Source organism: Terriglobia bacterium, from assembly GCA_020072815.1.
In the GTDB taxonomy this organism is placed as follows: domain Bacteria; phylum Acidobacteriota; class Terriglobia; order Terriglobales; family Acidobacteriaceae; genus Angelobacter.
In genome coordinates this window covers 57,672-173,014 of record JAIQGE010000003.1, presented here as the reverse complement: position 1 = coordinate 173,014, position 115,343 = coordinate 57,672, and the positions used below count along the sequence as shown (strand labels likewise).

The 115,343-nt window shown below is 59.3% G+C and carries 104 protein-coding genes and 2 tRNA genes (2 of these 106 cut by a window edge); 42 read left to right on the top strand and 64 right to left on the bottom strand.

Features of this window, described 5'->3' with window-relative positions:
- The 5 genes from LAO20_05950 to LAO20_05930 all read right to left on the bottom strand — a co-directional run.
- Positions 1-733 carry the start of a hypothetical protein gene (locus LAO20_05950; protein MBZ5530954.1) on the bottom strand. Its footprint begins 1,469 nt before the window's first position, so 733 of the gene's 2,202 nt are visible here — the first part of the coding sequence; the start codon lies at positions 731-733; the stop codon falls past the left edge of the window.
- Between the two features lie 389 nt (positions 734-1,122).
- Complete coding sequence (locus LAO20_05945) at positions 1,123-1,440, bottom strand: ATP synthase F0 subunit C (GenBank protein MBZ5530953.1); 318 nt, start codon at positions 1,438-1,440, stop codon at positions 1,123-1,125.
- Positions 1,441-1,519: 79 nt separating this feature from the next.
- Positions 1,520-2,260 (bottom strand): F0F1 ATP synthase subunit A, encoded by a 741-nt coding sequence (gene atpB / locus LAO20_05940; protein MBZ5530952.1) that lies wholly within the window; start codon positions 2,258-2,260, stop codon positions 1,520-1,522.
- A gap of 21 nt (positions 2,261-2,281) precedes the next feature.
- Positions 2,282-2,764 (bottom strand): ATP synthase subunit I, encoded by a 483-nt coding sequence (locus tag LAO20_05935; protein MBZ5530951.1) that lies wholly within the window; start codon positions 2,762-2,764, stop codon positions 2,282-2,284.
- Positions 2,761-3,024 carry an AtpZ/AtpI family protein gene (locus LAO20_05930; GenBank protein ID MBZ5530950.1) on the bottom strand — a complete coding sequence of 88 codons (264 nt, stop codon included), beginning with the start codon at positions 3,022-3,024 and terminating at the stop codon, positions 2,761-2,763. Before LAO20_05930 ends, LAO20_05935 begins: the two co-directional genes overlap by 4 nt.
- 116 nt (positions 3,025-3,140) lie before the next feature.
- Between LAO20_05930 and LAO20_05925 the strand changes: the two genes are divergently transcribed.
- The 5 genes from LAO20_05925 to LAO20_05905 all read left to right on the top strand — a co-directional run bounded on the left by LAO20_05925 (position 3,141) and on the right by LAO20_05905 (position 7,910).
- Positions 3,141-4,190 (top strand): folate-binding protein, encoded by a 1,050-nt coding sequence (locus LAO20_05925; GenBank protein ID MBZ5530949.1) that lies wholly within the window; start codon positions 3,141-3,143, stop codon positions 4,188-4,190.
- 15 nt (positions 4,191-4,205) lie between these two features.
- Complete coding sequence (locus LAO20_05920) at positions 4,206-4,823, top strand: DUF1844 domain-containing protein (GenBank protein MBZ5530948.1); 618 nt, start codon at positions 4,206-4,208, stop codon at positions 4,821-4,823.
- Entirely contained in the window at positions 4,820-5,593 is a 774-nt protein-coding gene (locus tag LAO20_05915; GenBank protein MBZ5530947.1) for an MBL fold metallo-hydrolase, read from the top strand. The genes LAO20_05920 and LAO20_05915 overlap by 4 nt, the downstream gene beginning before the upstream one ends.
- Entirely contained in the window at positions 5,590-6,531 is a 942-nt protein-coding gene (locus LAO20_05910) for a bifunctional riboflavin kinase/FAD synthetase (protein ID MBZ5530946.1), read from the top strand. Before LAO20_05915 ends, LAO20_05910 begins: the two co-directional genes overlap by 4 nt.
- 110 nt (positions 6,532-6,641) lie before the next feature.
- On the top strand, positions 6,642-7,910 hold the full coding sequence (locus tag LAO20_05905) for an MFS transporter (protein MBZ5530945.1): 1,269 nt from the start codon (positions 6,642-6,644) through the stop codon (positions 7,908-7,910).
- A 175-nt stretch (positions 7,911-8,085) separates the two neighbouring features.
- On the opposite strand, the gene typA is transcribed toward LAO20_05905, so the two are convergent.
- From typA to LAO20_05850, 11 genes are all read right to left on the bottom strand, one after another.
- A complete protein-coding gene (typA, locus tag LAO20_05900) occupies positions 8,086-9,921 on the bottom strand; it encodes a translational GTPase TypA (protein ID MBZ5530944.1) in 1,836 nt (611 codons plus the stop codon).
- 297 nt (positions 9,922-10,218) lie between these two features.
- A complete protein-coding gene (locus tag LAO20_05895; protein ID MBZ5530943.1) occupies positions 10,219-12,327 on the bottom strand; it encodes a PEGA domain-containing protein in 2,109 nt (702 codons plus the stop codon).
- 172 nt (positions 12,328-12,499) lie between these two features.
- Positions 12,500-13,486 carry a hypothetical protein gene (locus LAO20_05890; protein MBZ5530942.1) on the bottom strand — a complete coding sequence of 329 codons (987 nt, stop codon included), beginning with the start codon at positions 13,484-13,486 and terminating at the stop codon, positions 12,500-12,502.
- Positions 13,483-14,100: a hypothetical protein gene (locus LAO20_05885; GenBank protein ID MBZ5530941.1), complete on the bottom strand. Its 618-nt coding sequence runs from the start codon at positions 14,098-14,100 to the stop codon at positions 13,483-13,485. The genes LAO20_05890 and LAO20_05885 overlap by 4 nt, the downstream gene beginning before the upstream one ends.
- A 275-nt stretch (positions 14,101-14,375) precedes the next feature.
- Positions 14,376-15,440: a GDP-mannose 4,6-dehydratase gene (gene gmd / locus LAO20_05880; protein ID MBZ5530940.1), complete on the bottom strand. Its 1,065-nt coding sequence runs from the start codon at positions 15,438-15,440 to the stop codon at positions 14,376-14,378.
- Between the two features lie 90 nt (positions 15,441-15,530).
- A complete protein-coding gene (locus LAO20_05875; protein ID MBZ5530939.1) occupies positions 15,531-18,776 on the bottom strand; it encodes an error-prone DNA polymerase in 3,246 nt (1,081 codons plus the stop codon).
- Between the two features lie 166 nt (positions 18,777-18,942).
- Positions 18,943-20,544, bottom strand: coding sequence for a DNA polymerase Y family protein (locus LAO20_05870; GenBank protein MBZ5530938.1), 1,602 nt, complete (start codon positions 20,542-20,544; stop codon positions 18,943-18,945).
- Between the two features lie 55 nt (positions 20,545-20,599).
- Positions 20,600-21,349: a DNA recombination/repair protein RecA gene (locus LAO20_05865; protein ID MBZ5530937.1), complete on the bottom strand. Its 750-nt coding sequence runs from the start codon at positions 21,347-21,349 to the stop codon at positions 20,600-20,602.
- Positions 21,350-22,454: 1,105 nt separating this feature from the next.
- Positions 22,455-22,531 (bottom strand) — tRNA-Arg (locus tag LAO20_05860).
- Between the two features lie 1,295 nt (positions 22,532-23,826).
- A complete protein-coding gene (locus LAO20_05855) occupies positions 23,827-24,585 on the bottom strand; it encodes a hypothetical protein (protein MBZ5530936.1) in 759 nt (252 codons plus the stop codon).
- 1 nt (position 24,586) lies between these two features.
- Positions 24,587-25,582 carry an alpha/beta fold hydrolase gene (locus LAO20_05850; GenBank protein MBZ5530935.1) on the bottom strand — a complete coding sequence of 332 codons (996 nt, stop codon included), beginning with the start codon at positions 25,580-25,582 and terminating at the stop codon, positions 24,587-24,589.
- Between the two features lie 83 nt (positions 25,583-25,665).
- On the opposite strand from LAO20_05850, the gene LAO20_05845 reads away from it, so the two are divergent.
- The gene (locus tag LAO20_05845) at positions 25,666-25,887 is read left to right on the top strand and encodes a zinc ribbon domain-containing protein (protein ID MBZ5530934.1); all 222 of its coding nucleotides are present in this window, start codon (positions 25,666-25,668) and stop codon (positions 25,885-25,887) included.
- Between the two features lie 206 nt (positions 25,888-26,093).
- Positions 26,094-26,168 (top strand) — tRNA-His (locus LAO20_05840).
- A gap of 149 nt (positions 26,169-26,317) precedes the next feature.
- Here the strand turns inward: LAO20_05840 and LAO20_05835 are convergent.
- The 11 genes from LAO20_05835 to LAO20_05785 all read right to left on the bottom strand — a co-directional run bounded on the left by LAO20_05835 (position 26,318) and on the right by LAO20_05785 (position 42,195).
- Positions 26,318-26,974 carry a molecular chaperone TorD family protein gene (locus LAO20_05835; GenBank protein MBZ5530933.1) on the bottom strand — a complete coding sequence of 219 codons (657 nt, stop codon included), beginning with the start codon at positions 26,972-26,974 and terminating at the stop codon, positions 26,318-26,320.
- Positions 26,974-27,834, bottom strand: coding sequence for a hypothetical protein (locus tag LAO20_05830; GenBank protein MBZ5530932.1), 861 nt, complete (start codon positions 27,832-27,834; stop codon positions 26,974-26,976). Before LAO20_05830 ends, LAO20_05835 begins: the two co-directional genes overlap by 1 nt.
- Positions 27,835-27,849: 15 nt before the next feature.
- A complete protein-coding gene (locus LAO20_05825) occupies positions 27,850-28,977 on the bottom strand; it encodes a dehydrogenase (protein ID MBZ5530931.1) in 1,128 nt (375 codons plus the stop codon).
- A 3-nt stretch (positions 28,978-28,980) separates the two neighbouring features.
- Positions 28,981-32,427 (bottom strand): molybdopterin-dependent oxidoreductase, encoded by a 3,447-nt coding sequence (locus LAO20_05820; protein ID MBZ5530930.1) that lies wholly within the window; start codon positions 32,425-32,427, stop codon positions 28,981-28,983.
- Positions 32,424-34,079 (bottom strand): c-type cytochrome, encoded by a 1,656-nt coding sequence (locus tag LAO20_05815; protein MBZ5530929.1) that lies wholly within the window; start codon positions 34,077-34,079, stop codon positions 32,424-32,426. Before LAO20_05815 ends, LAO20_05820 begins: the two co-directional genes overlap by 4 nt.
- Before the next feature lie 3 nt (positions 34,080-34,082).
- Positions 34,083-35,558, bottom strand: a complete 1,476-nt coding sequence (locus tag LAO20_05810) for a cytochrome b N-terminal domain-containing protein (GenBank protein ID MBZ5530928.1) — start codon at positions 35,556-35,558, stop codon at positions 34,083-34,085.
- 68 nt (positions 35,559-35,626) lie between these two features.
- Positions 35,627-36,160 (bottom strand): Rieske 2Fe-2S domain-containing protein, encoded by a 534-nt coding sequence (locus tag LAO20_05805; protein ID MBZ5530927.1) that lies wholly within the window; start codon positions 36,158-36,160, stop codon positions 35,627-35,629.
- The gene (locus LAO20_05800; GenBank protein ID MBZ5530926.1) at positions 36,069-38,030 is read right to left on the bottom strand and encodes an FAD-dependent oxidoreductase; all 1,962 of its coding nucleotides are present in this window, start codon (positions 38,028-38,030) and stop codon (positions 36,069-36,071) included. Before LAO20_05800 ends, LAO20_05805 begins: the two co-directional genes overlap by 92 nt.
- Positions 38,027-38,536 (bottom strand): Rrf2 family transcriptional regulator, encoded by a 510-nt coding sequence (locus LAO20_05795; protein MBZ5530925.1) that lies wholly within the window; start codon positions 38,534-38,536, stop codon positions 38,027-38,029. The genes LAO20_05800 and LAO20_05795 overlap by 4 nt, the downstream gene beginning before the upstream one ends.
- A 217-nt stretch (positions 38,537-38,753) precedes the next feature.
- Entirely contained in the window at positions 38,754-40,538 is a 1,785-nt protein-coding gene (locus LAO20_05790; protein MBZ5530924.1) for a thiamine pyrophosphate-binding protein, read from the bottom strand.
- 13 nt (positions 40,539-40,551) lie between these two features.
- A complete protein-coding gene (locus LAO20_05785; protein MBZ5530923.1) occupies positions 40,552-42,195 on the bottom strand; it encodes an FAD-binding dehydrogenase in 1,644 nt (547 codons plus the stop codon).
- Positions 42,196-42,439: 244 nt separating this feature from the next.
- Here LAO20_05785 and LAO20_05780 point away from each other — a divergent pair, with 244 nt between their 5' ends.
- Positions 42,440-42,958, top strand: coding sequence for a DUF421 domain-containing protein (locus LAO20_05780; protein MBZ5530922.1), 519 nt, complete (start codon positions 42,440-42,442; stop codon positions 42,956-42,958).
- Between the two features lie 94 nt (positions 42,959-43,052).
- Positions 43,053-43,844 (top strand): DUF4337 domain-containing protein, encoded by a 792-nt coding sequence (locus LAO20_05775; GenBank protein ID MBZ5530921.1) that lies wholly within the window; start codon positions 43,053-43,055, stop codon positions 43,842-43,844.
- Here LAO20_05775 and LAO20_05770 read toward each other — a convergent pair.
- The gene (locus LAO20_05770; GenBank protein ID MBZ5530920.1) at positions 43,841-44,854 is read right to left on the bottom strand and encodes a hypothetical protein; all 1,014 of its coding nucleotides are present in this window, start codon (positions 44,852-44,854) and stop codon (positions 43,841-43,843) included. The two genes, LAO20_05775 and LAO20_05770, sit on opposite strands and share 4 nt — an antisense overlap.
- Positions 44,855-44,910: 56 nt before the next feature.
- On the opposite strand from LAO20_05770, the gene rdgB reads away from it, so the two are divergent.
- Genes rdgB through LAO20_05755 form a run of 3 tightly spaced genes read left to right on the top strand, consistent with a single transcriptional unit; the run spans position 44,911 to position 48,054 of the window.
- A complete protein-coding gene (rdgB, locus tag LAO20_05765) occupies positions 44,911-45,552 on the top strand; it encodes an RdgB/HAM1 family non-canonical purine NTP pyrophosphatase (GenBank protein MBZ5530919.1) in 642 nt (213 codons plus the stop codon).
- A gap of 32 nt (positions 45,553-45,584) precedes the next feature.
- Entirely contained in the window at positions 45,585-46,235 is a 651-nt protein-coding gene (locus LAO20_05760) for a TetR family transcriptional regulator (GenBank protein MBZ5530918.1), read from the top strand.
- Positions 46,236-46,269: 34 nt separating this feature from the next.
- Positions 46,270-48,054 carry a long-chain fatty acid--CoA ligase gene (locus LAO20_05755; GenBank protein ID MBZ5530917.1) on the top strand — a complete coding sequence of 595 codons (1,785 nt, stop codon included), beginning with the start codon at positions 46,270-46,272 and terminating at the stop codon, positions 48,052-48,054.
- Between the two features lie 172 nt (positions 48,055-48,226).
- On the opposite strand, the gene LAO20_05750 is transcribed toward LAO20_05755, so the two are convergent.
- The gene (locus tag LAO20_05750; GenBank protein MBZ5530916.1) at positions 48,227-49,660 is read right to left on the bottom strand and encodes a hypothetical protein; all 1,434 of its coding nucleotides are present in this window, start codon (positions 49,658-49,660) and stop codon (positions 48,227-48,229) included.
- A gap of 1,823 nt (positions 49,661-51,483) precedes the next feature.
- Here LAO20_05750 and LAO20_05745 point away from each other — a divergent pair.
- The 3 genes from LAO20_05745 to LAO20_05735 all read left to right on the top strand — a co-directional run bounded on the left by LAO20_05745 (position 51,484) and on the right by LAO20_05735 (position 53,572).
- Positions 51,484-52,203, top strand: a complete 720-nt coding sequence (locus LAO20_05745; GenBank protein MBZ5530915.1) for a formylglycine-generating enzyme family protein — start codon at positions 51,484-51,486, stop codon at positions 52,201-52,203.
- A gap of 110 nt (positions 52,204-52,313) precedes the next feature.
- Positions 52,314-52,718: a hypothetical protein gene (locus LAO20_05740; protein MBZ5530914.1), complete on the top strand. Its 405-nt coding sequence runs from the start codon at positions 52,314-52,316 to the stop codon at positions 52,716-52,718.
- 71 nt (positions 52,719-52,789) lie between these two features.
- Complete coding sequence (locus LAO20_05735) at positions 52,790-53,572, top strand: thiazole synthase (protein MBZ5530913.1); 783 nt, start codon at positions 52,790-52,792, stop codon at positions 53,570-53,572.
- Positions 53,573-53,635: 63 nt separating this feature from the next.
- Here LAO20_05735 and LAO20_05730 read toward each other — a convergent pair whose 3' ends face one another.
- The 3 genes from LAO20_05730 to LAO20_05720 all read right to left on the bottom strand — a co-directional run bounded on the left by LAO20_05730 (position 53,636) and on the right by LAO20_05720 (position 55,970).
- Positions 53,636-53,986, bottom strand: coding sequence for a hypothetical protein (locus LAO20_05730; GenBank protein MBZ5530912.1), 351 nt, complete (start codon positions 53,984-53,986; stop codon positions 53,636-53,638).
- A 195-nt stretch (positions 53,987-54,181) separates the two neighbouring features.
- Positions 54,182-54,529: a septum formation initiator family protein gene (locus LAO20_05725; protein ID MBZ5530911.1), complete on the bottom strand. Its 348-nt coding sequence runs from the start codon at positions 54,527-54,529 to the stop codon at positions 54,182-54,184.
- Between the two features lie 22 nt (positions 54,530-54,551).
- The gene (locus tag LAO20_05720) at positions 54,552-55,970 is read right to left on the bottom strand and encodes a phosphoglucomutase/phosphomannomutase family protein (GenBank protein MBZ5530910.1); all 1,419 of its coding nucleotides are present in this window, start codon (positions 55,968-55,970) and stop codon (positions 54,552-54,554) included.
- A gap of 149 nt (positions 55,971-56,119) precedes the next feature.
- On the opposite strand from LAO20_05720, the gene LAO20_05715 reads away from it, so the two are divergent.
- Both LAO20_05715 and LAO20_05710 read left to right on the top strand, forming a co-directional pair.
- Positions 56,120-56,701 (top strand): hypothetical protein, encoded by a 582-nt coding sequence (locus LAO20_05715; protein ID MBZ5530909.1) that lies wholly within the window; start codon positions 56,120-56,122, stop codon positions 56,699-56,701.
- Between the two features lie 14 nt (positions 56,702-56,715).
- Complete coding sequence (locus tag LAO20_05710; GenBank protein MBZ5530908.1) at positions 56,716-57,033, top strand: divalent-cation tolerance protein CutA; 318 nt, start codon at positions 56,716-56,718, stop codon at positions 57,031-57,033.
- A 118-nt stretch (positions 57,034-57,151) separates the two neighbouring features.
- Here the strand turns inward: LAO20_05710 and LAO20_05705 are convergent, their stop codons facing one another.
- The 11 genes from LAO20_05705 to LAO20_05655 all read right to left on the bottom strand — a co-directional run bounded on the left by LAO20_05705 (position 57,152) and on the right by LAO20_05655 (position 68,234).
- Positions 57,152-58,345 (bottom strand): PLP-dependent aspartate aminotransferase family protein, encoded by a 1,194-nt coding sequence (locus LAO20_05705; GenBank protein ID MBZ5530907.1) that lies wholly within the window; start codon positions 58,343-58,345, stop codon positions 57,152-57,154.
- A gap of 143 nt (positions 58,346-58,488) precedes the next feature.
- Positions 58,489-59,418 carry a cysteine synthase A gene (gene cysK, locus LAO20_05700; GenBank protein MBZ5530906.1) on the bottom strand — a complete coding sequence of 310 codons (930 nt, stop codon included), beginning with the start codon at positions 59,416-59,418 and terminating at the stop codon, positions 58,489-58,491.
- 478 nt (positions 59,419-59,896) lie between these two features.
- Positions 59,897-60,268 (bottom strand): hypothetical protein, encoded by a 372-nt coding sequence (locus tag LAO20_05695; protein ID MBZ5530905.1) that lies wholly within the window; start codon positions 60,266-60,268, stop codon positions 59,897-59,899.
- A gap of 404 nt (positions 60,269-60,672) precedes the next feature.
- On the bottom strand, positions 60,673-61,683 hold the full coding sequence (locus tag LAO20_05690) for a hydroxyacid dehydrogenase (protein ID MBZ5530904.1): 1,011 nt from the start codon (positions 61,681-61,683) through the stop codon (positions 60,673-60,675).
- Positions 61,680-63,074, bottom strand: coding sequence for a phosphonate ABC transporter, permease protein PhnE (phnE, locus tag LAO20_05685; GenBank protein ID MBZ5530903.1), 1,395 nt, complete (start codon positions 63,072-63,074; stop codon positions 61,680-61,682). The genes LAO20_05690 and phnE overlap by 4 nt, the downstream gene beginning before the upstream one ends.
- Positions 63,074-63,820, bottom strand: a complete 747-nt coding sequence (locus LAO20_05680; protein ID MBZ5530902.1) for an ATP-binding cassette domain-containing protein — start codon at positions 63,818-63,820, stop codon at positions 63,074-63,076. The genes phnE and LAO20_05680 overlap by 1 nt, the downstream gene beginning before the upstream one ends.
- A gap of 37 nt (positions 63,821-63,857) precedes the next feature.
- Positions 63,858-64,697, bottom strand: a complete 840-nt coding sequence (gene phnD / locus LAO20_05675; protein ID MBZ5530901.1) for a phosphate/phosphite/phosphonate ABC transporter substrate-binding protein — start codon at positions 64,695-64,697, stop codon at positions 63,858-63,860.
- A 290-nt stretch (positions 64,698-64,987) separates the two neighbouring features.
- Positions 64,988-65,578 carry a DinB family protein gene (locus LAO20_05670; GenBank protein ID MBZ5530900.1) on the bottom strand — a complete coding sequence of 197 codons (591 nt, stop codon included), beginning with the start codon at positions 65,576-65,578 and terminating at the stop codon, positions 64,988-64,990.
- 188 nt (positions 65,579-65,766) lie between these two features.
- Complete coding sequence (locus LAO20_05665; protein MBZ5530899.1) at positions 65,767-66,000, bottom strand: hypothetical protein; 234 nt, start codon at positions 65,998-66,000, stop codon at positions 65,767-65,769.
- 97 nt (positions 66,001-66,097) lie between these two features.
- Positions 66,098-67,273 carry a VWA domain-containing protein gene (locus LAO20_05660; protein MBZ5530898.1) on the bottom strand — a complete coding sequence of 392 codons (1,176 nt, stop codon included), beginning with the start codon at positions 67,271-67,273 and terminating at the stop codon, positions 66,098-66,100.
- Positions 67,257-68,234: a VWA domain-containing protein gene (locus LAO20_05655; GenBank protein ID MBZ5530897.1), complete on the bottom strand. Its 978-nt coding sequence runs from the start codon at positions 68,232-68,234 to the stop codon at positions 67,257-67,259. Before LAO20_05655 ends, LAO20_05660 begins: the two co-directional genes overlap by 17 nt.
- Before the next feature lie 314 nt (positions 68,235-68,548).
- Between LAO20_05655 and LAO20_05650 the strand changes: the two genes are divergently transcribed.
- The 6 genes from LAO20_05650 (at position 68,549) to LAO20_05625 (ending at position 74,158) form a co-directional block, all read left to right on the top strand.
- Entirely contained in the window at positions 68,549-69,853 is a 1,305-nt protein-coding gene (locus LAO20_05650) for a DUF1015 domain-containing protein (GenBank protein MBZ5530896.1), read from the top strand.
- The gene (locus LAO20_05645) at positions 69,840-70,682 is read left to right on the top strand and encodes an N-acetylmuramoyl-L-alanine amidase (GenBank protein MBZ5530895.1); all 843 of its coding nucleotides are present in this window, start codon (positions 69,840-69,842) and stop codon (positions 70,680-70,682) included. Before LAO20_05650 ends, LAO20_05645 begins: the two co-directional genes overlap by 14 nt.
- A complete protein-coding gene (locus tag LAO20_05640) occupies positions 70,679-71,269 on the top strand; it encodes a GerMN domain-containing protein (protein MBZ5530894.1) in 591 nt (196 codons plus the stop codon). Before LAO20_05645 ends, LAO20_05640 begins: the two co-directional genes overlap by 4 nt.
- Before the next feature lie 20 nt (positions 71,270-71,289).
- Positions 71,290-72,075 (top strand): glutamate racemase, encoded by a 786-nt coding sequence (gene murI / locus LAO20_05635; protein ID MBZ5530893.1) that lies wholly within the window; start codon positions 71,290-71,292, stop codon positions 72,073-72,075.
- A complete protein-coding gene (rph, locus tag LAO20_05630; GenBank protein ID MBZ5530892.1) occupies positions 72,072-72,830 on the top strand; it encodes a ribonuclease PH in 759 nt (252 codons plus the stop codon). Before murI ends, rph begins: the two co-directional genes overlap by 4 nt.
- Positions 72,831-73,072: 242 nt before the next feature.
- Positions 73,073-74,158, top strand: coding sequence for a class I fructose-bisphosphate aldolase (locus LAO20_05625; GenBank protein MBZ5530891.1), 1,086 nt, complete (start codon positions 73,073-73,075; stop codon positions 74,156-74,158).
- A 58-nt stretch (positions 74,159-74,216) separates the two neighbouring features.
- On the opposite strand, the gene LAO20_05620 is transcribed toward LAO20_05625, so the two are convergent.
- Positions 74,217-74,639: a PIN domain-containing protein gene (locus tag LAO20_05620; protein ID MBZ5530890.1), complete on the bottom strand. Its 423-nt coding sequence runs from the start codon at positions 74,637-74,639 to the stop codon at positions 74,217-74,219.
- On the bottom strand, positions 74,636-75,136 hold the full coding sequence (locus LAO20_05615; GenBank protein MBZ5530889.1) for a hypothetical protein: 501 nt from the start codon (positions 75,134-75,136) through the stop codon (positions 74,636-74,638). Before LAO20_05615 ends, LAO20_05620 begins: the two co-directional genes overlap by 4 nt.
- A gap of 155 nt (positions 75,137-75,291) precedes the next feature.
- On the opposite strand from LAO20_05615, the gene LAO20_05610 reads away from it, so the two are divergent.
- Together LAO20_05610 and LAO20_05605 are read left to right on the top strand one after the other, a co-directional pair.
- Positions 75,292-76,407: a hypothetical protein gene (locus LAO20_05610; protein MBZ5530888.1), complete on the top strand. Its 1,116-nt coding sequence runs from the start codon at positions 75,292-75,294 to the stop codon at positions 76,405-76,407.
- Between the two features lie 105 nt (positions 76,408-76,512).
- Positions 76,513-77,331, top strand: a complete 819-nt coding sequence (locus tag LAO20_05605) for an SDR family oxidoreductase (GenBank protein ID MBZ5530887.1) — start codon at positions 76,513-76,515, stop codon at positions 77,329-77,331.
- Between the two features lie 9 nt (positions 77,332-77,340).
- Here the strand turns inward: LAO20_05605 and LAO20_05600 are convergent, their stop codons facing one another.
- The 6 genes from LAO20_05600 to LAO20_05575 form a co-directional block, all read right to left on the bottom strand.
- Entirely contained in the window at positions 77,341-77,904 is a 564-nt protein-coding gene (locus tag LAO20_05600) for a DinB family protein (protein MBZ5530886.1), read from the bottom strand.
- A gap of 66 nt (positions 77,905-77,970) precedes the next feature.
- Positions 77,971-78,531: a DinB family protein gene (locus LAO20_05595; GenBank protein MBZ5530885.1), complete on the bottom strand. Its 561-nt coding sequence runs from the start codon at positions 78,529-78,531 to the stop codon at positions 77,971-77,973.
- A gap of 6 nt (positions 78,532-78,537) precedes the next feature.
- Positions 78,538-80,214: a glutamine-hydrolyzing GMP synthase gene (gene guaA, locus LAO20_05590; protein MBZ5530884.1), complete on the bottom strand. Its 1,677-nt coding sequence runs from the start codon at positions 80,212-80,214 to the stop codon at positions 78,538-78,540.
- Positions 80,138-81,067 carry a hypothetical protein gene (locus tag LAO20_05585; GenBank protein ID MBZ5530883.1) on the bottom strand — a complete coding sequence of 310 codons (930 nt, stop codon included), beginning with the start codon at positions 81,065-81,067 and terminating at the stop codon, positions 80,138-80,140. The genes guaA and LAO20_05585 overlap by 77 nt, the downstream gene beginning before the upstream one ends.
- Positions 81,068-81,080: 13 nt before the next feature.
- Entirely contained in the window at positions 81,081-83,648 is a 2,568-nt protein-coding gene (gene leuS, locus LAO20_05580) for a leucine--tRNA ligase (protein ID MBZ5530882.1), read from the bottom strand.
- Between the two features lie 8 nt (positions 83,649-83,656).
- Complete coding sequence (locus tag LAO20_05575; protein MBZ5530881.1) at positions 83,657-84,589, bottom strand: deoxyribonuclease IV; 933 nt, start codon at positions 84,587-84,589, stop codon at positions 83,657-83,659.
- A gap of 144 nt (positions 84,590-84,733) precedes the next feature.
- Between LAO20_05575 and aroF the strand changes: the two genes are divergently transcribed.
- Genes aroF through LAO20_05560 form a run of 3 tightly spaced genes read left to right on the top strand, consistent with a single transcriptional unit; the run spans position 84,734 to position 87,646 of the window.
- Positions 84,734-85,795 (top strand): 3-deoxy-7-phosphoheptulonate synthase, encoded by a 1,062-nt coding sequence (gene aroF, locus LAO20_05570; protein ID MBZ5530880.1) that lies wholly within the window; start codon positions 84,734-84,736, stop codon positions 85,793-85,795.
- A 40-nt stretch (positions 85,796-85,835) separates the two neighbouring features.
- On the top strand, positions 85,836-86,945 hold the full coding sequence (locus tag LAO20_05565) for a beta-propeller fold lactonase family protein (GenBank protein MBZ5530879.1): 1,110 nt from the start codon (positions 85,836-85,838) through the stop codon (positions 86,943-86,945).
- Positions 86,946-86,956: 11 nt separating this feature from the next.
- Entirely contained in the window at positions 86,957-87,646 is a 690-nt protein-coding gene (locus LAO20_05560; GenBank protein MBZ5530878.1) for a hypothetical protein, read from the top strand.
- A gap of 5 nt (positions 87,647-87,651) precedes the next feature.
- On the opposite strand, the gene LAO20_05555 is transcribed toward LAO20_05560, so the two are convergent.
- On the bottom strand, positions 87,652-88,389 hold the full coding sequence (locus tag LAO20_05555; protein ID MBZ5530877.1) for an SDR family oxidoreductase: 738 nt from the start codon (positions 88,387-88,389) through the stop codon (positions 87,652-87,654).
- An 81-nt stretch (positions 88,390-88,470) separates the two neighbouring features.
- Between LAO20_05555 and LAO20_05550 the strand changes: the two genes are divergently transcribed.
- Positions 88,471-89,475 carry a trypsin-like peptidase domain-containing protein gene (locus tag LAO20_05550; protein ID MBZ5530876.1) on the top strand — a complete coding sequence of 335 codons (1,005 nt, stop codon included), beginning with the start codon at positions 88,471-88,473 and terminating at the stop codon, positions 89,473-89,475.
- 132 nt (positions 89,476-89,607) lie between these two features.
- On the opposite strand, the gene LAO20_05545 is transcribed toward LAO20_05550, so the two are convergent.
- The 5 genes from LAO20_05545 to argS form a co-directional block, all read right to left on the bottom strand.
- Complete coding sequence (locus LAO20_05545) at positions 89,608-90,381, bottom strand: LytTR family DNA-binding domain-containing protein (GenBank protein ID MBZ5530875.1); 774 nt, start codon at positions 90,379-90,381, stop codon at positions 89,608-89,610.
- 9 nt (positions 90,382-90,390) lie between these two features.
- Positions 90,391-90,789: a VOC family protein gene (locus LAO20_05540; protein ID MBZ5530874.1), complete on the bottom strand. Its 399-nt coding sequence runs from the start codon at positions 90,787-90,789 to the stop codon at positions 90,391-90,393.
- A gap of 61 nt (positions 90,790-90,850) precedes the next feature.
- On the bottom strand, positions 90,851-91,840 hold the full coding sequence (locus LAO20_05535; GenBank protein MBZ5530873.1) for a polyprenyl synthetase family protein: 990 nt from the start codon (positions 91,838-91,840) through the stop codon (positions 90,851-90,853).
- Positions 91,841-91,884: 44 nt separating this feature from the next.
- Entirely contained in the window at positions 91,885-92,382 is a 498-nt protein-coding gene (locus tag LAO20_05530) for a YajQ family cyclic di-GMP-binding protein (GenBank protein ID MBZ5530872.1), read from the bottom strand.
- A gap of 162 nt (positions 92,383-92,544) precedes the next feature.
- Positions 92,545-94,551, bottom strand: a complete 2,007-nt coding sequence (gene argS, locus LAO20_05525; protein ID MBZ5530871.1) for an arginine--tRNA ligase — start codon at positions 94,549-94,551, stop codon at positions 92,545-92,547.
- A 155-nt stretch (positions 94,552-94,706) separates the two neighbouring features.
- Here argS and larC point away from each other — a divergent pair, with 155 nt between their 5' ends.
- The 4 genes from larC (at position 94,707) to LAO20_05505 (ending at position 99,915) form a co-directional block, all read left to right on the top strand.
- Positions 94,707-96,278 carry a nickel pincer cofactor biosynthesis protein LarC gene (larC, locus tag LAO20_05520; GenBank protein MBZ5530870.1) on the top strand — a complete coding sequence of 524 codons (1,572 nt, stop codon included), beginning with the start codon at positions 94,707-94,709 and terminating at the stop codon, positions 96,276-96,278.
- On the top strand, positions 96,271-98,346 hold the full coding sequence (gene metG / locus LAO20_05515; GenBank protein ID MBZ5530869.1) for a methionine--tRNA ligase: 2,076 nt from the start codon (positions 96,271-96,273) through the stop codon (positions 98,344-98,346). Before larC ends, metG begins: the two co-directional genes overlap by 8 nt.
- A gap of 111 nt (positions 98,347-98,457) precedes the next feature.
- Positions 98,458-99,105: a CPBP family intramembrane metalloprotease gene (locus tag LAO20_05510; GenBank protein MBZ5530868.1), complete on the top strand. Its 648-nt coding sequence runs from the start codon at positions 98,458-98,460 to the stop codon at positions 99,103-99,105.
- A 12-nt stretch (positions 99,106-99,117) separates the two neighbouring features.
- Positions 99,118-99,915 carry a TatD family hydrolase gene (locus tag LAO20_05505; protein ID MBZ5530867.1) on the top strand — a complete coding sequence of 266 codons (798 nt, stop codon included), beginning with the start codon at positions 99,118-99,120 and terminating at the stop codon, positions 99,913-99,915.
- A 25-nt stretch (positions 99,916-99,940) separates the two neighbouring features.
- Here the strand turns inward: LAO20_05505 and LAO20_05500 are convergent, their stop codons facing one another.
- The 6 genes from LAO20_05500 to LAO20_05475 all read right to left on the bottom strand — a co-directional run bounded on the left by LAO20_05500 (position 99,941) and on the right by LAO20_05475 (position 106,492).
- Complete coding sequence (locus LAO20_05500) at positions 99,941-101,431, bottom strand: hypothetical protein (GenBank protein ID MBZ5530866.1); 1,491 nt, start codon at positions 101,429-101,431, stop codon at positions 99,941-99,943.
- 44 nt (positions 101,432-101,475) lie between these two features.
- The gene (locus LAO20_05495) at positions 101,476-102,096 is read right to left on the bottom strand and encodes a hypothetical protein (GenBank protein MBZ5530865.1); all 621 of its coding nucleotides are present in this window, start codon (positions 102,094-102,096) and stop codon (positions 101,476-101,478) included.
- A gap of 91 nt (positions 102,097-102,187) precedes the next feature.
- Entirely contained in the window at positions 102,188-102,997 is an 810-nt protein-coding gene (locus LAO20_05490; protein MBZ5530864.1) for a ceramidase, read from the bottom strand.
- A gap of 61 nt (positions 102,998-103,058) precedes the next feature.
- The gene (locus LAO20_05485; protein ID MBZ5530863.1) at positions 103,059-103,238 is read right to left on the bottom strand and encodes a hypothetical protein; all 180 of its coding nucleotides are present in this window, start codon (positions 103,236-103,238) and stop codon (positions 103,059-103,061) included.
- A 137-nt stretch (positions 103,239-103,375) separates the two neighbouring features.
- Positions 103,376-105,496 (bottom strand): prolyl oligopeptidase family serine peptidase, encoded by a 2,121-nt coding sequence (locus LAO20_05480; GenBank protein ID MBZ5530862.1) that lies wholly within the window; start codon positions 105,494-105,496, stop codon positions 103,376-103,378.
- A gap of 42 nt (positions 105,497-105,538) precedes the next feature.
- The gene (locus LAO20_05475) at positions 105,539-106,492 is read right to left on the bottom strand and encodes an MBL fold metallo-hydrolase (protein ID MBZ5530861.1); all 954 of its coding nucleotides are present in this window, start codon (positions 106,490-106,492) and stop codon (positions 105,539-105,541) included.
- Positions 106,493-106,781: 289 nt separating this feature from the next.
- Between LAO20_05475 and LAO20_05470 the strand changes: the two genes are divergently transcribed.
- From LAO20_05470 to LAO20_05455, 4 genes are all read left to right on the top strand, one after another.
- Positions 106,782-107,333 carry a sigma-70 family RNA polymerase sigma factor gene (locus LAO20_05470; protein MBZ5530860.1) on the top strand — a complete coding sequence of 184 codons (552 nt, stop codon included), beginning with the start codon at positions 106,782-106,784 and terminating at the stop codon, positions 107,331-107,333.
- A complete protein-coding gene (locus LAO20_05465) occupies positions 107,330-108,118 on the top strand; it encodes an anti-sigma factor (protein ID MBZ5530859.1) in 789 nt (262 codons plus the stop codon). Before LAO20_05470 ends, LAO20_05465 begins: the two co-directional genes overlap by 4 nt.
- Positions 108,119-108,263: 145 nt before the next feature.
- Positions 108,264-109,379, top strand: a complete 1,116-nt coding sequence (locus LAO20_05460; protein ID MBZ5530858.1) for a hypothetical protein — start codon at positions 108,264-108,266, stop codon at positions 109,377-109,379.
- Between the two features lie 21 nt (positions 109,380-109,400).
- The gene (locus LAO20_05455) at positions 109,401-110,135 is read left to right on the top strand and encodes a TlpA family protein disulfide reductase (GenBank protein ID MBZ5530857.1); all 735 of its coding nucleotides are present in this window, start codon (positions 109,401-109,403) and stop codon (positions 110,133-110,135) included.
- A 19-nt stretch (positions 110,136-110,154) separates the two neighbouring features.
- On the opposite strand, the gene LAO20_05450 is transcribed toward LAO20_05455, so the two are convergent.
- Positions 110,155-111,075 carry an SDR family oxidoreductase gene (locus tag LAO20_05450; protein MBZ5530856.1) on the bottom strand — a complete coding sequence of 307 codons (921 nt, stop codon included), beginning with the start codon at positions 111,073-111,075 and terminating at the stop codon, positions 110,155-110,157.
- A 167-nt stretch (positions 111,076-111,242) separates the two neighbouring features.
- Here LAO20_05450 and argR point away from each other — a divergent pair, with 167 nt between their 5' ends.
- The 5 genes in view from argR to argF are tightly spaced (each overlapping or abutting the next) and all read left to right on the top strand, a layout consistent with a single transcriptional unit that may run on beyond the window.
- Positions 111,243-111,683 (top strand): arginine repressor, encoded by a 441-nt coding sequence (gene argR, locus LAO20_05445; protein ID MBZ5530855.1) that lies wholly within the window; start codon positions 111,243-111,245, stop codon positions 111,681-111,683.
- A complete protein-coding gene (gene argC / locus LAO20_05440; protein ID MBZ5530854.1) occupies positions 111,683-112,744 on the top strand; it encodes an N-acetyl-gamma-glutamyl-phosphate reductase in 1,062 nt (353 codons plus the stop codon). Before argR ends, argC begins: the two co-directional genes overlap by 1 nt.
- Positions 112,741-113,523, top strand: a complete 783-nt coding sequence (gene argB / locus LAO20_05435) for an acetylglutamate kinase (GenBank protein ID MBZ5530853.1) — start codon at positions 112,741-112,743, stop codon at positions 113,521-113,523. The genes argC and argB overlap by 4 nt, the downstream gene beginning before the upstream one ends.
- The gene (locus LAO20_05430; protein ID MBZ5530852.1) at positions 113,520-114,764 is read left to right on the top strand and encodes an aspartate aminotransferase family protein; all 1,245 of its coding nucleotides are present in this window, start codon (positions 113,520-113,522) and stop codon (positions 114,762-114,764) included. Before argB ends, LAO20_05430 begins: the two co-directional genes overlap by 4 nt.
- A protein-coding gene (argF, locus tag LAO20_05425; protein ID MBZ5530851.1) for an ornithine carbamoyltransferase crosses the window boundary here: on the top strand, positions 114,764-115,343 show its 5' portion. Its footprint extends 437 nt past the window's final position; 580 of the gene's 1,017 nt are visible here — the first part of the coding sequence; it begins with the start codon at positions 114,764-114,766; its stop codon lies beyond the right edge, outside the window. The genes LAO20_05430 and argF overlap by 1 nt, the downstream gene beginning before the upstream one ends.

Below are 115,343 nucleotides of genomic sequence, written 5' to 3'. Positions count from 1 at the left end.
GCATGTTGTACCTGCAGTCAGGATCATCGCTTTCTGCCCCCGTTCGGAGGCGGCGCCAGTGTCCGTCAAAGTCCAGGACTCCCATCTCTGCTTCGCCCGGCTCGGCCGCGGGATCGGCGGCGATCAGAAAGTTGTCTGAGGCTGACCAGCGGTCCAAATGCGCGACCGTGAATTTCTTGATGGAGCTTAAAGAATTGCTTTCGAGCAGTTCGATCTCCGCTTCGCCGCTCAGTGGCTTCTGTCGCGCCAGCACCACGGTCGCTCCGGATGGAGTCACGTCAACTTGCCACTCATCGAACTGGCCTGGATTGGAAGCAGGCAGATCTTTGGTAGCAAGCCGCTCGCGCCCGATTGAGTACAGATAAAGAGAGTCTCCCGCACGCGCCAGAAACTTGCCATCCTGGACGGCCATGACCGCCGCAGAGCGGTCGGCGGCGGGCAACTGCAGAAAGCCCCCTTCGTGCCCGTTGTGCGCGTCCACAATGCCGATGTTCAGCAGAAATCGATTGGCGTCGCCGGAACTTTGCCGCAACTGATAGACCGCCACAAGGTCTTTGCTGAGAAACGCAATTCCCTGCTGCGACTTCCATGCTGCTTTTCCCTTGGCGGCCCGTCCAAAGCTCTCATACATGGAGCCTTTCTTCAGGTCCGTGACAAAGCGCACCTTCGGTTGTGCGAAGCTGCACAATGGAGCCAAACAAAGCAGGAATACCGCGAGATGCTTGATCTTCACTATCGGGAACCTCCGCCGGTAGTCGGTCAGTTTGGATTGACCCACTACCCGTATCAGCGTCTAGCGATTCGCTCGCGAATCGCGGGCCTTTAGGCAGACGTTCATCGCGGCAGCGATGAACACGCGCGCGCCTGAGTTGCCAGACGAAAACTGATAACAAACCCAAACTAACCCACTACCGAGCTGTCAAGGCAGGAACTAGCTCGCGTACTAAGGCCAATCTATCGCACACCGGTATCCCGCGCTGTTACAAATAGTGTGTTTTTGTAAAGCTTCGTTTATCGGGGAAGAACGGCGCCGTCTCGCCCAAAATGCCTGTTGCGTAGATTGCGTTCAAAAACAAGAAAGCCCGGCCACATAGCCGGGCTCTTGAAAACTCTTCCGAGTTGTTACTTAGTCGGCGAAATGCGGAAGGCGATCACCAGCGCGTACAGCGCCAGGGACTCAATCAGCGCCAAGCCGAGCAGCAGAAAGATGAAGATTCCTGGACGGGCGCCAGGGTTGCGGGCCAGGGCTTCCACGGCGGAGCCAGTCGCTCTGCCTTGTCCCAAGCCGCAAAGACCGGCGGCGATGCCCATGCAAAGACCGGCGCCGATGGGGATGGACCAACTGCTGGTGATCGGGCTGCCGCCGCCCTGGGCGTACACCGGCGAGGCCACGCACAGCAGGGCCATCATCAGAAAGACAAAGATCATTGTTTTGCGCATTGTTTCTCCTATGAAATCAGCTTCCAGTGGGTGGTTGGCTTCCGCCCTGGGGGACGGGGCCCTCACGCTTGAAGCTTGTTTAGTGCTCGTGCGAAACCGCACCTTGCAGGTAAATCGTGGTCAACAAAATAAAAATGTACGTCTGCAAAAACGAAACGCCCACGTGCAGCAGCAGGAAAATCACCGGAATGCCCACGGGGACGAGCGTGAAAAACGCCAGCGTTACCATATCGCCGGCAAAAATGTTGGCATAAAGACGGATGGTGAGCGACATCACACGGGCCAGGTGACTAATCAACTCAATGGGAAGCAGCAGCCATGCCATCCACCACACCGGACCCATGAAATGCTTGATGTAACCCCAGACGCCCTGCTCCCGCAGGCCGTGCAGGTTGTAAAAAATGAACGTGACGAAAGCGCAGCCCAGGGGGACCGTGGGGTCGGCGGTGGGCGATTCAAACCCGGGAATGAGCCCGATCAGGTTGCAGAACAGAATCAGAAATCCCAGCGAAGTCAGGTATGGAGCAAAGCGTTTGCCGCCGTGTCCAATGATGCTCTCACACTGGTCAGCGATAAAGCCGTGCAACATTTCGAACATGTGTTGCAGTTTGCCGGGCTTGTCCACGGAGAGGCCTGACCGCACCAGCAGGAACAGCAGCAGGATGAAGCCCACTACCAGGACTTCCATGGCTACCGCATTGGTAATGGGAGTGGCCGCGTCGGCAGGATGAAACGGCGCCGGCAGCTTCTCAAGAAGGGCGTTCACGGGGCCACCCACGGCCCGGTTGAGGATTTCAGTGAACCACAGTTGTTCCTGCATTCGTCAGCTTAGTCCTGGAGATTAGAATCCTGTCCGGAGCGCCTTGTAGGTTTCATACGCAGCTTCCATCAAGATTGCTCCAACTGGCAGAGACAACCCCGCAAAGAGACCGTACAAGTTGTTGGCAGAACTATTCAATATAACATAGCCAACCAGGGCGATCAAAAAGTAGCGGAGCAGGAAACGGAACACCACGCCGGCGCGCGACGGCCCTCTTCCCGTGGCTCCAACGCGGTCGGCCATGGCCTCAATGGTGCGCCGCAGCCAGTGAAAATTCACGATCGCGATGACGGTCCCGGCGAGGAAACTCAGCGCCAGTCCTGCCCCGAATTTGATCGCGATGACGGGCAATCCGGCCGCGGCCAGCGCCACCATAAAGATCACCAGCCGGCGATAGATGATGAGATGGAAGGTGTCCGGCGTCTCTGACGGCTGGGCTTGGGCTGGCAAATCCGCCGCCACTTTGTCCGCAGGGGCGTCACCGGTTGGTCCAGGGCCGCTCAATCTTTGAACTCCTCAGACATGGCGGTGCGGATGAAATACACAAATCCTGCAATGATCCCAAAGATCAGGCCTCCCAGGGGCAGCCAGTCCCAGTGCAGCCAGCGCTGCAGCAGTTCGCCCAGCAGCCAGCCAATCACCGTGGCCGCCGGAAGAGTCATCCCCAACTGGATGTACCGCTCTGCGCCCACCCATACCGACTTGGCATCTTTGGGGCTTGGCTTGCTGGGTTGCTCGGGGTTGGAGCCGGGTTGTGCAGGCATCAGTTCCATTCTCCGGCGCGGCCTCGCCTTATGCAAGTGATGGCAGGCCGCCTTGCCGCGAGGGTTCAGGCAGCGGGTTCGCTATAATCAGTTATTCGGCTTTCATTTTGGCATCCATGACAGAGACGACCATCCAGCAGCGGCTCTCCTTGCCCCGCGCCCAGTGGGGCGAATACTTGGGCGTGGAAACCCCGCTCAGCTTTGGCGATTCCGGCTCAGAACTCCGGGCGCTGAGGACTGCCTGCGGAGCTTTTGATCTGGGCTGGCGAGCGCGCATCATCGCCGGCGGCAAAGACCGCACCCGCTGGCTGCACAACATGGTGACCAACAACGTCCGCGACCTGGCGCAGGACCGCGGCAACTACAATTTTGTGCTCAACGCGCAAGGACGCATCCTGGGCGACTTATGCATTTTCAATCGCGGTGAAACTTACTTGCTGGAGACCGATCGCAAACAGGTGGAACCGCTGCTCACCGCCATTAAGCGCTTCATCATCATGGACAAAGTTGAGCTGGCGGAATTCGGCGCTCTGGTGGCCGTTGGCGTCTGCGGGCCGCAAGCCGGAACAGTTCTTGCCGACGCGGGCTTTGAAGTAAATGGAATGGAGCCGCGGGAAGTCCGCACTGGCGACAAAGTTTTTCCCGGGGCGGAGATCATTCGCGGCGGGCAAAACAAGCCGGGCTGGTATGAAATATGGTGCGGGCCGGCGAGCGAGCAATCGCTTTGGGATTCGCTGGTAAAAGCCGGGGCACAGCCCGTTGGAGCACATGCGCTGGAATGGTGGCGAATTCTGCAAGGCGTCCCGCAATATGGCCAGGACATCCGCGACCGTGACTTGCCCCAGGAAACCGGCCAGGCGCAAGCGCTCAGCTTCAACAAAGGCTGTTACATTGGCCAGGAGATTGTGGAGCGCATACGCTCGCGCGGCCAGGTGCATCGCCAGTTCACCGGCTTTGAGTTTGAAGGCGATCCGGCTCCGCCGGGTAAATATGAGTCCGATGGCCGCTTGCTGGCCGAGATCACCAGCACGGCAGTCATCCCCGTGGACGCAGGAGAAAGAAAGATTGGGCTGGGCTACGTTCGGCGGGAAACCGCGGAAGCCGGTCCGCAAGTGGACTTGAACGGCCATCAGGCACGAATCGTTGTGCTGCCGTTTGCAATCTAATCGAATCGAGGGAGTATGACCGAAAAGAAGCAGGACTTTGTGGTAAGTGATCGACGCCGCTTTGGCGACGAAGGCGAATTGCGCCCCGACTCTGCGGGAGCGCGGGAAGAAGCCGAGGCCGAAGCAGCCGCCAAAGCCGCGTCGCCGCCGGCCGCAACCGCACCTCCACCGGCAGAAGGCGCGCAGGGCGACGGCACAACGCCGGGGGCGGGCGAAGAAGAAGCCATGCCGGAAGCGCCCGCCGTGGAAGAACAGCTTGAACAGCATGAAGCCTACAAGGCCTCCGGCAAGAAGCTGGATGACCTCTTCGCCGCCAAGCTGGGCGCGCAAGGCGGTTATCCGGAGATGACTTTCGATAAGGTGGTGGAGTCGTTCTACATGAGCGCGCTCATCCAGATGGGCGCCGTGCGCTCAGAAGGCGAGCCGCCCAGCGTGGATATCATCGGGGCGCGCCAGACCATAGATTCGCTCACCATTTTGCATGACAAAACTGTAGGCAATCTCAACGACCGCGAACTGACTCTGCTGCAGAACGTTCTGTTCGAACTGAGAATGGCGTGGATTGAACTCACCAACGCCATCGCCAAACGCGCTGCGAACCCGCCGGCAGAAACGGCGCCTCCACAAAAATGAAGGCGACGCTTACCGTGCTGGGCAGCGGCACGTCCATGGGCGTGCCCACCATCGGCTGCACCTGCCGGGTGTGCGGTTCCATCGACCCGCATGACCAGCGCACGCGGCCTTCCGTGATGGTGGAATATGACGGCCGCTGCGTGCTGATTGATACCACGCCGGACTTTCGGCAGCAGGCGATCCGCGAAAAAATCACCCGGCTGGACGCTGTTCTCTACACTCATTCCCATGCCGACCACATCCTCGGCCTGGATGACGTTCGTCCCCTGAGCTTGCGCCGCGAAGAAAAAATCCCGCTCTATGCGGACAGCACCACCGCTGACGCCATTGAGAGTGTTTTTCGCTACATCTTTGACGCGAACTACAAATATGGCGGCCTGGCCCGGGTGACCATGAACCGCATCAACGGCTCAGTAGAGCTGTTCGGCGCGAGCTTTGAGCCGGTGAAGGTCCTGCATGGCGACGCCACCATCCACGGGTTCCGTTTTGGCGGCGCCGCTTATCTCACCGACTTCAGCGAGATTCCTGCGGAATCCATGGGCCGGTTGCGCGATCTGGACGTCCTGTTTCTTGACGCACTCCGCCACAAGCCGCACCCGACGCACTCCACCGTGGACAACTCACTGCACCTGGTGGACGAATTAAAGCCACGCCGCGCGTTTTTTACTCATATCGCGCACGACCTGCCGCACGAAGCCACCAACAAACTGCTCCCCGGCCATGTACGCCTGGCGTATGACGGCCTCAAATTGGAGTTTGACATCGCATGAGGATCTTGCGGTCTCTGCAGGAAGTCCCCGGCGATCTGGGCCCGACCGTGGTGACCGTGGGGAATTTTGACGGCGTCCACTGCGGCCACCGTCAGGTGCTGAAGGAAGTGGTTCGGCGCGCGCAGGAGACTGGCAGCAAAGCTGTGGCCGTGACTTTTGATCCTCATCCCCTGCGGATCTTGCGTCCGGATATTGCTCCCCGGCTGATCACCCCGCAAAGCATCAAAGAATCGTTACTCGCGCAGAGCGGGCTGGACGAGCTGCTGATCATCCCGTTCACGCGCGACTTTTCCATGATCACACCGCGCGATTTTGCCGCCGACATCCTGGCCGGCAAGCTGCAAGCGCAGGAAATTCACGAAGGCGAGACTTTTCATTTTGGCCACAAAGCGCAGGGCAATACCGAACGGCTCAAAGAATTCGGCCGAGAACTTGGATTTTCCGTCGTCAACTATCCCTTGTTGCTGTTGCGCGGCAGTCCGGTGTCGAGCAGCCATATCCGCGGGCTGATTGCCGCGGGAAAAGTCAGCCGCGCGCGTCGCCTGCTGGGCCGCGTGTTCTGCATCATCTCTACTGCCGGACGCGGACGCGGCTACGGCCACAAATACACCGTTCCGACCATCAACCTCAGCCGCTATGACGAACTCGTTCCCCAGAACGGCGTCTACCTCACGCAGACGCGAGTCGGCGGGGAGACCTTTAACTCCGTGACCAACGTGGGCAACCGGCCCACCTTCGGCGCTGATTCCTTCGCCATTGAAACCCATCTGCTCAACTTCCATCCGCTGGATATCACAGCGCAAACTGAAGTCGAAGTATCTTTCCTGCGCTGGCTGCGGACGGAGATCAAATTCCCTTCCGTGGAAGCGTTGAAAGAGCAGATTCGACGAGACGTGCGCAGGGCGGAGCGATACTTTGCTCGATTAACAAAAGCATGAACCACAAAGGGCACGAAGGAACACCAAGGTAATCCGTAAAGGACCGAAAGCCACCTTTGTGGGTCATTGTGTCCTTTGTGGTTAGGTCTCCTGATAGAATTCACGCGCCCATGGCCACCGCTACAGTCCCGTTCTCAGAAGTCACGTCCGCACAGAAACGCACGCTGGTCGCAGCCGCGCTGGGCTGGGGGCTAGACGGATTCGACGTCCTGCTCTACAGCAACGTGCAAGTCCACGTGATGATGGCGCTGGGCATCCATGACAAAGCCACCGCCGGCCTGCCCAATGCGTTCATGCTGCTGGCGTCCGGCATTGGCGGCGTATTGTTCGGGTTTATTGCCGACCGCATCGGCCGAACCAAGGCGCTGATGCTGAGCATTCTTACTTACTCGGTATGCTCGCTGGGCTCCGGGCTTTCCACTTCTCTCGGCGTTCTCATCTTTTTCCGTTTCGCTCTGGGGCTGGGGATGGGAGGCGAGTGGAACACCGGCGCAACTCTCGTCGCCGAAACCTGGCCGGTGAACTTGCGCGCCAAAGCCATCGCCATCGTGCAAAGCGCGTGGGCCTGGGGACTGGCGGCCGCGGCGCTGGTTACAGGACTATTCTTTCGGATTTTTCCCCAGGACCCTTCCAAACACGATTTCATGCACCAGACTTGGCGATTGGTTTTCCTGGTCGGCTTGCTTCCCGCGCTGGTCACCTTATGGATTCGCAAGAGTGTTCCCGAATCCGAGATGTGGAAGCAGCAACGCGCCAAGCAAGAGGCTGCGCCATTCTCTGAGATCTTTTCTCCCGCACTGCGCAAGAACACCATCGTCCTCTTGCTCTTGAACATTTTTGGTCTGTTCGCCTGGTGGGGACTGTTCAGCTGGATGCCGCCCTACCTGACTTTGCCGGTGGACAAAGGCGGCCGCGGCTTCGGCCTGATGAACACCACCACGCTGCTGGTGACGCTGAACCTGCTTGGCATGTTTCCCGGCTATCTTTGCTATGGCTGGATCGCCGACCGGATGGGCCGCCGCCGGTCGCTGGTGCTCTTTACGCTATGCGCCGCACTGCTCATCCCCGCTTACGCCGCGGCACGCTCGCCGTGGCTGATTCTGGTGCTGGGAGTGTTGGTCGGGTTCTTTGGCACCGGGTTCTTTGCCGGCTCGGGAATCGTGGGCAGCGAGATCTTCCCCACTCGCGTCCGTTCCCGCGCTCTGGGATTCACGTACAACGGAGCGCGCGCGCTGAGTTGCGTTGCTCCCTACACGATTGGCCGCGTCGCCGACGCCCACGGCCTAAGCTGGGCTTTTACCACCTGCGCCGTAGCATTCTTGCTGGCGATGGTGATGGCCACTCAGTTGCCGGAGACGAGGGGAAAACAGCTCGAGTAGTGTTTCTTTATCCCGAGCGGAGCGAGGGAACCCTATCGGCTCCACGCTCGCTTGCGCAATTGGTTTTTTGGCCTAACAATGCGCGTCGGCCAGACTCCCGCATTTCATCGTGATCATAGGAATCCCTCGCTCCGCTCGGGATTGCAGAAGGAAGCTTCACTGTACAGGTCTGAACTTACACAACCGCCGGTGCATTCGCCGGCAGGGCCGCGTTCTTCTTCGGCCGTCGGTTGGCTTGCAATATTTTTTTTCGCAGACGCAGGTTCTTGGGCGTGACTTCCACCAATTCGTCGTCGGCCACGAACTCAATGGCCTGTTCCAACGTGAGGTTCTTGAACGGAATCAGGCGAATTGCTTCGTCGGCGCTGGAAGAGCGCATGTTGGTCAGCTTCTTTTCGCGGACGGCGTTTACGTCCAGGTCAACTTCGCGCGCGTTCTCGCCGACGATCATTCCTTCATACAACTCCACGCCCGGGCCGACAAACAGCACGCCTCGCTCCTGCAAACTCCACAAGGCATAGGCGGTGGAGTGCCCGCCGCGGTCGGACACCAGGGCCCCGGTCATGCGATGCGGGATTTCGCCCAGCCATTCGGTGTATCCGTCAAAGAGCGAATTCAAGATCACCGTGCCGCGCGTTTCCGTGAGCAGCTCTGAGCGCAGGCCGATCATGCCGCGGCTGGGGATGGTGAATTCCAGGCGCACGCGGCCGGAGCCGTGGTTGTGCATCTTGAGCATGTGGCCTTTGCGCGATCCCAGCTTTTCAATCACCACGCCGATGAACGCTTCCGGAATGTCCACCATCAATTTTTCTTGCGGCTCCATCAGCTTGCCGTCAATCCGCTTGGTGACGATCTCAGGCTTGCCCACAGCCAGTTCAAAACCTTCGCGGCGCATGGTCTCAATCAGAATGGCGAGTTGCAGCTCGCCCCGGCCTAATACCTTGAAAGAATCCGTGTTGTCAGCCTCTTCCACGCGCAGGGAAACGTTGGTGAGCAGCTCTTTCTCCAGGCGGTCGCGCAGATTGCGGGAAGTCACGTAGGTGCCGTCGCGTCCGGAAAAGGGTGACGTGTTCACGGAAAACTGTATCGCGATGGTCGGCTCGTCTATGGCGATATGGGGAAGCGGCGCCGGGTTCTCCACATTGGTGATGGTTTCGCCGATATTGATACCTTCCACTCCGGCGATGGCCACAATGTCGCCGACTTCGGCTTTCTCAATGTCCACGCGCTTGAGTCCGCTGAAGGAAAACAGCTTGGTAATCTTTACCTTTTCGAACGCGCCGCCCAACTTGGCGATGGCCACTTCTTCTCCGGCATGCAGCGTGCCGTTGAACACGCGGGCAATGGCCATGCGGCCGAGATAGTCGCTGTAATCCAGGTTGGCGACGAGAATCTGCAACGCGTTGGCGGCGTCGCCGGCGGGCGGCGGAATCGTCGCCAGAATGGCGTCAAACAATGGGCGCAAATTCTCCCCGGCAACGTTCATATCGGCCGACGCGGTACCGGCCTTAGCGTTGGTATAGAGCACGGGAAAATTCAGCTGGTCTTCATGCGCGTCCAGGTCAATGAACAAATCGTAGATTTCGTTCAGGACTTCCTGGGAGCGGGCGTCCGGGCGGTCAATCTTGTTGATCACCACCACCGGAGGCAGTCCGGCTTCCAGGGCTTTGCTCAGCACGTAACGCGTTTGTGGCAGCGGGCCTTCGCTGGCATCCACCAGCAGCATCACGCCATCCACCATCTTCAGCGCGCGCTCCACCTCTCCGCCAAAATCGCTGTGGCCCGGCGTGTCCACAATGTTGATCTTCACGTCGTGATACAGAATCGCGGTATTCTTGGCCAGGATGGTGATGCCTCGCTCGCGCTCCAGAGCATTGGAATCCATCACGCGGTCCACTAGGGCCTCATTGGCGCGAAAAGCGCCGCTTTGGCGAAGCATGGCGTCCACCAGTGTGGTCTTGCCGTGATCAACGTGCGCGATGATGGCGATATTGCGAATAGCAGAATTCAACTTGAGCAAACTCCTGTAATCATCCCAGTTACCATTGTAGCGGACAAACCGTTCATGGGCCGCGCATGATCTGTGTTACAAGCTCAAAAGCGGGCCAAAGCCCGCGCCAGCCTTGATCGGCCGGACGATTTTGGCTTTCCGTTCGACAAGGCGGCAAATCATTGTCTTTGCGTTTTTGCAGCACACCGTCGCAAGCGGGCTGAAGACTGCGACAAATGCAGATAAGCGGCGCCGGCCGTTACCAATAAACACGGGCGGCACCCATGTGCCGCCCACGGCCAGACGCCCGGCAACGTTCTACCGGGCGAGAGATCTGGAGATTTTGATCCGGTCATCAATCCCCACAATTGCGTTTTCGTGCAATGGTTTGTATCCGTCCTTTTGCAGCACGATGTCGTAGTTGCCGGCTTCCACTTCAATCTCCAGCGGAGTGGTCTTTTGCAGCGCCAGACCGTTGATGACAACCTGCGCGCCTTTCGGCTCGCTCTTGATTTCAATGCGCGACATTCCTTGCGACGATCCGCCGCCGTTGAATATCTTGCCTACGCCGCCGCCTTTCACCTTGATGTTGTCGGTGCGGCCCGCCACCATCAAATTGGGCGCATAGCCAGCCGCCTGCCCCGCAACCAGATTGATTTGCGTGTTGGCGTCCAGATAGCCGGGCTTGCGGACGGCAATGCTGTGCGTCGCGGGATCCAGCATTAATTCCGTGGGCGTCGCCTTGCCGGTGTCACGGCCATCCACAAAGATGCTGGCGCCCGCAGGCGTGCTGGCGACGTTCACAAATCCTTTGACCGCGTTGAGCCGGACGTCAAGATTGGCGCGGCCGCCGGCGCTCACTTGTATGCTGCGTGTTTCCGGCGCGAACCCTGGCCGGCTGATCGTGACCTTGTATGTGCCGGGAGACAGCGGTCCCACAGTTTGCGGCGTCCTCCAGGACTGGCCCGCTCGTCCTTCAATTTCCACGGTGGCGCCAGCGGGAGTAGAGGTAACCGCAAGCTGGCCTTCCGCGGCCGTCGTCGGGGCCGGTTGGATCATGACTTGCGGCACACGTGCCGCGTTTCTGGCCGCTTTGCCGGGACGCGTCCTGCCGGAAGGCTGCGGCGCCTCGGAAACGGTTGCCACGGGCTGGTCCTGCGTAAACGGCGGTGTGTTTGCGGTTGGGGCTGCGGTCGGGGCCGCGGCCGGGGCGGCCGGCGTCCTGGTCTGCGCAACTTGGGAGTCCACCGGTAGATCGCTCGGCTTTCGCTGGAAAAACATTGCCAACGCACCGACCACCAGCAGTCCGCCTACCACGGCGCCCACCAGCTTCCAGTGGTTGGAGGTGTTCACCGTCACTCTTGCCGAAGTCGGCGGAGGCGGTACGCGGCTCTTGGTCGTGCCGGGACTGGTCGCGGTCTTCGGCGTCGCCACACTCGCGTTGAACTGGCTCGCGGAAAACGATCCCGTCCCAAACTGATTTGCCGAAAACTGGCCTGTGGAATTTGCCGCTGGAACTTTTCCAGTTGCCGGCTTCACCGGCGCTGTGCGCGGCTCCTTCATGGCCTGTTCCAGCGCAGTGACAAACTGTTGTCCGCTCTGAAACCGCTCTGCCGGGTTTTTGGAGAGCCCTTTCAGGACCACTCTTGAAATCGCCTCCGGCACGCGTCCGTTCGCCACGTTGAGCGGATGCGGCATGGAGTCCGTGATGGCGCGGTCCACTTCGCCCAGATGCTTGCCGGCAAACGGGCTGCGCGTGGTGTACAGTTCGTACAAAATCGTTGAGACGGTAAACCAGTTGCCCGCGCGGTCCGCGGGCTTGTTTTTGACTTCTTCCGGCGAAAGGTACGGCGCGTTTTCCAGCTTCTTGACCGGTGTTTGTGAAAGCAGGTTCTTGTCGCGCAGCAACCCGAAATCCAGGACCTTCAGCGTGCCATCCGGCAACAATTTGATGTTGGACGGATTCAGGAAATGGTGGACGACGCCCTTGCTGTGGGCAAAGTCCAGCGCGGCGCAAAGCTGTTTGGCGATGGCCAGCACCTCATTCAGCTCCACCATGCGCGCCGCCATCACCTCTTTCAGGCTTTGGCCTTCGATGAACTCCGCCGTCACGAAAACGTTGAAATCCTTGTAGCCGCAGGTGTACAGGTGCGCGATGTTCGAATGGTCCAGCGCACTGGCAGCTCGGGCTTCGGCGACGATCCGGTTCAGCAGTTCGCTGACGTCGTCCAGCCATTGCGGTACCTCAAACTGGCGCAGCGCAGTCACCCGTTCGGTGAGCGGACTTCTGGCCTGGTGGACCACGCCAATACTGCCTCGCGGCAATTCCTTCACTAGTTCAAGGCGGTCCGTGCGCGGCGTGGCAGACGTGCCTGCCGCGGCAGGCGCGGCGGCATCTTCGGGAGTCGTAAGTGTGTTCTCTTGCATAGGTAATACCCGCGCAAGTCCTGGGGAGGAGGAGACGAGAGGATCATACCTAAGACCGGCGCTGTATCGTCCTAAAGAACACTGTCCGACGATTACTATGGTAATTGCGGAAATTTGTTCATGTACTTTATCTTCAGCAAGTTACATGGAATTTAAAGGAAGGCTTAAATGTTCAGTTCGCCTGCCGCCAGCTCACGACCTGTACCTCCGAGCGGCCTACTTTTCTTGATTTTCCGATAGCCAGATCCAGCTTGTAGACATCGGTTACTAAGTCCGGGTCCACCCATTGGTGGAAAAGCAACTGTTTTCCGTCTGGCGACCACACAACCGGAAAGAACAGCGGGCCTCGGCCCCTGCCGGCGCCCTGCTGGCCCACCGTAAAGAGCAATCGCTTTTCTCCCGTGCTCTCCCGGATGGCAAAGCAGCTCTTCCGGTTGCGCGCGAAGTAGGCGACTTCATCGCCCACCGGCGACCACGAAGGCTCCACTCCTTCAGCCAGCTCTTTGACTGCTTTTGACTCCAGGTCCACCATTCCAATTGCTCCGGCTGAGCTATTGCTGGCTCCCAGGCCACGCCGGCGAAACTCCAGGGCCAGCCGCTTGCCTCCAGGGGCCCACGATGGCGTTGAATAATTGGAAACCTGGTACTCCACGCCTTTGATATCGAGCGCTAGATGCAGTCGCTCGGCGGACCGGCCTGCCTGGGGAACGATGATGTAAATGCTGCGGCCCTGTGCAGGTTCCCCGTCAGCGACTGCGGCCAGCTGGCTGTCATCCGGCGACCAGGCAACACTCCATATGGCCTCTGACTCAAAGACATCTACGGATTTTCCCGCGGCCACATCAAAGACAGCGATGGCTTCCCGTCTTGGCGTGCCGGCCAGTACGTGCACGTAAGCAATTTTTTCTCCCCGGTGAGACAACGCCGGCGTTGCGCGATGAGCGCAGCAGCCCTTGATCTCTGACATGCGCGTCTCCAGCACCAGCGGGACAGATTCGCCTTTCTTCATCAGCAGGACAACATTGGCATTCGAATAGTAGGCAAGCAGTTCAGTGTCCGCGCTCTTGGAAAAAGCCGTCAACTCGGGAAGTCCGGGGAACTGTGTGGCTTTGTCCGGGGTCTGGAGCAAGGCCATGGCGATGATCAGCAACATCCTCAAGGCTTGGCTCCCTTGGGACCTTTGGAACTTGCGACACTGCCTTGGCCGCAGTCGTGATGGGCCCGGAAGCCCGGAGCGCCCTTCATCTGCGGTGGGGTCATTCCCGCGCCGCTGATCAGGTCATATACGTACGTATTGCTATTGTTGAAACAATTCCTGAGAGCCCGGTTGCGGTAATTCTCCGCGCACGCGTTACAAATCCCTCCGGCAATCTCTTTCGCCAGAAGCTTGATCTTCTCCGGCGTGGCATCTTTCACCGGCTTGCAGTAGCCGCCGCGATCAGAGTTGTCAGCGCTCTGGTCCAGGTTCGGTTGCTTGTTGATGTTGTTGGCTTCCAGAGGATGGATCCCTGCGGTCTGTACCGGCGCGCCGAACCCAGGCACGATAACGCCGGCGGGAAAATCCACGTAGCAATGGTGCAGCCTGCTGACAATCGTCAGATTCAGGCCCCGCAGCAGCGGGTTACGCGAGCTGCCCCACTTGGTCAGCGACCGGCAACAAACCTGAAGTTGAGCTTCTGGAGTTGCAGCAGGAGTCGCCGCGGACGCTGTCTGCGCAACCGCTGAAAAGCAGCTTCCCAATACCGCCACCAAGATCGCAGCGTTTTTTTTCACTGGAAGTCTCATGTGCCTCACTCCTGCTGGCTGGGCTGTTGTTCCGATCACGGCAATGATAGGCAAAGTCGGCGATCCTCGCCGCCCCTCCCCTAGCTTCAACTATGATTCTAAATGGTTTATGCGACTCATCCCCAAGTCGCGGCCCTTTCAGATTACCCGATCGCCAACGATGGGAATGAGCAATTTTGCACACTCCTGGCACGCGCGAAAGAGTTCATGGGCAAGCAGGCGTGTCACGTGTCCTATGGTTCGTTGGTGTTTTGGTATAGCGCTTAAGGGCGCGGGCCCCTCTTTTCGAATTCCGCTCTGGCCACTTCCTTACTCACCATCTCCTTGACCAGTTCGGAGAAGCTGGTGCGCGGCTTCCAGCCAAGTTTTTCCCTGGCCTTGGTAGAGTCGCCTAGCAAGCTCTCCACTTCCGCGGGACGAAAGTAACGCGGCTCAATCGCCACCACACGGGCCCCGGTCTTTTCGTCGAAGCCTTCTTCTTGCACGCCCGAACCCTGCCAGCGAATGTTCATCCCTAGCTCCGCCGCCGATGCCATCACAAAATCCCGCACCGAATGCTGGACTCCCGTAGCGATGACAAAGTCCTCGGGTTCGTCGTGCTGCAGGATCAGCCACATGGCTTCCACGTAATCGCGCGCGTGTCCCCAGTCGCGTTTGGCGTCAAGGTTGCCCAGATACACGCAGTCATCCAGGCCCATTTTTACGCGGGTCAAGCCGCGGGCAATTTTGCGCGTCACAAACGTCTCGCCCCTGACCGGGGACTCATGATTGAAGAGGATCCCGTTGCAGCCAAAGATTCCGTACGCTTCGCGATAGTTCACGGTGATCCAGTAGGCGTACAGTTTGGCCACCCCGTAGGGTGAGCGCGGGTAAAACGGCGTGGTCTCCCGTTGTGGGACCTCTTGCGCCTTGCCGTACAATTCAGAACTTGAAGCCTGGTAGAACCTGGTCTTGTTCACCAGCCCCAGCATGCGGATGGCTTCCAGCACGCGCAGCGGACCCAGAGCGTCCGCGTCCGACGTGTGCACCGGTTCTTCAAACGACACCGCAACGTGGCTCTGCGCCGCCAGATTGTAGATCTCATCCGGCTGGACGCGCTGGATGATCCGCGTGAGGTTGCTGGAATCGGTCATGTCGCCGAAATGCAGAAACAGCCGCTTCCCCGCGACGTGGCGGTCCTGCATCAGGTGGTCAATGCGCTCGGTGTTGAATGACGACGCGCGCCGCTTCATCCCATGCACTTCATAGCCTTTTTGCAGGAGAAACTCGGCCAGATAAGAACCATCTTGCCCCGTGATTCCGGTGATCAGTGCCCGTTTATTGGTCATGTGCTTCACAGCATTCTATAGTCACGCCGTGATGCTGGCCAATCGTAAGGCGCACCGGAATCATTCTGATTACATTCCCGGCTGCCGGCGTCAATGGAAATCGTGCGACTGTGTCTCCGCCTCGGTCACAAACAGTGGCGAAATTTTCTGCGCCTTCAAGTGCACGATGCCATCCTGGTTCTGCACGGTTCCCTGGACTTTGAGAAAGCGCTCATGCAGCACCACCGCCGGGTCTTTGCTGTAAACGTCCGGCATAACAATAATGTTGGCGTTGCCGGTTTCGTCTTCCAGAGTGACAAAGATCAACCCTTTGGCCGTGCCCGGTCTCTGCCGGGTAATCACGCATCCGGCCACCACCGCCGGCTTGCCGTGGGGCGTTTCCCGCAGCTCGGCGGCAGAGAGTATCCCCATACGGCTCAACATGTTGCGCTGATAGGCCATGGGATGCGGACCCACCGTAAGCCCGGTCCCGTAGTAGTCGGCGACCAAGCGTTCTTCGGTTTCCATCCTATATAAAGGAGAGGCCGCGTCCGGCTCCACCACGTCCCTGAGCAACGGGCCTACCGGCCGCGCGGCTTTTTCGATCTGCCACAGCGCGTCACGACGATGCAGCGTCGGCGAATTGTTGTTCTTCGCGCCGATTTTATTCAGTGCGCCGATGCGGGCCAGCATTGCCAGGTTCGCCCGGCTCAACTGCGGCACGCGACGCGTCAGATCTTCCGTGGCCGTAAACGGCTGCCGCCGCCGGGCTTCTATCAGTGCTTGGGCGGCGGCTTGTTGAAGCCCGCGCACGTAGCGCAGGCCCATGCGCAGAATCGGTTTCTCGTCGCTACTCTCCAGCGTGCAGTCCCATTCCGAGCAGGTCACATCAATCGGCTTCACCTTCAGCCCGTGCCGCTGCGCGTCTTTGACAATGGTTGCCGGAGAATAGAATCCCATCGGCTGGTTGTTCAGCAGCGCCGCGGTAAACGCCGCCAGATATCGCACTTTCAAAAATGCGCTGGCATATGCGATGAGCGCAAAGCTGGCCGAATGCGACTCCGGAAATCCATACAGCGCAAACGAACTGATGAACTTGACGATGTCGTCCTGCGCTTTGGGCAAAACGCCGTTCGTCGTCATGCCGGCGCGCAACTTGGTTTCAATTTCCTTCATGCGGCGCTCAGACCGTTTGTGTCCCAGCGCGCGCCGCAGCTCCTCCGCTTCGCCTCCGGTAAAGTTGGCGCAGATCATGGCCATGCGCAGCAGTTGTTCCTGGAACAGCGGCACGCCCAGCGTCCGTTTCAGCACCGGCTCCAGCGACGGATGCGGATAGGTCACCGGCTCCTTGCCCTGCCGCCGTCGCAGATACGGGCTGGTCATCTGCCCGGTGATGGGCCCCGGACGGATCAGCGCCACCTGCGTCACCAGGTCATAGAATCGGTCAGGATGGTTGCGCGGCAATGACGACATCTGAGCCCGGCTCTCAATCTGGAACATGCCAATGGTGTCCGCCTTGCGAATCACGTCATACACGTCCTGCGCGTCCGGCGGCAGATGCGCCAGGTCCACCTCTTCGCCATAATGGTCGCGTATCAACCCGATGGAATCTTTCAGCACCGCCATCATCCCCAGGCCGAGCAGATCAACCTTGATGATGCCCAGGTCAGCGCAATCATCTTTGTCCCACTGCACCACCACGCGTCCCGGCATGGTGGCCGGCTCCAGCGGCACCACCGAATCGAGTTGGCCCTGGCAGATCACCATGCCGCCGGAATGCTGGCTCAAATGCCGCGGCAGGTCCTGCACGCGTTCGCACAAATCAAGATACTTGGCGATGCGCGCGTGCGTCAGGTCCAGCCCGGCGTTGGCGAAGTGGCGATCAAACGTGTCCTCCGGCCCGCGCCACTCCCATCCCCCGACGAACGATGACACGCGGTTCAGCGTCTCCGGATCAAACCCGAACACTTTCCCTACTTCGCGCGCCGCCAGCCGTCCCCGATAGGTGCAGACGTTGGCGGTCATCGCCGCGCCCAGTTGCCCGTAGCGCTGATAGACATACTGAATTGCTTTCTCGCGCTCGTCGCCGCTGGGCAGATCGAGATCAATGTCCGGCCACTCGCCGCGTTCTTCTGACAGGAAGCGCTCAAAGAGTAATTCCATGCCGACCGGGTCCACTGCGGTAATCCCCAGCGAATAACACACCGCGCTGTTCGCCGCCGACCCCCGGCCCTGCACCAGAATGCCCTGCTCGCGGCAGTAACGAATAATGTCCCAGACAATCAGGAAGTATCCGGCCAGCTCCAGCTTCTCAATCAGTTTGAGTTCTTTTTCCAGTTGCCGGCTGACGCGGTCGCTGATTGGCTTGTAGCGGTCCGCCGCTCCTTTCATGGTTTGCGCGCGCAGAAAATCAATTTGCCGGCCGCCGTCTGGCACGGGATAGCGGGGGAATTCATAGCCTAGCTTTTCCAGAGAAAAATCCAGCCGCTGCGAAAGCTCAACTGTATTGGCGATGGCTTCCGGCACGTCAGCGAACAACTTCATCATCTGCTTTGGCGTGCGCAGGTGCCGCTCAGAATTTCTGCACAGCAGACGCCCCGCGTCGCCAAGCTCCCGCTTGTTCTTGATGCAAGTGAAGACGTCCAGAATTTCCCGGTCTGCCGCTGTGGCATAACATACGCCGTTGGTCGCCAGCAGCGGCAGCTTCAATTCGCGTGCCAGCCCGATCGCCGCATGGTTGCGCGACTCCTGCCGGCGATCAAAATGCCGCTGCAGCTCCACATAAACATTCTTGCCGCCAAAAACGTCTTTCAATTTGACCAGTAATTCCCTGCCAGCTGACACTCCGCCTCGCTCCAGCGCCTGCGCCAGCGGACCACGCTCATCGCCCGTCAGGCAGACCAGCCCGGACGCGTGTTCCGCCAGCTCTTCCAGCGTGGCCGACGACTCCGCGTGCTTCGCCACCCGCAGCTTCGTTTTGGTCAGCAAGCGGCAAAGGTTCTGATAGCCCGCTCGCGATTCGCACAGCAGAGGATAGCGCGTGACGTTTAGTGCATCCAGCGTTGTTCTGTCAGCAGCTTGGCGTTCAGTACCGTTTTTCCTGTCCTCGCCGGCCTCATTGGCGATACTCCCCGCATCGCCTTCGTTCCTTACCGTGACCTCCGCTCCCACATGCGCGCGAATCCCCGCTTTCTGCGCGCTCATATGAAAGCGTGGCGACCCGTAAAACCCATCGCGATCAAGCAGCGCCACGGCGGGAATGTCCATGTCCGCGGCGATTTTGGTCAGCGCTTCCGGAAGAGATCCGCCTTCCAGAAACGAAAACGCCGATCGGCAATGGAGTTCTGCGTATTTCATAGATGACTTCTTTGCGTCTGTTATTGCCCCAGGCCTTTGGCTCTTGGCCTTTGGCCTTTAGCTTTTGGTGCATCCGCGTTGATCCGCGCAAATCCGCGGTAGGTTAGGATTTTCCTTTCGATCACGCGCGATTACGTTGCGATGTCGGCGATTCCGGCGATTCTCTTCAGTCATACATCCCTTCCACGTACCACTGCCCGGACCTGACCTCGCGAAACATTCGGTACAGCGCCATTCCGCCTTCCGTGCTGATTTCCACGTCCCACTCATCTCTCTGCCATTGCTCCGCCTGGTCCCACCAGCTGCCGCTAACGCGCCATGGTCCGCTCGCATTTCTCACCTTTGTCCGCATACCGCTGAAGCTGATTGTTCGCGGCGCGTCGCCTGCCATTTCCACTATGGCCGCCAGCGGCGGACGAAATCTCCTCATCGCCAGCCGCGGCGTTTTATCATCCGATGATCTCTGAGCCCTGTCATCCTGAGCGAGTCCGAGCACCAGCGAGGGTGAGTCGAAGGACCTATGCATTTGCTTTTTTGCCCGCGAGTTCTTTCGAAGACTTCTTTCCGGCATGGACGGCAGCATTTGAAAGCTGTCCGGCTTGTGCGAATCCAGCATCTGCGGAAATCCCACGCAGCCGCGGCCGTCTTCATCTTCGTTGCCCACTACGGCGCGCAACCGGGCCAGCGTGATCTCCAGTTTGGCCGGCTCCGGCGTCAACGGCTGAAACAAACCTGCTTGTCCCAGGCGCAGCCGCGCCGCGAATACTTCTACGGTGACTTTCTTCACCGGTCCCTGCGGCGGATTCGCTTCCAGATCAAGCTGCAGCAACTTCAGCAGGATTTTTGTGTCTTGCGTCGGCGCCGGCAGCTTCAGTGTTCTTTCGTGCATTGGCGATGGGAGTTCCTGCAAGTCATCGGCCTTCACTTGCCGGTCATGATGGATTTCCAGTTCCAGCACGACGCGCGCGTGGTCCGTGGCCAAAGATCTTTCCAGCAGCCGCGCCATCAATTGTTCCAGCAGGCGATTCAGCACAAAAGCCAGCGGTTCCAGCAGGTCCACCGGCTCTTCCAGTTCCATACTTTCCTGAAATACTTGCGGCAGCTCCGCCGGAACCAGTTCCCGCCGGACTTCACCTTTCGCCAGCCGCTGCAGATGCAATCCGTACTGGCCCAATCGCTGCGTAAGCGGGATCTCCGGCAGTGCCGCCAGCGACTTAAAGTCGCGAATGCCCCAGCTATCCAGCGTGTCCAGAATTTCCGCGTCCGGCTGCAGGACCTCCACCGGCAGTCGCGACAAGCAGCTTGCTTCCTGGCCTGGCAGAACTACTGTGATTCCTGTAAATCCTCGTGCTGCATGCAGCGCAGAATCTGGATTGCCGGCGAGCCCAACATTCACCATCAGCCCGCAGGCCGCTGCACGGGCGGCAAGCCGGCGGCCAATTTTTTCCGCTGTGCCCAGCAACCGCTCGGCTCCCGTGAGATCAACAATCACCGTCCCCGGACAGGTAGATTCAATGCGCGGGGAGAAGCTGTAGCCACATTCCAGCAAGGCATCATTTGCAGCTCGCTCCTGCTCCACCGCTCGCTTGCGTAAAACTACATGTGGGGAAACCTCTGCTTGTGCCTTGGTCATGCCCACTATCACACCTGCGCGCCGCGCCGGCGCATTGCAAGCAAACACTTTGAGCAACGACTCTGGGCCATCCAGCACGGCAACCGCGTCGGACCGATAAGAGAACGCTGTCTCCGCCCGTAGCCCAGCTTGCACAGGAAAATCCGGGACGCAAATGCAACCGAATAGATGACTGCCCAACAACATACGCTTATGCCCATATTGGATTCGTTACGAACCTTGCTTGTGCTGATCGCACCGGCTTTCGCAGGCGCGTCCGCGCGGCTTCCGCTTCACATTCCATCTGACGCAGAACTTGCGTGTGCGACTCCTCTCCCCAACCCGCCCAGCAGGACTCTGCTTCGGACATATGCAGCGTCAACGCTGCGCAACTCTGCGCCACCGGATACGGCGTCAGGAAAACCAGCGCAGTGTTCATTTTTTCCACCACGCGCGCAAAGCGAAACCACGTTGAAAGTGGCACCCTGCGGACCTGCCGCTCTTCAATGCCGCTCAAGTCCACGGCAATCAACCCCACCCCGCCGTTCTGCACCAGAATGTCTGCGGCCTTAAACGCCTGCTCCAGTGGCTTCAATCCATGCTTGACTCTTGCTTCACTCGTGACTTCTTCTTGGCCAATCGCTCTGCCCAACTCGTGCATTGATCCTCTTCTCTCTTCAGGCTGTTTCAGTCTTCGCCCAGTAGCAGCCGCCATCCGTCTGCTCCGGCACCGGACCCACAGCACTCGCGATAAATCCACACCCGCGGCTTCTGCCGATCCAGGATCAAAACCATCGCCCGCATCCACCAGCGCGCAGAATTGCTCCCGGCCCGTCATCTGTGCCAACAGAGAAACCAGCACCGTTGTTTTCCCTGACGATATTCCTCGCGCAGTGCATATCTGAGTCAGTGCTCCCTGCGGGATGCCGCCGGTGTTTACCTCCAGCGATGCAATTCCCACGGGCCATGTCGCATCTGCAGTCCGCTTATAAACGGACAGCGCGCACGGAAGACGTTTTTCAACTTGACTACGGACTGCAGCAAGAGACCCCATCTAGCACCACAACATTTGTAGAGCTGGTTTCATAAATCTCCCGGTTACTTCTTCGGTTATAAATTGCTATGCGTTGCAAGCATTTACAACGGCGACATAGTAATCGAGCCATTTATGAAACGAGTTCTAAGCACTCTGCTAATCGATGTACTCTGCCAGTACCAACAGACATTTCTATGCGCTCTGCAATAAATCGGCGCCGGTTATTTGATTACAACTTGCACCACAAGAGTCCCGTGTCTAGCACTACACAAACATTTCTACCTATCTTGCCAAGCTATGTACTCTGCCAAATACTCCCAGTATGGTTGCTTTTACCGTTCAGAATCAGATCGAATACCACTGCTTACACATCGCGATAGATCTCGCAGACATAACCTCAGACGCTAAGGTTGTCCGGCCTTGTTCTACGCCTGAGTGTGGGTCGGCGGATCATTTTGATCGTGAGATATTTCGGGTTGGATTTTGAGTAAAGCACTCTGACAGTTGACCTCACTGAGCCTGGCGCGCACGGATCGTGCCACCATTGTCGGTTTGGATTTCGGACAAAGCCACTCAGACCGCTGGCCCTGCTGAGCCGGCGTGCACCGCTGCAACACAACTACTCAGACCTTTGTACTTCGATTTTTCAGCAAGCTGAACATATGCTCCATATGCTTGATCGGCACAGTTCACCCATCCCACCCCAGTTTCGTGGTTCTAGGATGGCAATGATCTACTGTCGCATTGAGTTGATTCTTTCTCACTTCTCCCCAGCCCTGACGGACCATCTAAATGGAGAAGTCCAATCTTTCTAGAGAGCTCATCCCTTACTGAAGAAGTCTCATTCCTTACTGGAGGAGCCTCATTCTTTCTGATCTATTTCTTATTTAAGTAGGTCGAGCATGCTCATGGTTTTTAAGATTGGGTTATCGTTTTTAAGATGGGTTATCTGTTGTTTCGTTGAGTCAACTATTTCTCTCTCCCCTCTCTTACTCTGAGAAGCCGTTTCTAACGGGAGTGCAACTTCGACTGGATAAGCCGATAAAGCGGGCCTTTAGACCCTCTGCTTAGAAGGCAGATGCTCTGTCCAACTGAGCTACGGGCCCACTTTTTTACATTCTAACAGCCCTAGCTTGAGCATTAGCGGCGAATGCGGATGGTCTAATTCCGTCTAAGCGGCCACTCCAGCCTCAGGCTTCCGATGCCTTGCTCTACTCACATGATTAGGCTGGTTAGGGAGTCTGGCGGTACAGGCATTCAGGCCGATGGCAATCTCCATTCACAAAGAAGTCATCTCCACGGAGCATCATCGTGGCAACCCGTGCAAGCAACCCTCACAAACTACTAAACGCTTAGGCCAACGCTCAAGTCAATGCTCGGGCCAACGCTCAAGTCAATGCTCGGGCCAACGCTCAAGTCAATGCTCGGGCCAACGCTCAAGTCAACGCTCGGGCCAACGCTCGAGCGCAGAATGGGGGCGCGAGCAATCACCGCAAGATGCCACACGGCCTGCCAGCACAATGGCAGACATCACGACCAGGTTCTTAACGATCAGCCGCCGAACGAGCACTCCCGCACAACGCATCTGGCCTGGCAACGATGTATTTGGTTTTGCATTCACTGCATTTGGTGGAAAGTGCGACGGACCTAGCTTAGAATTCGGCGGATCCTTGGTGGCGGAGTTCTCATCACATGGAAGGAAGGCCCCACATCTGAGCACTACGGATCTCGTTTAAGAATTCGAAGGATCCTTGGGTGGCGGAGTTCTCATCACATGGAAGGAAGGCCCCACATCCGAGCACTACGGATCTCGTTTAAGAATTCGAAGGATCCTTGGTGAAGGAGTTTGCGTCAACATGGAAGGAAAAGCCCCTACACGCACCGAACGGGGTCTTGCCAGACTACTCCACCACTGCGTAGAGAGGTGCGGCGTCCCGCTCTTCCATGGGCTCGATACCTGATCACAATGATCATCGCACTCTCTGTTTGCGAATCACGATCTTCTTCACGCGTTCTATTTGAAGATCACACTCTTCGTCGAGCGTTCTCCATGGCGCACTCTTCCATTTCTAGCTCACCGCTAGCCGCATCGAGCACAACAGGTCTTCGGGCGCATACTAGGAACTTTTACCCGCGCCATTCTCGCCATAACAAGGACGGCTTTCATGTCTCGACTTCCCGAAGACTTTTGCGCCGGCGAACCCCCGGCTAAAGGGGACATTTTGAAGAACCCACCGAGCCCATTGCACGATGTTCGATTTGACCAAGCACGAAGATTGTTCGCGTAGCAAGCGTGAGCAGTACTGCCACGTGAGATGCGACACCAGTGCCGCCCAAGAGGGCGCTATGTCCGCAGCCTGACGGCCATTTTGAACATTGACATTACGCAAAGGCTGGCACGTTCACAGATTGGCCCACTGGACCAAGGCATGTTGAACGAGCTTGACGGCGATGGCCCATCTCAATCGAGCCTGAGCGCTGCTTTCGCCGAATCCGAACACGTACGCTGTGACACAGAAGCCGGCGCAAGACTTTTCGAGTGTAGTGGCTGTATGGAAGTAGCACCGGCGAACCACGAATTCTGCCGAAGCAGGCATTTCCGGAACGCGCGCCAGCAGAGCACACAGGCCTTTGACAAGAGATTCGTGGGCTTCAAAAGAGTAACGCAGGTTTTCGTCGGCGGCGGAACCCGTATTCCCGGCATCGGAGGTTCGCGGGCTTTCGTCGGCAGCGCCAAGCGGACGATCTGCGCCGGCGTTGCGCGGATTTTCGGCGACGCGCGAGTCCGTCCGGCCTTCAGAGCGAAGAGCTTCAGAGCGCAGTTTTGCCGAATCAAGATCTTTTGAGCCGACGACTTTCGCAGCGAAAATCACGTCAACATAGGAAACGAATTTCCATTCGACCTTGAAGACCTGTTCTTCAGGGGAAAGGTCGCGCGTTTGCCAGACATCGCACTTGGCGGTTTGCAGAGGAAAGGCGGGAGCGTTGATGCGGGTGAGGAAATCCGCCAACTCCGGGCATCCGTCAGTCTCCGGGACTTGCGACACAAGGCCAGGATCGGACTTCAAATCGTAATAGCGCAGCGCGCCGTCTTCGGCGCTCCACGGCAATTCAAGCGCAGGATCGTCTTTGCCCAACTCAATCGAGTAGTCAACTTGCATTTCAAAACGCCCCACGCGAGCGGAAGAAGGAAAGGATCTGGCGCTCAGCCCAGCGGCCGTCGTCTCCGTTGGGGTGCGCGAGAAACGCGCAGTGACCGCCGTGATCGGTCTCCAGCAGAGTAATGTGCGGATTCGTCACCAGCTTGGCGTGGGTTTCCGGAGTAATGCGGATAAAAGGGTCGTCATTCGCATTGATGACCAGAGTAGGCACGGCGATCTTGTCCACGACGCGGGCCGCGGCGGCGCGATGGTAATAATCCTGCGCTCCGGTAAAGCCGCAATACCGGGCAGTGATCACGTCATCAAATTCGCGAATGCTGGCGGGCCATCGCGGAGCTTTTTTGTATATATCGGGGAACAACGCCGCTTTGCGTTTGTATCGGCGCATCAGTCCAACCAGAAATTTCCATTCGTACATTTTGTTGGCGCCCACGTGCATGGCGTCGGCAGAAGCGGCAAGATCGGCAGCGGGCGAGACCGCAGCCACGGCTTGGAGTTCCGCGGGGGCATCACTTCCCCACTCGCCGGCCATCTTCAAAACCAGATTGCCTCCCATGGAATAGCCGGCAACAAAAATCTTCTGCAAGCGTTTCTCGTCGCGCACCGCACGGAGAACCGCGGCAACGTCGGCGGAAAGTCCGGAGTGGTAGAGGGTGGGCGTGAGATGGTCAGTGCCTCCGCAGTTGCGCATGTTCATGCGGACAACGTTCATCCCCGCGGCCCAGGCCTTGGACCCCGTGCCAATCACGTATTGCGATTCGCTGGAGCCTTCCAGTCCGTGAACGATGAGGATGGTGCCGTGCTCCGCTGGCGACGCCTGCCAGTGGCAGTGGCAAAGCACGCGCGCTCCGTCGGCCACCTGGACGAACAGGTCTTGCGGATCGGGCAGAACGCTTTTACGCGGCAGGAAGTTGCCTGCCAGCGTCTGCACGTGGCGATTGCTCAGGAACCTGCGGGGCACGAACTGTTCTTGCGCGAAGATGCTTTTGTCTTCCATTGAACCGATCTGCATGGGCCGAATTACGGTTTCTTCATCCTATAATAAGGACGCTATCAAGATTTTAGCTGAGGCTGGCGGGTATGCCCATTTTTGAATACGTCTGCCGGGAATGCGACCACGAGTTTGAAGCCATTGTTCTGGGTCAGCAAAAAGCCGCGTGCCCCAAGTGTGGGAGCAAGCGTTTGAAGCAGCAGCTGTCAACATTTGCGGTGACGGGCGAAAAGTCCCAGCAAGCCAGCAGCAGCGCCGGCCCTTGCGGCACGTGCGGCGACCCGCGCGGGCCTGGAGCTTGCTCGAATTAGGCTCGGTTTGGTGTACCGCCTCTGCGGGGCGCGCTGCCGCGCATCCCGGGCCAAAACGCTGGATTTCCGATCATTCCTTCATGATCTCCCAGGCCCGGTCTGGCCTGAGCTAACTCATTTCGTGCCTCCGGCGTTGGACCACTCGACCGAAAGCCGGGATCAGAGGTGCGGCGCGAGAATCGTGTAAAATAGACTTCTACCAGACGGTGGGTATAGTTCAGTGGCAGAACGCCAGACTGTGGCTCTGGATGTCGTGGGTTCGACCCCCACTACCCACCCCAAATTTCCTTTTTGCATCCAGTCACTTACGTTTTCACATGTCCAATGCATGTCCAATAAAGAGACTGTCTCCCTGCTAGACCGTGCCGCAGCGCCATTTGGTGGGCTTTTTGACTCGGCTCGTATGATATTGCGGGTAGCTGGTCGCGACCTATTCGCAAGGGGAACTCCCGCAGGAGTATTCTTCTTCCTCTTGCTGGTTCTGCAGGATGGGAAGAATTGGCGCGACAACAGGCAGCGGTCCGGCTTTTCTGGCCACAAACGCGCTGGCTTTTTCCAAATAGGTAATGCCGGAATTAGCCAGATGGCCCGCCAGGGGATTCGCCAGAATCGCCAAATGGTCTTTAATGAAGCTTTGCGCTGCTTCAGACGCGATCGCCGCATGTTCCGCTTCTCCGCAGGCCAGCGCATAAGCTTGCTTCAATTTCAGGTAGGCAATGAAGCCGGTCTCCACGGAGATATGGTCGGGAGGTTCCGCGGCCAAAGGTTGATACGCGAACGCGTTGTAATAAGCTTGAATCTCTGACATCAGGTAACCCAGCTCCACCGTCTGGTGATAACTGGCTTCGCGCGCTGGCGCCGGACCGCCGGGCCCGAAGATGTAGTGAAAGAGGCCTTCCTCGGCTTCTTCCAGCGCGTCGTGCGTGGCTGATTTCAACTCAGCATCGCCCACTTCCGTAGCCAGGGCAGTAATTTGGGCCCGCCACGCGTCGCTGGGACATTCAAATAACATGGATGCCAAGCGCCACTCGGCAGCTTCTTTCGCCAGTTGCAATTCCCGTTTGTCCAGAGTCGTGGTGGATGACATTATTTCTTCTCCTGTAATGCCAGTGGCGCCCATCCGCTGCGCATCTTGCGGGCGCCGGCTTCCTTGTTCGATCCTTGCCACACGGCGAATGCCACGGACGTCCTCTTCTTCGGCGCCAATCCCTCCGGCAACGGACGCACCAGCATCACCTCCCAGCCGTCCTGTGTGCGGACGCCGGTTCCTTTTACGGCGATTGCCGGATTCGGCGCCAACGTGCCCGGGCCTTCGGCCAAGAGGCTTTCCACAGGAGACTGCCTTGGTCCCTGGCGACGGTTTCCGGATGCGTCCGCCGGCGCGAAGCGCTTGGCCATCTCTTTCTGCTCCGGCGAATCTTTGGGCAGCGACGCGGCCTGGAATGGGTAGTGCGTGATCTCCGCGTTGGGGTAAATGGACTTGATGTTGTCTTCGCGACCGTTGGCCCACGCCTGCCAGTCGGCGCGCCAGTAAACAATCTGCACACCGCCGCCGGATTCGCCCATCTGCGGCGCCGGCGGGTTAGGCATCAGCTTGGATGGGACCTGCACCGCGCAAGCGTCCACGAAGGCGCCCGGCTTGGCGGTATCGTTCTGGTCAGGGTCAACCCAGCGCAGGCGGAAAGCGATGTCCGTGCCGTTGGTCATGGCTTGCACGCGCACTTCAGGAGTGGAAGCCTGCGCCAAGCGTGGTTCCACAAGATCTTGCGCGATGAGCTTGGCCAGATACTCGGGCGCTGCGTCCCAGGCTGCGTCGGTTGGGCTTGAAGGCAATTGCGCTGCGGGGACAGCAATCACCTCCGTCGCCTGCACTGGCGCCTTCTTGCATCCGGCCGAAAATATCAGGACCAGCAACGCGGGTAAGACGATGAGTTTCAGTTGTCGCATTTCAAGTCCTCCTCTTTACGGGCAGTTGATGCGCACCAGCTTCTGCACGGGATCAAATGACGGCCGCACGTGCACCGGTTCGGTGATAGGCACGCGGACAAGCTGCGTGCCGCTGTCGTCGGCGCCCACGATCACGTCGCCTGACCGCTTGAAGCGCGTCATGAGCGATTCGGTGCAGCCGAACAGGCAGAGCAGCCCGGCCAGGTCCATGTCTTTCCGGGCGTTTTTGTACGCTTCCACTGCGGCGTCCGCGCCGGGGCCGAACAGCTGCCGGTTGAACGACGCAGGCACATGGATCGGCGGGATGTAATAGACGTTGGGCTCCAATCCGTATTGCGGGAAGAGCGGCAACGCTATCTTCTTTATGTGGACGAGGTAGTCAATCGGGTTGTCGGCGCGGGCTCTCTCCGGGGGGTTGATGAAGCCGGCCATGCGGATTTTGCCGATGCAGTTGACAAAGCACTGCGGCTGCAGCCCCTGCTCAATCTTGGGGAAGCATGCAATGCACTTTTCTGACGTGCCGGTCAGGGGGTTGAAGAAGACTTTCTTATAAGGACATCCGCGCACGCACTCCTGGTAGCCGCGGCAACGTCCCTGGTCCACCAGCACAATGCCGTCTTCCTGCCGCTTGTAAATCGAACCGCGCGGACAGGACGCCAGACAAGCCGGATACGTGCAGTGGTTGCAGATGCGCGCCAGGTAAAAGAACCAATTCATGTGCGGCAACTGCATGAGTGCGCCGTGGTCCACCTGTCCGGCACAATCGTCTTCGCCGGTGTTGGGATAGGAATAGTCCACTTGCTCTGGCCGCCAGCCCATCACCCGCTCGCCTGCGGGCGCAGACTCAAAGATGGTTTGTCCTTCATAGGACTTGCCGCTCCACTTGCCGGCTTCAATCATGTTGAGCAACTTCACGTCGTAAGCCAGCGGATAGCTGCCGTAGGGCTTGGTCTCCACGTTGTTCCACAGCATGTATTCCTGGCCTTTGCCGGAGGTCCACGTGGTCTTGCAAGCCAGCGTGCAGGTTTGGCACGCAATGCATTTGTTGGTGTCAAAGACGGCCGCAAACTGCTTCTTCGGACGGCTCTCCGGATACCAGTACGACATCTCCCTGCCGATTTGCCAGTTATAAACGCGTGCCATGGCCTATTTCTCCTTCCGTCCCAGATAGAATTCGCCTGCCAGATACTTGCGCATCTCCGCCGACTCGTAGCTCGGCCGGATGCCCAGCGCCGCCGGACGCCACAAACCTTGACCTTCAATGCCGCCCGGCTCAGCCTTGGTGATTTTGACCACGGCTTCACGCGGCGCGCCCGTGGGGCAGTGAACGTCTTGCAGAAAACCTTTGTCAATGCTCTGGCCGAACATGTTCTTGCGCGTGAGCGAATCGGTCATCCACGTGGGCTTGAGCCAGCCGCGCGTGGCTGATTGTTGCGAGCCGCTGCGGAACATGGCCTGATAGTTGGTGCGCGGGTTCTTGGCCAGTCCGTCTTTGCGGGTCTTGTGGCCTTCCACTGAGCCTGGCGTGGCCGTGTACACGTTGTGCCACATGCGCGTGACGCCGCGCGGCGTCCCCGGATAGTAGCGGGCGCGGCACAGCAGGCGCGCAAACTCCATGTTCTTCTTGTCTTTCTGCCATCCGCGGAAGGGACGGTCTTCCGGGTCGGGATCGATGTACACGTAGTCGCCGTCTTCAATCTCCAGGTCCTTGGCGTCGCTGGGGTTGATATCCACGTAGCCTTCGTTGACGTACGGCATGCGGCGGTCGTGGCGATAGAGATCGCCGAACGGACCGAACAGCAGCGCGATCATGTCCACGTCCACCGGCGTGGTGTGCGCGCCGTGGCGGTACTTGGGCGTGTGGAAGATAAACTTGTAGCCTTCTTTCATGCGCGGGTGCTGCGTCTGCTTGGCTTCCGCCCAGGTCAGGACCACGTTGCGTCCGCAGCGGACCTCGCAGGTGAGATCGTCGCGGGAGACGCCGTAGCTCTCCGGCGAGGCCGGCCGCAGCGCCTCATGCTTGGGCGCGATGATCACGTTGGGTTCGTAGAAAGTGGAATCAATGGGTTCGCGATGCACCGGCAGATTTTCTCCGGCTTCAATGAACTCCGGCTCTTCGCGGTAGAACTCCAGCCGCCCGCTCTTGGTGTACCAGGGTTTGGAATCGGCCACCTGTTCGTAGCCTACAGCCTTGGGGGTGGTGCGGCTGTTGAGGATTGCGGGGATGCCTTCCTTGGCTTTGGCTTCAATGTCCGCGAACTTGTAGCCTTTGGTGTTGGTGGAGTTGTCCAGGATGCGCTGCAGGTAGACGTCGGTGCGGCCTTCGCGCACGAACTTCCACATGTCGTTGAAGCGCTGGTCGCCGGTGAGTTCGGCAAACTTGGAGGCCACCAGCGCATACACGTCAATATCACCGATAGTGTTGAAGACGCGTTTGATGGGCGTGCGGGGAAAGACCTGCAAGAACGGGTTGGTGACGGAAGCGGTCATGTCCGGATGCTTCAGTTCGGCCCAACTGTCTACGCCAAAAACCACATCCGCCCATTCGCAGGAGGCCGTCCACCACCACTCGTTGACGGCAATCATCTCCATCTTCGGCAACTGATTGATCACGGTGTTGAAGTGCCACTTCACATTGCCCAGGATGGAATTGGCGTTGGCGAACCAAAGGGACTTGGTCGGGCACGGCATATGGGACTTTCCCGTGAGCAGCCGCTTGCCGACGCGCAACGGATGGTCTTCATGGTTGTAATAGTGGGCTGACTCGCCCACCCAATACGCCTTGGGCCGCGACGGCTTGCTTGGGTCCAGTTCTATATCGAACGGGTTCTCGTTGATGTACTGCGGCGAGCCGTTGAACAGCGCCGTGCGGTAGTTGCCGGCGTACGAGCCGATGTTGCCGCCGATCTTGCCCACGTTGCCGGTGAGCGCGGCCAGCAGCATGGTGTCACGGTCTTTGTTGTCACTGTTGAAGAACTGGTTGGGCCCCATGCCAATAGCAAATAGCGTGGTCCCCGGCTCTTTCGCAATGTGCCGCGCCACGGACTCAATGGCCGCGGCCGGCGCCCAGGTCATCTCTTCCACGGTCTTGGGGTCAAAGTGGGCCACGTACTCCTGGATCAGATCGAACGCCGGACGGCAACGGACTTTCTTGCCGTCAACCAGCGTGACTTCGATTGAGCCTTCGAGCAGCGGATCGGCCACGTTGGAGAACTTACCCACCATGTCCCGCGTCAGCTTTTTAGGAGCGTTGGTCTTACGGTCCCACCAAACGTAGTCGCCCCAGGCGGCCCGCAGTTCTTCGCCGACGATCTGTTCCACGTGCTGCAACGCGGGAGGCTCTTTGTCACCCTTCTTCAGGATCTTGGTGGATTTCAAATCCGCCAGTTGGTCATTGGGGAAAACGTCTTTGGCGCGCAGGTTCTGCAGCGTATCCATGCGGACGAGCATGGGCAGATCCGTCCAGTGCTTCATGTATTCAACGTCGAAGAGTTTTTCGCGCAGGATCACGTTGCAGAAACCAAGCGCCAGCGCGGGCGTTGTGCCCGGACGAACGACGACCACGTCATCAGCTTTGGTCGCTGTAGCCGAGTACTCGCACGCGATCACGACTACCCGCGTGCCTTTGAGCCGTGCTTCGGTGAGCCAGTGGCTGTCCGGCATCTTGGTGGTGATCCAGTTCATGCCCCAGACCACCAAAGTTTTGCAGTGCTCGGCGGCGCTCAGGTCGAACTCCACCGTCTGCTGGCCGGTGACCATGGGATGGCCCGGAGGCAGATCGGTGTGCCATGAGTAGTTGTCGAATCCGCGCGCGCCCTTGGCCTGGTCCGGACCGACCTTGCGGATGTGGCTATCCAGCAGCGCCATGCTGTTGGCCATGCGATACATGCCGAAGACCCGCGTGATGCCCAGCAACGGCATGCCGCCGCGGAATTTCAGCACCTGCGTGCCTATGCCCTTGGTGGCCTCAATTGTGGCGGGGTCATAATGTTGTTCAGTCAGACGCCGCTTGCCCTCTTCGCCGGTGTAAGTCTCAGCAATGTTCTTGAGCACGGATGCCACGATCCTGGCGCCGTCATCGTGCGTCACGCGGACCCACTGGTCGCGCGCGCGATTGAAATATTCGCGCTCAGGAAGACCGTTGCTCTGCCGCGGGAAGCCTTTCTCCACCCACTTCTTGAAACCTTCGCGCACCATGCAGCCGTTGACGCGGCGGTCACCGTAAAAGCGCCGGGTGAGGGCCAGGCCTTTTTGGCAGATGCGCGGGTCCCAGCGATGCGTGGCCTTATTGCCGTTGAGGTCCGTGGCTTCGCCGTATTTCATGGTGGGGCCCAGTCGGGTGATCACGCCCTGGCGCACGTAGGCATTGATCATGCAGTTATGCGTGTCATTGGGAGCGCAGAGGAAGGTGTACTTGGAGTCATATTTCCACAGATCACGGTAAGCCCGTTCCCATCCGCGGTCGGGATAGCTGGCCAGCGGATTGCTGATCGCGTCCAGTCCCCAGGTCTCCGCCGTGGAGCCGACCAGCGCCGTCAGTCCGGTGGCGCTGAGCATCTGCAGGAATTCGCGGCGTCCAAGATCTCGTTTCATTTCTTCCCCCTCTCCCACGTGCGCAGAAAAGCAATAATGTTTTCGATCTCCCCCGGGCTGAGCGTGGGCCGCGCGGGATGCGGCTCCAGGAACCCCAGCATGTCCGTTCCGCGGCGGCCCTGTCCGATGGTCTGTACGAAGTAGCTGTCCGTGGCCGTGGCCAGCAGCACCTGGTTGTTCAGCGCCGGTCCTTCGTTGCCCTGGCCCTTTGCGCCGTGGCAACCGGAACAGATGGAGGCAAATAGTTTCTTGCCTTGCTCGGCATCGGCTTTGATCCAACGCGGAGGTTCGCCATCCGGCTGGTAGGCCGGACCGAGCTGGCGCACATAGGCAACTACTTTCTTGATTTCTTCCGGCTTCAGTCCGCCGGTGAGTTCGCCCCAGGCCGGCATGCGGCGTCCGGGACGCCCGCGGGTGATGGTTTCCGTAAGGAAGTCGTCGGAAACGCGCGAGAGAAAATCCGCGCTGGCGATGGCCGGGAACGAAGGCATGCCCGGTGAGCGCTGGCCCACACCGCCTCCGCCGTGGCAACCGGTGCAGAATGTGCCAAAGAGGGTGGCGCCGTCGGCGGCGAATTCGCGTTCGCCAAAACGCACGGCGCGTACACGGTCTTTGGGGACGTAACTTGCAGGAAGGTCTTTGCGCCGCAGCGACCGCATGTACATGCTGAGCAGGTCAACATCGCGATCAGAAAGCGCAAGCGACGGCATCTGCGAGCCGACCACGACGGACACCGGCGAGCGGAAGTGCTCGGCCATCCAGTTTTCAACGCTGTGCTTGCCGGCCATGTGGGCAAAGTTGATTTGTCCGGGATCTTTTTCGCCTTCGTGTGAAAGATCAATGCCTTCGTCACCGCCCACGCCGCTGACTTTGTGGCAGCCCATGCAGCCGGTGGAGTTGAACACCGCCTTGGCTTCCACCAGCTTGGGAGCGGCCATCAGCGTGGCCAGATAGTCTTTGAGTAACTCGCGATCGGCATCGTTCACAGACGCGAACGAGTTGCGCCACGGTCCCTGCTGGGCCTGCTGATGTTTGGCAACGTGCTTTTCATACCAGCCGGCGTCATAGCCGTTGATGCCGGCTCGAGAAAGCTCGGGGCCTTCCATACCGCCGCCGTCGGGACGAATCATGCCGCCGCGCCCGTCCACCTTGTGGCAGGCAAAGCAATCCAGGCGGGCAAAGGCATTGCGAGCTTCCGCGTAGCGCTCTTGCTCGGGCACGCCGAGCGGCGCATGGCATGTGCCGCAACCGGCCTGGCTGAAGCGCGGCTCAATCATGGGGTCCGGCCAGAAGGGGACATCGCCGTGAGCGTCGGCTTTGTCGGTGGCCTGGCCTTGTCCGGCGTGACAGACCGTGCAGCCCCACTCGGAAGGATCGTGCACAACAGGCTTGTGGGGTGACAGGACTTTTGCTCCGGTCGTCGTCGATTCGCCCGGCGCCATGGTCACGTGGCAGGAGACGCAGCGGTCGTTGGTCTTGAGCCCCGTGTTCACGACCTGCCGAAGCTGCACGGCGATGGGCCCTTCCTCGTTGCGGCCCTGCGTCTGAATCTGACGCCACTCGCGCAGAAAGTTTTCCTGCACCGCCGCGCCAACCAGCAGCGTCAGCACGCCAAGGCTTGAAATGAGCAACAGATATTTGTTCTTACTCATAAATTAGTGTCCGGGCCATTGGGACGGCGACCAGTAAAAGACCCAGTTCGGTCCGCGGAAATACGTCCCGATGACGGTGAGAACGATGAAGCCGCACAGGAAGCACGTGAAAAGAGCCATGGCGCCTGCGCGGGTTGAGCTGTATTTCTTCACACACCACACCGAGTACGCGCCGTAAGCCAGCGTGAGGAGCGTGCCAGGGTTGATGGCAGTGATGACCAGTTGCGGAATGTGCGGGAACCACTCCCGCAGCCAGCCAAAGTGGATGACGAACGATTCAATCGCCAGCGACGCGCCAAAGCCGACCAGCAGCGACCGCATGGCGAGCTTCTTGCCTCCCGGCCCGCCGAACCATTCGCCGGTGCCTTCGGTTTCGCGGTCGAGATACGGGATCAATCCCAGGCCAAGCAGCACGATGGTGGGAATTCCGATCCCGCCCATGAACGCCGAGAAGGAAACTAACTCCTGCAGTCCCAGGAAATACCAGGGCGCTTTGGCCGGGTTCTCCGGCACCATGGGATTGGCCAGCTCTTTCAGCGGCGCGTCGGAAAGCAGTGCCAGCGCCACGCAGATCAGCGTGGTCAACATCAAGACGGCAAGTTCGCCGTAAAAAAGATGCGGCATGGAAGGCACGGTGGCTTCCGGCCCTTTACCCACTGCCGCAGTCTTCCCGCGCACGATGGCCGCCAACTGATACGTCTTCTTGGGCTGCTCGGTGAACACCGGATAGGTTCCGGTGATGGGCCCCACGCGCTGGTCAGCGTCAACAGGCCTGGCCAACCCGCCATCTTTGCGGATACGCCAGAAATGAACGGCGACGATCAACGCCAGCACCAGCGGCAGGATCATCACGTGCAGCAGGTAGAAGCGGATCAGCGCTTCCGGGCCAACGGTGTCCGATCCCAGTAGAATGAGCCGCTGCAATCCCCCGGGATCAAAATGCTGCGTGATCCCCAGCGCATTTGTTACCTCCTGGGGTGACGCTGCAATGTTGGCGCCAATGGTAATAGCCCAGTACGCTAACTGGTCCCAGGGCAGCAAGTAGCCGGTGAAAGAAAGGCCGAGCGTGACCACCAGCAGCGCCATTCCCATGAGCCAGTTGAACTCGCGCGGCTTGCGGTAGGCCGCGGTATAGAACGCGCGCGCCATGTGCAGGATCACCGTCACTACCATCACGTTTCCCGCCCAGCGATGGATGTTGCGCATGAAGCGGCCGGTGGGGACCACGAAATGAATGTCCTTGATGGATTGATAGGCAACGTCAGGGAAAGGCTTGTAATAAAACATCAGCAGGATGCCGGTGACCAGCGTGATGACAAAGGCCGCAAACGTCGCCATTCCCAGTCCCCAAGTCGTTGCCCAACGCAAACTCCAGCGATGCGTGCGCACGGAATGAAGATGGAAGAACACGTTGCCAAAGACAAACGTGGAACGCGTGCGGTCGGTCTTGGGAGCGCCACCGCGAAACGCCGTTTCCATGAAGTGCCGCGGCGTCGCCTTCAGGTTCTGCCAGAAGACCTGCAGAGCGGAATTGCGGTCCGGGGCGCTCATACCTTCAACCTCGTGCCGGAAGCCACGTTGCTGCCCTCATCCACGTAGAGCGTGCCGGCCTGTTCTTTCACTTCCAGCCAGGGCAGCGCGCGCGGCGCCGGACCCTTGGTCACGGTGCCGTCATGGTCATAACGCGAGCCGTGGCAGGGGCACTCAAAACCTTCTTCCGTTGGCTTGACGATGCAACCCAGATGCGTGCACACGCGGGAGATTGCGTACACGCCTTGTTCGTCGCGATACACGGCCACGTTGCGGCCCGGAGGAGTGAAGGCTTCGCCCGCCGCCAAGGTCGCCGGCAGCGTCACGCGAAAACGTTTGGATGGAGACGACAGGACAGCGGCCTTGGGCAGGCGCAACATCCCAACGAGCCCGAACAGCAGGGCCGACCCTGCAGCCCACAGGGACATGAGTCCCAACACATCGCGACGGCTCACCGGCTCAGGATCGAGCCGCGAGCGCCCGGTCTTCTGTGTCTCGCTCATTGGTCCTCCAATCCGTGCGGAACATGACGCGTTCCATGGTGATGGCATCCACCGGGCAGCGCAGGGCGCAGAGCCCGCAGCGGATACAGCGGTCTTCATCTTTCAAAATGGCTGAGTTGGCGGCGAGATCAGCGTCTTCGCCGAGCGCGACGCCGATCTCCCGGGCAAACGCGTCGTCGCCGAACAGGTCGCCCAGGCTCACCAGCTTCAGGCACTGCGTGGGACAAACGTCGGCACAGCCGCCGCAGAGCACGCAGCGCGTGCCGTCAAAGATGGGCGCCACGCCGCAATCCAGGCAGCGCGAAGCTTCGCGCATGGCCAGTTCCTGCGTGTAGCCGCTCTCCACACAGACCGCCGGGTGCTTCAGCCGGTCTTCCGGCTCCGTGGTGGGAATCGCTTGGCGGCGAATGTTTTCGTAGCCGCGTTCACGGCGATAGAGTTCAAGCACGCGATGGGAGGCCACGGCCTCAAACTGCAACTTGTTGCCGGTAAGCGACTCGTAAATGGAACGCGCCGCGGCTTTGCCGGAAGCCACGGCATCAATCAACAGCCGCGTACCGTGCGCCAGGTCGCCTGCGACGAACACGTTGTCGGCCGTGGTGCGCAGTGTTTGCGCGTCCACCTTGGGCCAGCCGGGACGCATCATCTCAACGTCCTTGCCGCCGTCTTCCAGGAATTTGAGGGCCGTGCTCTGTCCGACGGCGAGCAGCACGGTGTCACACGGCACCGGGCGGGTCATGGTGTCGTCATACGTTGGGGCGAAGCGGCGATTCTCGTCATACACGCGGGTGCACTTGCGGAAGAGCACGCCGGAAACGGAGCCATCATCGCGGCGCTGGATTTCCAGCGGCCCCCAGCCGTTCAGCCGCTGCACACCTTCTTCATCACCTTCGCGGATCTCCACGGTGTCCGCGGGCATTTCTTCCAGGCTCTCCAGTGAGACCAGCCAGACTTTGCTCATGCCAGGCAGACGGGCCGCGGTGCGGGCCGTGTCATAGGCAATTTGCCGGACCACGGTGCGGGCCACGTCATAAGCCACGTTGCCGCCGCCAACCACCACCACTTCACGGCCGATATCAATGGGTTCGCCCAAGGAAACGGCTCGCAGCAAATCCACGCCGCCGTAGACGCGCGGCCCGCGTTCGCCGGGCAGTCCCAGGTCGCGAGAGGACTTTGCGCCCACGGCGATCAACACGGCGCTGAAATCCCGGCGCAACTCGGCGAAGCTCACGTCCTTGCCGATGGAAACGCCGCAACGAATCTCAACGCCCAGTGCCTGGATCACCGCAACTTCTTTGGCGATAATGTCGCGCGGCAGGCGATACGCAGGCACGCCCACCGCCAGCATGCCGGCGGGGACCGGCTCAGACTCAAACACCACGGGTTTGAAACCGAGCAGGGCCAGATCGTGCGCTGCGGAAAGCCCCGCAGGACCGGCGCCGATAATGGCGATCTTTTCTCCACCCGCTTGCTTCACCCGGCCATCCACAGAGGCGCGCAGCAACGCGGCCATTTCGTCCGCGTGGGCGGCCACTGGAGGAATGAACGCTTTTACATTACGCAGCGTGACGCCGGGGCCTTGTGCCTCAGGGCCGTAAAGATCGCAGGCAAAACGTTTCAGCGCGCGAATGGCGATAGGACGGTCGTTGGCGACGAAGTTGCCGTCATCATCTACGCGCGGAATCTTGCCGCGACGACAGGCCGTCTCACAGGGCGCACCGCAGATTCGTCCGCAGATGGAGGCAAAAGGATTGGGACCTCGGGCGATCAGGTAGGCTTCTTCAAAGCGGCCTTGTGCAATGGCCCGCACGTAACCGCGCGCGTCGGTGTGCACCGGACACGCCACCTGGCAGGAAATCTGATCCTGCTGGTACTGCTCGGAAGGAATGGAAACGCGCAGCTTCAGGAGATCCGTCATGGTCTCGCGGTTCCTCTCGCTAAGCCGGCTTTCGTTGAGCGCGTTTTCGGTGACAACGGCGCAGGAAAACCGGCGATCAAGCAGTGCATCGTTCCGGGCAGCCTGCCAACTGGTCCGGGCGTTTTTTCCAGATGCGCCAAATTCCAGCGCGAGAGAACTTGAGTGACGGCGTGCTCCAGTTCCAGCGTCGCGCGGTGAAAAGCGCAAGTGCTCTGGAGGTTGAGGACTGGCTGGCAATAGCCGCCGACGATCGCGCCCTGGCAAGCTTGAACAATTTCAAGCATGGAGATTTCTGAAGTTGGCCGGTTGAGAAAAACGCCGCCTTTGGTCCCGCGCTCCGCCCGTAAAATTCCCGCCCTGACCAGAAGGCGAAGCACCTTGGCCATATAAGCGGGCGATTCATTCAAGCGGGCGGCAATGCTGCGCGGGGACAGGACGTTGCCCGGCGCGTCCCCGGCGACTACCAGCAAAGCTCGCATAGCGAGTACGGAGGTCTTGTTAATCACGGCCCGTCTAATTCCGACAATATTTATCGTCTTTGTCGGTTATGGCGGAATGTGACGGCGGTCACGGTCGGGCGTGATTCCGGCAAAGGGCCGCGATTTTCGGATCGTGACTCAAATCATCGCCCATGCGGAAGTGAGCTGGGACCGCTCTTGCGAGGGAACCTGAACCGGCGCGTTCAATAAAAGGAGGCAACGCGCCTTCGGCGCGTGGTCTCGTTCATCCCGTCACTTTTCTCACCAGCGCCCTGGCGATGAACCGCAGACGGTCACGCAGCGGAAAACGCTTCAGCGCGGTCTTGACCACGCCCTTGGTAAAGCGCGTGCGCTTGGAGTAGTCCACGTGAACGTCCACGATGACCGGCTTGTTCTTTGCGGCGCAGGCCAGGGCGTCGCGAACCGCATCGCTGATCTGGCCATTGTTCTCGATGGCCACGTAGTCTGCGCCGGTGGCGTCGGCGATGCCCTTCAGCCGCAGCGTACCAAGAACGGTGCACGGTTTGCGGTTGTAGGGAATTTCCTGGCCCTGGGAAATCTGGCTGAGCTCGCCGTCGTCGAAAACGAAGTACGCAATGCCCAGGCCGAGCGTGGCCGCGGTGATGGTCTCCAGGCCGGTCATCAGGAACGCGCCATCGCCCACGATGCTGACGACTTGCCGATCAGGGCTGGCCAGCTTGGCGCCGACGGCTGCCGGCACGGCGTATCCCATGGCGTTGAAGTCGGTGGGTGAAACGAAGACGCGCGGACGCCGCACTTCAAACAGCTCAGCGGCGAGGAAGGTGTGGTTGCCGTCGTCCACGGTCATGATGGCGTCGTCGTTGAGCTGGCGCCGTAGTTCCTGGAAAAACGGCGCGGGATTGACGCGGTCGGTTTGGTGTGCCCGCCATTCTTCGCGATAAGCGGCTTTGTCGGCGGCGATGCGGGCTTCCACGTTGCGGCGGCGCGCGGTTTGGTCGGCAGCGCCGGACTGAAGCCGCGCAAGAAGCTGTGGGACGATGAGACGCGAATCGCCCAGTAAGCCGACCTTGGCCGGATAGTTGCGCCCAATAGCTTTGGACGAGATATCAATGTGGATAAGGTTCTCCGGCACTGGACACCCGAAGCTGCCGGTAGGAATCTCGCCAAAGCTGACGCCGATGGCCAGCATGCAGTCACATTTGGCAAAGGCATTTTCCGCGGCGGGCACCGCGGCCCGGCTGAATCCCATGCCGGTGTGCAGCGGATGGTCGCCGGGAAAAGCGGAGAGGCCTTGCAGCGTGGTGGAAACCGGCGCGCCCAGCAACTCAGCGATTTTGGCCACGGATTCGGCGACGTCAACCGCTCCCCAGCCGACGAAGATTCCTGGCGAGCGGGCTTCGCGAAGCAGACGAACCGCGGCGTCCAGCTCGTTATCAACGAATACTGGCTCCGGCGCGTAGGGAGTGAACGCGGGCACGTCGTCCACCGCTTGCGAAAACAATTGCAAGTTGACGGGAATTTCCACCAGCACCGGCCCTGGCACGCCGCTCACCGTGGTGCGGTAAGCCTCAAAGATCACCGGCACAATATCGCGATGTTCAGTGATCTTCCAGGAACGCTTAACGATGCCGTCCACAAGGCGCTGCTGGTCAATTTCATGCAACTGGTAGCCGAAAGGAACGTCCGTGCGCGCTCCGCCGGTGATCACTAGCAGAGGAATGCCGTCCAGGTAGCATTCGCCAATGCCGCTCATGGCGTGGGTAACGCCGGCCGCAGGCACAATTACCAGGCAGCCGATCTGTCCGTTGGACGTCCGGCTGATGGCGTCGGCGGCAAACGCGCCGCAACACTCGTGCGTAACCAGGACGGGCCGGATCTTCTCCGACTGGTTCAGCTCGTCGTACAGCTCCGTGGTGTGGACGCCGGGAATGCCGAAGGTGTGCGAGACCGGCAGTTGCTCCAGCGCGTAGCGGGCAAGCCACGCGCCGGTTTTGCTGCCGCCGATGCGAATGCGTTGTGCTGCTTCTGTTTGAGTTCCGCTGGCCATATTCTCCACCTTCTTACTTCCCGATGCTTCTGCCGGCGACGCGACCCGTGAGTATACAACCGCCCAGGAACGTGCCTTCGAGCGAGCCTTTGCCGTGGATGCCGCCGCCGCCGAATCCTGCGGCTTCGCCCACAGCGTAGAGGCCGGGAATCGGCTGGCCGTCGACGCGCAGCACGCGGCACTGCATGTCCGTCTGGATTCCGCCCAGGCTCTTGCGCGCCAGGATGAACTCGCGGATGGCGATCAGCGGACCAGCTTTGGGATCAAGAATGCGCTGGAAGTTGGATGTGCGCACGCGGTCGCCGCGGTAGTTGCGGAAATTCGCGATGCGCCGCAGCTGGTCGTCATTGTGAAACTTGGGACCGCGCCCAATCATGTCATCCCACGCTTTGATGGTAGCTTCCATCTGAGCGCGGTCGAGCCGCTGGCCGAAAAGGTTCGCCGCATCCATGCGCTCCATCAACTCAGGCAACGTGTCAGCGACCACAATGTCGTCCGGGCATTCGCGAATCAGCCGCTCAACGAGTTCTTTATTGCCGAACATGACGCTCTTGAGCAGCGCGCGCCGGTCTTTGTAGCGAAACGCGGTCATGTAATCGCAGCCGGAAACCGCCAGCTCACGGATGGCGATTTTCCAGTTCATCACCTGCCACGAATATTGGCCGGGCTGGCGAAGCACGCTCTCCACCAGATGGCGGGTGTCGCCGTACACCGGCATGGGGCCTGGAGTCATGATGCGTTCTCCGCGGGCGTTGAGCCACAGGGCGGAACGCGGTGGCACCAGGCTGAGGCCGTCGTCAGGCCGGCGCTTGGCAGGGTGGTGTATGCCCGCGGCGTAGTGCCAGTGCAGGTCAAGGTGGGTTATGGCCCCGCCCAGCGCGGCAACTCGATTGTGCAGCATGCCGTCACCGTAATCATGCGCGCCGTTGAGCAGCTTCGTCGGCGGCGCGCCCCACGGCTTGTACCAGTTGGCACGCAGGGTGCTGAGATCGCCACCGCAGATTCCGCCCGAAGCAATCACCGTGTGTTCGGCAGAGACGCGAACCTCCTGGCCGGAATCGACAGGATCCCTAGAATTAATGGTCCGGCCACGGACGCCCGTAGCCCGGCCATTGCTCATCTCAATCGCGGAAACTTCTGTATCGAACAGCAATTCAAGATTGGCGCGTTTCGGGTGGGCGTCCAGCGCGTTCAGCAGGCAGTGGATGATTTCATGTCCAGTGCCCCACACGATATGCCAGCGCGGGACGGTATTGCCTGGACCGTAAATTCCGCGCTCCGCCCAGTTGACCACGGGCAGAAACTTGATCTGGTGGCGATTGAGGAACTCAAAAATGTATTCGCCCGAATTTTCGCAGTAAAGCCTGGCCCACTGGCGAGGCCAATCGTCGTTGGCCTCATAGCCGGCAACGCTCTGCCAGTCGCGCCACGCCAGTTCCGGCGAATCCTTGATGCCCAGACGGCGCTGGTGGGGCGTATCAATCATGTGCACGCCGCCGAACGACTGCTTGGCCAGCCCGCCAAAGTTTTCCCGCTTGTCTTTGTCAATCAGCAGGACGCGGTGGCCGGAATCAAGGAGTTCATAGGCGGTGACAATCCCGGCCAATCCGCCGCCGGCGATGACGACGTCAGTCTTGAATTGTTTGGAATCGGCCATAGACAAGCTAGTTCTTCGCCCTGAACCAGAGGATAGCATTCGGCAGTGGGTCAGTTTAATGAAAACTGACCCACTCGCCGGTATCAGCATCTAGCGATTCGCGTGCGAATCGCGGGCCTTCAGGCAGACGTTCATCGCGCCAGCGATGAACGTCTATCAAACTGACCCACTACCTAACATTTAGTTTAAGTGTTTATGCGGCAAACATCTTCTATAATGCCGCTGCGCCAAAGGCGCCGACCTTATGCTGACCAACTGGGAATCCGTGCTGCAAATCGTCCTCCGCACCAGCGTGATTTACGTTTTAGTGCTGGTGGGCATCCGCCTGACGGGCAAGCGCGAGGTCGGGCAGATGACGCCGTTTGATCTTACTCTGCTTCTTCTGCTGAGCAACGCCGTGCAGAATGCCATGGTCGGGCAAGACTCGTCTCTGCTGGGCGGCATTGTGGCCGCGATGATGTTGCTGGGCCTGAATTACCTGCTGGCGGAGGTGGCTGGATTCAACCGCCGCTTCCGCAAGCTGGTGCAGGGATCGCCCACGCTCCTGATTCACAACGGCCAATGCATCACTGACCATATCGCCAAAGAGCATCTTTCCATGGACGAACTCAACCGCGCTCTGCGCGAACACGGAGTCAATGAGATTAAGGATGTGGCCCTGGCCGTCCTGGAAGTGGACGGAGCCATCAGCGTGCTGAAGTATGACGACGTCCCTGAAGCAATCCGGCCGCAAAAGCGGCTGCGTTTTCTGCATCGCCATTGAAGAGAAGTTCAGATTTCCCAAGGTTTGCTAAGCTGCGATGGGGCCACAAGTATTTCTGATCTAGAACTAAATTCTCAAACATCAGGAAGAAACTATGAATGTTGAAGAAATCAAAGAAGGCGCAGAGCACGCGCACGAGGCAGGCGAAAAAAGCATTGGCTTGACCATGGCCGTCACCGCGGTACTGCTGGCGATGGCCACGCTGTTGAGCCATCGCGCACACACCGAAGAGGTGCTCCTCCAGGGAAAAATCGTGGACGACTGGAGCTTTTATCAGGCCAAGCACGGGCGCGCCCACAGCTACGGCTCGTCGGCGGAAGTGGCGGCGTTGCTGCCCAACGGCAAAGACGTGGCGCTCCGGGACTACAAGAAGTCCCTGGAAGAGGAATGTGGCGTTCCGCCGGAAAAGGGCTGCAGTAGCCCGGTGAAGGATTCAGCCATATTGGCGCCCTTGTTGAGCCAGGCTTCCGCAGAGAAGAAGGACAAAGAGGAAGCAGAAGAACCGGCCGCCAAGGAAGGCCAGGCCCACAAAGCCAACGATGCTGAAGCGCACAGAGCCAGCGAAGCCAAAGAAGGCGAAGCCCACAAGGCGGAAACGAAAGAATCAGGCGGAGCGCACGCGGCCAAGGAAAAGGCGGAAAAGGAAAAGCCCGGCAAGCCCGGCGCCGTCCAGATTCAAGAACAGGCCCGCGAGCGGGAACATGAGCAGGCACTCATTGAGCACCAGGCCAACTTCTATGACGGCTCAGAGCTCCTGCTGGAAATCTCCATTGTGCTCTGCTCCATCTCGCTGCTGGCAGGGTCCAAGCTTTACTGGAGAATGTCTTTTCTAACCACCATCGCCGGCGTAGCGGTTGCGCTGTATGGGCTCTTGATGCTGCACTAACGCGTGGTGTCCAGGGCCACGCCGTTCACGCCGTTGGCCACCAAACCGGTGCCGGCCCCGCTGATGATGCGCGCCGGCGGCACGTTCCCGTTGGCTGCGTTGGTGTTGGTATAGATCAGGATGCTCCCGGCGAGGTTGTCCGCCACGTACACTTCGCCGGTGGTCACCGTCTTGTTGAAGGCCAATTGGCCCGGCGACGCCAGCTTGGTCGCGCTCCCGGTGATGTTTGCGGCCGGCGCAATGTTCCCTGTCGCCGTGGAAGCCCCGCTGTAGATCGTAAGGCTCAGCGGCGCTGCGGCGTTGCTGACCAGCAAGCGTCCGTTGCCGTCCAGAACCAACCCGCTGGGTGACGAGAGCAGGGTGGCGGGTCCGGCAATGGCGCCGCCGATGATTCCCACCACGTCCTGGCTGCTGGCTCCATCCAAGCGGTCCAGAATGTTGTTGACCGGGTCGGCGACGTAGAGCTGATTGTTGGTGGCGTCTAGAAACAACGCGCCAATCGTAACTCCCATGTTGATGTTGCGCACCGGCGGCGCATTGCCGTTGATGGTGGACGCCCCGGCATAGACCAGGATATTCGTGCCGCTGGCCACGTAAAGCAGGTTGTTGGCTGGGTCCAGCGCGATGTCGGTTGGCGCGGCAAGCAGAGTGGCCGGGCCGGCAATGGTCCGGTTGGGCGCTACGTTGCCGGTGGCCGCGAAGACGTTTTCAAATACCAGGATTGCGTTATTGCCTTGGTTGGCCACGTACAGCCGGTTGGCCGCCGCGTCCAGCAGGATGCGGCGCGGTGAAGAGAGCCCGGTGAGCGCTCCGGAAATGGTGACGGTGGGGCCCACGTTGCCGTTGGACGTGAACGCGTTGTTGAAGCGCAGGATCGCCGTGGGTGTGGCCACGTACAGCTGGCCGCCTGCTCCTCCCCCGCCGCTGGAAACGGTGTTTACCGCCGGAGAAACACAGCCGGCCACCAGAAGAGATGTTCCCAACAGGATCGCGAACCACCGCTTGGCCATGGACTTCACCTCAATTTCCAACGAACTCTTGCTCTCAAGCTATCATGATAAACAAAATGCCCAGCGCTCCTCGACTATATCTGGCTACGACCAATCCTGGTAAACTGCGCGAGTTCGCAGAAGCCGCGCAGAGCCTGGGCTTGTCTCTGGCCATGCTGCCCGGCCTGGAAACGCTTCCTGCACCCGTTGAAGACGGCGACACCTTCGCCGACAACGCCCGCATCAAAGCCGAATACTACAGCCGCTTTGCTCCCGGCGCTCTGCTGCTGGCCGAAGATTCCGGCCTGTCCGTGGACGAACTGGACGGCGCTCCGGGAGTTTATTCCGCCCGCTATGCGGCCATCGTCCGTGATGGCGCCGCAACCCATGAGAATTCCAGCGACGAGGAAAACAATCGCACGCTGATCGCCCAGTTGGAGCGCTTGCCTGCCGGCAAACATGCGGGCAAATACGTTTGCGTGATCGCCCTGGCCCGCGACGGCCAGACTCTGGCGACGTTTACCGGAGAGGCCCGCGGCGAGCTGCTTTCATCACCCCGTGGCACAGGCGGCTTCGGTTACGATCCGCTGTTCTACTTCCCTGCGCTGGGCAAGACGTTTGCCGAGTTGAGCCTGGAAGAAAAGCGGCGACACAGCCATCGCGGACAGGCGATCCGGCGGTTGCTGGAGGCACTCCCAAAAATCATAGCCTCACTATGATTTCCATTGCCTTACTCTGCAAATCCAAGTAGATTCATCACTTCCTAGCCGTGAAACGTCCCACAGAACCGACCTCGAAAACCGTGAGTGGCACGTCTGGCAAGCACCAGCGCATCCTGGACGCGGCCATTGAAGTCATTGCCGAACACGGTTTTTTCCATTCCCGGGTGTCGGAAATCGCTGACCGCGCCGGCGTAGCCGACGGCACCATCTATCTTTACTTCAAAAACAAAGACGAACTTCTGATGGCGGCCATTGATTCGGCCTTCCACCGCTTCATCCGCCGCGCCCAAACGGCGCTGGACCAGATCGGCGATCCCCGGGAGAAACTGCGCCGCATGGCCTTCCTGCACCTGGAAGGGCTGGGCGCAAACCGTAACCTGGCCATCGTCTTCCAGACCGAACTAAGGCATAGCGCCAAGTTTCTGGGCGAGTTTTCCCACAATCTGATGGTCGAGTACTTTGACCTGATCAAAGGCGTGCTGCGCGAAGGCCAGACCGCAGGTGTCTTCCGTGCCGACATGTCCGTAACCATCGCCGCGCATTGCTTCTTTGGCGCTGTGGATGAGATAGTTACAACGTGGATCCTTTCTGACCGCGACCGTGATCGCGATCACCAGCTTTCCAGCCTGGCGGACTCGGTAGTCTCCATCGTTCTGCAGGGCGTGGAAACAGCGACATAGTTTTTCGAGAAACAGTTTTCGAGAGCGCGAGTTTATGGAAACCAGGACTCTAGCCGATATCTTTCTTACCTCGGTGGCGCGCAACCTGCAGCGCCACGTGATGGTCAAGCGCGGCGCGGAGTGGCAGGTCATTTCCTCCTGGCAGCTCTACGGCTACGTGGCCACCATGGCCCGCACTCTCCGGCAATGGGGCCTGGACAAAGGCGACCGCGTCGCCATTCTCAGCGAGAACCGGCCGGAATGGATGATCGTGGACTTTGCCTGCGTGTGCAGCGGCATTGCCGACGTGCCCATCTATTCCACGCTCACTGCCGAACAAACCTTGTACCTCCTGCAGAACTCCGGCGCGCGCGTGGTTTGTGTTTCAACACTGGAACAGCTGAGGAAAGTGCAGTCCATTCTGTCGCAGACCAAGGTGGAAAAGATCGTGATGTTTGACGACCTCGCGGAAGTCAACGTGGTCCCCATCTGGAACTTGCTGCGCGGTTCGTCCACCGACCGCGACCCCGACTTTGATGCTCGAGCCACATCCATTCAGCCGGACGATCTGGCCACGCTGATTTATACCTCGGGCACAACCGGCGTCTCCAAGGGCGTGATGCTGACGCACGGCAACCTGACTTGCAATGCCGAGATGGCCAGCCACCACGCCGAATGGATCGTGGGCGACGTCTATCTATCCTTTCTGCCGCTTTCCCACGTGACCGCGCGCCACCTGGATTACGTTTGCTATCTCAACGGAGTGGTCATCGCCTACTGTCCGTTCTTTGACCAGTTGCCGCAGATGTTTCAGGAAGTGAAGCCGAGCATCGTCGTCGCCGTGCCGCGCGTGTACGAAAAAGCGCGCCAGGAGTTTGAACGCCACGCTCCCCGCGGCATCAAGAAAACCATCCTGGAGTGGGCGCTGCGCGTGGGCGAAAAGCATAAACCGGAAATCGAGCGCGGCGAAAAACCCGCCAGCCTGGCCTGGAAGCTGGCCGACCGCCTGGTGTACTCCAAGCTGCGCCGCGGTTTTGGCGGCAACGGTCGCGCCTACTTCTCCGGCGGCGCTCCGCTGGGCTACGACATGTCAGACTGGTACTGCAAAATGGGTATTCCCATTTTCGAAGGCTACGGTCTGACGGAAACTTCTCCGGTGATCTCAGTCAACCGCGTAGGCGCGTTCAAGATCGGATCGGTAGGCAAGATTCATGACGGCCTGCAAGTAAAACTCGCCGAAGACGGGGAAATCCTGGTAAAAGGCCCCACCGTCTTCAAAGGCTACTGGAACATGCCGGAGGAAACCCGCAACTCCTTCACCAGCGACGGCTGGTTCAAGACCGGCGACATCGGCCAACTGGACGCCGACGGCTTCCTCAGCGTGACCGACCGCAAAAAAGACCTGCTGAAGACCTCCGGCGGCAAGTTTATCGCCCCGCAGCCGATTGAGAATGCCCTGAAATCCAACGTTCTGGTGGCGCAGGCCGCGTTGATCGGCGACAAGCGCAAGTACGCGTCGGTGATCATCTCGCCGCACTTCCCCGTGCTGGAAGACTGGGCGCGCGCCAACGGTGTGACCTTCCAGAACCACGGAGACCTGGTCAACTCGCCCAAAGTCCGCGACCTGTATCGCGGGATCATTGAAGACTTGAACAAAAAGCTGGCGCAGTACGAGACCATCAAGAAGATACTCGTGGTTCCCGACGAGTTCACCGTGGCCGGCGGCGAAATCACTCCCACCCTGAAGCTCAAGCGCCGCATCATCGAAACCAAGTACAAAGACCAGATCGAAGAGCTCTACCAGGAACCGCATCCGGTGGAGACAGCGCCGGTGGGGTGAGGCTTTGAACAGAGCCTATCGCGGATGAGCGCGGAATTGTTGGGTAACTCGATAGGCTAACACGACCATTTACCCGTGTAAGTGTGGGATCGCCTAAGAACACAATTTCAATGTTTGACGTTGCCCCAGACATCTTAAGAACTCGAGCAACGCCGAGAAACTGCAAAATCAGTTAGGGCTTGCCCTGCTTTATCAGCTTTAGGACACTAGGCAGTTTTTGTTTGATCCCTCTGTCGGAAGTTAGTCTGCCGGGTGAGATGGCTTTCATGTCTCTCAGAAACTCGAGCAACGCTGGAGATGAAATTTTCGGCTCAAGCAGCTGAAGCAGCCGCGAGAACTTTTGTTGCGGAAGATTGAACTGCAGCTTACTGCCGATGACTGTGTCAGTAAATGATAGTACCGCAATCGCTGCCTCCTTCGAACCAAACCCTTGGATTAGAGCTTCGTACACAGTTTCTGCGTTGTAGGCAATTCCGTTGCCGTTCGTAAGATAGACCTCAACAATTGTGTGCACATATTTCGTCGCCACTTGGGGTGGGATGCCAGTCTGTCCCACTATCCGTTGTAGCTCGTTGGCAAAGGGCGGCTCATTGTAGAAGTTGTTGAAGCCACGATGAGCAGTTCTGAGATTCTCTAGCGCGCTGTCGATCAACGTTGCCCTGAGATCCTGGGGTATGTACGACAAACCGGACACAATCTGCAGAAAATCGTAAGCCAGAGCCTTTTCTTTCTGCTCGTTATTCGCAACAAACTTTCCATATTTGATCCCGAATTGGCCGCGCGTATCCTCATCCACCAAATCCCACAAAATCGGCAATAACAGTCGGATGTTATCTCGCGTTTGCGGCAACGTATCTTCTCTTGTGTAAATACCAAAGAAACCTGCTGCCAGATTGTTCGCTTGTTCCTGAGCGAGATTCTGAAAGAACAGCCCTATGTTCTTTGCGTCATTCGCACTAACCTTTGTTTGCTTGATGTTGGCGAGAAGCTTTTTGATTTCAACGGCGATGTTTGACAAGGGTAACGAAATCACTTCGCGAATGCAGATCTGAAGCCACGTAACGACTTCTAAGCCGGACAATTGATTTTGGTTTGGGTGCGCAGCGCTTGCCCAATTCCTCATATAGCGAATAAAGTCGAGGTGTCGGTACCCGAAGTCGGAGATCAGGCCGATTTCTTTCGCCCCAAGAATGAGCTCGCTGTCGTCTATTTTTTCGAGATCATCAGGCCCGTGCAGTCTTTTTCTCTTCTCTGAACTTACTGCATTATCGTAGAAATAGGAGATGTCGTACTGCCGAACCCTGTTCCTGAGCTCGGCTACCGTCTCATTCCACAAGTAGTTCAGCGCTGCATCGAAAAGGCCGCTGGCCACCGCCGCGACGAACTTGGAAATATATACGGAGTCCGTCCGTCTCGATGGCTCGAGCTTGGCAACGACCGCAGAGAGGTTCTCGAATACAATTTGACGTTCAGATATGGGGACGAGAATGTCTTCCGTTGGAAGCCCATTGGCTTCGATCATACTGAGCAATTGATTTTCGAATTTTGTAAGCTCCTGGCCGGTCTGTGTAACTACAAGCGCGGTACTCTGTTTCTTGTCGTCCATATGTTTATTCATCCTTGCTCGAAAACCCCGATAAGACTTTGTCTGTCCGGGTAGCGATGCCTCAACGATAGCCGCTCGTCGCTTAGCTAGCAAAACACTTTCATCTCTCAGAGCGAGTTGCGCGCTTTAAGGACTGTGACTTTGTCTAGCTTACGCGAAAAACAGGCCTCAGAGCGCTTCGGCCGTTATCTGTCGTCCGCTTGACGCGGGACTGGGAGTACCGCGGGCACGACAGTTTCCTGTGCCGCACCTACGGCGCTCGCGTCTCATAAGCACGCTTACCCAGGGCTTACGCACCTGGGCTAGTCTCTTTCGCCCCTTTCAGGGGCTGGTACATGGTGCTATCGGGCAGGCCCGATTTCCTTAGGGGAACTGTATTGGGGTTATTGAAGGGCTACTATCAATCGTCCCGCTGGCGCGGACTGGATCTTTCTGGTTGACTGCTGCCTCGTGGACTTGGCAATCCAGCGCAAGATCAACACATTTCGGGGAGAACTCCCCAGCGGCATGGCAAGGGAAAGAGTGCCGGGACCCTTCGACTCCGCGCCGGCGATCCTTCGTGGGCGGCAAATGTTGGTGGCGCTGCGCTCAGGGTGACAGACGTTGAGGCTATTTGTGACTGCCTGACGACCCATTAACTGAGCCATCGGATTGCCAGCGATGGTTAACGCTTGTCTCTAGTCTCTTTCGCCCCTTCCAGGGGCTGGGCCCTTAACCGGGAAGGAGGAACTGGATTCACGTGGGTAGCGGGCGCCTTGGGACCGTTGCCTCGTTTCGCTTCGCGAAAGGCAGGCCTGAAGGCGTGCCCTGCAAATCTATCGGCCGTCCCGCCGAGGCGGGACTTGGGAAGCCACTTGGGGCGAGGCTCGTTGTACTGCCCGCGCGCGCAGACGAATCCTGATGCGTATGCTCGATACGCGCCAGCAGGTCTTCACTTGTCTGTGCTCAAGGAATAGCCACCGATTGACCTTCAGGACACTTGACACGCGTGCAGACGGATGAACTATTTCCCTATAGCGTAGGCGAAGCAAAAACGATAAAATATTATCGCTTTGAGCTGCGAGCCGCCAGCTCCTGTTCGAAAGCCTCTCCGCCCAGGCGGACGTTTTATTCGAGGTTCTTTGAAAACCAGTGATTTCGCTCAAGAGTCCCCAAGTGTCTGCGCCTGAAAGAGTTAGCAGTAGATATTACTACTAATTCAACAGTTGGGTCACCGTTGGGTCGAATGAAATAAAGCCTGTGTTTGCAACACGCACCTTAGGGGAGGGGTGGGGGTGGGAGTAACCGAGTGGTGATTGAAGAAGTGGTTAATGGTATCGGCAAGAACGGAAAGACTCACCGCCGGGGCGGCGGCGCCACACGGGAGTCGCCAGTAATGGGAAGAACGGGGGATCCCGGCGATGAATCGTGTAACTCTATATTTTCCGGGGATGAACGGGGAGGGGGAAGGCAGGAAGAATCGCCGACATCGCCGTCATCGCAACGTGATCGCCGACATCGGGAAATCGTGAAGAATCGCAACCAACGTCATCGCCGTCATCGCAACGTGATCGCCGAGATCGGGAGATGACCACAAGAGCCGCGACCATCTGCGGATGCATCGTGACTTACGACACTCTGAACGGCGGGGATCGCCGGCGCAGATTGGCTAGTGGTGATGAGCGTCCCCTGGATGGGCGCGACGCGAAGGAGTTTCCTTCGCGAGCACAACATCCGTCACATTTCCGGTGTGATAGAGGCAAGTCGCATCCCTTTCGTAAGTAATCGCCGCCACGGGAAAGAGTTACCATGCCCTCAACACTTCAGTTCGCGGAGCAGTTTACGTGAGCGCCCCTTTCAGGACCGCAGTTCAGCACAAGCCAATCGCCATGGAGTTCGTCATCATTGCTCCCGGCCGTTTCATGATGGGATGCTCGCTCGGCGACAACGAATGTTACTCCGAAGAAAAGCCTTCGCACCCGGTCGAGATTACCCGTCCATTTGAAATCGGGAAGTTCCAGGTGACCCAGGCCCAGTATGAAGAGGTGATGGGAACCAACCCCAGCTATTTCCCCGGACCGAGCCATCCGGTGGATGGCGTGAGCTGGGCCGACGCGCAGAAGTTTTGCGAACAGCTCAACGCCCGCAACGACGGCCATATCTATCGCCTGCCAACAGAAGCCGAGTGGGAATACGCGGCGCGTGGCGGCAACGAGTCATGCCGCTACGGGTTGCTGCCTGAGACCGCCTGGTATCACGACAACTCCGAAGGAACAACTCATCCCGTCGGCCAGAAGAAACCGAACAGCTTTGGCCTGTATGACACGCTGGGCAACGTCTGGGAATGGGTGCAGGACCGCTATTCGCCGGATTACTACAGCCACAGTCCGGAGCGCGATCCAACGGGGCCGGCAACGGGCGAGTACAGGGTGGCCCGCGGGGGCTCATGGCGCGGCGTGGCCCGCGGCCTGGCGCGGGTGTCCTCGCGCTACGTCCTCAAGAGCGGCGTGCGCAGCATCGTGGTCGGATTCCGCTGCGCGCGGGAAAAATCCGGCACGCGATAATCAGCAACAGGAGATCGCAGGGGACCCGGTCCACCACTTACTCGCGCCTGAAATATTCATCCGGTCCGCACGTCTCATAGAACAAAGCGAACCTGTGCGAGGCATGGACCATGGACGTCCTCCTAGAGCTACTGGCGTGGCTTCTTGAGCCGCTCCTGGAAGCGCTTGTCGAATATGTAGCGGCGGCGGTCCTGGACCTGCTCTTGCGATCGCTGAAAGAAGTGTTCGCAGACGCCAGGATGCGGAGTCCTCTGGCCGCCTTCGTGGGTTATATGCTGTTTGGGGCCATTTTTGGCGTTGTCAGCCTGGCGCTCTTTCCTCATCCACTTGTGCACCCATCAAGGTTTCACGGCATCAGCTTGCTGATTGGCCCGACGATCACTGGGCTCATGATGTCGGCAACCGGCGCTGTTCTGCGCTCCTACCATAAGCCTGCCAGCCAACTGGAAAGCTTTGGCTATGGATTCGCCTTTGCCTTTGGGATGGCGCTGATGCGAGTCGTTTTTGCGAGATGATGAGAGAAGTCACCTTTGCTCCGTGATCATGCGGACATATTCTTCAACCACGCGCGGACATTCATTACAATATGGCTATGACTCTGGACCCTCTCATCATCGCCGGCCGTCAATTCCGTTCCCGTTTGATCGTAGGCACAGGCAAGTACAAATCAGGCCAGGAGACCGCGCGGGCCATTGAAGCCAGCGGCGCGGAGATGGTCACCGTGGCCGTCCGCCGCGTGAACCTGGACCGCAGCAAGGAATCGCTGCTGGACTTTATTGATCCCAAGAAATACTTCCTGCTGCCCAACACCGCCGGCTGTTACACCGCCGACGAAGCCGTCCGCACGGCGCGCCTGGCGCGGGAAGTGGGATTGTCCGATTGGGTGAAGGTGGAAGTCATCGGCGACCAGAAAACGCTGTACCCGGACGTGCAAGCCACGATCGAAGCGACTAAGATCCTGGTCAAAGACGGCTTCACCGTGCTTCCCTACACTTCCGATGATCCAGTGGTGGCGCAACGGCTGCTTGACGCCGGCTCCAGCGCGATTATGCCTCTGGGCGCGCCCATCGGCAGCGGCATGGGCATCCAGAACGCCGCCAACATCCAGATTTTGCGCGAGCTGGTCACCGAGGTGCCGCTGATCGTGGACGCCGGCGTGGGCACGGCTTCTGACGCGGCCATCGCCATGGAACTAGGAGCCGACGCTGTGCTGATGAACTCCGGCATCGCCCATGCGGAAGATCCTGTGTTGATGGCCGAAGCCATGAAGCATGCGGTCATCGCCGGACGCATGGCCTATCAAGCCGGACGAATGCCACGGAAGCTCTACGCCACCGCCAGCTCCCCGCTGCAAGGCGTGGTGCGATAAGCAATAAAAAAAGGGCGGCTTGCCAGCCGCCCCTTGCAATCTTGAACGAAACCTTGCGCCGGACTAGCTCTTTTTGTCGGACTTGGGTTCCTTGCTCATGGCCACCTTTTCCACGTGGATGCTATCTCCGTTCACATGGCCGGTGATGGTTACGTGATGGCCTTCATGTCCCTTGATGGCATCCTGGTTCTCAATGGCCAGGACTTTGTGGTCCGAGTCAGTGACCAAAACGGCCTTTTCGCCCTTTTCGATGCACTTCTTGGCGCAATCGCCATGGGCTTCCCCGGCTTTGGCGGCGCACTTGGCGTCGTTCACGTAACCGGAAATTTTCTGGGCTTTCGGGGCCTTGTCCTTGGCGATTGAAACCGACGCCATGAACGCTACAGCAAGGAACAGCAACGCGATCTTCTTCATAGTTAACTTGTCTCCTGAGTGAAATTCTCTTTGAGTGCGGGCCCAACGGCGCCCAGCCTCATGGCCTTACGATCCAGGATATGGAGTGTTATGCCTGAGGAAAGTTACGGCATAAAAGTTGTATATGAACCAGCGACTTAGCGCAAGTCGGAAAAGGTATCAGCCCTTTGCAGGACAGAAGCAAATGAACGCCCCTCACTTCCGGGCCTTGACTGGCGACGCCGGCGCCGTGGTGAGCGTGTAGATTTTCTCTCCCTTGCGCGCGTAGCGCAGCCGCTCGCGAGCCTCTTTTTCGATCGCCCGGGGATCATCCTTCAGGGCCTTGTTCTGCTCGTCGAGCGCGCCGTTCTCTCGCTCCAAGGACTGGATCTGCTGACGCAGCTGCTGGTACTCGCCGCGCTTCTGGTGATAGGCCACCAGGCCGTTCGACCCAAACACCACCTTGTACCCAACCACGCAGGCCAGCAACACCACGCCCATGGTCGCCAGCGTGCGCTGCGCGCCCACGATCCACGCTTTCGAATTGGCCAGCCATTGCTCCATGCAAGTTCCCAGCAAAGTACGTCTAAGAAAAGATCCAGTCTTTCGCGGCCGCGGCCAGTTTTTCCGCGTCCAGCACGGACCGGGCTTCAGAATACGCTCGCACCACCGGCTCCGTGCCGGAGAGGCGGAAGCAGATCCACGATCCATCTTCGAACAGCAGCTTCATGCCGTCGGTGCGGACGACCTGCTTCACCTTGCGCTCGCCAATCGCCGCCGGATCAACCCTTAACTTCTTAGTAAACTGCTCATGGAGTTCCTTCGTCAAGCTGAAGTTGGCTCGTTGCGGGTAAAAGGAACCTACTTTGCCAAATAAACCGCGCAGTTGCTCCTGAAATGACCTATTGCGCCGCGCCACCGCTTCACAGCACAGCAGCCCGGCCAGGATGCCGTCTTTCTCCGGAACGTGATATCGGATGGAAAGTCCCGCGCTTTCTTCGCCGCCGATGGCGATCTTATCCTGCTTGATCAACTCGCCGATGTACTTGAAGCCCACCCGGGTCTCATGCAGTTCGACTTTGTGGTGCTCCGCCAGCGCGTTGATCATGTTGGTGGTGACCACCGATTTGGCAACTCCGTTCTTCCAGCCACGCGTCTCCACCAAGTAGTCGAACAGCACCGCGATCACGTAGTTGGCCTGGATGAACGTCCCGTCCTGGTCCACGATGCCGAAGCGGTCAGCGTCGCCGTCGGTGGCGATGCCCAGGCGGGCGCCGGCAGCTTTCATCCGCGCGCGTGTGTCGTTGAGCAGTTCGCCGTCCGGCTCGGGAGCGTGCCCGCCGAAAAGCACGTCGCGTGTGTCATGCACGGTGGCCACGGGAATCTGGGCTTCGCGCAGCAAGTCGTCAGAATATCCGCGGGCCGCGCCCCAAAAAGGATCGAAAACAATTTTCATCCCTGACTTGCGTATCAGCGGCAGGTCAATGATCTCTTTCAATCGCGCCAGATATGCTGGCTTGGGATCAACCGTTTCGGGCGTCGCCTTGGCCGGCGAACTCGCGGCCGGCTCAGCTTCCGCCGGAACCAGCGCCTCCACGGCGAGAGTCACCTCCGGGAGCGCCGGAGCGCCGTCGGAGGTCGAGAACTTGATGCCGCTGTATTCGGGAGGATTGTGCGACGCAGTGAAGTTGATGGCGCCGTCAGCCTTCAGCCGCAATACTTCGTAGGAAATCGCCGGCGTGGGCGCTGGTTCGGCGATCACCAGCGGCTGCACGCCGTACGACGAAAGGATTTCCGCGGCGATGTCCACAAAGCGTTCTCCCATGTAGCGCGGATCACGGCCCACAATCACGCGCGCGCCGGAGGGCTTCTGGGAGACCACGTAGCGGGCGATGCCCGCCACCGCGCGGCGCACGTTGGCGACCGTGAATTCTTCCGCAATAATGGCGCGCCAGCCGGAGGTGCCGAATTTTATTTGCGTAGCTTGTTGGGAAGACACAGGCATTTCAGTTACGCCGGTCGTGCATGGTTTGCGGTCGGACGCATCGCAGCGATTATAGAACACTTCAGATTCGCCCATTCTGCACGAATGTTTGCATGCTCGGTTGTAAAATGGCCCGGCGGCACGCTAACTGGGAGGAACATCACATTTACATGGCCCGTCATTTCAGTTATTACGGCCCCTGGAAGAGCGAGCTGCTCACGTGTCCTTGCGGATGGCGCGGAACGTTCGAGCAAGGCATGGTGGAATATCACAAAGAATTGCTCGACTCCGAGTGCCCGAACTGTTCCACCCTCGTCGCCGTGGTCCATTATCCAACCGGCGCGGAGATCGAACGGAACGAACCCGGTGACAGCCCGTTCCGAAGACAAGTCAAGGAAGCGGAGAAGCGCTGGTCTGTTTTTCAGTCGCTGCACCTGCAATCTCCGGAGCAGTTGCCGGAAATAGACGATCCTGAGTTTGTTCTCAACTGGGATTTTGCCAAAGACGGGCTCGGCGAGAAATGGACGGTCATTCGCAAAGAGTCCCAGGAGATATTTCGCGAATTGGCTTTGTGGGAAGGCTGGACGCGCTATTGCGAAGTGGCGGCTGTTCTCAAGCTCAAGTATGGGACGCGGCTGCTTGACCTTCGTCCAACAGAAGCTAGCTTGCTGTATCTGCTCGGAGACAGCCTCGCCGCATCTGAGAATGTTGCGCAGTGCAGAAAAGCGTGCTTTCCCCGCGCGCATCTTTAATCAGGCAGAAGGATATGACCCCGTTAAGCATCGTACTCACGACCGCCGGTTCGGCGGAAGAAGCAAAAAAGATCGCACGCGTACTCGTGGATAGACGCTTGGCGAGCTGCGTGAACATTATTCCCAGGATTGAATCTGTGTATCGCTGGCAAGACAAAGTCGAGACCGCCGAAGAATGGCTCCTGCTGATCAAGACCCGGGCCGATGCGTTTGAGCGAGTACGTGACACCATCGAAGAATTGCATTCGTACGAGTTGCCGGAGTGCATCATGCTGGAGATCGAGGAAGGCGACAAAGCCTATCTGGATTGGATAGCGAAGAACACAAGTTGACCACAGAGGGCACACAGGACCACAGAGCAGAATCTCAAGCGTCGTGCGGCTCGCTGTCTTTGTTGCTTCTTTGTTGCTCCGTGTTCCTCTGTGCCCTCTGTGGTAAAAGCTCCTGCTGCTAAATCGCCGCCAGAGCGTTGTCCAAGTCGGCGATGATGTCTTCCTTATCTTCAATCCCCACGGAAATGCGCACCATGCCGTCGGTCAGCCCAATCTTCTTCCGCCCGGCAATTCCCAGCGCGGCATGCGTCATAGTTGAGGGATGCGAGATCAGCGTCTCCACGCCGCCCAGTGATTCGCCCAGCGAACACACGCGTACCTTGGCCAGCATTTTTTTGGCGTTGCTGAGCGACCCGGTCTCAAAAGTGATCATCGAACCGAAGCCCCTCATCTGCCGCTTGGCCAGCGCGTGCTGCGGATGGTCCTTGAATCCCGGATACATGACTTTCTTTACTTTTTTGTGTTTGCGCAGGAACTCCGCCACTGCACGGCCGTTTTCGTCGTGCTTTTCCATACGCACCGCCAGCGACTTAACGCCGCGCAGCACCAGCCAGCATTCAAACGGTGACAGGATGGCCCCGGCAGCCTTCTGTATGAACGCCAGCTTCTCCGCGTGCTGCGGCTTGGTCGCCACGATCACGCCGCCCAGCCCGTCGCTGTGGCCGTTGAGGAACTTGGTGGTCGAATGCATCACCATGTCCGCGCCCATCTCGATGGGCCGCTGGAAGTACGGCGACATGAAGGTGTTGTCCACCACCAGCTCGGCGCCCTTGGCGTGGGCGATGCGGGCAATCTCTTTGATGTCGGTCAAAATCATCAGCGGGTTGGTGGGCGTTTCAATCCAGACCAGCCGCGTGTTCCAGCGCATGGCTCTCTTCACCGCGTTGGCGTCAGACGTGTCCACATAACTGAACTCCACGCCGTAATTGGCCAGTACCTGGTTGAACAGCCGTGGAACGCCGCCGTAAACATTTTCTCCGCAGATGAGATGGTCGCCCTGCTTGAGGAAGCACTGCGTCACGGCTACGGTCGCCGCCATGCCGCTGGCAAACACGTGCGCTGACGTGCCACCTTCCAGCGCCGCCAGATTGGTTTCCAGCCGTGTCCGCGTGGGATTGGAGACGCGCGCGTACTCGTATCCTTTATGCTTGCCGATTCCCTGCTGGACGTAAGTGGACGTGGCAAAAATCGGGACGGTCACCGCGCCGGTGGAAGGATCAGGCTCCTGGCCCACGTGGATGGCGGTCGTCGCGAAGCCGATCCTCTTCTTGTCGCTTCGCTCCACACCGCTTGTGATTTTCTTCTTTGCCATGGTCCTTCAGCTCCTGCTACAGTCCGCTCGGCACGCTAGTCGGCCTCGCGGACGTTGTTTCTCATCCCCAGGTCTTGTCGCTGCGCTCCACCCCGCTTGTGGTTTTCTTCTTTGCCATGGTCCTTCAGCTCCTCTGCCAGTTACTACACTCCGCCGGCAAAAATGTCTTTCGACATGTAGCGCTCCGCCGAATCCGGAATAATGGTCACCACGCGCTTGCCCTTGCCCAGATTGCGCGCCACCTGCAGCGCGGCAAAGACGTTGGCGCCGGCGCTGGATCCGCCCAGGATGCCCTCCTGCCTGGCCATCTGGGCCACCGTGGCGAAGGCGTCCTGGTCATTGACCATGATGATTTCGTCGCAAACACTGCGGTCAAACGTCTTGGGAACAAAGCTGCTGCCAATGCCTTCCACCTTGTGTGGTCCCGGCGCGCCGCCTTGCAGCACGGACCCCTGGGTTTCCACCGCCACAGTGTGCACCTGCGGCAGCTTTTCTTTCATGTAGCGGGCCAGGCCGGAAAAAGTCCCGCCCGTGCCTACGCCGACAACGATCGCGTCCAGACGGCCGTCCATCTGCGCAAAAATCTCCGCGGCCGTAGTGTCATGGTGAAAATCAGGATTGGCGGGGTTTTCAAATTGCAGTGCGGTAAAGCTGTCAGGGATGGTGGCGGCGACTTCCTTGATCTTCTTGATCGCGCCCTGCATGCCGGCTTCTTCCGGTGTGCGAATCACCTCTGCGCCCAGGGCCCGCATGATCTTGACTTTCTCTTCGGCGAATTTCTCCGGCACGCACACCACCACGCGGTAGCCCTTGTTCACGCCTATCAGGGCGAGTCCGATGCCGGTGTTCCCGGCTGTGGCTTCCAGGATGGTGGCTCCCGGCTTCAGGCGGCCTTCGGCCTCAGCACGCTGAATCATCCCTATGGCCGCGCGGTCTTTCACGCTGCCCCCCGGATTCAGGTACTCCAGTTTGACGAACACGTCCGCCGCGCCCGCCGGCGTCATGCGACGCAGGTGCAGCATCGGGGTTTCACCCACTAACTCGGTAATGTTCTCAGCAATTGGAGGCCGCATCAGGAACCAAACTTTTTAGAGTAACACGCCGGCAGTGCTTTGCTGCAAATCCTCCGCCCAGGCAGACTTCCGCGCAACGAAAGTCAAGGGGAAAACCACGCATGTTCCAAACAATGAACTGTACTACGGAAAGATTTGCGACATGTCCAGGCAATCGCCCAGGCCTTGTCCGCTTGGTCAGGGTTCGATGTGACTAGAAACAGTGTGCAACCTCTTCGACATTGAAATACTCTATCTCCCCAGCAGGCTCATCCGTCGACTGCTAAAAGGGGGGTGCGTGGATCCCGGAAGACTGCGCGCTCCCTTTTTTGGGTCGCTTCGCGACAAACCGCCAGGGAATTCCGCACACTCAGGACGTTTTATGTGCTTGCTGCAAGCCACTCGGCGCTTTCGTGTCCTTTGTGGTTCTCCGGCTTTGCCTCTGAGTTCCTCTGTGATCTCTGTGGTAAAAGAGCCGGCTTCGCGGGCGCGCTGCCTGTTATTCCGGCGGAAGCTGCCTCACTCCAAGAATTGTTCGAGGTGGAATCAGGCCTTGGCGCCGCAAGTCGCGGTTCCAGGCCACCGACTCGGTCACACTCCACGCCAGAGCCACGGGCAGAGTGGCCAGTAGAAAGTAGATCGTGGTTCGAACTTGGGATTCGGCGTGGCTCCGGCCATACCAGAAGAGAAAAGAGACGCCGGCCAGCATGAGCACGAAGCGTCCGAAGTACAGCGCCATGGAAAGTACGGGCCACGCGCCGGTACGCCGCTTGTATTCCGCGAACACCAGGCTGCGTTGGGGAAAAGTCTGGGCCGTGTTTCTCGGGTTTGGATTAGGACGAGCAGGCACGAAGGGATTATACCCAGCCATCGGCTCGGCTTAGCATAACGGAGTGGCAACCCTCTAAAGGCGTCGCGTCCAGACGTTGGGTTTGCGCAGAGAAAGTCGCGAATCAGCCGCGCCCATCGCCATCGCCAAGCCGCGCGAATCGTCTGCCCAGAAAATTTTAAGGGCCTTGGGAGACGCCAAAGCAGGTTCTCTGCCGACGGTCCCAAGGCCCGATGGTTTCAAAAACCAATTCCCACGCGGGAGACCTTCCGGCCCGCAAGCCCGCGCAAGAACAAGCCCCGATTTGGGCTCTATTGGTGTGGTGCAGTCAAAAAGCTCAGGAAATATAGGCGCGAGGTCTTTTTCTCAGTTTTTCAGGTGACAAGCTAAGCAGAACGCCCTAGAGAACGACCGCCTCTTGCAGATATGAGACTGCTAATAGCCGCTTAGAATGAACGGCTTGGCGGCTCATTGATGGCGTCTGGTGGCCGCTCGCCCCGCAGGACTGTAAGAATGCTGCTGGCCGCAGCCAGTTCGATTTCCAGCCTAACGGCTTTCACCCCCGAGCCCAGATGCGGCGTGAACAGAGTTCGCTGCGCGTCGCCGATCAGCGCCGGCTCGACGGTTGCAGGATGGTCCTGCCGCGCCCAATCTTCCATCTCAAAGACGTCGGCTGCATATCCCGCCAGGCGGCCTGCTTGAAGCGCCTGCGCAACCGCTTGTTCATCTACCACCGATCCTCGGCCGACGTTGACCAGGTACGCACCAGCTTTCAATTTGCTCAGCGCTGCCGCGTTGATCATGTGCAAGGTGGAGTTGGTTAGCGGCGCCAGCACCACCACAACATCGCTCTGCTCAAGAAGCTGATCGAACGTTGCGCGCGCCACGCCTAAAAACGCTTCCTGCACCGGCGAAAGCTGGACAGGATCGCAATAAAGGATTTTGGCATTGAAGCCGGCGAGCAACCGGACAAACGCTTGCCCGAGCCGTCCCATGCCGACGACGCCCACCGTCCTGCCCACCAGCCCGCCGCCATACAGCACGGGACGCCAGCCGTGAAACTCACCGCTGCGCACGCGGCGATCGCCGGGCAGCACGTTACGCGTGAGACCCAGCGTAAGCGTTAGCGCCAGCTCAGCCGTGGGCGACGACAGCAAATCGGGCACAATCGTCACCCATATGCCACGTCGCGTGCAGGCCGCCACGTCAATGTTGTCATAGCCTTTCAGTGCGGCGGCAATCACTTTCAAGTCAGGGCATGCCGCCAGAAGAGCTTCATCTATCAGGTCAGGCATGAAGACCAGAAGGCCGTCGGCATCGCGCGCCACTTCAAGAAGTTTTGTCCGCGACCAGGCCTCAATCTCTTCATTGGCGACCACGTCACACTCTTTGCCCAGCAGGTCCTTCACCGGCTGGTGCACGCGATGCGTGACCACCACTTTGGGGCGCGCTTTCATATTTGGCCTTCCGTCACTTTCCAGCGTTTACGCACTTGCCCGTTGGCCCAGTCTGCCAGCATCACCAGCACCCAGGTAATGAGCAGATAGGCGAGCATTTGATCATAAAAGAATTGCTGTTGCGCGTTGAACAGCGCACCTCCAATGCCGCCGGCGCCAATCATGCCGACAATCGTGGCCGCACGAATATTCCATTCAAACCGGAACAGCGTATGGATAGCCATGGGCGGAAACGCCAGCGGCATCAGGCCAAACCCGGCGATCGCCACACGCGGCCCGCCCGTCGCGGCCAGGGCCATCACCGGCTCCCACTGCACGTTCTCAATGGACTCGGCGTACAGCTTGCCGAAGACTCCCGCGCTGTGCAGCGCCAGGGCGAAGACTCCGGCTTTGGGGCCGATGCCCGCGGTGGTGACCAGTAGCAGTCCCCAGATCACTTCAGGAATGGCGCGCAAACCTTCCAACAATCGCCGGACGGGGAAGTGCATCCACGCGGGAGCAAGATTGCGTGCCGCGGCTGCGCCGAGGGGAATCGCGAAAAGCACGGCGAGCGCCGTGCCGCCGAAGGCAATCGCCAGGGTCTCCCCGATGAGTTGCGGAAGAGCATGCACTTGATCAATCGAAAGCTTTGGCGGCCACATGCGCCGCAGGACATCCAAAGTATGCGACCAGGCAAACATCTGCGGACGGCAATCCCACGCAGAATAGAGTCCGCCGGCCAGGAAGAGCAGCAACAGCTGCGGATACTTGCGCACGGCGAACGCACCCAGGTCAAAGACTGCGATCAGCGCCACCAGCATGAGGATGAGCGTGGTGGCATGGCGGTAGTCAATGTTGTTGATGGTCCCCACCAACTCCGTGCCGATCCCGCCTGCACCCACCGCGCCCACAATCACGCTGGCGCGCATGGCACATTCAAAATCATAGGCGCCGTAAGTCAGCAGGTCTTTCAGCCGCAGCGGAAGCTGTCCGTAAAACGCCACGGTAAACGCGCCGGCGCCGGTGGAAGAGAGCGATTCCACCGGCCCAGGATCAGCCGAAACAAATAGATCTCCGCAGACCTTTCCCATGGCAGCGCCGTAGTAGACGGCAATGGCCAGCATCCCGGCGCCCGGTCCGATGCCCACCAGCACCACGAACAAAATCGCCATGGTTAAATCCGGAATACAGCGCAACGTAACCAGCGCCGCGTAGAGCACGCGCGAGCCCGGCAATCGTGCCCCGATGATCAACGCCAGCAGCAGCCCGATGCTCAGCGAGAACACCATGGCCCCGGCCGCAATCTCCACCGTCTGCAACAGCGGCACGCGCTCCGCCCACAGGAAGGACGGCGTGAGGTCGGGCGGAAAAAACAGCCGCAGTTGCGCGAAGAAGTTCTCCAAGATGTGCATCAGTCCGCCACCCGCAGACTCCGGTCCGCGTTCCCATCCGGGCGCGACTCGGCAAAATCAGCAACGCCCTGCTGGATCTTGATGACCCGGTCAAAATATTTGTAAGCGTATTCCGGTTGGTGCAGCGAACACAGCAAAGCAAAGCCGGCTTCGCTGGCCAGGCTGCAGATTAAAGCAAGAATCTGGTCACTCAGGTCGGGATCGAGTGACGCGATAGGTTCATCCGCCAGCAGGAGTGACGGCTGCTGCACCAGCGCGCGCGCCACCGCCACGCGCTGATGCTCGCCGCCCGAAATGTCGGATGTACGTTCGCGCAGCTTGTGCGCGATGCCCACCCGGCGAAGAGCTGCCTCGGCTTCCGCCAGCTCTGCAGCTTTGGGCCAGAACAGGAACCGCAACGCGTGCCAAGCCGACCACCGTCCCAAGGCCCCAGCCATCACGTTCTGGTGGACACGCAGGCGGTCCACCAGGTCATGCCTCTGCGACACCACGGCGATATGGCGCCGCAGTTCACGCAAGCGCCTGCCGTGAAGTCCTTTCACGGAAATTCCGTCTACCGTGATGCTTCCGGATTGGATGGGAACAAAACCGTTGATCGCGCGGAAGAGAGTGGTCTTACCCGCGCCACTGGGGCCAAGGATGGCCACCTTCTCGCCGCGACCGAGCGAGAGCGAGATGCCATTTAAGACCGGCGGCGCGTGCTTGGAGCGCACCACGACCAGGTCCTGGATGTTGAGTACCGTCACTAATTGTTCTCCCGGCAACGCAGGGATTCAGCTCAGCTCAAAACATTTTCAACTCTTCGGCCACTTTCCTGAGGATTTCATACCGGTCATCGCTGGCGCGAACAAACTTCTTGCCCCGCACGATGCCCAGAATCTGATCGTCCTTGCCTTCCTGCAGATCGGTAAACGCCTTGGCAAATTTTTCCTGCTCGGCTTTGCCAACGTCCTTGCGCGCCACCCAAACGTAGTCGAGAAACGGCTTGGACGTGTAGAACACGCGGACCTTGGCCTTGTCGAGCTTGCCTTCGGCGACCATGGCATTGTAAACGCTTTCGTCAAGCGCGCCAGCGTCCGCGGCCCCGGACTCCACGGCCTTGGCGGTTGCGGGATGGCTGCCGCTGTAGCGGTATTTGAAGTCCTTTTCCACGTCAATGCCGGCCTGCTTCAACTCCAGATACGGCATCAGGTGGCCGCTGGTGGAATTGATGTCGCCGAAAACGAAGTTCTTGCCCTTCAGGTCCGCCAACGACCTGATGGACGAGTTTGCTCCGGTGATAAACAGCGAGTGAAATTCCAGATCACTGGTGCGCTGCACCAGGGGAACCACGCCATAGGTCTTGTGGGCCTTCACGTACGTCAGGCCGCCAAGGTATGCAAAGTCCAGGGAACCGTTCCCCAGGGCTTCCACGGTGGCGTTGTAGTTGGTGGGAATGATCAGGTTGACCGGCTGGCCCAGGTGCTTGGCCAGGTAGTTTTTGAGAGGTTCTTTTTCCTGGATGGAAATCTGCGTGGCGCCGGCATCGGGAATCATGCCCACGGCAAGCGGCTTGTCGCCGGCGGTCGCGGCAAGCACCGCAAAGGCGAGCGTAAGGAACAAAAACACTGCATTTCTTCTCATCAATAAGCTCCTTTGATTGAGCCAGCTTTACAAGCGAACGCTGGCTCGTTGGATGAAGGTTTGTGAGAGGAGATGCTAAAGGAAGTTGGAGGACGCGGTCAAAAAACGCTTGTGAATGACGATTGAGGATAGTAAATGGATGCCAGGTTTGCGGTGGCGAATTGTGACGAGTTTTGCGACCACGCCGAAAGTGAGTTCCAACAGCCGTGTTCGGCGCCTAACTTCCGAGTAGCCGGCAATACGGGAGTCAGAAATTGCAGTCTTGAATTTTCAAGGACCTGATTACCGGATTAGCGGCGCGAGTCCGGTGGCACCAGGTTGTTCGCACGATAGTAGACCACAAGCTGGCCATAGTGCTCGCCGCTGTGCTCGATGGCAAACGTCCAGATGGAGGAGTTGTTGGCCATCCGGTTCCCAAAGAATTTTGATGTCTTGTCCAACCCCGCGTCGCCCTGCTGTTGAATGACTCTCGCTCCGTCCGCGACGGCCTCCTGCATGAACTTCACTACGTCGGCCTTGGTCTTGAAAACGTCGCGCGAAGGATTGTCGCCCTTGCCGAAGTCAGGCCCGACGTTGGATCCGGAAATCCTGCGTATCAGAACGAAATCCAGTGCGGCGGCGTGGAGAAGATTCTGGGCGAAGGTGCGCTGGTCCTTCTGCACCTTGAAGTCGTATTTGTCTTCGGGAAAATCCTTCGCCATGGCGACAAGTTTGTTCCCAATGTCGTTCCACCTGTCCAACATCTCGTCGGACCGGGAGAGCGCCGGACCCGGAGCTTGATTCTGGGTTTGGGCCTGACTGTGAACACTCATTCCGGCGGCAGCAAGCAGAGTGGTGACCGCAACCAGCGCAAGCGAAGACCATTTCAAAGACCGTTTCATTGTAGATTGCACCTTGTTTTGATCCGCTTTCAGGAATTCCGTCAGGGGGTTAGACGTACCGCTATTTCCAAAGTTTTAGCAAATTTCGGACCAAGGCGAAAAACTTGCATGTGACTGGAAAGATTGATCCGACGTTTGGATAGCACGCGAGTGATGGGCAACTCGGAAATTGCCGTTAGCCGCTTCAGTTACTTCAGCTTGCGCGCGATTCCGGCAGTGATCCGCTCCAGTTCGCACATCAGGTCGTCGTCAATGTTCAGGCCGGCGGCGCGCATGGCGCCGATGGGGTCTTTGCGAAACCAGCGCGCATTCTTCGCGGACTGGCTGATCCAGGCCTGTAGATGGGCTTCATGGCGTCCCAATTCGCGCATGAGACGGTCTTGCCTGCGGGACACTGCCTGGTGCCGGGCGAGGGGGAGCATATTTGTCTGCTGGAAATATAGAGCCCGAACCCAAATGGCGCACCGTATTTCTGCTGCGAGTGCCCAGGTAGTAAAGAGAGCGCTGTTCGGAAGGAATTTACTTCCTGGCCGCTGGAGCTTTGACCGGAGTTGCGGCGGTTTTCTGTTCGCCGGCAAAATATCCGCGCCGCGTCCGGACGGCAAGGCCGCGATGGCCCTCCGCACGGGCTTCAACATTCACGAAGCGAAAGCCGCCGTTGACGCGCGGGTTGCTCGGCTTGTAGGTGATGGTGTATTGGTTGCGGATGTCGCGCGCCACTTCCTGGCTGATCTCGTCCACTTCTTCAATGGTCTTGGGAAAAAACGCGAGCCCGCCGGTTTGGGCGGACAACGCTTCCAGGTCGCGTTTGGCTTTCCTCTGCTTACCATACTCACCCAGAATGCCAATCGCGTAGATGGTGGGGCCGTTATCAAACTGGACGGCGCGAATGCACTGTTCCAGGGTTTCCCGGCTCTCGTTGTCTTCGCCGTCGGTCACGATCAGCAAGACCTTTTTTTCCCGCCGCCCGGCCTTGAGGTGGTCGGCTGCGGCGATCACGGCGTCAAACAATGCGGTGCCGCCGCGGGTGTTGGAGCGCTCCAGGGCCTCGCGCATGAGCGGGATCTGATTGGTGAAATCCTGGTCGAGATAAGGCTCGTCGTCGAAATTGACGATGAAGACTTCATCCTCGGCGTTGCTGGCTTGCACCAGATTCACCACGGCTTTGGTCACCGCGCTCCGTTTATCGCGCATGGAGCCGGAGTTGTCCACCAGGATCCCCATGGAAACCGGAATATCTTCATGCTTGAAATGGGTGATGCGCTGCGGCGCGCCGTCTTCAGAAACGGCAAAATCGGATTGCTTCAGGTCGGTGACCAGGCGTTTGTTGTGGTCAATCACCGTGGCTTGCAGGGTGACCTCGTCCACGCGGACGCCAATGACAAACCCGCCGCCGCTACGTTTGACTTCGCCGGTCTCGGGCAAAGGCCCTGGCGCGGGTGACGCCGTAGCCACTGGAGGAATGCTGGGGTTGGTCCCAGCGGGAGCTTTGCTCCGGGCCCAAAGCGGCAAAGCTGGATCTGCCGGGTCAATATCCGGCGGGACCGGAGTGGCCTGAACCTGTTGCGGGACGTTCTGCGCTGGGGATTGTGACGCGGGCTGGACCGAAGCAGGATTCTGCCCGGCCATCAGCGCCGCCATGAGCACCCACGAAATTAACAGCTCTCCTGACGTCTTCTTATTGGGCCGGGGCATAGTATCCCGTCTTTGAGTACACATTCAGATGGGGAAGCCCCTTGGGCGGGTTGAGTTTCACCCGGATCTTGCGCCACCGGCCGTCCTTGGCCTTGTTGGAGGGACGATATCCCAGCACGTATTGATTGCGCAGCTCGATGCCGATCTTGGTGGCCACGTCAGAGAGTTCGTTCGGATTGCTGATGGTAAACAACCTTCCACCGGTGACCGATGTGACGTCAGTCAGCAGGGCCGGGCCGGAAATCTCTTCCGGCTGGTTCGGGGCCAGGCTGAAAATGCCGATCGCGTAGATCTGCACGTCGGCTTCCTTCACCATGGACTTGATCTCGTTGCTGGTGTAGCGGCTGTGGTTGTCGCCGCCGTCCGAGATGATGAGCAAGGCCTTCTTGGCGTTGTGCGCGTCCTTCATCTTGTTCACGCCCATGTAAATGGCGTCCAGCAGCGCCGTCCGGCCTTTGGGCAGCGTGTACACCAGCTTGCCCTGCACGTCCTCAATGGATTTGGTAAAGTCCGCGCGCAGTTCAGGGCGGTCATTGAAGGTGACCATAAAGAATTCATCCAGCGGGTTGGCGGTCTTGAAGAATTCGATCACCGCCTCGCGGGCCTTTTCAATCTTGTCAGACATGCTGCCGCTCATGTCAAAAATCACGCCCAGGGATATGGGAGCGTCTTCGCTGGAGAAATACTTCACCTGTTGCGGCTCAGGGCCTTCCAGCACGCCGAAGTTTTCCTTGTCCAGCCCGGTGACAATGCGGTTCCAATCGTCAGTGACGGTGACCGTCACCAGCACCAGGTCCACGTCCGATTTGATGGTCGGCAGGCGGCTGATTTTAACCGAGCTTTCAGTCTCAGGTGTTTTCAGTGTTTGCTTGGTGGCTGGATCAGTGGTGGGACGGGGCTCAATGTGGACGTTTACGTCCTGCGCGCAGAGGTACGCGCTCAGACTGAGCCAAACAGTCATCGCCAGCAGGCCTCTCAGCCAACCAGCCCTGGCCGGGCAGAGACGAATACGCAGCCGGGTCCGGCTCATCGCTAAGAAACCACCTACTTCGGGGGAACGCGGTGTGCAATACCCGCGCCGTTCCAAGCGGGCCATACTTATGACCTCATCACTTTTAACCCGATGTTACCACACTAGAACAACGCTGAACACTGGAACTTGGACATTGACCATCAAATTGGGAAGCCCAAAATCCGCCGCCGATGCAGACGGCGGCCCTCCCTTCCGCACAGGTTTTCCGCGCGCTTGGTAGAATGCAATAGGTCCGTATCCCCATGGCAGAAATCCTCCCGTTTAAAGCGCTGCGCTATGACCCTCACCAGGTAAAACTGGAAGAGGTGGTTACCCAGCCCTACGACAAGATCACTCCGGAGATGCAGAATCGCTACTACGAGTTGAGTCCCCATAACCTGGTGCGCATCATTCTCGGCAAGCCTGGCGATACTGATACTGATTTATTTAACGTTTACACCCGCGCGGCTGAGTACCTGCACGACTGGCGCTCCGCCGGGATTCTCAAGCAAGACGCGGAACCCGCGCTCTATCTATACGCGGAAACCTTTACCCTCCCCGGCACTCCCGAACTGGCCGAGCGTCGCGGGATCATCGCGCTGGGCCGACTGTACGACTACTCTGAAGGCGTGGTCTTTCGCCACGAACAAACTCACTCCAAGCCGCGCCAGGACCGCTTGAACCTGTTGCGCGCCGCCCGCGCCCATTTTGGCCAGATCTTCATGTTGTACAGCGATCCCCAGGCGGAAGTGGAAGGCTTGCTGGCCAAGCAAGCGGAAGAAGATCCGGACATTTCTCTTCTGGATGAATACGAAGTGCTGCATCGCGTGTGGCGCATCACCGATCCCGCGTTGGTAGGCGCGCTGCAGGAACGCATGCGCGATAAGAAGTTACTAATTGCCGACGGCCACCATCGCTACGAAACCGCGCTGGCTTACAGAAACGAACAGCGGGAAAAAGCGGGCAAGTCCGATCCGCAAGCGCCGCACGAGTTCGTCATGATGACCCTGGTCCGCATGGAGGATCCCGGGCTGGTAATCCTGCCCACGCATCGCATCATCCACGGGCTGCCCACTTTTGACCGCGAACAGATGCTGGATGGCGCGCGCCGCTACTTTGAGATTGACCGCATTGATATGCAAAAAGAAAGCCGCAGCGCTACTACCGTGCTGGAAGAAGCCGGGCGCGACGGAACTGCGTTCGTCGCCGTCACCCGGCAAGGCCCGTATCTGCTGCGCGCAAAAAAACACGAGGTGCTGGACGCCCTGACTACCGTCTCCGAGCGCCAACGCGCGCTGGACGTGGTGCAGCTGCACAAGATCATGCTGGAGCGAATCCTGGGGATTTCCGAGGAGGCCGTCCGCAACCAGGAAAACATCAAGTACGAACGCGACGCTTTTGAAGCTATTTCCTGGGTGCGCCAGGGAGCCAACGTGGCATTTCTTCTCAACCCGGTGCGGATAGACCAGGTCAGCGGCATGGCGTTTGCCGGAGAAGTCCTGCCGCAGAAGTCAACCGACTTTTATCCCAAGCTTCTCAGCGGGCTTACCATCTATGCGCTGGATTAACCGCGGTCCCGCGCTGCCGCCGATCGCCGTGTGCTTTTTCTGCATGCTCGTGGTCCCGATGGGCTTTGCCGCTTTGTCGGCGACGCCCGCCGCATCTTTTTTGACAGCGCACGCCGCGGCCCAAGACCAGTCAGCAGAGCCGGCTCCCGCGCCCGCAGCGTCCCCAGGTGCATCCCAGCCAGAACAGGCTTCAGACGAAAAACAGAAACGTACGCAGCCGGAATTTGTGGTCTTGATTGACGCCAGCCATGGCGGCGATGATCGCGGCGTGGTGTTTGCTCCCAAGTTCTATGAGAAAGACGTGACTCTGGCCCTGGCGCGCGACCTGCGCCGGGAATTGCAGGACCGCGGCATCCCCGTCCGCATGCTGCGCGACGGAGACGCCGGCCTCAGCCTGGAGCGCCGCGCCGAGGCTTCAAACGAGCAGCACGGCGGGATCTACGTTGCCCTGCACGCCGGATTGCCGGGCAAAGGCGTCCGCGTGTACGCGCCCTTATTGGCTTCGACGCCCGCCTCGGCTCCTCCGCCGACGCAAGGAAAAATTCGCTTCCTGTCCTGGGAGACCGCGCAAGCATCTTCCCTGGAGCGCAGCACGGCATTGGCGCGCGCCGTTTCCCGCGAGCTGCAAAAAAAGAACCTGGACGTGACCACGCTGCGCGTGCCCTTGCGGCCGTTGAATAACATTGTAGCGCCGGCCATCGCCGTGGAACTGGCGCCGGAACGCGGCGAGTTGCGTTCCCTGGAGAGTCAACGGCGGCACAACGCGGTCGCGTCGGCGATTGCCTCCGGCATCGCCCAGATGCGCGGCCAGATGGGGGCGCGTCCGTGATTCCCCGCCATTTCCAGATCATGATTGTGTTTCTCCTGGCGGCCGTGCTGATCAGCGGCGTCTTCATTATCCGCCTGGAGCACGGCGAACAAGCTTTGACCACGCAGGGGCTGCCCGAAATCCCAATGTCGCCCGTGATGGCCGGAGCACAGGAGAAAATCAGAGTGCTAGTGGCCTACGACGACGACCAGGTCCTGCGCTGGCGCGAAACCGAAATCTTCATGCCTGCCGGCCGCGGCTTGCGCGCGCGTGAAGCCATGCGCGCCGTTCTGGCTCAGTATCTGCAGCGGCCGTCGCCTCATCCCATGCCCAAAGGCGCGGACATACGCAACGTCTATCTTCTCAGCGATGACTCCCTGGTGGTGGACACCAACGCGGCGTTTGCTGACGGGCATCCCTCGGGAATTCTGCTGGAAGAGATGACTCTGACTTCGCTCATTGAGACGCTCAGCGCCAACGTCCCCGGCGTAAACAAGGTGAAGTTCCTGGTGGATGGCAAAGAGCGCGAAACGCTGGCCGGCCACGCGGACCTGATGTCGTTCTACCAGACGGCCGCCGTGCATGAGATGGCCAAGGAGTTGCAATAGTGACGCGCCCGACGCGACCAATGATTGGCGTTTTTGACTCCGGCTTCGGCGGGCTGACGGTGCTGCGCGAGCTGCGCAACGCCATGCCCGCAGCGGACTATCTTTATTTCGGCGACACCGCGCATCTTCCTTACGGCGCAAAGTCTGTCCGCACCGTGGCCAAATACGCCATTGCCAGCGCGCACTTCCTGGAATCGCGCGGGATTGAGATGCTGGTGGTGGCCTGCAATACCGCGACTGCGCTGGCGCTGGACGACATCCGCGCCGCCGTCAAGGTCCCGGTGATCGGCGTGATCGAACCCGGCGCTCAGCGGGCGTCAGAGATTTCCAAGACGCGCAAGGCGGCGGTCATCGCCACCGAAGCCACCGTCAGCAGCCACGCTTACCAGCGCGCGCTGCACCAGTTCGGAATGGAAGCCGTGGAAAAAGCCTGCCCGCTGTTTGTGCCGCTGGTGGAAGAAGGCTGGGTGGAGCACCCGGTGACCGAAGAGGTCGCCCACATCTATATTGATGACATCTTCAAGAACGGCGCCCAGGGGGCCGACGTGCTGGTGCTCGGCTGCACGCACTATCCTCTGATCCGCCCGCTGCTGCGGCGGGTGGCGCCGGCGCAGGTGGAGATTGTGGATTCCGCTGAATCCACCGCGGCCACAGTCGTAGAGCAGCTAGGCCGCGCTCGCGGACAGGGCCAGCCCGGCAGTCTGCAGTGCTTTACCACGGATTCGGTGGAGAAATTTCGCCGCCTCGGTGGCAGGTTCCTGGGATGTGCAATCGACAACGCTGAACTGGTTGATATTGAAAAATGACGTCAAAAAATAAAGAAATAGTTTTCCGCTCTGACAATCGTGCTCCGGAGCAGTTGCGTCCGGTGAACATTGTTCCTGACTTCGTCTCCACGGCCGAAGGCTCTGTGCTGATTGAGGTCGGCAACACCCGCGTGATCTGCACCGCCACGGTGGAAGAATCTGTCCCGTCATTCCTCAAAGGCGCGGGCAAAGGCTGGATCACCGCCGAGTACAGCATGCTGCCACGCTCTACTCTTACCCGCACGCCGCGTGAAGCTTCCCGCGGGCGCCAGAGCGGACGCACGCATGAGATCCAGCGCCTGATCGGCCGCGCTCTGCGTGCCGTGGTGGACCTGAAGCGCTTGGGCGAACGCACCATCACCTTGGACTGTGACGTGATCCAGGCCGACGGCGGCACGCGCACCGCGTCCATCACCGGGGCGTTCGTCGCGCTGGGCCTGGCGATGGAGAAGCTGGTAGAGGCAGGCACGCTTTCCTCTGCGCCCATCCGCGACTTCGTCGCCGCCGTCAGTGTAGGTGTTGTTGAAGGCTCCATTCTCCTGGACCTTTGCTATGAGGAAGACTCCCAGGCCGATGTGGACCTGAACTTTGTGATGACCGGCGCGCACAAGATCGTCGAAATCCAGGCCACGGCTGAGCAGCATCCCTTTGATGAGAGCCAGCTAAAGAAGATGATGGACTACGCCGCCAAGGGGATTGAATCGTTGATCGCCAAGCAGCGCAGCATTCTGGCGCAACTTCCGCTGCGGCAGTGAGAGTCAAGAATTTCTGCGGAGTGCAGCGAGTCGTTTCTTGCCAACCAGGCATCTTAAACAGAGCGTACTGGATAGAGACTGGCGGGCGACTTAAGTTGCAGGGGCCATCTGGATGCTGCCCAGCAGCGCCGGGCAAAGCGCTGTAGGTTAGCATTTTCAAGTACTTACGGAGCACGCGGGATTGACAGGGCAGGTCGGTTCGTTTACGCTTTCACAGATTTTTGACAGACTGGAGCAGCACAATGGCAACCGTAAACACTGCATCGGTAGGAACGACAGAACAGCATCTGGGCGATAAGGCTGAATACTTCCTAGGTTATTCCAAGCCCAAGATCTCCAGGCAGCGTTTGCATCTGCCGGGTCCGGACACGGTGGACCGAATCTACCGGCCAACGGACCGCAACAACCGCGTGCTGGTGAATTTGCAACGCATCATCGGCCATGGGCGCCTTGCCGACACGGGATACCTTTCCATTCTGCCGGTGGACCAGGGGATTGAACATTCGGGGGGAGCCAGCTTTGCGAAAAATCCTGACTACTTCGATCCAGAAAAAATCATCGAGTTGGCAATCGAAGGCGGCTGCAATGCTGTGGCGTCTACCTTCGGAGTATTAGGCGCGGTGTCCAGAGCTTACGCGCACAAAATTCCATTCATCGTCAAACTCAATCATAACGAACTTCTCACCTACCCCAATCGCTTCGATCAAGTCATGTTTGGCACCGTGAAGCAGGCATTGGACATGGGCGCCGCGGCCGTTGGAGCAACCATCTATTTTGGGTCCCTGGAGAGTGCACGGCAGATTGTGGATGTCAGCCAGGCTTTTGCTGCGGCTCATGAAATGGGGATGGCCACGGTCTTGTGGTGTTATCTGCGCAATTCCTCATTTAAGCAGGACAAGGACTATCACGTGTCCGCCGACCTCACCGGCCAGGCCAACCATCTGGGCGTGACCATACAGGCCGACATCATCAAGCAGAAACTGCCGGAGAACAACGGCGGCTATGTCGCGATGAACCCCAAGGGAACAAGTTACGGCAAATTCGACAAACGCATGTATGACGACCTGGCAACCGACCATCCTATTGATCTCTGCCGTTACCAGGTGGCGAACTGCTACATGGGACGCATGGGTCTGATCAACAGCGGCGGCGCCTCAGGCAGCAACGATCTTGCCGAAGCGGTTACCACGGCCGTAATCAACAAACGCGCCGGCGGAATGGGATTGATCAGCGGCCGCAAAGCGTTTCAGCGTCCGATGAAGGAGGGCGTGGCTCTGCTGAACGCCATCCAGGATGTTTATCTGGATCCAACGGTGACCATACCGTAAGAGCGCATCCAGAATTTCATCCAGCGGGGCGCGGCTGCTGCGCTTTTTGTTTTGCAGGTCAGATCGGCACGCGGTCCAGAGGCACAATGAACTGGATTCCAGCGACTTGCTTCCCTTGCAGGCGCGCGTCATTCGTAACAAACAAATCTACTCCGGCGCTGGCTGCACATGCGAGTTGGATGGCGTCGGGAGCTCGAAGAGATCGGTCGGAGCGGAGCGAAGCGTAGATTCTTGCGGCTTTCACCTCGAATGGAAGCGTAATCAGTGAGGTCGCAAAAGCATGCTCGTATTTCGCGCAGAGGACATAGTCGTTCATTTCCAAGGGTTTCACCAGCACCTCACCCAATGTGAGCGCCGAGGTCAAAAGCTGATCACCCCGCGTCAGCATCCTTGCACGAAGGGCAGCTGCGGCTTGCGAGAATGGACCGTAGTTCTCAAACAAATAGATGAACAAATTCGTGTCCCAAAATACCCGGCTCATTCCCATCCCTCGCGGAGGCGGCGCACGTAGTCATCGGCGTGCTCATCGGCCCAAAGCTTTTTGCCTGATCCTTGCAAGCAGAGCAGCGGGTCCGCTTGGATCGCCTTGCCAGCCGAAACGGAGCACCAGCCTTCATACCAAGTCAACAAGCCCTCATACCCGTGCGGCATGTCTTCCCTTTTGGGAGTTGTCTTTCCCCCTTCCCGTTCGGGATGATACGAATCACCCTTGCGGAATAGGCGACGGCGCCCTGATGAGGTTTCAAGAAGCATCCTGTAGCGCCCTGGGTTGGGTGGCCGGTTCGCCACGCAATGTTGGGCAACATGGACGTACACGCCAGGCCGAAGGGGCTTGCTCAAGCCTTCTTTTCTAGCGCGTTCGACGATTTCGTCCAACGTAAAGTCTGGCTTTTCAGGGTGTTGCCGATGAAGCAAAGCCGTGGCAATCCAAACCTCATCGGCCACTTTTACTTCCGTCTGCGAAGAAACAGGACTCATAATTTCCCTCCAAGAACATTATTACCAAGAATTGATGTATTATCAATACATATATGATTTTCCCCTGAATCACGAGCCGGGCCCCAAGAACCAAGCCTGTTTTGGTAGGGAGAGTGCCGGCGAGTTACGATTACCAGCGTTCGGCCGGAACACCTATGTCTCAAGTTTCTGAAGCCAGCGTCAAATCGGCGTTCGCGCTCTATGGCGCGGTGGCCCAAGAGCAGTCCGGCAACCTAGTGTTGGCGCCGCTGCCCTTTTCCATCGCGTTTGCCTTGCTGCTGAACGGGGCTGATGCGGCGACGCAAAAGGAAATTCTCGAGTTCACGCATCTGGCCTCCATGAATCTCTCCGAGATCAATCAACAGACCCAGGCGCTGCAGAAGGCGCTGGAAAAGCTCAGCGCTGGCAGCGGAGAAAGTTTTGTCCTGGCGAATTCTCTGTGGGTCTCGCTTCCCTTGTCTTTTGCACCCGCTTTTCTCGATGCAGGGCATCGCTACTACTCCACGGAGATTGCGTCCGTCCCACGGGCGGAGTTGCCGGACAGAGTTTCCCGCTGGTCGCGGGAAAAGACCCACGAACTGGTGGACATGCGGCTGGGGAAAACAGACTTCGCTCTGCTCTCCGCCACTTATTTCAAGGGCCAATGGAAAAATCCATTTGACGAGGCAAGGACCCAGCCCGAAGATTTTCATCCGGAGGGCGCCAAGTCGCACAAAGTCCCCATGATGAGCCAACGGGGAGAATACCCGTACTACGAAGGCAAGAACTTTCACGCAGTGGCGCTGGAATTCACGTTTGCCACGATGTTCTTCCTTTTACCGAAGCCCGGAATGATCAGCCATCCATCTTTAACGGAGATTGAGCATCAGGTGCTGAAGGGCGATTGGATTACGATCCAGCCTTTCGCGAAGCGTACGGGCCTGGTGAAGATTCCCCGGTTCAAGCTGCGTTATGACGGCGAGTTTATTCCTGTTTTGAGAAAGTTGGGCTTGAACCGGCTGTTTGATTCCTTTGATTCGCTACGGCCTGCGGTGACCCATCCCCAGGGGGCCCAGGTGGGTCAAGTCCTGCAGAACAACACGATCTCTGTGGACGAAAAAGGCGCGGAAGCCGCCAGCGTGCTGGCGATCGGGATGCCTGCAGGTGCAGCCATGGGATGGAAACCTCCCAAACCGTTTGAGTTCATCGCTGACCGGCCGTTCTGTTTCTGGATCACCGACAAAGCAACAGGATCAGTGCTGTTTATCGGCCGGGTGGCTGACCCGGAGTAGCCGGCCGCGTTTGTTCGATTCCAGTTTGCCGCGACAGGCACTGCCTTCGCGTCCTCCCCATCGCGCTGGCATCTGTTAGAGTGTCGCTTTTCCCCGGAGGAACCCATGGTCATCCCTGCTTATGCCGGCGCGCTCAATACCAAAGACCGGCTGCCGGTCGCGCTCATCACCGGAGCTTCCAGCGGAATCGGGCTGGATCTGGCGCGGCTGATGGCGCCGGACTTTGATTTGATCATCACCGCCCGCAACCAGAGCAAACTGGAAGAGATTGCGCAGGAGTTGCAAGCGCAGCATGGCAATCGCGTGCACGCCATCGCCGGCGACCTCGCACGAAGCGAAACTCCGCTTGAGCTGTGGAAGGAGATTACGCGGCGCGGCCTCCAGGTGGACGCGCTTATCAACAACGCGGGATTCGGGGCTTGTGGCGAGTTTAAAGATACGCATCTTGAAGACGAACAGCAGATGATCCAGGTTAACATCACCGCGCTAACCCATCTGACCAAGCTGGCGCTGCCGGGAATGCTGGAACGCAAGCAGGGACGCATCATGAACGTGGCCTCCACCGCCGGATTCCAGCCCGGCCCGTTCATGGCCGTCTACTATGCGACCAAGGCCTATGTGATCTCTTTCTCAGAGGCCATCGCGAACGAACTGAAGGGCACCGGCATTACCGTGACTTGCTTGTGTCCCGGGGCAACGGCCACGGAGTTTGCCGCGCGCGCGGACATGGAGAAATCACGGCTGTTCAAGTTAGGCAGAATGCGCTCAGAGGAAGTAGCTCGCAAAGGCTACCACGCCATGCTGAAAGGCCGGACGCTGGTGATCACCGGCGTGAAGAATTGGGCGCTGGCGCAAAGCGTCCGCTTCAGCCCGCGGAAGCTGGTTACGGCGATTACCGGCAGCCTGAATCAGCGAGGAAAGTAAACCTGCGCGCTACGCGCCGGTGATTTGTTTCTTCACGTTCTCGGCCTGCCACAAATGGCGGCGCTGGTGGGCCATCATCCACAACATGCCGCCGCTCATCCGGCAGCGGAACGGGGAGAGGAAATTCCCCAGGGTGATGCGGGAGAGATCCAGGCCTTCGGCGTCTTTCATCAGGCTTTCCCATTCATCCTGGGCGCGCATGAATTCCGGCAGAAGTTGTGTGGGATCATCAATCGCCTGCGGTGGAGCAATGCTCTTGGGCGCGGGGATGCGGAACTTGGGCGGCGGTTCGGCGATCCAGATCAGCAGGCGGCCGCGAGCACCTAAAGGGAACGGTCCCTGGCTGGCCTTGCTTCTATTCGATTGCGCGCGCGACTGCGCCACGCCTTTTCGCACGATCTTCTGCACCACTTTCGCCGTGAGATTCAGGTGGGCAAGGCACTCGGCCACCGACCACTTGGCGGGATCAGCTCGTTTCGTCAGCTGCTCTGGCAACATGCCGTTGACGAGTTGTTCGGCACGGCGGCGACAGTCGTTTACTTCCTGGGAGAGCTGCGTTGCGTCCATTTGCATCGGAGTTTACCTGTTTTCAAATCTGCACTCTGCGCCGCAGAGTGTTCACCATCCGGGAGTTTTCTGTCAGCCGGGCGCAACTACCCTGCAAACTGCTTCCGCCTGGTCAATGTGGCGGCGCTCATGAGCAAGAATGAAAGCAAAAACCGCGCACAACCGCAAGCGCAGCCACCACGCGTACGGCGATTGGATCTTGATCTTTTCCTGATTGAGCCCTTCCGCCTGACGGACCAGCTTTTCGAGTTCGTCCTGCCGGGCAAGAAAACCTTCCAGCAGCTTGCTTCCGTCGCCCACCGGAACAGGATGGGCCAAGCGCGGCACCGCTTTGAATTTCCTTTTCACTGGCGGCTCCATGGTCTTGACCATGAAACGGCCCATGATGCCCAGGTTGAACGGGCCTTTGCCGATCAGGTTTTCTTTGCGCGCATGCTCAATTGCCGCAGTAATCAGCGGCTGGTAGTCGTCCATCACGATGTTGAGGTGCCCGACGCACTCGGCAATGGACCACCTGCTGGGATCAGGGCGCTGCGTGAGCTTCTCCGGCGTCCGCCGCTCGACGACCCACGTGGCGCGCTGGCGGACGTCATTGATCTGCTCAAACAAGCTCTGCTGGGATAAATCGGCCAAAGCGCATCACTCCCACTCAATCGTCCCCGGTGGTTTGGAAGTCACATCATAGACCACGCGGTTGATGCCGCGCACCTCGTTCACGATGCGGTTGGAGATTCGCTTGAGAACGTCGTACGGCAGCGGCACCCAGTCCGCGGTCATGCCGTCTTCCGAATGCACGGCGCGGATGGCGCAGGTGTAAGCGTAAGTGCGCTGGTCGCCCATTACGCCCACCGACATCACCGGCAGCAGCACGGCGAACGACTGCCAGATCTGGGCGTAGAGTCCGGCGCGGCGAATCTCATTCACCACGATGTCATCGGCTTCCTGGAGCAGCGCGATGCGCTCGGGCGTGACTTCACCCAGAATCCGCACGGCAAGACCGGGTCCGGGGAAGGGCTGGCGCTGCAATATCTCCTCCGGCATACCCATTTCCCTGCCGATATTTCGCACCTCATCCTTAAACAAATCCTTTAAAGGTTCAATGAGCTTGAGTTTCATGGTTTCCGGCAGACCGCCCACGTTGTGGTGGGTCTTGATGGTCTGCGAGGGGCCGCGCACGCTGCGCGATTCAATCACGTCCGGGTACAGCGTGCCCTGCACCAGGAAGTCAACTTTGCCAAAGTCTTTTTCCACGCGGTGCGCTTCCTGGTCAAAGACTTCAATGAAGGTGTTGCCGATGATTTTGCGCTTGGTTTCCGGGTCGGTGACGCCGGCCAGCTTGTCCAGGAAGAGTTTGGTGGAATCCACGGCGTCAAGGTTCAAGCCGAGCTTGTCGCGCAGGTTCTGCTGGACTTTCTGGAACTCGTTCTTGCGCAGCACGCCGTTGTTAACGAAGATGCAGAGCAATCGCCGGCCAATGGCTTTGTCCACCAGCGTGGCGGCCACGGCGGAGTCCACGCCGCCGGAGAGCGCGCAGATGGCCCTGCCTTGTTCGCCCACAGTGGCGCGCACCTGGCGAATGGTTTCATCAATGAAATGCTGCGGGGTCCAGTCGCCGCGCGCGCCACAGATTTCATAAACAAAGTTCCGCAGCAGATCAATTCCCTGTTTGGTGTGGTGGACTTCCGGATGAAACTGCACGGCCCATATGCGTCGCGACTCATCCTGCATGGCCGCCAGCGCGTTGCTGGACTTGGCCACCACGCTGAACCCCGGCGGCAAGGCCTTGGCTTCGTCGCCGTGCGACATCCAGACATTCATCGTCGAGGGCAGGGTGCGGAAGAGGCGAGAGTCGCCGGAAACCGCGATTTCGGCATGGCCGTATTCACGCTTGGGGCCGGGGACGATCTTGCCGCCCAGCTTGTGCGTGATGTAGTGCAGCCCGTAACAGATTCCGAGCACGGGGAGCCCCTGGGCGAGGATGCGTTCGTCGGCGGGCGGGGCGTCCGCGTCGTAAACGGACGAGGGTCCGCCGCTCAGGATGATGCCGGCAGGCTTGTAGCTCTTAACTTCTTCCAGAGTTGCCGTGCAGGGCAGGACCGCGGAGAAAACTTTCAGTTCGCGTATGCGGCGCGCAATCAGCTGCGTGTATTGCGAGCCAAAGTCGAGGATGACAATGGATTGTTCTTCCACGAATGATTTTCTCTGATTCACGCGCAGGTGTAAAGGGCCAAGAAGACTTTTAGAAACGCGGCGGGCGGCGCTTGGATTCTCCCGGGTGGCGCCCAGAGGCCTCAATGATCTCTTCCGCGACGGCATCCTCCACCGACATGTAGGAGAGCAGCCGCGCGATGTTGAGGAAATCGGAGAAGCCAAAATACAGAAGGGCCACTACAGACATCCACAGGAAAGACGCACGCGGCGAAGCCGCCAGTATCCCTGAAGGCAAGAACAGCAAGATTACAGTGAGGGCGACGAAAGCCAGACGGACCAGGACGAAGATTCCGCTGATGCCGCCCAGGTCAGCGGCGCGAACGTGCACCCAGCCGATGGTCTCGCGGACCGCGCCGCGCGCGCGCGTGCCGGCATAGCAGAAGATGGTCGCCAACGACAGATACCAGTTGATCGCCGCCCAGAACACCGCGATAAAGAGAGAGGAAACCATCCCCACCAGGTAGAAGAAAAATGGATCTGGGTCTTTTTTGCTGCCGGCGATTCCCGCAGCCACTGCGATCAACGTGATCATGGCCAGAATCGCCAGCCACGCGAACGCAGCCCGCCAGCCTTGGACCACCAGAATGCTGCGAAAGCGAAATGGCCGCTTGTCCGGCGCGGTGCGGCTCAGCAACAGCGCACGGCCGGCGGCGCCGAGGAGCGTCCACAGCAGGGTGACAAAGAGCAGCACGGCCAGGGCCGTGATCAAAAGCCGCGCGGGCATGATCGCCAGCGTATGGCGAAGCGCCAGCGTGACTTGCAGGGCGTCATGGCTGCGCAAGCCGACGGAGTCAGCGGCAGTGACTGTGACGCCGTTGGAGAGCGCCAAGGCCGATGCGAACAACACCGCAAACGCTACGCCGCCAAAACACCAGCGCCACAGCAACTCCAACAGGAAGACCACCGGATCGTGCAACACAGCGCGAGGTCCAGCGGTGATGGGGTTGGGAGTAGCCACTAGCTTCTATCCGCTACTTCACCACCAGGTTGACCAGCTTGCCCGGCACCACGATCTTCTTCACAATTTCCTTGCCTTCCAGAACGGCGCGGGTTTTCTCGTCGGCCAGCACGCGATCCAGGACCAAGTCTTCCGGGCTGTCCGCGGGGACGGACACGTGGCTACGAAGCTTGCCGTTGATCTGCACTGCGTAGGTGATCTCGTCCTCTTTGGCGAGCGCAGGATCGTATTCCGGCCAGGGATGGCGAAGGAGCGCGTCCTTCTCGCCCAGAACTTCCCAGAGCTCTGCGGCCAAATAAGGCGCGAACGGAGCCAGCAACAAGACCAGCTTGCGCTGGACGTCGACGAGGACCGGCGCCGGGAACCTTCCAGCAGTGATTTCCTCTTCCGCGCCGTAAAGTTCGTTGACGAACTCCATGATGGCGGCCACGCATGTGTTGAAATGCCAGCGGCCCTGGAAATCGTCGGTGACGCGTTTGATGGTCTGGTGGAGTTTGCGCTGCACCTGGCGGACTTTGGGAGAAATCTGAGCCGGCTTCGTGCTGCTGTCTGCTCGCGTTGCGGCGGCGTTGCGCATCACAAAACGATAGATGCGCCCCACAAAACGGTAAACGCCTTCCACGCCGGCTTCCTGCCAGTCAAGGTCGCGGTCCGGAGGCGCGGCAAAGAGCGCGTACATGCGAGTGGAGTCGGCGCCATAGCGGGCCACCATGTCGTCGGGCGAAACGATGTTTCCTTTGCTCTTGGACATCTTGGCGCCGTCTTTGATGACCATGCCCTGGGTAAAGAGGCGTTCGACCGGCTCACTGTTGTGCACGAGGCCGAGGTCGCGCATGAACTTGGTCCAGAAGCGCGAGTAAATCAAGTGCAGAATGGCGTGCTCCACGCCGCCGATGTACTGGTCAATCGGGAACCAATAATCCACGGTCGCCGTGTCCAGCGCACGGTCCTTGAGCTGGGCGCTGGTGTAACGATAGAAATACCAGGACGAATCCACGAAGGTGTCCATGGTGTCAGTCTCGCGGCGCGCCGGACCGCCGCACTTGGGACACTTGGCGTTGATGAACTCCGGCACGCGGCCGAGCGGCGATCCGCCTTGCAAAGTGATGTCCACGTTGTCGGGCAAGACCACCGGAAGCTGGCTTTCCGGCACTGGAACCACGCCGTCTTTTTCGCAGTACAACATAGGGATGGGCGTGCCCCAGTAACGCTGGCGCGAGATGCCCCAATCCTTCAAGCGATAGGTGACAGTTGGCTTGCCAAAGCCATATTGCTCCGCGAATTCCGCCATCTTCTTTATGGCATCTTCATTGGAGAGCTCGTTGAACTCCCCGGAATTGATGAGCATGCTGTCAGTGTGCGTGTAGGGAAGCACAGGCTTCTCAGGTTCGCCTGGGGCGGGAGGTTCGCCTACGCGCCGGGGCAGAATCACGATCCGAATTTCCAGGCCGTACTTTTGCGCGAACTCATAGTCGCGCTCGTCGTGCGCCGGCACGGACATGATGGCGCCCGTCCCGTAGTCCATCAGTATGTAGTTGGCCACCCAGATGGGGACTTTCTCCTGGTTAAACGGATTGATGGCGTAAGCGCCGGTGAAGACGCCGTGCTTCTCAATCTCGCTGAAATCGCCGGCTTCTTTGGCTTTGCCTTGCTCGCCGGACATTTCTTCAACCTTTGCTTGAAGGTGCGAATCGTCGCCGATCAAGGCCGCCACCAGCGGATGCTGCGGCGCAAGTTGGATGGAAGTCGCGCCGAAAATGGTGTCAATCCGCGTGGTGAAGACGGTGATCTTTCCAGCCAGCTTCCCTTCTGAAGTATCAATTTGGAAATCCACCAGCGCGCCTTCACTGCGGCCAATCCAGTTGCGCTGCATGGTCTTGACTTTTTCCGGCCAGCCTTCAAGCTGGTCCAGGCTGTTGAGCAATTCGTCAGAATATTTGGTGGTGCGGACGAACCACTGCTCCAACTCGCGCTGCTCCACCGGCGTGTCCTCATGCCGCCAGCACATGCCGCCGACCACCTGCTCGTTGGCCAGCACCGTGGCGCACTCCGGGCACCAATTCACCTTGCTCTTCTTGCGATACGCCAGGCCTTTCTCAAAGAGCTTCAGGAAGAACCACTGGTTCCAGCGGTAGTATTCCGGCAAACATGTGGTGACTTCGCGCGACCAGTCGTAGCTGAAGCCCATGCGCTTCATCTGGGTCTTCATGTGCGCGATGTTGTCGAGCGTCCACTTCTTCGGCGGAACGTTGTTCTTGATGGCGGCGTTTTCCGCGGGCAGGCCGAAAGCGTCCCAGCCCATGGGATGAAGCACGTTGTAGCCGCGCATCCACATGTAGCGGGCAAGCGCGTCTCCGATGGCGTAATTGCGTACGTGTCCCATGTGCAACGCGCCGGAGGGATACGGCAGCATTTCCAGCACGTAGTACTTCTTGCGCTTGCTGTCATGCGGTTCAGCCGCAAAGAGGCTGGGATCGGCCTGCCAGCGGGCGTGCCACTTCTCTTCTATGCGCTGGTGATCGTAACGGTCATCATTTTGCCGTTGCGATGGGTTGGCGGGAATGTTGGTGGTTTCAGCCATGTTCTATCTTATGCCCTTTTTCTTCTTGCCGGAACCCCGGCGCCTTGCACTAGTGATTTCAATTTCCCGACGTTGCGCAAATCGTCCTTGGGCTCGTCAATGGGCGTCTCCGCGATGAAAGCGGCATGCGCAGTGCGTGAGTCGTTCAGCAATCGCCGGAAGGGTTCCAGTCCCATGGTTCCCCGGCCGATGTGCTCATGCCGGTCACGCCGGGAGCCGCAGGGGTCCTTCGCATCATTGCAGTGCCAGACAAAAACGTTCTTGAGGCCGATGGCCGTATCCAGCTTCTGCATGGTTTCCTGCCATCCGCTTTCGGTGACCATGTCATACCCGGAAACATGCGTGTGGCAGGTATCAATGCACGCGCCTACGGGACAGACGGGAGACAGATACTGCAAAAGATGCCCTACCTGCTCAAACGATCCACCCAGGGAGAACTCGGCTCCGGCTGTGTTCTCAATCAGGACCCGGAGGTGGGAATTCTCCAGTCCAAGTCCTTGCGCTGCTTCGGCGATGGAGCGCGCCACCAATTGCAAACCTTCTTCGCGGCTGCGTCCGCGAAAAGAGCCGGGATGCAGCACCAGAAACTCGGCGCCCAGAGCAAGTGCACGCTCCACCTCGCCGCGAAAGGCCTGGACCGACTTGCGGTGAAACTCAGCGGCGGCGCTGGCCAGGTTCACCAGATATCCAGCATGAATGACCAGCGGACCAAGGCGGTACTTTTCCCTCAGCCGGCGCATTTCGTCGCACTGCGCTTGCGACAACGGGTACGGCTGCCATTGTCGCGGGCTGGAGGAAAAAATCTGGAAAGTGTTTGCGCCCAGCCGGTAGGCCCTCTCGGCGGAGGTCGCCACGCCGCCCGCGGTGGAGGTATGAATACCTACCAGTCTGAGGCTGGGCGGCGGAGGGTCGCCATGCGACCACAGCAGCACGTCCTTCATGCCCAGCTTGCGTTTTGAGCCTGTATCGTCGAAAGACATGCGCTAAACCACTGATTTTAACACGCTAATCTAAGGCCTTTTGATTGCCCAGGACGCGCCAATCACAGTACACTGAAAGTGCTTTTTACAGGGGTCAGGACCAAAATGCTGGTGGTAATGAAGGCGCACGCCACGGACGAACAGGTGCGTGCCGTTTGCGACAGGATTGAATCGCTGGGCTATCGCCCGCACGCCATTCCCGGCGCCATGCGCACGGCCATTGGAATTACTGGCAACAAAGGCGCGGTGGAAGCCGGCGCGCTGGAAGAAATGTCGGGCGTGCAGGAAGTGATCGTCGTCAGCAAGCCGTACAAGCTGGTGAGCCGCGACGTGAAAGATGAAGACACGGTCGTCCGCTTCCCCGGCAGTGACGCCACTTTCGGCGAGCGCGATCTGGGGATCATCGCCGGCCCGTGTTCCATTGAATCCCGCGAGCAGGCGTTTGCCGCCGCCGAGCGTGTGGCCCGCGCGGGAGCGAGATTTTTCCGCGGCGGCGCCTACAAGCCGCGCACCTCGCCATACGCCTTCCAGGGTATGGGTGAAGAAGCTTTGAAGATCATGGCCGAAATTCGCGACCGCTTCGGCCTGCTGATCGTCACCGAGGCAATTGACCACGAGTCGCTTGACCTGGTGGCCCAGTACGCGGACATGATCCAGATTGGCGCGCGCAACATGCAGAATTTCTCCCTGCTCAAGAAAGCCGGACAGACGCGCAAGCCGGTGCTGCTGAAGCGCGGCATGTCGGCGACCTTGGAAGAATTTCTCATGGCCGCCGAATACGTTCTGAATGAAGGCAACTACCAGGTGGTCCTGTGCGAACGCGGCGTCCGCACTTTTGCCGACCACACCCGCAACACGCTGGACTTGAGCATAGTCCCGGCGGTACAGAAGCTGAGCCATCTGCCCATCATCGTGGACCCCAGCCACGGCACCGGCAAGCGCGACAAAGTGTTGCCGCTGGCGAGGGCCGCGGTGGCTGTGGGAGCCGACGGCCTGATCGTGGAAGTGCACCATGATCCCGATCGCGCGCTTTCCGATGGCGTGCAGTCCCTCTTCCCTGACCAGTTTGACGAACTCATGGCCGAGATCCGGCAGATTGCACCGGTAGTGCATCGCAACGTTCAGGAGCCGCAACGGCAACCGGCGGCGGCCAAGGCCGGCAAATAGCTTGCGCCGCTCTGATGTCCAGCGATGCTTCAAGGCAGTCATGGTTCTTGCGGCGGCTCTTTGCGGCTGCCAGGACACGCCGGACCCCGTCCCCAACTATCGCGAATACGCTTACGTCAGCAACAGCGGCAGCAACAACGTAACGGTGGTTGACTTGCGCACGCTGGCGGTGCGCGCCGTGGTCGCAGTGGGCAAGAACCCCGCAGGGTTGGCCGCCAACCCTAAGCGCAATGAAATCTACGTGGTCAACACCGACTCCAACAACCTGAGCGTGATTGACGCGGAAACCAACAAAGTGGTCTTCACCATCGGCGTGCATCGAGCTCCTTACTTTGTGGATGTTTCGGCGGACGGCAAGCGGGCTTACGTCGCTAACGCCGGCTCAGCAAACCTTTCTGTAATTGACCTGGAAGAGCGCCGGTTGATCAAAACTTTTTACGTCGGCAACGGCGCCACACTGGCGCGAGTTACGCCAGACGGAAAGCTCGCCGTGGTGACGCTGCGCGACGAAGACTCGGTGGCCATTGTTGATACAGAAAAGCTCGCGCTCAGCAGCAAGATCAAGACCTGCCACGAGCCGGTGGACCTGGGCATTCTGCCCGATTCCAGCAAAGTCTTTGTGGCTTGCGATGATTCCAAGCAGGTGGCAGCGATTGACTTGAAGGCCGGCAAGCTCCTGGCTTTGCTGGACGTGGGCCAGGGACCAGTCCACGTGGCCGTGAAGCCCGACGGCGGCGAAGTTTTTGTCTGCAACCGGTCAGCGAGTTCGATTTCAGAAGTCATCACCAACTCCAACGAAGTGAACAACACGTTCCTCATCGGCGACCAGCCAGCACAGGCGCTGGTATCGCCCGACAACGCTTTTCTTTATGTCGCCAACTTCGGTTCGGACGCCGTGGCGGTGTACAGCATTGATACCGGCAAGCGCACCAGTTCGGTGGAAGTGGGCCGCCATCCGGAAGCGCTGGCCTTCTCTCCCAATCAACTCATGCTCCTGGTGGTGAATACCGGCAGCGGCGACCTGACCGTGCTCTCCCTGGTGGACCGTAAAGGACGTCCCCAGCCGGACACCCCCACGTTGGGGACCATGATCCCCCTGGGCCGAGACCCCAAGGCAATCGTGGTGAAAGCCTTCGTCAGCCAGCGGTAAAATAATGTTGTATGTTCGAACGTTATACGGAACCCGCGCGCCGGGCCATCTTCTTCGCACGCTATGAAGCCTCACAACACGGCGCTTCAGCCATTGGTTCCCTGCACCTGCTGCTGGGACTTTTGCGCGAAAGCGGCGCGACGTTCACGCTGGCCGGCAATAACGTCTCAGCAGACAGCATTATTGAAGACTGCAGAAAAGCTTTGCCAAGCCTCGGCGAAAAGACGTCAACCAGCGTTGATATGCCTCTCACTGAAGAGTGCAAAAGGGCCCTGGCGGAAGCTGCGGTTCAAGCTGAGTTGCAAGGTAGCCGCAACGTTACTCCTCAGCACTTGACGCTGGGGCTGATGGAAGCTTCTCAAGACGTAGCGGCGATCCTGCGCAAGCATGGCGTGACGCCCGAAAACCTGGGCGCGGCGCCACATTCCCAAGCAGTGACTCAGCCCGCGGCAGGTTCGCCGGCCTTGTTGGAGTTCATGTGCCAGGGTAAGAGGATCGCCACAAGTCCAATCCACCTCGTCAACCCGCTACCCAGGACCGGAGATGAAGTCGCCATCACACGCGACGCCAAAAACAAAACTTACAAAGTAATGTCTGTCCGGCAATGCTTTGAAGGCCCGCCGCTCACCAAAACTCTTGCCCATTGCTGGCTGGTGAAGGTGGTGATTGAAGTCGAGAGCATAAAGCCACGAAACAGATGACAGCGTCAGACCAATCCCAGGCCGCCGTCCACGGTCAGGATTTGCCCGGTGATGAATTTGGAGCAGGTGGCGAAATACAGCACGGCGTCAACCACGTCGGCGGGCGTTCCGTTTTTCCCCATCGGACTGCGTGCGGCGAGCTTCTGCATGAGCTGCGCGTCGTCTCCGCGATCGCCGGAATCAATCATGCCCGGCGCCACGCAGTTCACGGCAATTTCCGGCGCCAGCGCCTTGGCCATCACCTGGGTCAGCATGTGCAAAGCGGCTTTGGAGGAGCAGTAGTGGGCGTGCGTGGCCCACGGCTTTTCTCCGCCGAGCGACCCCAGATTGATGATTCGTCCGCCGGACTTGCGCAGCTCTGGAGTCGCGTGCCGGGAAAACAGAAACGGCCCGCGCACGTTGGTAGCGAACATGTCGTCCCATTGCTCCACTCTGATTTGCTCGAGCGGCGCAGTCCCGAAACTTCCGGCGTTGTTAATAAGAATGTCCAGGCCGCCGAATTTGTCGCGCACCGAGTCAACCGTGCGAACGATGTAGCTTTCCTGGCGGACGTCGCACTTCACGCCGAAACCGGCTCCGCCTGACGCGCTGATCTGTTCCAGAGTCTGGCGGGCGGCTTCTTCCGAACTCAGGTAGGTGAATGCCACCTGCGCCCCGGCTCCCGCCATGGCCAGCGACATGGCGCGCCCCAGGCGCCGAGCGCCGCCGGTGATCAGGACCGTCTTGCCTTTCAAGTCTTGCACGCTGGCATTGTAAATGGCGGCGACGCGTGCGCGGAGACCGGCGCTGAATCCTTTGCCTCGACCGCACTATCCAATCAAAGTATGAGGAATTCTCCTTCGTTCATTTCTTTCTCTGAATCTGACGTGCGGTCGCGGGAATTGGCCAGCTTGCCTACAGAAGCCGAGGCCATGGACGCTTACTCCCGCGTGGTAACCAGCGTGGCGGAGTCGGCCAGCGCGGCGGTTGTGCGCATACAGACGGAAGCTGCTCGCGGACGCGGCGGGAGCGGGTCAGGGTTCCTCTTTACTCCTGACGGCTTCATTCTCACCAACAGCCACGTAGTCCACGGCGCGGAAAAACTCAAAGTGTGGACGCCCGAGCACGGCGAGTTCAGCGCACAGCTTATCGGCGAGGATCCTGACACGGACCTGGCGCTGCTTCGCGTGGACGCTCCGGTGCTCCCGGCAGTCAGGTTCGGCGACTCGCGGCAGATTCGCGTAGGACAGCTGGTGGTGGCCATCGGCAACCCGTACGGCTTCCAACACACCGTCACCGCGGGCGTGATGAGCGCACTGGGCCGCAGCCTGCGGTCGCAATCCGGACGCCTGATTGAAGACGTTATCCAGACCGATGCCGCGCTCAATCCCGGCAACTCCGGCGGGCCGCTGGTGAACGCGCGCGGCGAAGTCATCGGCGTGAACACAGCCACAATTCTTCCCGCGCAAGGACTGTGCTTTGCGATTTCCATCAACACAGCGAAGTTCATCGCCACCAAATTGATTCGCGACGGCGTGGTGCACCGCAGCTTTATCGGCGTGCAGGCACAGACCGCGCCGCTGAACAAGATCATTGCCCGGCATTACGACCTCAAGAACTCAACCGGAGCGCTGCTTCTGGCCATTGAGCCCGGAACGCCCGCCAGCAAGTCCGGCCTGCAAGAAGGCGACGTGATCGTCGCTCTGGAAGGCGAGCCTGTGGAAGGTATGGACGTACTGCATCGCCTGCTGGGCGAAGAGCGCATTGGCGTGGTGACCAGGCTGACGGTGTTGCGCGGCTCGAAGAGGCTGGAGTTTAGCGTGGTCCCGGAAGTGAGGCGCGTCGCTTGAGAGTGAGACGTAGCGGTGCTACGTCTCTACGCCGACTTCGTGGTCCATTTCGGCAGTTTCGCGGCCCGAGCGGCGATCGCTCGTCTCTGCGCTGGATATGTTGGCTGGTTGCGAAAATCGCGAACCATGGCGCTATAGTCCGAACAGCTCTCTCAGCCGTTTGGTCTGGGCGCGGCTCACCGGGACCTCACTCTGCTTCTTGTCGTCCATGCGCAGCTGGTAGGAACTTTTGAACCACGGCACCACTTCCTTGATGCGGTTGATGTTCACCACGTAGGAGCGGTGCGCCCGCCAGAACATGTCAGGATCAAGGCCGTCCAGCAGTTCTTCCAGCGTGCGGCAGTTCGATTGGCCCTCCATGCTGGTGGAGACCACGCTGATAATGCCGTCTTCAATGGAAGCGAAGCACACGTCCTTCTGGTCCACCAGAAACATGCGGCCCGCGGCGCGCACCAGGACCTTGGAGTTCTGCGGCTTCTGCGCCTCCAGCATCTTGACCAGCGCTTCCAGCTTGTCATTGCCGGCGGCGGACGACGATTGCAGCTTCTTCCGCGCTTTCTCCACCGCCTGCGTCACGCGCTTTTTGTCGAAAGGTTTCAGCAGATAATCAACCGCGTTAACTTCAAAGGCCTTCACCGCGTACTGGTCAAACGCCGTGGCAAAAATAAATTGCGGCAGGGGAATCTTGCGGTCAATCAGCTTTTTGATCACGCCAAAGCCGTCCAGGCCGGGCATGGTCACGTCGAGAAAGACCAGGTCGGGAGAATGTTCTTTGATGAGATTCACGGCTTCCAGGCCGTTGCGCCCCTGGGCGACGATGTTGACGTCGTCCACCGACTTGAGCAGGTAGCTCAGCTCGTCGCGCGCGAGCTGTTCGTCGTCAACAATGAGTGTGGATAACGGCATGATTGTTTTCTATACACCAGCGGCGGCTTTCTCGCCGTAGTTGGAAACTTCAACGAGATTCAGGTCCGGGTCGCGAAAATAAACAGACGTCATAGGTCCCAGCGCGCCGATCTTTTCCACCGGCCCGATTACGATCTGGATCTTCAGACGCGCTAACCGGTTCATCACCTCGGCGATGGGGGTCTTGGTTATGAGACAAAAATCCGCCGAGCCAGGCACCGCGCGGTTGGCTTTGGGCTCAAACTCTTTGCCTTGCTGGTGCAGATTGATCTTGTTCTGGCCAAAGCCCAGGCCTTTGCGGCCTCCGGCAAAGGTGACCACTTCCATGTCCAGCGCGCGCTGGTAGAACTCGCAGGTGGCGTCAATGTCTCTCACCGTCAGCACGAAATGGTCAATGCGATCGATCATCGTTACTTGGTCCTGATGATTAACTGCTGCGCTCGGCGTTTTAGCTGCTTCGCTCGGCTTCTCAACTGCTGCGCTCGACCACGAACTCCGGAATCGTGAGCAATGCTCGCTTGATCTCTGAATCCGGATACGTGCAGATGGCGTTGCGCGCCGCCTTGGCGTGCTTGGCGGCTTCGTCGTACGCGTACTGGATGGAGCCATAGCGCTTCAGTATTTCCAGAACCTGTTCATGCTGCACGCTGATAAACGCCCGCTCTTGCAGCACGGTCTCCACCAGCTTGCGCTCCAGCGGAGTGCACCGCTCCAGCGCGTGGATCACCGCCATGGTGACCTTGCCTTCACGCAAATCGCTGGCGACCGGCTTTCCCAGCACGGCTTCCGAGGCCGTGAGGTCCAAAACATCGTCCACGATCTGGAAGGCCAGACCCAGGTGCCGTCCGTATTCTCCCAGGCGGGTTTCCTGTTCTTCACTTGCCTTGCCCAGCAGCGCGCCCATGCGCATAGACACGGCGAACAGGCACGCGGTCTTGCGGAAGATCAAGTCAAAGTGTTCGTCCAGCGTGATGCACTTGCCCAGCTTCTCCATCTGGAGCAGTTCGCCCTCGACCATCTGCTGGGTCAGTTCGATGAGCACGTCCAGGATGCGGAAGTTGCGTTCCTGCACGGCGATTTTGAAGGCCTGCATGTACAGCCAGTCGCCCGCCAGAACGCACTTGGAATTTCCCCACTGAGTGTTGGCCGCCGGGCGTCCGCGGCGCGTCTTGGCCTCATCAATAATGTCGTCATGCACTAGCGTGGCGGTGTGGATGATCTCCACCACCGCGCCCAGGCGGACGGCCGAACGCTCGTCATGCGGGAACAGCTTGGCCGCCAGCAGCAGCAGCGCGGGACGAATCCGCTTTCCGCCGCCGGCGCGCAGGTGCTCGCCAATGTCGGTGATGGCGCGCACGCCGGAGACGGTGTCCCGCCCGAACTCGCGCTCAATCGCCGCCAGATCGTCGCGCAGCAGCTCGAAAACTTCTTTGGCGTTGCCTGAGGCCGGTAAACTCAAAACTTCCCCTTAATGAAACCAATGTGATCCGTCGCGACAATCTATCAGTTGGTGCGATAGTTGGTGAACTGCATGTCAATGCCGAAGTCGTGGCCCTTGAGCAGCGCGATGATCTCCTGCAGAGAGTCGCGGTCTTTGCCGCTCACCCGCACCAGGTCCCCCTGGATCGAAGCTTGCACTTTCTTCTTGGAGTCCTTGATCAGCTTGACGATCTCCTTGGCTTTCTCGATCGGGATGCCCTGCTGCATGGTGATCTTCTGCCGCGCACGCGATCCCGCCGCCGGCTCCACCACGCCGTAGGTGAGCGCCTTGATGGCCACGCCGCGCTTGACCAGTTTGCTTTGCAGGATATCATTCACGGCTTTCAGCTTGTATTCGTCCGACGAGCTCATGATGATGGCGTCCTTGCCTTCCACGGCGATCTCCGACTTGGAGTCCTTGAGATCAAACCGCGTATGGACTTCCTTGAGCGCGTTCTGGATCGCGTTGGCGACTTCCTGCATATCAACCTTGCTGACGATGTCAAAAGTGTTTTCTGGCATGCGCTAATAGCTTACTAAGAGTTGCGATTGAGTGCACGTTTTTCAAGGGAGCAATTAGCAAATGGCAATTGGCAAATAGCCAGACATTAGCGTCTTTTCGCGCGATTCGCGGCTAATGTTCTTATCTTGCGCCCATCTGCGAAATCTGCGGCAGAGTTCTGCTCACATCACTCTGGGCGCGGCGATCCCCATCATGTCCAAGCACTGAATTAACGACCGCCTGACAACCGCGGCCGTCGCCAGCAGGAAGCGCTTGCGGGCGTCGTCAGTCTCGGTGAGGATGTGGTGCTTGTGGTAGAAGTTGTTGAACTGTTGCGCCAACTGGAACGCGTACTTTGCCGCGTAAGCAGGCTCGGTCGTTGCGATGCACTGCTGGACGACGTGGGAGAGCTGTCCGGCCTTGAGCCAGAGTTCCCAGAGTTCGTCGTCTTCGTTCAAAAACCGCAGAGCAGTTTCGCCGGCAAGAATTTCATCCGCGCTCAGTCCGGCTTTGCGGAAAATATTCCCCGCCCGGACGATGGCGTACTGCGCGTAAGGGCCGGTCTCGCCCTCAAAGCTCAGGGCCTCGTTTAAATCAAAGGCAATCACCGTTCCCTTGGTGAATTTGAGCATGAAATAACGGAGCGCGCCGATGGCGATCTGGGTGGCAGTCTCGCGGCGCTCGGATTCAGGCGTCTCCGGATGCCGCGTGTCCACTTCTTTTTGCGCGGCGGCGATCAGCGAGTCCAGCAGATCGTCGGCTTTTACGCCGAACCCCTTGCGACCCGAGACCTCAATAAACGAGCGCTTCTGGTCTTCTTCTGAGACTTCATAGCCCAGGTCCATGGCGCAACGCGGCGTGAGCGCAACCATCTCGTAAGAAAAATGGTGATAATTCTCCGCCTGCTCGGTGTAGCCGAGACCGCGGATGGCCTCAATCACGTTGTTCTGCGGATCAGCCTGGCGGGAATCAATCACGTTGTAGATGGCGTGGACGCCGCCAAAATGCGGGTGGTCGCTCTCACCGGATTCGGCGGAGATCCACACCTCATGCCCGTCAGGATAGCGATAGAACTTGCGATAGCCGAAGTCCTTTCCCAGCAGGCCAAACTTCCACAGGTGGTAGGCAATGTCCTTGCCGACGTAAGTCACGGTGTTGTTGGAGCGGACGATGACCTTGGCGTCTTCGTCAGGGCCTTCCGGCGCTTCTGCAACGGCGTCACTCTGCGCTTCAGACGCCGCGGCCGCTTTGCCTCCGGCCCGCTTCATCACCCAGCAGCCTTGGTTCTTGCCTTCGGTTTCAAAGTAGAGCACGCCTTTCTGTTTCATCTGCTCGAAGGCCAGGTCCCAGAAATGCAGGTGCAGGATTTCGCTCTCCTGCGGCAGAAAGTCATATTGGATGCCCAACCGCTGCATGGTTTCCAGGTGCCGCCGGATGATGGCCGCGGAGAGCAGCGCGCCCATCGCTGCCGCTTCACTGCCTCCGCGTTCGATGTCATGCAGTGTCTGCAGGCGAAGCTTAAGATTGTCTTTGCTCGCTTCATACCACTGCGAGACTTTGGCGTAGAGGTCCCAGCAGTAGTAGTCGAAAGGCTTGCCCGCGTTGCCCTGCGCGATCAGAGTCTGCACGTCACTCTGGGATTTCTTTTCCAGATGGAGGAAGCCCACCACCACGTCCGCCACCTGGACGCCGGTGTTGTCAATGTAGTTTTGAATGTCCACGTGCGCGCCGGAAGCCCGCAACAGGCGGACAAACGTGTCGCCCAAGATGGCGTTGCGCAAATGCCCGATGTGCGCCGCCTTGTTGGGATTGATGCTGGTATGCTCCACCAGGATCTTTTCCGCCTTCGCGGACGCGGCTTCGCCTGCCGAAGCTTCGCGTCGCAAACCTTGCAGCAGAACACGCGCCGCGGCTTCACGATCCAGGCGGGCATTGATATAGCCCGCTCCTGCGACTTCAAACTTCTCAAATCCCGGCACCGTGCCCAGCCCGGCGACAATCTCTTCGGCAATCTTGCGCGGCGGCTTGCGCAGCCGTTTGGCCAGCTCAAAGCTGAGCGGCAACGCGTACTCGCCCAGACCCACATTGGGCGGCTGGTCCACCACCAGGCGCGGCAGGTCAAGCGAATACTGCCGCTTGAGGAAGTCGCGGACGTGCCGGGTAAGCTGCTGCTCAAGTTCCAGGTACAAAGTGTTGGCCTTTAAATGGTGTTGTGGCGATGCGACCCTTGGAGCGTGTTAGACCTGTAAGTTGCTGATAGAAAGCAGATTATAACAAAGCGCCCGGCCGGGGAGAGTTTGACGGGTTAAACCGCTGACCCTATGATGAATGTTCAGGCACTTTCATGCGAATCGCATACTTAGAATGCTTCTCCGGGATCAGTGGCGACATGTTTCTTGGCGCCCTGGTGGACGCCGGAGTTCCGCCTGAACTTCTTGTCCGCACGGTGGAGGCCCTGGGCGTGGACGCCCGGCTGGAGATTTCCCGCGTGGACCGCAGCGGCATCAGCGCGACCAAGGTTGACGTGATCGCCGCGGGAGAGAAAGAACTGCCGCGCGAGGAATTCTGGGCGAAGAAAGCGTTCAGCACTCAGCATTCCGCTCTCAGCAATCAGCAGTCAACAGTCAGCAATCAGCAGTCAGCGCTCGGCTCTGAAACCTTGTCGTCCGCGAAGCAAGAGCACGATCACTCGCACGGCAAAGAGCTTTCTCATGGCGAGCAACACGCGCACTCGCATGAGCACGCACATGATCACGAACAAGCTCACCCGCATGATCATGAACATCCGCATGACCATGAACTTCCGCACGATCAATCCCGTGAGCATGGGTTTCCGGACGAGCATGAGCATCACGGTCCGGTCCCTGATCACGCGCATGATCACCCGCATGACCATGCTCACTCCCATGGCCAGCATGCACATCGTGGCCTGAAGGAAATTCGCTCCATCATCAATAAGGCTGACATCAGCCAGGGCGCGAAGGACCGCGCCATCAAGATCTTTGAAGCTCTGGGCGCGGCAGAGGCGAAAGTCCACAATTCGGACATCGAGAAGATTCATTTTCATGAAGTCGGCGCCATTGACGCGATCGTAGACATTGTCTGCGCTTCCGTCGGGGCCGAAGCGCTGGGCGTGGACGAGTTTGTGTGCTCGCCGCTCAACGTAGGCGGCGGGACCGTGGTCTGCGCGCACGGAACGTTTCCCATCCCTGCACCGGCGACGCTTGAGTTGCTGAAGAATGCTCCGGTGTACTCAGGCGAAATCCAGAAAGAACTGGTCACGCCGACGGGCGCGGCAATCGTCAGCGTGCTGGCTTCGCGCTTCGCGACCTTTCCCCGCATGAAGCCGCAGAAAACCGGATACGGCGCGGGATCGCGCAACTTCCTCGGCCATCCCAACGTGGTACGGCTGACGTTAGGCGAGACCACGATCGTCGAAACGGCGGCAGAATCCGTTGCTGCAAATGCGATGGAGCAGATCAGCGTCCTGGAAGCCAACGTGGATGACATGACCCCGCAGGTCTTCGGCTACGTGACGGAATGTATCCTGGCGGCGGGAGCACTGGACGTGTTCAGCACCGCGGTGCAGATGAAGAAGAACCGTCCGGGGATGCTGCTAACCGTGCTGTGCCGCCCGGAAGACAGCCCCAAGCTGAGCAAACTGATTTTCGCGGAGACCACCACGCTGGGCGTGCGCATGCGGCAGGAATCACGCGCCACGCTGGCCCGGCGTCACGTCAACGTCCGCACGCAATGGGGTGAAGTGCGAATGAAACTGGCCAGCTTGAACGGCAGCGTCAGCAATTACGCGCCGGAATACGAAGACTGCCGGCGCATCGCCGAACAACAGCACGTCCCGCTAAGGACGGTTATGCAAGAAGCGATTAAGATTTATCTGGACCAAAAGAATGGATAAGGCCCGTAAGTTCTACATCACCACACCCATTTACTACGTCAATGCGCGCCCGCACATTGGGCATGCGTACACCACGCTGGTGTGTGATGCCGTGGCCCGCCGCAAACGGCTTCTGGGCTATGACACTTTTTTCCTTACCGGCACGGACGAGCACGGGCAGAAGATTGAGCGCTCCGCCACGGCCGCCGGCACCACACCGCAAGCGTTCACCGACGAAGTCTCCGCGGCGTTCCGCAAACTCTTTGACCGGATGAACATCACCTACAGTGATTTCATTCGCACCACTGAGCCTCGGCACAAGCAGGGCGCGCAGGAATTGTGGAAGCGTCTGGAGAAAAACGGCTTCATCTACAAGGGCACGTACACCGGCCAGTACTGCGTCTCAGACGAAGCTTATGTGGACGGCGCCAAGCCGGGCGATCCTTGTCCGGACTGCGGACGAATCACCGAGACGGTGAGCGAAGAGAACTATTACTTCAAGCTTTCGGCCTTCGCCGACAAGCTGCTCAAGCATTTTCAGGACCATCCGGATTTCATCCGTCCGGAGACGCGGCGCAATGAGGTGATCGCGTTTGTGAAGAGCGGGCTGCGCGATCTCTCCATCAGCCGCAGCACGTTCAAGTGGGGCATCGCGGTGCCGGGCGAACCCAAGCATATCGTCTACGTGTGGCTGGACGCACTGAGCAATTACATCACGGCCATTGGATTCGGCTCGCCGGAGAAGGCGGAGCAAGAAAAATTCGCGAACTACTGGCCGGCCGACGTGCAGATGATCGGAAAAGAAATTATCCGCTTTCATTGCGTGTACTGGCCGGCGTTCCTCATGGCCGCTGGCCTGCCGCTACCCCAGACCATCATCGCGCACGGCTGGCTGCTGTTTGAAAAGAGCAAGATGTCCAAGACCCGCGGGAATATTGTCCGCGCGGAGACGGTGATTGATGTGCTGGGCAATGACGCGCTGCGTTATTTCCTGCTGCGGGAAGTTGTGTTCGGCCAGGATGGGTCGTTCAGTTTTGACGCGCTGATACAGCGCTACAACTCTGACCTGGCCAACGATCTGGGCAATCTTTCCAGCCGCACGCTGACCATGATCAACCGTTATTTCGGCGGCGCGGTGCCGTATCCTTCGTCGCTGGCGGCAAAGAAGGATTCTGACGCTGTCATTCGCAACCAGGCGGAGACGGCGATCATTGACTTCAACGTGTTCTTTGAAGATTTCCAGTTCTCGCGGGCGCTGGAAGCGGCGTGGGCGCTGGTGGGGTCGGTGAACAAATACCTGGTGGAAGAAGAGCCGTGGGCGTTGGCTGAAAAAGAGGGCGAGGAGAACAAGGCCCGGCTGGCGACCGTTCTTTACACCGCTGCTGAAGCGCTGCGCATTGTGACCGCCTTGGCGCATCCCGTCCTGCCGGAATCCACAGACAAGATATGGCGGCAGTTGGGGCTGGGCGACATAACCAAGTTCGACCTGGCGGAGATCAAGTGGGGCCAGCTTCCGCTGGCCTGCAAGCTGGGCAAGATTGAGCCGGTGTTTCCGCGTGCTGATAAATCCGCAGTCGAAAGGATGCAACAAATGGAACAAGAGCGCTCCAAACCAGCGCCCGCAGTTCAAACACCCGCAGTTCAAACGGAAGCCCAGCCGGCCAGTGCGACGGCAGCGCTGTCACCTGCGCCGGCTGCCGGCGGCACAACGCCAGCCGCCGCGACTGCTACGCCGAAGCCGGCCGCTGCCCTGCCCGACGGGAAAATCAGCATTGACGACTTCCTGAAAGTTGAAATGCGCGTAGGCCTGGTCAAGCACGCGGAAAAGGTAAAAGGCGCCGACAAGCTGCTGCGCCTGGAAGTGGACATAGGTACCGAAGTTCGCCAGGTGGTGGCGGGAATTGCCTTGGCCTACGATCCGGAGAAGTTGATCGGACGCAAAGTGGTGATCGTCGCCAACCTGGCGCCGCGCAAGCTGCGCGGACTGGAATCGAACGGAATGATCGTGGCGGCGTCCGCCGGTGAAGAAGGCCTGCCGGTGCTGGCCAGCTTTTTGGAAGATGTGCCGGTAGGGGCGAAGCTGAAATAGGCTTGCTTACTGCGACGAATGACACTTACAGACCAAGAGCAGTCATCCGAAACTTCACCTCCTGCTGATCCACCACATCAGGTAACCCGTCGGCACAGGATCGCGGATCTTGTGCTGGTGTTGTTCATCGGCTTCAGCGGGCCTATTTCATCTGCTTTGTTTCTCTTCTTCGTTCCAGTCAAGACAGATCCTTCCTACATAAACTGGCGCTTCACCAACAGCCTGCTTCACGAAATTGGCGCGCTGGCGCTCTTATTTCTTTTGCTGCGAAGGCAGGGAAGAAAATTAAAAGATATTGGCCTGGCTTTTCACTGGCTGGACGCATTCAAAGGGCTGGCCCTTTTCGTTGTGTCTTGGGTGGCGTACTACGCGTGCTCTGCGATCTTTCAGCTTGGCTACTATTTCTGGAACCAGGAGTACTTTCAGTATCGAAACACTGACGCCGTATTTTTGGGTGTTTCCATGGTCCTCATGACCGGGTACAGCGTGGCCGCGCCATTCTTTGAGGAAATCCTGGTACGTGGCTACTTGATGACAGAGTTGATCGACCTTTCCTGGCCAGTGTGGTTGGCCGCACTGGCTAGCGTTGCGTTTCAAACCAGCTATCACCTTTATTATGGTCTGGCAGGCGCGCTCATCGTGGGGACGGGATTCGCCATCTCGGCTATCTACTTCGCGGTGTGGCGGAGGTTATGGCCTGTGATTCTTAGTCACTTAATTTGGGATGTACTTGCGACTTATCGTCATTTTCATCATTGATTCGGAGAGCCTTTGTACATTGATTCCCACGCCCATGTAGAGGGCAGCAAATTCGATCAAGATCGCGATGCGATGCTGGCGCGCGCGCGTGAGGCTGGACTTGAGCGGATTCTGGCCATCGGCAGCGGAACGGGGCCAGGGACGTATGACTGCGGCTTGAAAGTTGCCGAGCAGCATGACTGGATCTTCGCCAGCACCGGGCTGCATCCACATGAAGCCCACGTGGCTACCGACGCTGACTACGAAGAGATGACGGCGTTGGCAAAACATCCCAAGATCATTGCCTGGGGCGAGATTGGCCTGGACTATTTTTACGACCACTCGCCGCGCGAGGTGCAGAAGGAAGTCTTTCGCCGCCAGATGGAGCTCGCCCGCGCGGCCAAGCTGCCCATCATTATTCACTGCCGTCCCAGCAACAACAGCGAGAACGCCTGGGACGACACGCTGGACATGCTGCGCGAGGATTGGGCGCCCAGCGGGCTGCCGGGAATCCTGCATTGTTTCACCGGCGAATGGAAGCACGCGCAAGCAGCGCTGGATATAGGGTTCTACATCTCCTTCGCAGGCAACGTCAGCTTTCCCAAAGCGGAGAATATTCGCGAAGCCGCAAAACAAGTTCCGCTCGGCCGCATGTTAATCGAAACCGACTCGCCCTACCTGGCGCCGGCGCCGCATCGCGGCAAGCGGAATGAGCCGGCGTTTGTCGTGAACACCGCGGAAGCCATAGCGCAGTTGCGGGGCACGACAAAGGAAGAGATCGGCGAGAGAACGGCGGAGAATTTCTACACGTTGTTCCCAAGGACGAGATAGTCTTCAGCACCACCCTTTGCCGTTGCTACTTTTCTCCACACGCTTTGATGTCGGGCTGTCGCATGACAACTTCCTTATGGAATAGATCCATCTTCTTGTCACCGGCCTGTTTTCCCAGGATTTTCAGGTCAGCCCCTGCCTGCCCGGTCACGGTGATTCTTTCCAGCTTGCAGGGCACCAGGCTCAACGAACCTGCCGAGGTCATGGTGAAAACCGTGACCACCTGAACGTAGGCTGACGCTTCATTCTTGAAATAGTCTTTGGCTTTCTGGGCCAGAGTGTTTTTGGCGAGCGATGCCGCAACCCGGTCGGCAAAGCCCGAGGGGATGTCCTTCTCCAAAACCTCGAAGCCGCTCTCGGTCCCCAGGTTGAGCGATAGTTTAGGCACCGAAACACCGATCAGGATGGCGTGCGGAGCCAGCGACACGGTGGTTGTGTCCTTCATCTTGCCATCGGCCTCCGCGGTGCCCGCCGAGGACGGAGCGCCGTTGGTCACCGAGATTCCCTGCGCGCCCCCGAACTTCACTGTAAATGAGCCTTTGGCCAGTTCCTTCTTGGCTCCAAATCCCGGCTTCACGATGAAGTTCTCTTCCACCTTGAGTACAAATGGAATTCCGGCAATAGGCAGCGGCGTGACGAGCGCAGCGGGCAGCTTGAACGACGCGTCCTCGAGTCCCGCGGCGTCGCCCTCGCCACGGATGGCGGACCAGTCAATATTGAACTCGCCGCTGAAGTTGGAGTTGGAGAATGAGAAGTCCGAAGTCCCGCCATTCTCAATCGTCATGCTGGCGGCGCTCATGAACTCGCTGATGTGCCCTTTGCCGTCGAGTACCACTTCCAGGCTGTTGGACTCTTTTGAAACCTTGAAGCGCACGTTCAATTGCTTTCCTTCGGGCGTGGAGGCAAAGCTGTAGTGCCAGCCTTTCTCTTCCCCCGAGCCGCTATCAGCATGCACAATGCCCCACTCTTGCATGCCGCTCAAGCGTTCGTCGCTACCTCCAGGCAGAGCGGCCGACATGTTTCCGAATTGAATGGGAGCCTTCCAGGAAATCTTCCCGTGCTGGATCAGGTCGCCAAGGCCGGCGCGCTCAGCCACTATCACGCGATGGCCTTCCATCTCAGAAGACGAAAGCACGTTCATCACCGCCAGGTTTTCCAGGAACATGACTTTGCCGGGCGCAAGTTGCCGGGCCTTGTCGTCAGCCAGGTCAAACACAAAAACATGGCCATCGCGACTGAGACTGACCAGGCTCTTCTGCCACTGAGCTTCACCGATCTGCACCGTGTTGGGCGTGTAGGTTACGTCGAAGACCGTGCCGGGCAGATCGCGCAAGTCGCGAAACGGACGCGTGATGACGCCGCCCTGCTTGGTTCTGGCCACTCTGCCGCCGGAAACGCTACCGGATTGTTGTTTTTGCGAATCTTTCCTGCATCCAGAGACCAGGAACAGAGTGAGCGAACAGGCAATTACACACGCGCGCCACGAACCGCGCAGATCAGATTGGAATGAATACACGAAGACTCCTCAGGTGAGCTTGCGTTGGTTTGAGATTACGTTCGTTAACGGCTGCTTCCGCCCAGATTGCGGCAGATGGTTTCAAAATCGTCCTGGCTTCCGTATTCCAGCGTGACGTCGGCTTTTTCTCTTGGCCTGTACACTCCCACGCCCACGCCGTGCGGGCTTCCGTCTGGATTGAACCCGGCGGCCAGGGTTCCCTTGTCATTCATGAGCAACTGCTGCCCGTTCCATGCGCCTTCCAGGCTGAAATCCAGCTTCTGTCCATTCTTGGGAGAGTAGAGATGAATCACCGTTCTCTTGCCGTCCGCGGTCAGCCATGCGCTGTACACGGTGCCGCTCAAGCGGTACTTGTGCCCCGGCAGCTTTGGGCTGCAAAGCATGGCCGAGCCGTTCAGGTTTGACGCCTGCACCGCACTGCGCTGCCGCCCCGGGTCGCGATAGTAGATGTCCAGATACAGGCCAAAATCGGCGGCGGTAGAAGAGTGCAGCTTGCCGTAGCCATGCCAGCGCATCGCCGGCGTCAGCCGCCCGCCCATGTGTAATGCCCATGGAGAGAAAACGAATATGCATAGGATGCCTACCACAACCGTCACCACGATTGTGCCCAGGCATCCCACCTTTGCCTTGGACTGTGCCGGGGATTGTCCCTGCGCGTCTGCCATGTGTGACCTCCCGATGAATAAAGGGCAGCGTGCAGTTTTGGCCCTTGGAACCCGGCTGGTGGCCGGTCAAAACCTGGTCAAGCTTTGTGATTTAAGCAGTTTCTCCGCGTTCCTGCGTAACCTGGCAACTTTCTTCTTTCTTGATGCCTGCCAGAAGAACAACGAGCGGCAGGAAGCCAAGTCCGGCGCTGAGATGCTTGAGCGTGTGTCCGCTGACCACGCCCCCAGCCGCGAAGATGGGCTTATCGAAGAGTTCAAACATTTTAGCAGCGAAATTGGCAACAGCGGCAATCACAAACTCACGCGTGCCCGGACGCGGAGAAGGAAACATGATCAGCACGGCGACCACAGTGATCATGACCATGCCCTGATAGAGGACGTACCAGCGAACGTCTCCCTGGCCGCGGGCCTCGCTCCATCCCCATTGCACTACGCTGATGATTCCTGCCACCGCGGTGAAGGGCAGAATGCGGAGTCCAATCGAGCCGAAGCGGTCGGTGATCAAGGCGCTTATCAAGCCGGCCATGGCGATGGTCATGGGAAGGCGGTCCCACACCAGGCGGGCGTTGTCGGGGGCAAGATGGTAGTAAGCCGAGCCAAAGCCGGTGAGCAGGAACCCGGCAAACATGGTCCCGTAAGCCCACTTCTGGTTGCCCGCGAGCGACGAAGCGTGGCGCAGCGAGAAGTAAAATCCCAACACGCCAATAGCAATGAAGGCCAGATTGGAAAGCACGTCACCGGCGTTGGAGACGCCAAGGAGGGCCCGCGCATCGGCGAAGTGGTGATACGACTGCGGCATGGGCATGGGCTTGAGCGCGGCCACAATGGCCAGAGCTGAAGCGGAGATTCCGGCGAAGATCCACCACCGGGTGGCCGGTTTTAGAGCGCGGATGCTGCCCATGCGGCAATCCTACGGCCATGGCTGCAGGAAAAGAAAGCTGGCAGCAATGGCCGCACAAAAACTAGCGCTGACCGGGAACAGAATAGCGCTGGCCCGAAGAGGCTGAAGCTCTCTGCTTGGCTTGCGGTGGCAGGACCCAGGGCAGCACATAAGCGGCGGCGGAAACCGCAAACAAGAACACGACTACCACCAGGCTGGTCCAAGGCAACTTGAGCTCATGGTCATTTTGATCAAATGTCATTGGACTTACTCCTATTTTTCATGCTCAGCGGCCCAGTCGGAACCAGAGGCTTGAGCGAGGGGTTAGTCCACAAATGGGGGTACCGGAGTGTCCAACTGTGGGTGACATACATTAGCACGCTTCAAGCCCATTTCTCATTACTTTTCTTTCATCCCGAGCTGCCAGGCCAGGAAGGAGAGCTTGAGGGCGAGTTCGTCCACGATTTGGCTAAAGGGCCGGCCGCCGGAGTGTCCGGCTTTGTTGTCATACATGAGCAGGACCGGCAGTCCAGAAGAGGTTGCGGCTTGCATGCGCGCCGCCATTTTGCGGGCCTGCTCGGGTGGCACGCGGGTGTCCGCGTCGCCGCTGGTAAAGAGCACCGCCGGGTACTTGGTTTTGGGCTGCACGTGCTGGTAGGGCGAATACGCGTAGAGGAACTTGAACTGTTCAGGATCGGCGGCATTGCCGTACTCCAGCAACGCCGGCGGATTGTTGTTTCTGGTCCATTTGTAGTAGCGGACCATGTCCAGATCAGGATGGTCGCAAATGACGGCGCGAAACAATTCCGGCCGCTGGGTCATCACCGCGCCCATCAACAGTCCGCCGTTGCTCCCGCCCCAGATCGCCAGTTTGTCGGGCTCCGTGTACTTGTTCTTGATGAGCCATTCGGCCGCGGCGATGAAATCGTCAAAGACGTTTTGCTTTTTGTCGAGCATGCCGGCTTTGTGCCAGGCTTCACCGAACTCAGAGCCGCCACGAAGATTGGCGACGGCATAAACGCCGCCTTGCTCCACCCACGCCGCCGCGGTGGTGTTGAAGTCGGGCGTCAGGCTGACATTGAATCCGCCATAGCCGTAAAGAATGGTGGGCGTGTGGCCGTCAGGCTTGTAGCCCTTGCGATGGACCAGAAACATGGGAACGCGCGTGCCATCTTTGGAAGTGAACCAGACCTGTTCCATCTCATACTGGCTGGAGTCAAACGGGACAGGATTGCGGAACCACAGCTCGCGTTTGCCGGTGGACGCCGAGTAGCGATAGACCGAAGCCGGCGTGGTGTACGAAGAAAAGCTAAGGAGGCCTTCATCGCGGTCAAACCGGCCGAATACGCCGGCCGAACCCAGCGAGGGCAAGGAAACTTCGCCCATCGGCTTGCCGTCCAGCGAGAAGATGGCGATGTGGGACGTGACATTGTGGAGATAATTCACAAACAGTTTTCCACCAAGGACGGAGAAGTTCTGAATGGAATCCGCGCCCGCAGGAACAACCTCCTGCCATTTCTCCGGCTTGGGATCATGAAGGTCAATCTTGAGAATCCGGCCGCGGGGCGATTTCCAGTCGGTTTGGACCATCAGAAAGTCGCCGGCGAATGCCGCGGAGAAATGGGCGTCAATCCCGGTAATCAGCGGCTGAAAAGCCCCGTCGCCGGCGAGATTGCGGACAAAGAATTCGTTCTTGGCCCATCCCGCTTGCACGTCCACCAGCAAATACTTGCCGTCTTCTGAAACAAAAGATTGCACCCAGATGTCAGGTCCGTAGCCTTTTCCAAAGATCTCAGGGTCCTTGGCGGGATCGGTACCAAGGGCGTGGTAGTAAATGCGCTTGCCCACGTCGCGACGTGCCAGCGTGTAAAAGAAACCGCTGTGGTCCTTCTTCCACGACCCGCCGTAATACAGCGCGCGGGGCAGGACGTCCGGCAGATCATGGTGCTTGCTCAGGTCCATGATGCGGAGTTCAACTTCATCCTCGCCACCGCGGCGGACTGCATAGAGCATGAGGCCGGCGTCAGGAGACACACTGCGAATCCCAACGCTGACGGTGTGGTCAGCACTCATGGGATGCGGATCGAGGAGCAGTTCGTCCGCGCCGGCGGCGCCTTTGCGACGGTAGATGCTGGAAAGGTCCTGATCAGCGCTTTTTTTGGCAAAGAAGTAGTATCCGCTTTCGTAGAACGGCGCCCCGACGGTATCGTGATGCAGCATTTCCGTAAGCCGCTTGGCAATCCGCGGCCGCATGGGCAGGCCGTCCAGGAGAGAGTGCATGTAGGCGTTCTGTGCGGCTTCCCACTTGCGCGTCTCATCGCCGTCCTGGTCTTCCAGCCAGCGATACGGGTCCACAAGCTCCAGGCCGTGAATCACGTCCAGCACGTTGTCCTGGCGGGTGGGAGACGGCGACGGCAGCGGCGTTTGCGCGCGGACCAGTTGGTGCTGAAGCAAGAACGCGAGAGCAATGGCGAACAGGCTGCGGTTGAAACTGTGCGACAACGGAAACCGGATGACCATGGGGGCTGCCTTTCCTTGATCGTTGAGCGTGCCTCTTGGTTCCTACTTTGCGGGGCCGCCGTCCGCGACCGGGACAGGGACTTTCTTTTCGCCTTTCAACTCCGCCGCAGTCTGCGGAATGTTGCGAACGGAAAAGCCGTTAAAGAATCCCCAGTCGCCGTACTTTTCTTTGAGCTGGGGCAGAACCGCGTCCTGCAAATCCTGGCCGGACTTCCCTGCCGCCTGCGCTTTGGCCACGGCTTCTCGAAGCGCGACCAGGTAATCGTGGAAGTCGCGCACGTCGGCTGCGGTGGCCACGTCACCATGTCCGGAGACAAACGTTGCTGTGGGATGATCGGCCAGCAGCATTTCCAGGGTTTTCACCCAAGCGTCAGTGGTGGCGTCAATCAGATTGGGGAGATGCTTTTGCCAGATGAGGTCACCGCCGAAGACCACGTTGGCGTCTGGGACGAGGACCACGGAGTCGCCGCCGGTGTGGCCCAGCATGTAGCGAACTTCGACCTTGCGAGGACCCAGGTAGATGTCCACGGCGTCAGTGTACGTCTCGTCCGGCAAAACCAGGGCTTCCACGCGGGCCTTGTCTTCCGGTTTGGGAGTTGCGCCGAAAAACTTGAGGTTCTCCGTGCGCAGCCAGCCGCGCAGGTTACGCTGCGCCAGTATCGTGGCGCCTTCTTTGGTGAAGACGGCGTTTCCGCCGGTGTGGTCCAGGTGGTAATGCGTGTTCACCACGAAACGAATGGGCAGATCGGTGACTTTGCGAATCTCGGCGAGCAGATCGCGGGCTGGAGACACGTCCACGAAGGTATCCACAACCACCACGCCGTTGGGGCCGACGATGAATCCGGCGTTGCTGCCGGCTTTGCTGCGGTCGGGGGAAACGGCTGCATACACGCCGTCAGCCAGTTTTTTCACGGTGAAATCGGGGGTTTGCGCGGCAGAAGCCAGCCAGGAAAGCAAAAGAAAAATCGGAAGGAGCAAGGCGATTCGGGTTCGCATGCCGAGATGGTACCACGATGGATCGAAGCCCAACCGTCCTTCGCAAATTGAGAGGCACAGGCAAGAGTGGTTCCACCCCGTCACGCGAAGCGCGTGCTGGGAACCCCGGTGCCTGTGCCACACGAGTTCGCGAGACGATTTGTCTCTCCGTGATCTTGTTGGTAATGTTGTATGTGGTCGCTACGCGACAAACCGCCGGCGAATCTGGTGCGCTCGGCGATTGGTCTGTGTGCAATTTGCTTCAATCCGTTCCCAAGTGATCCCCGTACTTCTAAGGAAAAGTGAGTCCATGCGCGCGAGTGGCACGCAAGCGTCCAACACAAAAGACGAAGGGGCCTTGATCACGCGCATACGCGCCGGGGACGAAAGCGCCATGTCCGAGTTGTATGACGGCTATTCCGGTATCGTGTACGGCGTGGCCGTGCGTGTGCTCGGCGACACCTCGGCTGCCGAAGACGTGCTCCAGGAAGTGTTCTTGCAGCTGTGGCGCAATCCCCAGGCATTTGACGCTGATCGCGGACGGCTGGCGCCGTGGCTGGCGGTGATCGCCCGCAACCGGGCCATTGATCTGCTGCGCAAGCGGCCGTTTGAAGACAACATTAGCGAGCTGCCCATCGCCACCAAGGTGAACCTGGAAGACGAGTCGGCGCGGCGGCTGGCGGTGGAGAAAGTCCGCGGCGTGCTGGCCGGGCTTCCGCAGGAACAACGCAAAAGCCTGGAGATGGCCTTCTTTGAAGGCATGACGCATTCGGAAATTGCCGGCAAAACCGGAGACCCGCTGGGCACGGTGAAGACCCGCATACGCACCGGGTTGCTGGCGCTGAGAAAAGCATTCGCATGAAGGACCACGCACAATTCGCTGATGCTCTGGCGCTCTACGCCATGGACGCGCTCGACGACCGGCAGGAGCTGGCCGAACTGGAGGCGCACTTGGGCACATGCGGCGAATGCCGTCGCGAGCTGGAAGCTTTTCGGGCGGACGCGGCGCTGCTGGCACTGTCGGCGACGGGGCCGCAGCCTCCGCAACGCGCCCGTCTGCGATTGATTCAGGCGGTGGCGGCGGAGCCGCGCCGAGGGGAACGACAGAGAACCCAGGTGGTGGGCCGCTTGCGGTTCCGCTGGTTCACCCTGGTGCCGATTACGGCAGCCATCATCTTGGCGATCGCCAGTTTCAGCTTGCTGCGCGAAGTGCAAGGGCTGAAGGACAGGAATGCGAGTCTTACCAGCAAAGTGGAGGACCTCAGCAAGCAAAACGAACATGCAAGAGCAGTGCTGGAGCTTCTGCAAAATCCTAAAGCCGAGCATATGACGCTGGTGGCCGCCAAGACTCCGCCGGCGTCACAGATGAAAACCATGTATGACCGGGAAAAAGGCCGCGTACTGCTTTTTGCCAGCAACGTCGCGCCGCTGCCTGACGACAAAGTCTATGAGCTGTGGCTGATTCCCATGAACGGCGCGGCGCCCATGCCTGCCGGCACTTTTTCTCCCGATCGCTTTGGCGGCGGCATGATTATGCACCAGTTCGATACGCAAGGGATCCAGGCGAAGATGTTCGCGGTGACGATAGAGCCTCGCGGGGGCAGCCAGACGCCGACCATGCCGATAGTGATGGCGCCGCCAAGCTAGGCCGAGTCCTTCGCTCCGGACGATTTGGCCATGCAGGTTTCGCGAAACCTGCCACTTAATCGAATAGTTGATTCCTCGTTTCGGCTCACGTCCGCGGTAACGATGCGTCCAAGATTCAGCGCGTTCGCCGGCGCAAGGAGCCTGCTTGATCCGTACACATACGCCTTCATCGCGATGCTTGCCGTTCCTCACGATTGTTTTGGTCCTCTTGGTTGCCGGATGGGCAACCGCTCAAGACGCTGCTTCGCAAGTCAAGGCGGAAGCTGACCGTCTGCAACAATCGCTCAAAGACAAGCCAATCAATAATCCTGACTTTCCCAACATCGGCGGCATGGTGGGTGACGCGTTGAAGGGCACGCAAGACGCGCTCAGCGCCGGGCAGCTCTATGTAAGCCTGGAGCGCCTGGCCCAAGCCACCAACCTGCTTCACGGTGTGCGGTGCGCGGACGAAAAAGCAGAGACGGTGAAGAGCGGCTTGCCGGCGTTCGAAGCGGAATGGGGCCAGGCCAGCCTGCAACTCACGGCGCTGGATGAGAAGGCGCGGCAGCGCACATGGACGCGGTCGCCGGCGGCGGTGCGGGCGTTGTCAGAAGCGGCGCAGGCCAAAGCCATCCCGCTGATGGAAGGCAGCCGCGGATTTGCCACGGCTACCGGGCCCAAAGACGGCCTCTTCTATATGGGCCAGGCGCAGGGCGAGGCTGAGTTTGCCAGCTTCCTTGCCACGTTGAAGCTTCCGCGCCCGTCTGCGGCGTTTCCCTTGCGCTCCTATCTGCCGGAGTTGCAGCGGCTACAGGAGAAGACCAACGCGGCTTTCCAGCCGCCCAAGTCCATTGATATGCATCCGCGGTTCATCGCGTTGAATTCCACCATCAAACTGGCCAACGAACTGGACGCGCGCAAAGCCTATGCCGGCGCGCTCTACGTGTATCTGGAAGCCACGCGGCATTACGGAATGCTGGATGCCGCTGCGCTCGATGCGGCCAAGCAGGTCCGGGTGAAAAATGCCATTGCCGTTGAGCAGAAGAAGCTGGCGGCTTCCAGGCGCGATGATTCCATCGCCCAGATCTTTATTGAACGAGCGCAGTCCCAGATCGCCCACACCGACGGCTCGGCGCCCAGCGCGGACGAGTTGCGCAGCGCGCAGGTCATCGTGGAGCAGGTGCTGCCGGCGTATTACGCGGCGCTCAAGCCGGCGGGGCCGCTGCATCGCGCGTCCGGCAAGACGGTGGACGTCACGCTGGTGCGCTGGCCCTACACTTGAAATATCTCAGACCCAGCAAGTTTGCTGGTACAGGAAGTTGCCGCCAAGTATCCGGGACGCGTGACGTTTGTCAGCGAGAATTTTGGCGGGTCCAAGCTAGCCGACCGCTTTGGCGTGAAGGGATATCCGGCGGTGTTCGTGGACGACGTGCTGGTGGCGGCCCCGCGCGAGTTTGGCTACTTCGGCGAAAAAGAAGGCACCGGACGTTATGCTCCGTGGCGCAAGGCCGAGAGCCAGGCCAAATTCAAAGCGGACCTCTCGCGCATGATTGATCTCATTCTGGCCGGGAGAAAGGATATTGTCAGCCGGGAACACGCGGCGACCAGCGCGGACCTGACGCAGATTGCGTCGTTGCCCAAGTTCACGCTGACTGATCTGAACGGCCAGCCGCTCACAGCGGAACAGCTTTCCGGACGCGTGGTGATGGTGGAATTCTGGGCCACGTGGTGCCCGCCGTGCCGCTCAACCCTGGAGTGGCTGGGCCAACTCAAACAGAAATATGGAGACAACATCGCGATCGTCGCGCTGGCGGTGGAGTCGCCGGAGGACAAGATCAAAGAGACGGTCGCGTCGCTCAGTCCTGATCTGCATTGGGCCATCACCGACGCGCCGACAGCGCTGGCTTTCGGCGACATCACGTCGGTGCCGACCATGTTCCTGTTTGATCGATCAGGCAAGACGGCGAGCGTGTTCTACGGCGCGCCACCGGACTTGCATGAGCAGACAGAGAGGCGGTTGGATGCGCTGGTGAAGTAGCGCGGTCGGCGAGCATCGGTTACTTTTTCTGTTCGTCCGCGGCCTGACGGGCGGCATCTAGCACCGCAAGCGCAGGATTGCTTCCGGCATTCGCGAGCTTGTCCATCTTCAGGGAGTAAAGATTCTGCCGCTCGATTTCGGCGGCGTTCTTCAGCAGCACTTCCAGGTCGTCGAAAATGGAAATCATGCGGCCGGAGAGAGCGTCAGCCCGGCCGGAAGCCAGCGTGAGCACCAGTTGCGCGGGACGCTCGGCAGGCACGTCAATGTGCTGGTCAAAAATCTGCGCGAACCAGGGCAGCCACTTCTTGCCTTCCGCGGACTCAAGCGAATAGCTGGCCATGGCCGTACGCACGGTGCCGGGCGAGATGGAGAACAGCGCCACGCCGTGGGGCTTGGCTTCCAACGCTACGCATTCGGTGAACCGCACCAGCGCCGTCTTGCCGGCGACGTAACTGGAATAATACGGCGCAAAAATGGTGGCTACGCCGCTGGCCACGTTGATGATGCGGCCGCGCCGGCGGGCGATCATGCCAGGCAGCACAGCGCGAGTGCACAGCATCGGCCCGCGGACATTGACTTCCAGGCTGCGCCACCATTCTTCTGCGTCGGTTTCCCATAGCGGACCAAACGGTTTTACGTCACCGGCGTTGTTGACCAGGATGTCCACCGGTCCCAGAGATTGCTCCATCTCGCGGACGGCGGAGTGCACCTGGCCGGCATGCGTGACGTCAGCGGTGTAAGCGCGCGCCTGGCCGCCGCTTTGTTCGATCAAGCTGACCGTTTCTTCGAGTTCGCTGTTGGAACGGGCAAGAACGGCAACGCCGGCCCCGGCAGCGGCGAGCGCTTGGGCAACGGCGCGGCCGATGCCGCGGCCGCCGCCGGTGACGAGAGCGACTTGGCCGTAGAGAGTTTGCGACGGAGATTGTGGTGAGTCGGACATAAGATCAGTTCTTTCAGACGCGATGTCATGATACGCCTGCTTGCATAAACACCGTCGCCCGCGATGCGCCGAAGTCGAGAGGCTCCGCAACGTTTTCGTTATTTTTGTGTTGACATGCATATGCCAAGCAATGCATATTTATACATTGGAGTGAATAAGTATTCATTATGAGCAAGCTGGCCCGGCAACAGACGATCGTGGAACTCGCGCAGGAAGCGCCTCTCCCCAACCAGCAGGAGCTGGTGAAGGTATTGTCGCGCCGCGGGTTTCAGGTGACGCAGGCCACGCTCTCGCGCGACCTGAACGAGTTGCGCCTGGTCAAGACGCCGGAAGGCTACATCCTGCCCAACGGCGACGCTTCAGGCGAGCCGCTGCCAGCGGTTTCGCGTGTGGTGCGGGAGTTTGTGCGCGAGATACGGCGGGCGCAGAACCTGCTGGTCATCAAGACCATTCCCGGCAGCGCGCAGCCGGTGGCCGTGGCCATTGACGCGGAAGGCTGGGACGAAGTGGTGGGCACCGTCGCCGGCGACGACACCATCCTGATCATTACCGGCAACAACAAAAAGGCCAGGGAGATGCAGAACCGGCTGGAGGGCATGCGAGCCTGATGGCCCAATCCATACAACCTGCCGTCGTCGGGGCAACCGGCTACGCGGGCTTTGAGCTCGCGCGCCTGCTTTACCGCCATCCGCGGATGAAGAAGCCTGTGCTCTTCACGCGCGAAAGCGAAGGTGCGGGTCCGGCACAGCTGGCTGACGTGTATCCGCAGATCATTCATCCGCAAAGCAACGGCAACGGCGGCTTACCTCTGCAGACATTTAACTGGGAAAAGCTGCGCGCGCAAGGCGTGAACGTGCTGTTTCTGGCGACGCCGCATGAGGTATCGCGCGAGTGGGTGCCGGAAGCCATGTGCCAGGGCGTGCAGGTGATTGACTTGAGCGGCGCGTGGCGGCTGGCGTGCCCGGCGTCACGGGCCATCTACCAATTTGAAGACGCCGATCCCGCGCTGGCGGAAAAACTCACCGCGCAGGCGGTGTACGGGATTCCCGAGCTGCATCGCGCACAGTTGAAGGACGCTGCGCTGGTCGCCAACGCCGGTTGCTACGCGACGTCCATCATTCTGGCGCTGGCGCCGCTGGTGCGTGCCGGGCTGATTGACCTGGCGCACGGGATTGTCGCCGATTCCAAGTCCGGCGTTTCCGGCGCGGGCAAGCAGCCCACGCAGAAGACGCACTTTGTGGAAGTGGCGGAGAACCTCTCCGCCTATTCGGTGTTCAACCACCGGCATACCGGCGAGATGCTGGAGCAACTGGGACTGACCACCGAGCAGTTGATCTTTACGCCGCACCTGTTGCCGATTCCGCGCGGGATTCTTTCCACCATTTACGCGCGGCTGAACGTGGCGGCGCAACCGCAGGACATTGAAGACTGCCTGCGCAACTTTTATTTCGGCTCGCCCTGGGTGCGCATCTTCGCCCACGGCAAGCTGCCGCAGATCCAGTATTCGCTGCACAGCAACTACTGCGATATCGGGTTCCAGCTGGCCCCTGACCGACGACGCCTGGTGATGGTCTCGTGTCTGGACAACCTGCTGAAAGGCGCTGCCGGACAGGCAGTGCAAAACATGAACCTGATGTACGGATGGAACGAAGAGGAGGGGCTGAAATGAAGATTGTAGTGAAGCTGGGTGGCGCGACTTTGGAAAACGCCGAGCTGCTGCAGCGGGCGACGCTGGCGGTGAAGCAACTGGCCGACGAGCATCAAGTGGCCGTGGTCCACGGCGGCGGCTCAGCCCTGACGCGCGTGCTGAACCAGATTGGCAAGACCAGCGAATTTATTGACGGACTGCGCGTGACGGACGCCGAGACGCGGGACTTTGCGGTGATGGTGCTGGCCGGGCACATGAACAAGAAACTGGTGGCGTCGCTGGCCGGGGCCGGACAATCGGCCGTGGGCATGTGCGGCGGCGACGGGATGGCCTTCCGCGCGCGCAAGAAGCCGGCCAACGGGCACGATCTGGGATTCGTGGGCGAAATTTCCGCGGCCGATCCGCGGTGGATCCATGCCATCTGGCAGCAAGGCTGCGTGCCGGTGATTTCCAGCGTGGCGCTGGGCAATGACGGCCAGTATTACAACGTGAACGCCGACCAGATGGCGTCCGCGTGCGCCGTGGCCTGCCAGGCTGACGCGCTGATCTTTCTTACCGATGTCCCCGGAGTCAAGGACGCGGACGGGCTGGTGATTCGCTGGCTCAACCTGAACCTGGCCGCCGAGCTGACGGAGAAGTCCGTGATCCAGGGCGGCATGCTGCCCAAGATTGACGCCTGCAAGAACGCTCTGCTGCACGGCGTGAATCGCGTGCGCATTCTGCCGGCAGCGGAAGTGGAAATGCTGCCTGATTTCTACTTCGCCAAGATTGATTCCGGAACGGAGGTGCTGGTCGCGTGAACCTGGAGCAGGTAAAGAAACTCGAAGACAAGTTGCTGGTCCCAACTTATGAGCGCTATCCCGTACTTTTGCGCAAAGGCCGCGGTGTGCACGTGTACGACCACAAGGGCCGCAAGTACCTGGACTTTCTCAGTGGCATTGGTGTGAACGCGCTGGGGTACGCGCATCCGGCGATCACCAAGACGATCGCGCGGCAGTCGAAGCTCCTGGTCCATACCTCCAATCTTTTTTATACCGAGTACCAGGGCAAGCTGGCGGCAGCGCTCACCAAGATTTCCGGTTTGGACCGGGCGTTTTTTACCAACAGCGGCACGGAAGCCTGGGAAGGCGCGTTGAAATTCGCGCGGGCGTACGCCAAGGAGCACTGCGCTCAAGGCGCAGAGCCGAAGTGGCGCATTCTGGCCCTGGAACATGCTTTCCACGGGCGGACGTTTGGCGCGCTGGCGACCACGCACAAGGAAAAATATCGCGCACCGTTTGCGCCGGGCGTCCCGGGTGTGGAGTTTGTCCGCTTCAACGACGTGGCCGATCTGGAGAAGAAATTCGACTCGACGGTCTGCGCGATTGGTTTTGAGTTTGTGCAGGGGGAGGGCGGCGTGCGTCCGGTGAGCCAGAAGTTTGCTGAGAAGGCGCGCGAGCTGGCTACCAAGCACGGCGCGCTGCTGATTGCCGATGAGATCCAGAGCGGCCTGGGACGCACGGGACGCTGGTTCGCTTATCAGGGTTTCGACATAATGCCGGACATGGTTACGGTGGCCAAGCCGATAGCGGGCGGCTTGCCACTGGGCGCGCTGTTGGCCAGCGAGAAAGTCTCACAATGCATTCATCCGGGAATGCATGGGACCACCTTTGGGGGAGGGCCGCTGGCCTGCGCCGTCGCTCTGGAAGTATTGCATACCATCGAACGGCAGAAGTTGCTGAAGCATATCCAGAAGACCGGCGGATATTTGCTGGAACAACTCCGCGAGCTGCAGAAGTCGCATTCCGCCGTCCGCGAAGTGCGAGGCATGGGGCTGATGGCGGGAGTGGAGCTGGAGTCAGCCGATCTGGCGAAGAATGTTTTCAAGCAGATGCTGGACCGCGGTGTGATCGTAAATCGCACGGACGAGACGGTGATCCGGCTTCTGCCGCCGCTCATCATCAAGAAACAGCACGTGGACCAGGTGGTCCGCTTGCTGGACGACGTACTGAGCAAAAACACCGTGGAGCTGCCGGCCACGGTCCAACGGAGGCATGCATGATGTCAGCAGGAATTCCCGACTTCGCCGCGTTCAACGCGCCGGCAGAGCAGCCGGCGGCGGTTTGTCGCGATCTGGTGTCCGCGCAGGATTTTTCCCCGGAAGAAACCCGGGCGATGTTCGAGCTGACGCACATCATCAAGCACCGCCCGGCGGATTTTCGTGGCGCGTTGGCGGGGAAGCAGCTGGTGCTGTTCTTTGAGAAAGCGTCGCTGCGCACGCGGCTGACGTTTGAATCGGGCATGGCCAGCCTGGGCGGCACGTCACTGTTCGTGGATCAGACGCATTCGCGGCTGGGCGAACGCGAACCGGTACGGGACATCGCGCGCAACGTGGAGCGCTGGGTGGACGCAGTGGTGCTTCGGACTTACGCCCACTCCACCATCACGGAGATGGCGGAGAACACGTGCATCCCCGTGATCAACGCGCTGAGCGACGTGGAGCATCCGTGCCAGGCGTACGCGGACTTCTTCACTCTGCAAGAAAAGTTTGGCGACCTGCGCCAGGTGCACACCGCCTACGTGGGCGACGGCAACAACGTGGCGCACTCGCTGATGCTGGCTGCGGCCGCGCTGGGAACAA

Bases quoted from the DNA above. Each gene is read 5' to 3' on its own strand.
- LAO20_05945 (MBZ5530953.1), bottom strand. From the start codon at position 1,440: ATGCGCAAAACAATGATCTTTGTCTTTCTGATGATGGCCCTGCTGTGC.
- atpB (MBZ5530952.1), bottom strand. From the start codon at position 2,260: ATGCAGGAACAACTGTGGTTCACTGAAATCCTCAACCGGGCCGTGGGT.
- LAO20_05930 (MBZ5530950.1), bottom strand. From the start codon at position 3,024: ATGCCTGCACAACCCGGCTCCAACCCCGAGCAACCCAGCAAGCCAAGC.
- LAO20_05925 (MBZ5530949.1), top strand. From the start codon at position 3,141: ATGACAGAGACGACCATCCAGCAGCGGCTCTCCTTGCCCCGCGCCCAG.
- LAO20_05920 (MBZ5530948.1), top strand. From the start codon at position 4,206: ATGACCGAAAAGAAGCAGGACTTTGTGGTAAGTGATCGACGCCGCTTT.
- LAO20_05915 (MBZ5530947.1), top strand. From the start codon at position 4,820: ATGAAGGCGACGCTTACCGTGCTGGGCAGCGGCACGTCCATGGGCGTG.
- LAO20_05910 (MBZ5530946.1), top strand. From the start codon at position 5,590: ATGAGGATCTTGCGGTCTCTGCAGGAAGTCCCCGGCGATCTGGGCCCG.
- LAO20_05905 (MBZ5530945.1), top strand. From the start codon at position 6,642: ATGGCCACCGCTACAGTCCCGTTCTCAGAAGTCACGTCCGCACAGAAA.
- LAO20_05895 (MBZ5530943.1), bottom strand. From the start codon at position 12,327: ATGCAAGAGAACACACTTACGACTCCCGAAGATGCCGCCGCGCCTGCC.
- gmd (MBZ5530940.1), bottom strand. From the start codon at position 15,440: ATGACCAATAAACGGGCACTGATCACCGGAATCACGGGGCAAGATGGT.
- LAO20_05875 (MBZ5530939.1), bottom strand. From the start codon at position 18,776: ATGAAATACGCAGAACTCCATTGCCGATCGGCGTTTTCGTTTCTGGAA.
- LAO20_05855 (MBZ5530936.1), bottom strand. From the start codon at position 24,585: ATGCAAGTTGACTACTCGATTGAGTTGGGCAAAGACGATCCTGCGCTT.
- LAO20_05850 (MBZ5530935.1), bottom strand. From the start codon at position 25,582: ATGGAAGACAAAAGCATCTTCGCGCAAGAACAGTTCGTGCCCCGCAGG.
- LAO20_05845 (MBZ5530934.1), top strand. From the start codon at position 25,666: ATGCCCATTTTTGAATACGTCTGCCGGGAATGCGACCACGAGTTTGAA.
- LAO20_05835 (MBZ5530933.1), bottom strand. From the start codon at position 26,974: ATGTCATCCACCACGACTCTGGACAAACGGGAATTGCAACTGGCGAAA.
- LAO20_05830 (MBZ5530932.1), bottom strand. From the start codon at position 27,834: ATGCGACAACTGAAACTCATCGTCTTACCCGCGTTGCTGGTCCTGATA.
- LAO20_05825 (MBZ5530931.1), bottom strand. From the start codon at position 28,977: ATGGCACGCGTTTATAACTGGCAAATCGGCAGGGAGATGTCGTACTGG.
- LAO20_05820 (MBZ5530930.1), bottom strand. From the start codon at position 32,427: ATGAAACGAGATCTTGGACGCCGCGAATTCCTGCAGATGCTCAGCGCC.
- LAO20_05815 (MBZ5530929.1), bottom strand. From the start codon at position 34,079: ATGAGTAAGAACAAATATCTGTTGCTCATTTCAAGCCTTGGCGTGCTG.
- LAO20_05810 (MBZ5530928.1), bottom strand. From the start codon at position 35,558: ATGGAAACGGCGTTTCGCGGTGGCGCTCCCAAGACCGACCGCACGCGT.
- LAO20_05805 (MBZ5530927.1), bottom strand. From the start codon at position 36,160: ATGCCATCACCATGGAACGCGTCATGTTCCGCACGGATTGGAGGACCA.
- LAO20_05800 (MBZ5530926.1), bottom strand. From the start codon at position 38,030: ATGACGGATCTCCTGAAGCTGCGCGTTTCCATTCCTTCCGAGCAGTAC.
- LAO20_05790 (MBZ5530924.1), bottom strand. From the start codon at position 40,538: ATGGCCAGCGGAACTCAAACAGAAGCAGCACAACGCATTCGCATCGGC.
- LAO20_05785 (MBZ5530923.1), bottom strand. From the start codon at position 42,195: ATGGCCGATTCCAAACAATTCAAGACTGACGTCGTCATCGCCGGCGGC.
- LAO20_05780 (MBZ5530922.1), top strand. From the start codon at position 42,440: ATGCTGACCAACTGGGAATCCGTGCTGCAAATCGTCCTCCGCACCAGC.
- LAO20_05775 (MBZ5530921.1), top strand. From the start codon at position 43,053: ATGAATGTTGAAGAAATCAAAGAAGGCGCAGAGCACGCGCACGAGGCA.
- LAO20_05770 (MBZ5530920.1), bottom strand. From the start codon at position 44,854: ATGGCCAAGCGGTGGTTCGCGATCCTGTTGGGAACATCTCTTCTGGTG.
- rdgB (MBZ5530919.1), top strand. From the start codon at position 44,911: ATGCCCAGCGCTCCTCGACTATATCTGGCTACGACCAATCCTGGTAAA.
- LAO20_05755 (MBZ5530917.1), top strand. From the start codon at position 46,270: ATGGAAACCAGGACTCTAGCCGATATCTTTCTTACCTCGGTGGCGCGC.
- LAO20_05750 (MBZ5530916.1), bottom strand. From the start codon at position 49,660: ATGGACGACAAGAAACAGAGTACCGCGCTTGTAGTTACACAGACCGGC.
- LAO20_05740 (MBZ5530914.1), top strand. From the start codon at position 52,314: ATGGACGTCCTCCTAGAGCTACTGGCGTGGCTTCTTGAGCCGCTCCTG.
- LAO20_05735 (MBZ5530913.1), top strand. From the start codon at position 52,790: ATGGCTATGACTCTGGACCCTCTCATCATCGCCGGCCGTCAATTCCGT.
- LAO20_05730 (MBZ5530912.1), bottom strand. From the start codon at position 53,986: ATGAAGAAGATCGCGTTGCTGTTCCTTGCTGTAGCGTTCATGGCGTCG.
- LAO20_05725 (MBZ5530911.1), bottom strand. From the start codon at position 54,529: ATGGAGCAATGGCTGGCCAATTCGAAAGCGTGGATCGTGGGCGCGCAG.
- LAO20_05720 (MBZ5530910.1), bottom strand. From the start codon at position 55,970: ATGCCTGTGTCTTCCCAACAAGCTACGCAAATAAAATTCGGCACCTCC.
- LAO20_05715 (MBZ5530909.1), top strand. From the start codon at position 56,120: ATGGCCCGTCATTTCAGTTATTACGGCCCCTGGAAGAGCGAGCTGCTC.
- LAO20_05710 (MBZ5530908.1), top strand. From the start codon at position 56,716: ATGACCCCGTTAAGCATCGTACTCACGACCGCCGGTTCGGCGGAAGAA.
- LAO20_05705 (MBZ5530907.1), bottom strand. From the start codon at position 58,345: ATGGCAAAGAAGAAAATCACAAGCGGTGTGGAGCGAAGCGACAAGAAG.
- cysK (MBZ5530906.1), bottom strand. From the start codon at position 59,418: ATGCGGCCTCCAATTGCTGAGAACATTACCGAGTTAGTGGGTGAAACC.
- LAO20_05695 (MBZ5530905.1), bottom strand. From the start codon at position 60,268: ATGGCTGGGTATAATCCCTTCGTGCCTGCTCGTCCTAATCCAAACCCG.
- LAO20_05690 (MBZ5530904.1), bottom strand. From the start codon at position 61,683: ATGAAAGCGCGCCCCAAAGTGGTGGTCACGCATCGCGTGCACCAGCCG.
- phnE (MBZ5530903.1), bottom strand. From the start codon at position 63,074: ATGCACATCTTGGAGAACTTCTTCGCGCAACTGCGGCTGTTTTTTCCG.
- phnD (MBZ5530901.1), bottom strand. From the start codon at position 64,697: ATGAGAAGAAATGCAGTGTTTTTGTTCCTTACGCTCGCCTTTGCGGTG.
- LAO20_05670 (MBZ5530900.1), bottom strand. From the start codon at position 65,578: ATGAAACGGTCTTTGAAATGGTCTTCGCTTGCGCTGGTTGCGGTCACC.
- LAO20_05665 (MBZ5530899.1), bottom strand. From the start codon at position 66,000: ATGCTCCCCCTCGCCCGGCACCAGGCAGTGTCCCGCAGGCAAGACCGT.
- LAO20_05660 (MBZ5530898.1), bottom strand. From the start codon at position 67,273: ATGCCCCGGCCCAATAAGAAGACGTCAGGAGAGCTGTTAATTTCGTGG.
- LAO20_05655 (MBZ5530897.1), bottom strand. From the start codon at position 68,234: ATGACTGTTTGGCTCAGTCTGAGCGCGTACCTCTGCGCGCAGGACGTA.
- LAO20_05650 (MBZ5530896.1), top strand. From the start codon at position 68,549: ATGGCAGAAATCCTCCCGTTTAAAGCGCTGCGCTATGACCCTCACCAG.
- LAO20_05645 (MBZ5530895.1), top strand. From the start codon at position 69,840: ATGCGCTGGATTAACCGCGGTCCCGCGCTGCCGCCGATCGCCGTGTGC.
- murI (MBZ5530893.1), top strand. From the start codon at position 71,290: ATGATTGGCGTTTTTGACTCCGGCTTCGGCGGGCTGACGGTGCTGCGC.
- rph (MBZ5530892.1), top strand. From the start codon at position 72,072: ATGACGTCAAAAAATAAAGAAATAGTTTTCCGCTCTGACAATCGTGCT.
- LAO20_05625 (MBZ5530891.1), top strand. From the start codon at position 73,073: ATGGCAACCGTAAACACTGCATCGGTAGGAACGACAGAACAGCATCTG.
- LAO20_05620 (MBZ5530890.1), bottom strand. From the start codon at position 74,639: ATGAGCCGGGTATTTTGGGACACGAATTTGTTCATCTATTTGTTTGAG.
- LAO20_05615 (MBZ5530889.1), bottom strand. From the start codon at position 75,136: ATGAGTCCTGTTTCTTCGCAGACGGAAGTAAAAGTGGCCGATGAGGTT.
- LAO20_05610 (MBZ5530888.1), top strand. From the start codon at position 75,292: ATGTCTCAAGTTTCTGAAGCCAGCGTCAAATCGGCGTTCGCGCTCTAT.
- LAO20_05605 (MBZ5530887.1), top strand. From the start codon at position 76,513: ATGGTCATCCCTGCTTATGCCGGCGCGCTCAATACCAAAGACCGGCTG.
- LAO20_05600 (MBZ5530886.1), bottom strand. From the start codon at position 77,904: ATGCAAATGGACGCAACGCAGCTCTCCCAGGAAGTAAACGACTGTCGC.
- guaA (MBZ5530884.1), bottom strand. From the start codon at position 80,214: ATGCCGTCGCGGAAGAGATCATTGAGGCCTCTGGGCGCCACCCGGGAG.
- leuS (MBZ5530882.1), bottom strand. From the start codon at position 83,648: ATGGCTGAAACCACCAACATTCCCGCCAACCCATCGCAACGGCAAAAT.
- LAO20_05575 (MBZ5530881.1), bottom strand. From the start codon at position 84,589: ATGAAGGACGTGCTGCTGTGGTCGCATGGCGACCCTCCGCCGCCCAGC.
- aroF (MBZ5530880.1), top strand. From the start codon at position 84,734: ATGCTGGTGGTAATGAAGGCGCACGCCACGGACGAACAGGTGCGTGCC.
- LAO20_05565 (MBZ5530879.1), top strand. From the start codon at position 85,836: ATGGTTCTTGCGGCGGCTCTTTGCGGCTGCCAGGACACGCCGGACCCC.
- LAO20_05560 (MBZ5530878.1), top strand. From the start codon at position 86,957: ATGTTCGAACGTTATACGGAACCCGCGCGCCGGGCCATCTTCTTCGCA.
- LAO20_05550 (MBZ5530876.1), top strand. From the start codon at position 88,471: ATGAGGAATTCTCCTTCGTTCATTTCTTTCTCTGAATCTGACGTGCGG.
- LAO20_05545 (MBZ5530875.1), bottom strand. From the start codon at position 90,381: ATGCCGTTATCCACACTCATTGTTGACGACGAACAGCTCGCGCGCGAC.
- LAO20_05540 (MBZ5530874.1), bottom strand. From the start codon at position 90,789: ATGATCGATCGCATTGACCATTTCGTGCTGACGGTGAGAGACATTGAC.
- LAO20_05530 (MBZ5530872.1), bottom strand. From the start codon at position 92,382: ATGCCAGAAAACACTTTTGACATCGTCAGCAAGGTTGATATGCAGGAA.
- larC (MBZ5530870.1), top strand. From the start codon at position 94,707: ATGCGAATCGCATACTTAGAATGCTTCTCCGGGATCAGTGGCGACATG.
- metG (MBZ5530869.1), top strand. From the start codon at position 96,271: ATGGATAAGGCCCGTAAGTTCTACATCACCACACCCATTTACTACGTC.
- LAO20_05495 (MBZ5530865.1), bottom strand. From the start codon at position 102,096: ATGGCAGACGCGCAGGGACAATCCCCGGCACAGTCCAAGGCAAAGGTG.
- LAO20_05490 (MBZ5530864.1), bottom strand. From the start codon at position 102,997: ATGGGCAGCATCCGCGCTCTAAAACCGGCCACCCGGTGGTGGATCTTC.
- LAO20_05485 (MBZ5530863.1), bottom strand. From the start codon at position 103,238: ATGACATTTGATCAAAATGACCATGAGCTCAAGTTGCCTTGGACCAGC.
- LAO20_05480 (MBZ5530862.1), bottom strand. From the start codon at position 105,496: ATGGTCATCCGGTTTCCGTTGTCGCACAGTTTCAACCGCAGCCTGTTC.
- LAO20_05475 (MBZ5530861.1), bottom strand. From the start codon at position 106,492: ATGCGAACCCGAATCGCCTTGCTCCTTCCGATTTTTCTTTTGCTTTCC.
- LAO20_05470 (MBZ5530860.1), top strand. From the start codon at position 106,782: ATGCGCGCGAGTGGCACGCAAGCGTCCAACACAAAAGACGAAGGGGCC.
- LAO20_05465 (MBZ5530859.1), top strand. From the start codon at position 107,330: ATGAAGGACCACGCACAATTCGCTGATGCTCTGGCGCTCTACGCCATG.
- LAO20_05450 (MBZ5530856.1), bottom strand. From the start codon at position 111,075: ATGTCCGACTCACCACAATCTCCGTCGCAAACTCTCTACGGCCAAGTC.
- argR (MBZ5530855.1), top strand. From the start codon at position 111,243: ATGAGCAAGCTGGCCCGGCAACAGACGATCGTGGAACTCGCGCAGGAA.
- argC (MBZ5530854.1), top strand. From the start codon at position 111,683: ATGGCCCAATCCATACAACCTGCCGTCGTCGGGGCAACCGGCTACGCG.
- argB (MBZ5530853.1), top strand. From the start codon at position 112,741: ATGAAGATTGTAGTGAAGCTGGGTGGCGCGACTTTGGAAAACGCCGAG.